Origin of the sequence: Pseudomonas sp. T1.Ur (assembly GCF_023516725.1) — a bacterium.
GTDB classification, from domain to species: Bacteria; Pseudomonadota; Gammaproteobacteria; order Pseudomonadales; family Pseudomonadaceae; genus Aquipseudomonas; species Aquipseudomonas alvandae.
In genome coordinates this window covers 5,025,195-5,140,537 of sequence record NZ_JAMGSN010000001.1, presented here as the reverse complement: position 1 = coordinate 5,140,537, position 115,343 = coordinate 5,025,195, and the positions used below count along the sequence as shown (strand labels likewise).

At 60.9% G+C, this 115,343-nt stretch carries 87 protein-coding genes and 7 pseudogenes (2 of these 94 cut by a window edge); 47 read left to right on the top strand and 47 right to left on the bottom strand.

Going from position 1 to position 115,343, the window contains the following annotated elements:
* The 3 genes from M8Q45_RS22665 to M8Q45_RS22655 all read right to left on the bottom strand — a co-directional run.
* Positions 1-9 carry the 5' end (the start) of an SPOR domain-containing protein gene (locus M8Q45_RS22665; protein ID WP_030140998.1) on the bottom strand. It extends 696 nt beyond the left edge of the window, so 9 of the gene's 705 nt are visible here — the first part of the coding sequence; the start codon lies at positions 7-9; its stop codon lies off the left edge, out of view.
* A gap of 1 nt (position 10) precedes the next feature.
* A complete protein-coding gene (gene argS, locus M8Q45_RS22660) occupies positions 11-1,747 on the bottom strand; it encodes an arginine--tRNA ligase (RefSeq protein WP_249876468.1) in 1,737 nt (578 codons plus the stop codon).
* A 263-nt stretch (positions 1,748-2,010) separates the two neighbouring features.
* Complete coding sequence (locus M8Q45_RS22655) at positions 2,011-4,230, bottom strand: primosomal protein N' (RefSeq protein ID WP_249876467.1); 2,220 nt, start codon at positions 4,228-4,230, stop codon at positions 2,011-2,013.
* Positions 4,231-4,510: 280 nt separating this feature from the next.
* Here M8Q45_RS22655 and rpmE point away from each other — a divergent pair, with 280 nt between their 5' ends.
* The 4 genes from rpmE (at position 4,511) to M8Q45_RS22635 (ending at position 8,359) form a co-directional block, all read left to right on the top strand.
* Complete coding sequence (gene rpmE, locus M8Q45_RS22650; RefSeq protein WP_030140995.1) at positions 4,511-4,729, top strand: 50S ribosomal protein L31; 219 nt, start codon at positions 4,511-4,513, stop codon at positions 4,727-4,729.
* Between the two features lie 41 nt (positions 4,730-4,770).
* The gene (locus M8Q45_RS22645; protein ID WP_249876466.1) at positions 4,771-5,553 is read left to right on the top strand and encodes a thermonuclease family protein; all 783 of its coding nucleotides are present in this window, start codon (positions 4,771-4,773) and stop codon (positions 5,551-5,553) included.
* A gap of 186 nt (positions 5,554-5,739) precedes the next feature.
* Positions 5,740-7,008 carry a malic enzyme-like NAD(P)-binding protein gene (locus tag M8Q45_RS22640; RefSeq protein ID WP_030140993.1) on the top strand — a complete coding sequence of 423 codons (1,269 nt, stop codon included), beginning with the start codon at positions 5,740-5,742 and terminating at the stop codon, positions 7,006-7,008.
* A 154-nt stretch (positions 7,009-7,162) separates the two neighbouring features.
* Positions 7,163-8,359 carry an ISL3 family transposase gene (locus M8Q45_RS22635; RefSeq protein WP_249875509.1) on the top strand — a complete coding sequence of 399 codons (1,197 nt, stop codon included), beginning with the start codon at positions 7,163-7,165 and terminating at the stop codon, positions 8,357-8,359.
* Positions 8,360-8,680: 321 nt separating this feature from the next.
* Here the strand turns inward: M8Q45_RS22635 and M8Q45_RS22630 are convergent, their stop codons facing one another.
* Positions 8,681-11,125 (bottom strand): penicillin-binding protein 1A, encoded by a 2,445-nt coding sequence (locus tag M8Q45_RS22630; protein WP_249877381.1) that lies wholly within the window; start codon positions 11,123-11,125, stop codon positions 8,681-8,683.
* Between the two features lie 208 nt (positions 11,126-11,333).
* Here M8Q45_RS22630 and M8Q45_RS22625 point away from each other — a divergent pair, with 208 nt between their 5' ends.
* The 24 genes from M8Q45_RS22625 (at position 11,334) to M8Q45_RS22510 (ending at position 38,898) form a co-directional block, all read left to right on the top strand.
* On the top strand, positions 11,334-12,398 hold the full coding sequence (locus tag M8Q45_RS22625; protein WP_249876465.1) for a pilus assembly protein PilM: 1,065 nt from the start codon (positions 11,334-11,336) through the stop codon (positions 12,396-12,398).
* A complete protein-coding gene (locus tag M8Q45_RS22620) occupies positions 12,398-12,964 on the top strand; it encodes a PilN domain-containing protein (RefSeq protein WP_249876464.1) in 567 nt (188 codons plus the stop codon). The genes M8Q45_RS22625 and M8Q45_RS22620 overlap by 1 nt, the downstream gene beginning before the upstream one ends.
* Positions 12,961-13,584, top strand: a complete 624-nt coding sequence (gene pilO / locus M8Q45_RS22615; protein ID WP_249876463.1) for a type 4a pilus biogenesis protein PilO — start codon at positions 12,961-12,963, stop codon at positions 13,582-13,584. Before M8Q45_RS22620 ends, pilO begins: the two co-directional genes overlap by 4 nt.
* The gene (locus M8Q45_RS22610) at positions 13,581-14,108 is read left to right on the top strand and encodes a pilus assembly protein PilP (RefSeq protein ID WP_030140988.1); all 528 of its coding nucleotides are present in this window, start codon (positions 13,581-13,583) and stop codon (positions 14,106-14,108) included. Before pilO ends, M8Q45_RS22610 begins: the two co-directional genes overlap by 4 nt.
* Before the next feature lie 13 nt (positions 14,109-14,121).
* Positions 14,122-16,194: a type IV pilus secretin PilQ gene (locus tag M8Q45_RS22605; protein WP_217861073.1), complete on the top strand. Its 2,073-nt coding sequence runs from the start codon at positions 14,122-14,124 to the stop codon at positions 16,192-16,194.
* 4 nt (positions 16,195-16,198) lie between these two features.
* A complete protein-coding gene (gene aroK / locus M8Q45_RS22600; RefSeq protein WP_181290818.1) occupies positions 16,199-16,717 on the top strand; it encodes a shikimate kinase AroK in 519 nt (172 codons plus the stop codon).
* Between the two features lie 147 nt (positions 16,718-16,864).
* Positions 16,865-17,965 carry a 3-dehydroquinate synthase gene (aroB, locus tag M8Q45_RS22595; RefSeq protein WP_249876462.1) on the top strand — a complete coding sequence of 367 codons (1,101 nt, stop codon included), beginning with the start codon at positions 16,865-16,867 and terminating at the stop codon, positions 17,963-17,965.
* Positions 17,966-17,975: 10 nt separating this feature from the next.
* Positions 17,976-19,553 carry an AAA family ATPase gene (locus M8Q45_RS22590; RefSeq protein WP_249876461.1) on the top strand — a complete coding sequence of 526 codons (1,578 nt, stop codon included), beginning with the start codon at positions 17,976-17,978 and terminating at the stop codon, positions 19,551-19,553.
* 350 nt (positions 19,554-19,903) lie between these two features.
* Positions 19,904-24,352, top strand: coding sequence for a glutamate synthase large subunit (gltB, locus tag M8Q45_RS22585; RefSeq protein ID WP_249876460.1), 4,449 nt, complete (start codon positions 19,904-19,906; stop codon positions 24,350-24,352).
* A 127-nt stretch (positions 24,353-24,479) separates the two neighbouring features.
* Positions 24,480-25,898 (top strand): glutamate synthase small subunit GltD family protein, encoded by a 1,419-nt coding sequence (locus M8Q45_RS22580; protein WP_249876459.1) that lies wholly within the window; start codon positions 24,480-24,482, stop codon positions 25,896-25,898.
* A 180-nt stretch (positions 25,899-26,078) separates the two neighbouring features.
* A complete protein-coding gene (gene hemE / locus M8Q45_RS22575) occupies positions 26,079-27,146 on the top strand; it encodes a uroporphyrinogen decarboxylase (protein ID WP_249876458.1) in 1,068 nt (355 codons plus the stop codon).
* Between the two features lie 322 nt (positions 27,147-27,468).
* Complete coding sequence (gene gbpA / locus M8Q45_RS22570; protein WP_249876457.1) at positions 27,469-28,935, top strand: N-acetylglucosamine-binding protein GbpA; 1,467 nt, start codon at positions 27,469-27,471, stop codon at positions 28,933-28,935.
* 64 nt (positions 28,936-28,999) lie between these two features.
* Positions 29,000-29,533, top strand: coding sequence for a cytochrome b (locus tag M8Q45_RS22565; protein WP_249876456.1), 534 nt, complete (start codon positions 29,000-29,002; stop codon positions 29,531-29,533).
* Positions 29,530-30,054, top strand: coding sequence for a type II secretion system protein N (locus M8Q45_RS22560; RefSeq protein ID WP_249876455.1), 525 nt, complete (start codon positions 29,530-29,532; stop codon positions 30,052-30,054). The genes M8Q45_RS22565 and M8Q45_RS22560 overlap by 4 nt, the downstream gene beginning before the upstream one ends.
* 8 nt (positions 30,055-30,062) lie before the next feature.
* The gene (gene gspD, locus M8Q45_RS22555; protein ID WP_249876454.1) at positions 30,063-31,982 is read left to right on the top strand and encodes a type II secretion system secretin GspD; all 1,920 of its coding nucleotides are present in this window, start codon (positions 30,063-30,065) and stop codon (positions 31,980-31,982) included.
* Complete coding sequence (gene gspE / locus M8Q45_RS22550; protein ID WP_349654633.1) at positions 31,979-33,451, top strand: type II secretion system ATPase GspE; 1,473 nt, start codon at positions 31,979-31,981, stop codon at positions 33,449-33,451. Before gspD ends, gspE begins: the two co-directional genes overlap by 4 nt.
* 4 nt (positions 33,452-33,455) lie before the next feature.
* A complete protein-coding gene (gene gspF, locus M8Q45_RS22545) occupies positions 33,456-34,664 on the top strand; it encodes a type II secretion system inner membrane protein GspF (protein ID WP_249876453.1) in 1,209 nt (402 codons plus the stop codon).
* A 3-nt stretch (positions 34,665-34,667) separates the two neighbouring features.
* Entirely contained in the window at positions 34,668-35,123 is a 456-nt protein-coding gene (gspG, locus tag M8Q45_RS22540) for a type II secretion system major pseudopilin GspG (RefSeq protein ID WP_249876452.1), read from the top strand.
* The gene (gene gspH / locus M8Q45_RS22535; RefSeq protein ID WP_283939075.1) at positions 35,120-35,593 is read left to right on the top strand and encodes a type II secretion system minor pseudopilin GspH; all 474 of its coding nucleotides are present in this window, start codon (positions 35,120-35,122) and stop codon (positions 35,591-35,593) included. The genes gspG and gspH overlap by 4 nt, the downstream gene beginning before the upstream one ends.
* A complete protein-coding gene (gene gspI / locus M8Q45_RS22530) occupies positions 35,586-35,972 on the top strand; it encodes a type II secretion system minor pseudopilin GspI (protein WP_249876451.1) in 387 nt (128 codons plus the stop codon). Before gspH ends, gspI begins: the two co-directional genes overlap by 8 nt.
* A complete protein-coding gene (locus M8Q45_RS22525) occupies positions 35,965-36,501 on the top strand; it encodes a type II secretion system protein GspJ (RefSeq protein ID WP_249876450.1) in 537 nt (178 codons plus the stop codon). Before gspI ends, M8Q45_RS22525 begins: the two co-directional genes overlap by 8 nt.
* Complete coding sequence (locus M8Q45_RS22520; protein WP_249876449.1) at positions 36,498-37,343, top strand: type II secretion system protein GspK; 846 nt, start codon at positions 36,498-36,500, stop codon at positions 37,341-37,343. Before M8Q45_RS22525 ends, M8Q45_RS22520 begins: the two co-directional genes overlap by 4 nt.
* A complete protein-coding gene (gene gspL, locus M8Q45_RS22515; protein WP_249876448.1) occupies positions 37,343-38,449 on the top strand; it encodes a type II secretion system protein GspL in 1,107 nt (368 codons plus the stop codon). The genes M8Q45_RS22520 and gspL overlap by 1 nt, the downstream gene beginning before the upstream one ends.
* A complete protein-coding gene (locus tag M8Q45_RS22510) occupies positions 38,446-38,898 on the top strand; it encodes a type II secretion system protein M (protein ID WP_249876447.1) in 453 nt (150 codons plus the stop codon). Before gspL ends, M8Q45_RS22510 begins: the two co-directional genes overlap by 4 nt.
* A 19-nt stretch (positions 38,899-38,917) precedes the next feature.
* Here M8Q45_RS22510 and M8Q45_RS22505 read toward each other — a convergent pair whose 3' ends face one another.
* Complete coding sequence (locus tag M8Q45_RS22505) at positions 38,918-40,162, bottom strand: MFS transporter (protein WP_502940577.1); 1,245 nt, start codon at positions 40,160-40,162, stop codon at positions 38,918-38,920.
* A 153-nt stretch (positions 40,163-40,315) separates the two neighbouring features.
* Here M8Q45_RS22505 and M8Q45_RS22500 point away from each other — a divergent pair, with 153 nt between their 5' ends.
* The 4 genes and pseudogenes from M8Q45_RS22500 to M8Q45_RS22485 all read left to right on the top strand — a co-directional run.
* Complete coding sequence (locus tag M8Q45_RS22500) at positions 40,316-41,215, top strand: LysR family transcriptional regulator (protein ID WP_249876445.1); 900 nt, start codon at positions 40,316-40,318, stop codon at positions 41,213-41,215.
* A pseudogene (locus M8Q45_RS22495) lies at positions 41,206-41,316 on the top strand (type II toxin-antitoxin system RelE/ParE family toxin); the annotation flags it as partial. The gene M8Q45_RS22500 and the pseudogene M8Q45_RS22495, both read left to right, overlap by 10 nt.
* A 134-nt stretch (positions 41,317-41,450) precedes the next feature.
* Complete coding sequence (locus M8Q45_RS22490; RefSeq protein WP_249876444.1) at positions 41,451-42,392, top strand: lipid II-degrading bacteriocin; 942 nt, start codon at positions 41,451-41,453, stop codon at positions 42,390-42,392.
* 535 nt (positions 42,393-42,927) lie between these two features.
* A pseudogene (locus M8Q45_RS22485) lies at positions 42,928-43,254 on the top strand (LysR family substrate-binding domain-containing protein); the annotation flags it as partial.
* Here M8Q45_RS22485 and M8Q45_RS22480 read toward each other — a convergent pair.
* The gene (locus M8Q45_RS22480; RefSeq protein WP_249876443.1) at positions 43,251-43,649 is read right to left on the bottom strand and encodes an alpha/beta fold hydrolase; all 399 of its coding nucleotides are present in this window, start codon (positions 43,647-43,649) and stop codon (positions 43,251-43,253) included. The pseudogene M8Q45_RS22485 and the gene M8Q45_RS22480 sit on opposite strands and share 4 nt — an antisense overlap.
* A gap of 369 nt (positions 43,650-44,018) precedes the next feature.
* Between M8Q45_RS22480 and M8Q45_RS22475 the strand changes: the two genes are divergently transcribed.
* The 3 genes and pseudogenes from M8Q45_RS22475 (at position 44,019) to M8Q45_RS22465 (ending at position 46,415) form a co-directional block, all read left to right on the top strand.
* On the top strand, positions 44,019-44,531 hold the full coding sequence (locus M8Q45_RS22475) for a hypothetical protein (protein ID WP_249876442.1): 513 nt from the start codon (positions 44,019-44,021) through the stop codon (positions 44,529-44,531).
* Between the two features lie 417 nt (positions 44,532-44,948).
* Entirely contained in the window at positions 44,949-45,548 is a 600-nt protein-coding gene (locus M8Q45_RS22470; RefSeq protein ID WP_249876441.1) for a helix-turn-helix transcriptional regulator, read from the top strand.
* A pseudogene (locus M8Q45_RS22465) lies at positions 45,538-46,415 on the top strand (queuosine precursor transporter). The gene M8Q45_RS22470 and the pseudogene M8Q45_RS22465 overlap by 11 nt, the downstream one beginning before the upstream one ends.
* A gap of 34 nt (positions 46,416-46,449) precedes the next feature.
* On the opposite strand, the gene queC reads toward M8Q45_RS22465, so the two are convergent.
* The 24 genes from queC to M8Q45_RS22345 all read right to left on the bottom strand — a co-directional run bounded on the left by queC (position 46,450) and on the right by M8Q45_RS22345 (position 73,642).
* Positions 46,450-47,154: a 7-cyano-7-deazaguanine synthase QueC gene (gene queC, locus M8Q45_RS22460; RefSeq protein WP_249877378.1), complete on the bottom strand. Its 705-nt coding sequence runs from the start codon at positions 47,152-47,154 to the stop codon at positions 46,450-46,452.
* Positions 47,155-47,334: 180 nt separating this feature from the next.
* Positions 47,335-53,439: a M3 family metallopeptidase gene (locus tag M8Q45_RS22455; protein ID WP_249876440.1), complete on the bottom strand. Its 6,105-nt coding sequence runs from the start codon at positions 53,437-53,439 to the stop codon at positions 47,335-47,337.
* 210 nt (positions 53,440-53,649) lie between these two features.
* Positions 53,650-54,621: an IS110 family RNA-guided transposase gene (locus tag M8Q45_RS22450; protein ID WP_249873132.1), complete on the bottom strand. Its 972-nt coding sequence runs from the start codon at positions 54,619-54,621 to the stop codon at positions 53,650-53,652.
* A 380-nt stretch (positions 54,622-55,001) separates the two neighbouring features.
* A complete protein-coding gene (locus M8Q45_RS22445; protein ID WP_030140968.1) occupies positions 55,002-55,448 on the bottom strand; it encodes a hypothetical protein in 447 nt (148 codons plus the stop codon).
* Between the two features lie 32 nt (positions 55,449-55,480).
* Positions 55,481-56,707, bottom strand: a complete 1,227-nt coding sequence (locus M8Q45_RS22440; protein WP_249876439.1) for a beta-ketoacyl-ACP synthase — start codon at positions 56,705-56,707, stop codon at positions 55,481-55,483.
* The gene (gene fabG, locus M8Q45_RS22435) at positions 56,707-57,435 is read right to left on the bottom strand and encodes a 3-oxoacyl-ACP reductase FabG (RefSeq protein ID WP_030140966.1); all 729 of its coding nucleotides are present in this window, start codon (positions 57,433-57,435) and stop codon (positions 56,707-56,709) included. The genes M8Q45_RS22440 and fabG overlap by 1 nt, the downstream gene beginning before the upstream one ends.
* Positions 57,432-57,899, bottom strand: a complete 468-nt coding sequence (locus M8Q45_RS22430) for a hotdog family protein (protein ID WP_030140965.1) — start codon at positions 57,897-57,899, stop codon at positions 57,432-57,434. The genes fabG and M8Q45_RS22430 overlap by 4 nt, the downstream gene beginning before the upstream one ends.
* Entirely contained in the window at positions 57,896-59,092 is a 1,197-nt protein-coding gene (locus M8Q45_RS22425) for a beta-ketoacyl-[acyl-carrier-protein] synthase family protein (protein WP_249876438.1), read from the bottom strand. Before M8Q45_RS22425 ends, M8Q45_RS22430 begins: the two co-directional genes overlap by 4 nt.
* On the bottom strand, positions 59,089-59,571 hold the full coding sequence (locus tag M8Q45_RS22420) for a DUF3261 domain-containing protein (RefSeq protein WP_249876437.1): 483 nt from the start codon (positions 59,569-59,571) through the stop codon (positions 59,089-59,091). Before M8Q45_RS22420 ends, M8Q45_RS22425 begins: the two co-directional genes overlap by 4 nt.
* Entirely contained in the window at positions 59,568-60,296 is a 729-nt protein-coding gene (locus M8Q45_RS22415) for a class I SAM-dependent methyltransferase (protein ID WP_249876436.1), read from the bottom strand. Before M8Q45_RS22415 ends, M8Q45_RS22420 begins: the two co-directional genes overlap by 4 nt.
* Positions 60,293-61,552 carry an NAD(P)/FAD-dependent oxidoreductase gene (locus M8Q45_RS22410; protein ID WP_249876435.1) on the bottom strand — a complete coding sequence of 420 codons (1,260 nt, stop codon included), beginning with the start codon at positions 61,550-61,552 and terminating at the stop codon, positions 60,293-60,295. The genes M8Q45_RS22415 and M8Q45_RS22410 overlap by 4 nt, the downstream gene beginning before the upstream one ends.
* Positions 61,539-62,696, bottom strand: a complete 1,158-nt coding sequence (locus M8Q45_RS22405) for a cation:proton antiporter (protein ID WP_249876434.1) — start codon at positions 62,694-62,696, stop codon at positions 61,539-61,541. Before M8Q45_RS22405 ends, M8Q45_RS22410 begins: the two co-directional genes overlap by 14 nt.
* Positions 62,693-65,032 (bottom strand): MMPL family transporter, encoded by a 2,340-nt coding sequence (locus M8Q45_RS22400; RefSeq protein ID WP_249876433.1) that lies wholly within the window; start codon positions 65,030-65,032, stop codon positions 62,693-62,695. Before M8Q45_RS22400 ends, M8Q45_RS22405 begins: the two co-directional genes overlap by 4 nt.
* Positions 65,016-65,609: an outer membrane lipoprotein carrier protein LolA gene (locus tag M8Q45_RS22395; protein ID WP_249876432.1), complete on the bottom strand. Its 594-nt coding sequence runs from the start codon at positions 65,607-65,609 to the stop codon at positions 65,016-65,018. The genes M8Q45_RS22400 and M8Q45_RS22395 overlap by 17 nt, the downstream gene beginning before the upstream one ends.
* Complete coding sequence (locus tag M8Q45_RS22390; RefSeq protein ID WP_030140957.1) at positions 65,606-66,031, bottom strand: acyl-CoA thioesterase; 426 nt, start codon at positions 66,029-66,031, stop codon at positions 65,606-65,608. Before M8Q45_RS22390 ends, M8Q45_RS22395 begins: the two co-directional genes overlap by 4 nt.
* Positions 66,024-67,568: an HAL/PAL/TAL family ammonia-lyase gene (locus M8Q45_RS22385; RefSeq protein WP_030140956.1), complete on the bottom strand. Its 1,545-nt coding sequence runs from the start codon at positions 67,566-67,568 to the stop codon at positions 66,024-66,026. The genes M8Q45_RS22390 and M8Q45_RS22385 overlap by 8 nt, the downstream gene beginning before the upstream one ends.
* Complete coding sequence (locus M8Q45_RS22380) at positions 67,549-68,487, bottom strand: lysophospholipid acyltransferase family protein (RefSeq protein WP_198797421.1); 939 nt, start codon at positions 68,485-68,487, stop codon at positions 67,549-67,551. The genes M8Q45_RS22385 and M8Q45_RS22380 overlap by 20 nt, the downstream gene beginning before the upstream one ends.
* On the bottom strand, positions 68,484-69,218 hold the full coding sequence (locus M8Q45_RS22375; protein WP_249876431.1) for a glycosyltransferase family 2 protein: 735 nt from the start codon (positions 69,216-69,218) through the stop codon (positions 68,484-68,486). The genes M8Q45_RS22380 and M8Q45_RS22375 overlap by 4 nt, the downstream gene beginning before the upstream one ends.
* Before the next feature lie 200 nt (positions 69,219-69,418).
* Entirely contained in the window at positions 69,419-71,098 is a 1,680-nt protein-coding gene (locus M8Q45_RS22370; RefSeq protein ID WP_249876430.1) for an ApeI family dehydratase, read from the bottom strand.
* Positions 71,095-71,640 carry a COG4648 family protein gene (locus tag M8Q45_RS22365; protein WP_249876429.1) on the bottom strand — a complete coding sequence of 182 codons (546 nt, stop codon included), beginning with the start codon at positions 71,638-71,640 and terminating at the stop codon, positions 71,095-71,097. Before M8Q45_RS22365 ends, M8Q45_RS22370 begins: the two co-directional genes overlap by 4 nt.
* Entirely contained in the window at positions 71,637-71,891 is a 255-nt protein-coding gene (locus M8Q45_RS22360; RefSeq protein WP_030140951.1) for an acyl carrier protein, read from the bottom strand. Before M8Q45_RS22360 ends, M8Q45_RS22365 begins: the two co-directional genes overlap by 4 nt.
* A gap of 8 nt (positions 71,892-71,899) precedes the next feature.
* Complete coding sequence (locus M8Q45_RS22355) at positions 71,900-72,157, bottom strand: phosphopantetheine-binding protein (RefSeq protein WP_030140950.1); 258 nt, start codon at positions 72,155-72,157, stop codon at positions 71,900-71,902.
* Positions 72,138-72,947 (bottom strand): lysophospholipid acyltransferase family protein, encoded by an 810-nt coding sequence (locus M8Q45_RS22350; RefSeq protein ID WP_249876428.1) that lies wholly within the window; start codon positions 72,945-72,947, stop codon positions 72,138-72,140. The genes M8Q45_RS22355 and M8Q45_RS22350 overlap by 20 nt, the downstream gene beginning before the upstream one ends.
* Entirely contained in the window at positions 72,923-73,642 is a 720-nt protein-coding gene (locus M8Q45_RS22345; RefSeq protein WP_249876427.1) for a beta-ketoacyl synthase chain length factor, read from the bottom strand. Before M8Q45_RS22345 ends, M8Q45_RS22350 begins: the two co-directional genes overlap by 25 nt.
* A gap of 356 nt (positions 73,643-73,998) precedes the next feature.
* Between M8Q45_RS22345 and M8Q45_RS22340 the strand changes: the two genes are divergently transcribed.
* The gene (locus tag M8Q45_RS22340) at positions 73,999-74,769 is read left to right on the top strand and encodes a ParA family protein (protein WP_181290888.1); all 771 of its coding nucleotides are present in this window, start codon (positions 73,999-74,001) and stop codon (positions 74,767-74,769) included.
* A gap of 144 nt (positions 74,770-74,913) precedes the next feature.
* On the opposite strand, the gene trxC is transcribed toward M8Q45_RS22340, so the two are convergent.
* On the bottom strand, positions 74,914-75,336 hold the full coding sequence (gene trxC / locus M8Q45_RS22335) for a thioredoxin TrxC (protein WP_249876426.1): 423 nt from the start codon (positions 75,334-75,336) through the stop codon (positions 74,914-74,916).
* 106 nt (positions 75,337-75,442) lie between these two features.
* Positions 75,443-76,069 carry an isochorismate family cysteine hydrolase YcaC gene (gene ycaC, locus M8Q45_RS22330; RefSeq protein ID WP_030140945.1) on the bottom strand — a complete coding sequence of 209 codons (627 nt, stop codon included), beginning with the start codon at positions 76,067-76,069 and terminating at the stop codon, positions 75,443-75,445.
* A gap of 205 nt (positions 76,070-76,274) precedes the next feature.
* On the opposite strand from ycaC, the gene M8Q45_RS22325 reads away from it, so the two are divergent.
* Positions 76,275-77,180, top strand: coding sequence for a LysR substrate-binding domain-containing protein (locus M8Q45_RS22325; protein ID WP_249877377.1), 906 nt, complete (start codon positions 76,275-76,277; stop codon positions 77,178-77,180).
* Between the two features lie 102 nt (positions 77,181-77,282).
* Positions 77,283-77,552 carry a hypothetical protein gene (locus M8Q45_RS22320; protein ID WP_249876425.1) on the top strand — a complete coding sequence of 90 codons (270 nt, stop codon included), beginning with the start codon at positions 77,283-77,285 and terminating at the stop codon, positions 77,550-77,552.
* A 316-nt stretch (positions 77,553-77,868) separates the two neighbouring features.
* On the opposite strand, the gene selO is transcribed toward M8Q45_RS22320, so the two are convergent.
* From selO to M8Q45_RS22300, 4 genes are all read right to left on the bottom strand, one after another.
* Positions 77,869-79,332: a protein adenylyltransferase SelO gene (gene selO / locus M8Q45_RS22315; RefSeq protein ID WP_249876424.1), complete on the bottom strand. Its 1,464-nt coding sequence runs from the start codon at positions 79,330-79,332 to the stop codon at positions 77,869-77,871.
* 38 nt (positions 79,333-79,370) lie between these two features.
* Positions 79,371-82,733 carry a mechanosensitive channel MscK gene (gene mscK, locus M8Q45_RS22310; RefSeq protein WP_249876423.1) on the bottom strand — a complete coding sequence of 1,121 codons (3,363 nt, stop codon included), beginning with the start codon at positions 82,731-82,733 and terminating at the stop codon, positions 79,371-79,373.
* Between the two features lie 35 nt (positions 82,734-82,768).
* Positions 82,769-84,511: a potassium/proton antiporter gene (locus tag M8Q45_RS22305; protein WP_249876422.1), complete on the bottom strand. Its 1,743-nt coding sequence runs from the start codon at positions 84,509-84,511 to the stop codon at positions 82,769-82,771.
* Between the two features lie 202 nt (positions 84,512-84,713).
* Entirely contained in the window at positions 84,714-85,685 is a 972-nt protein-coding gene (locus M8Q45_RS22300) for an IS110 family RNA-guided transposase (protein ID WP_249873132.1), read from the bottom strand.
* Positions 85,686-86,454: 769 nt separating this feature from the next.
* Here M8Q45_RS22300 and M8Q45_RS22295 point away from each other — a divergent pair.
* Positions 86,455-86,790 carry a DUF6124 family protein gene (locus M8Q45_RS22295; protein WP_249876421.1) on the top strand — a complete coding sequence of 112 codons (336 nt, stop codon included), beginning with the start codon at positions 86,455-86,457 and terminating at the stop codon, positions 86,788-86,790.
* A 235-nt stretch (positions 86,791-87,025) separates the two neighbouring features.
* Here M8Q45_RS22295 and M8Q45_RS28700 read toward each other — a convergent pair.
* Both M8Q45_RS28700 and M8Q45_RS28695 read right to left on the bottom strand, forming a co-directional pair.
* A pseudogene (locus M8Q45_RS28700) lies at positions 87,026-87,625 on the bottom strand (methyl-accepting chemotaxis protein); the annotation flags it as partial.
* A 303-nt stretch (positions 87,626-87,928) separates the two neighbouring features.
* Positions 87,929-88,585: pseudogene (locus tag M8Q45_RS28695) on the bottom strand (MCP four helix bundle domain-containing protein); the annotation flags it as partial.
* Between the two features lie 322 nt (positions 88,586-88,907).
* Between M8Q45_RS28695 and M8Q45_RS22285 the strand changes: the two are divergent.
* Together M8Q45_RS22285 and M8Q45_RS22280 are read left to right on the top strand one after the other, a co-directional pair.
* The gene (locus M8Q45_RS22285) at positions 88,908-89,138 is read left to right on the top strand and encodes a hypothetical protein (protein ID WP_249876419.1); all 231 of its coding nucleotides are present in this window, start codon (positions 88,908-88,910) and stop codon (positions 89,136-89,138) included.
* Positions 89,135-89,437, top strand: coding sequence for a cell division protein ZapA (locus M8Q45_RS22280; RefSeq protein WP_030140934.1), 303 nt, complete (start codon positions 89,135-89,137; stop codon positions 89,435-89,437). The genes M8Q45_RS22285 and M8Q45_RS22280 overlap by 4 nt, the downstream gene beginning before the upstream one ends.
* 217 nt (positions 89,438-89,654) lie before the next feature.
* Here the strand turns inward: M8Q45_RS22280 and M8Q45_RS22275 are convergent, their stop codons facing one another.
* Positions 89,655-91,457: an acyl-CoA dehydrogenase gene (locus tag M8Q45_RS22275; RefSeq protein ID WP_249876418.1), complete on the bottom strand. Its 1,803-nt coding sequence runs from the start codon at positions 91,455-91,457 to the stop codon at positions 89,655-89,657.
* Between the two features lie 181 nt (positions 91,458-91,638).
* Positions 91,639-95,592, bottom strand: coding sequence for a trifunctional transcriptional regulator/proline dehydrogenase/L-glutamate gamma-semialdehyde dehydrogenase (gene putA, locus M8Q45_RS22270; RefSeq protein ID WP_249876417.1), 3,954 nt, complete (start codon positions 95,590-95,592; stop codon positions 91,639-91,641).
* Positions 95,593-96,053: 461 nt separating this feature from the next.
* On the opposite strand from putA, the gene putP reads away from it, so the two are divergent.
* On the top strand, positions 96,054-97,538 hold the full coding sequence (putP, locus tag M8Q45_RS22265) for a sodium/proline symporter PutP (RefSeq protein WP_249876416.1): 1,485 nt from the start codon (positions 96,054-96,056) through the stop codon (positions 97,536-97,538).
* A 239-nt stretch (positions 97,539-97,777) separates the two neighbouring features.
* Here the strand turns inward: putP and M8Q45_RS22260 are convergent, their stop codons facing one another.
* Entirely contained in the window at positions 97,778-98,272 is a 495-nt protein-coding gene (locus tag M8Q45_RS22260; RefSeq protein ID WP_249876415.1) for a DUF2165 family protein, read from the bottom strand.
* 265 nt (positions 98,273-98,537) lie between these two features.
* Between M8Q45_RS22260 and M8Q45_RS22255 the strand changes: the two are divergent.
* The 3 genes and pseudogenes from M8Q45_RS22255 to M8Q45_RS22245 form a co-directional block, all read left to right on the top strand.
* Positions 98,538-100,544: pseudogene (locus M8Q45_RS22255) on the top strand (type VI secretion system Vgr family protein); the annotation flags it as partial.
* Between the two features lie 1,034 nt (positions 100,545-101,578).
* Positions 101,579-101,977, top strand: coding sequence for a hypothetical protein (locus M8Q45_RS22250; RefSeq protein WP_249876414.1), 399 nt, complete (start codon positions 101,579-101,581; stop codon positions 101,975-101,977).
* Between the two features lie 143 nt (positions 101,978-102,120).
* Positions 102,121-102,702: a hypothetical protein gene (locus tag M8Q45_RS22245; RefSeq protein WP_249876413.1), complete on the top strand. Its 582-nt coding sequence runs from the start codon at positions 102,121-102,123 to the stop codon at positions 102,700-102,702.
* Between the two features lie 69 nt (positions 102,703-102,771).
* On the opposite strand, the pseudogene M8Q45_RS22240 reads toward M8Q45_RS22245, so the two are convergent.
* Positions 102,772-103,124, bottom strand: a pseudogene (locus tag M8Q45_RS22240) (DUF6124 family protein).
* A 510-nt stretch (positions 103,125-103,634) separates the two neighbouring features.
* On the opposite strand from M8Q45_RS22240, the gene M8Q45_RS22235 reads away from it, so the two are divergent.
* Complete coding sequence (locus M8Q45_RS22235) at positions 103,635-104,474, top strand: 23S rRNA (adenine(2030)-N(6))-methyltransferase RlmJ (RefSeq protein ID WP_249876412.1); 840 nt, start codon at positions 103,635-103,637, stop codon at positions 104,472-104,474.
* Positions 104,475-104,758: 284 nt separating this feature from the next.
* Here the strand turns inward: M8Q45_RS22235 and msrA are convergent, their stop codons facing one another.
* The 5 genes from msrA to aceE all read right to left on the bottom strand — a co-directional run bounded on the left by msrA (position 104,759) and on the right by aceE (position 114,526).
* Positions 104,759-105,406 (bottom strand): peptide-methionine (S)-S-oxide reductase MsrA, encoded by a 648-nt coding sequence (msrA, locus tag M8Q45_RS22230; RefSeq protein ID WP_249877376.1) that lies wholly within the window; start codon positions 105,404-105,406, stop codon positions 104,759-104,761.
* 108 nt (positions 105,407-105,514) lie between these two features.
* A complete protein-coding gene (locus M8Q45_RS22225; protein WP_249876411.1) occupies positions 105,515-108,199 on the bottom strand; it encodes a putative bifunctional diguanylate cyclase/phosphodiesterase in 2,685 nt (894 codons plus the stop codon).
* Positions 108,200-108,392: 193 nt separating this feature from the next.
* Positions 108,393-109,787, bottom strand: a complete 1,395-nt coding sequence (locus M8Q45_RS22220) for an alkaline phosphatase D family protein (RefSeq protein WP_249876410.1) — start codon at positions 109,785-109,787, stop codon at positions 108,393-108,395.
* 441 nt (positions 109,788-110,228) lie between these two features.
* A complete protein-coding gene (gene aceF / locus M8Q45_RS22215; protein WP_249876409.1) occupies positions 110,229-111,869 on the bottom strand; it encodes a dihydrolipoyllysine-residue acetyltransferase in 1,641 nt (546 codons plus the stop codon).
* A gap of 11 nt (positions 111,870-111,880) precedes the next feature.
* The gene (aceE, locus tag M8Q45_RS22210; protein WP_181290926.1) at positions 111,881-114,526 is read right to left on the bottom strand and encodes a pyruvate dehydrogenase (acetyl-transferring), homodimeric type; all 2,646 of its coding nucleotides are present in this window, start codon (positions 114,524-114,526) and stop codon (positions 111,881-111,883) included.
* A gap of 382 nt (positions 114,527-114,908) precedes the next feature.
* On the opposite strand from aceE, the gene glnE reads away from it, so the two are divergent.
* Positions 114,909-115,343: the 5' portion of a bifunctional [glutamate--ammonia ligase]-adenylyl-L-tyrosine phosphorylase/[glutamate--ammonia-ligase] adenylyltransferase gene (gene glnE / locus M8Q45_RS22205; protein WP_249876408.1), read on the top strand. The gene runs 2,505 nt beyond the window's last position; only the first 435 of its 2,940 coding nucleotides appear in the window; it begins with the start codon at positions 114,909-114,911; its stop codon lies off the right edge, out of view.

Genomic DNA, 115,343 nt, shown 5'->3' with positions numbered 1-115,343 from the left:
GGCGGCCAACTTACATGCGCTCCAGCGTTTCCAGGCCCAGCAGTTCCAGGCCTTGCTTGAGCGTGCGTCCGGTCAGTGCGGCGAGGCGCAAGCGGCTCTGCATCTGTGCCGGTGTCTCGGCGCTGAGGATCGGGCAGTTTTCGTAGAAGCTGGAGAACAGGCCTGCGACGTCGTACAGGTACGCGCACAAGGTATGCGGCGTGCCCTTTTCGGCGACGTTGTTCAGTACTTCACCGAACTGAGCCAGCCTGGCCGCCAATTCCTGCTCGTGGGCGGCCTCGAGGACGATCTGGCCTTCCACTTCGTCGAAGTGCTTGCCGAGCTTGCGGAACACGCCGGCCACGCGGGTGTAGGCATACAGCAGGTACGGCGCGGTGTTGCCTTCGAAGTTGAGCATCAGGTCGAAGTTGAAGCTGTAGTCGCTGGTGCGATGCTTCGACAAGTCGGCGTACTTCACCGCGTCGATACCGACAACCTTGGCGATGTTGCGCAGCTCGTCTTCGGCCAGGTCCGGGTTCTTGCCCTTGACCAGGCTGTAGGCGCGGTCCTGGGCTTCGGTCAGCAGGTCGATCAGTTTTACGGTGCCACCGTCGCGGGTCTTGAACGGACGGCCATCAGCGCCGTTCATGGTGCCGAAGCCCATGTGTTCCATTTCCATCGGGTGGGTCACGAAGCCGGCCAGCCGGGCCACCTCGAACACCTGCTGGAAGTGCAGGGCCTGGCGCTGGTCGACGAAATACAGCACCCGATCAGCCTTGAGCACACGGTTGCGGTAGCGCACGGCCGCCAGGTCGGTGGTGGCGTAGAGGTAGCCGCCATCGGCCTTGACGATGATCACCGGCAGCGGCTCGCCATCGGCGGTCTTGAACTGGTCGAGGAACACGCACTGGGCGCCGTTGCTTTCCACCAGCATGCCCTTGGCGCGGAGGTCGTTGACCACGTTGACCAGGTCTTCGTTGTAGGCGCTTTCGCCCATCACGTCGGCCATGGTCAGCTTGACGTTCAGCAGCTCGTAGATTTTCTGGCAGTGGGACAGGGAGATGTCCTTGAACTTGGTCCACAGCGCCAGGCACTCGGCGTCGCCGGCTTGCAGCTTGACCACCAGGCCGCGGGCGCGGTCGGCGAATTCGGGCGACTCGTCGAAACGTTGCTTGGCGGCGCGGTAGAAATTTTCCAGGTCCGACAGCTCGTCGCTGGTGATGGGGTTTTCCTGCAGGTAGGCCATCAGCATGCCGAACTGGGTGCCCCAGTCACCGACGTGGTTCTGGCGGATCACGGTGTCGCCGAGAAACTCCAGCACGCGGGCCACGCCGTCGCCAATGATGGTCGAGCGCAGGTGGCCGACGTGCATTTCCTTGGCGAGGTTGGGTGCAGAGAGGTCGACCACGGTGCGCTGCAGCGGGCCGGCCTTGCGCACGCCGAGGCGCGCGTCGGCCAGGGCAGCGTCGAGGCGCGAGGCCAGGGCCTGGGTGTTCTGGAAGAAGTTGATGAACCCGGGGCCGGCGATGTCAGCCTTGCTGACGTTCTCGTCGGCCGGCAGCGCGGCGATGATTTTTTCCGCCAGGTCGCGAGGCTTCATGCCGGCCGGCTTGGCGAGCATCATCGCGATGTTGCTGGCGAAGTCGCCGTGGGTCTTGTCCCGGGTGTTCTCGACCTGAATCGCCGGCGACAGGCCTTCTGGCAGCACACCTTCAGTGACGAGTTGGGTGATGGCTTGCTGGATGAGCTGGCGAATGGTGTCTTTCATGGTCTTCTCTTTCAACCGCAGGCGCGGCGGCGCTTCGATGCGCTGGTGGAAAAACTGGGCATTATCCGTGGCGCGGGCGAGCTTGCCAACTGTAGCGGGTTGGTTGGGGATGTGTGGTGACTATTCTTGCTGGCCTGGATGTACGCAATCCCCTGTGGGAGCGAGCTTGCTCGCGATAGCGGTCTGGCATCCAATATTCATGCAAACTGACCCGCCGCCATCGCGAGCAAGCTCGCTCCCACAAGGGCCAGATTAGCGATCCATTAATACAAATCCACCGGATCCACATCCAGCGACCAGCGCACCGCCCGCCCGCTGGGCATCTGTTCCAGCGCCAGCAGCCAGGCACTCAGCAGCCGATGCAGCGGTGCCCGGGCATTGGCTTGCAATAGAAGCTGCGCGCGATAACGCCCGGCCCGCCGCTCCATCGGAGCCGGAACCGGGCCCAGGAGTTCGATGCCGGTGAGGTTCTGCTCCGCCAGCAGCCGTTCCGCCTCACTGCACGCTTCGTCCAGGAAACCTTCCGCCTGCCCCGGTTTATGAGCCTCGGCGCGCAACAGCGCCAAGTGCGCAAATGGCGGCAACCCGGCGCCACGGCGTTCGCTCAGCGCCTGTTCGGCAAAGGCGAAATAGCCCTGCTCGGTCAGTTGTATCAGCAGCGGATGATCCGCCAGGTGGGTCTGGATGATTACTTTGCCCGGCTCCTCGGCGCGTCCGGCGCGGCCTGCGACCTGGACGATCAGCTGCGCCATGCGCTCGCTGGCCCGGAAATCACCGGAGAACAGCCCGCCGTCGGCATCCAGGATCGATACCAGCGTGACCCGGGGGAAGTGATGCCCCTTGGCGAGCATTTGCGTGCCCACCAGGATGCACGGCTGACCCTTCTGGATGGTGGCGAACAGATTGTTCATCGCATCCTTTCGCGAAGTGCTGTCGCGATCCACGCGTAGCACCGGGTAATCGGGAAACAAGATCCCCAGCCGTTCTTCGGCGCGCTCGGTGCCAGCGCCCACCGGACGCAAGTCCACTTTGCCGCATTGCGGGCAGTTCCTCGGCACGCGTTCGGAGTGCCCGCAATGGTGGCAACGCAGCTCGCCGTAGCGCTGGTGCACGGTCATCCGCGCGTCGCAGCGTTCGCAGCCGGACATCCAGCCGCAGTCATGGCACAGCAGGGTCGGGGCAAAACCCCGGCGATTGAGGAACACCAACACCTGTTGCCCGGCGGCCAGGGTCTGGCCGATGGCTTGCTGCATCGGCCCGGAGATGCCGCTGTCCAGCGGACGGCTTTTCACATCCAGGCGCAGGAAGCGCGGTTGCTTGGCGCCGCCGGCCCTTTCGTTGAGGCGCAGCAGGCCGTAGCGACCGGTGTAGGCGTTATGCAGGCTTTCCAGGGAAGGCGTGGCCGAGCCAAGGACGATGGGAATGTTCTCCTGGCGGGCCCGCACCAGCGCCAGGTCGCGGGCGTGGTAGCGCAGGCCTTCTTGCTGTTTATAGGAACCGTCGTGCTCTTCGTCGATGATGATCAGGCCGGGGTTTTTCATCGGCGTGAACAGCGCCGAGCGGGTGCCGATGATGATGTCGGCCTCGCCGTCCCGGGCGGCGAGCCAGGCTTCCAGGCGTTCGCGGTCGTTGACTGCCGAGTGCACCAGGGCGATCCGCGCATTGAAGCGCTGTTCGAAGCGCGCCAGTGTTTGTGGGCCGAGGTTGATTTCCGGAATCAGCACCAGGGCCTGCTTGCCGGCTTCCAGGGTCTGGCGGATCAGCTGCAGGTAGACCTCGGTCTTGCCGCTGCCGGTGACACCCGCCAACAAGAATGCGTGATAGCTGTCGAAACCTGCGCGAATCGCCTCGCAAGCGGCCCGTTGTTCGGCGTTGAGCGGCAGTTCTGGCTGGGCCAGCCAGTGTTCGTGGCGCTCGCCTGGGGCATGGCGGCGAACTTCCACCTGGACCAGGTCCTTGGCCAGCAGCAGGTCGAGGCTGTCCTTGCTGAGCATCAGTTTGCTCAATAACTGGTGGGCCACGCCGTGGGGATGCTGGGCCAGGGTGGCAAGGGCTTCGCGCTGGCGCGGTGCGCGGGCGATACGCGGATCGTCCAGCGAAGCGCCCGGTGCCACCGACCAGAACCGCTCCTGGCGCGCCTCGGCCGGTTCGCCCTGGCGCAACAGTACCGGCAGGGCCCAACTCAGGGTGTCGCCCAAGCTGTGTTGATAATACTGGGCGGTCCACAGGCACAACTTGAACAGCGAGGCCGGCAGCGGTGGCGTCGCATCAAGCAGGGCCAGGGCCGGCTTGAGTTTGTCGGCCGGCACTTCGCTGTGGTCGGCGACTTCCACCAGGATGCCGATCATTTCCCGCCGGCCGAACGGCACCCGCAGGCGCATGCCCGGTTGCAGTTGGGCACGCGGCACTCCGGCCGGGGCCCGGTAATCGAACAGGCGGCGCAGTGGCGAAGGCAGGGCGAGGCGCAGGATGGCGTCGGGCACGCGGGAGGGTCTCGGTAGGCGGACAAATACGCAAGGCTCAATGTGGGAGCGAGCTTGCTCGCGATGGCGGCCTGTCAGTCAACATGCATGTGACAGATCCACCGCCATCGCGAGCAAGCTCGCTCCCACAGGGATTGTGCTTGAGGCCGGGAGCCTAGCAGACGGTTGGTACAAGTTGTAGCTTGCGCGATTAATGTTGTCTGGTAGAATCCGCGGCCTAATTACGTGCGGTATTCAACAATAGTGTTGGGTGGCGGCACGCTAGCCTGAGGAAAACACCATGAAAACCGATATCCATCCAGACTATCCAGTTGTGGCCGTAACCTGCAGCTGCGGCAACAAGTTCGAAACCCGTTCGACCTACGGCAAAGCCCTGGCGATCGACGTTTGCAACGAATGCCACCCGTTCTACACCGGTAAGCAAAAGACTCTGGATACCGGCGGCCGCGTTCAGAAGTTCGCCGATCGTTTCGGTGCTTTCGGCGCGAAGAAAGCCTAAGGCTGATTATCTTGGAAAGTCGTTCCGGCTATTCCAGGCTAATGAAAAAGGCGTCCCTCGTGGGCGCCTTTTTTGTGTCTGCGATTTGGCTTTGTGGCGCCCAGGCGTTCTGCCCCCTGCCCGGGGACCTGCCTGAAGTGGCTGTGCAGCGGGTGGTGGATGGCGACACGTTGTATCTCCAGGACGGCCGTCGTATCCGCATGATCGGTCTCAACAGCCCGGAGCTGGGCAAGCGCGGGCGTGCTGACGAACCGTTCGCCGTGGCGGCGCGCCAGCGACTCGAGGCGCTGGTGGCTGCCAGTGCCGGCCGGGTCAAGGTATCGCCCGGCAAGGATGACCAGGACAACTACGGACGCACGCTGGCCCACGTCTATGACCGTCAGGGCCGCAACCTCGAAGAACAACTGATTGCCGAGGGGCTGGGCTTCCTGGTGGCGGTTGCGCCGAATGTCGATCTGGTCGCATGCCAGCAGGCGGCTGAGCGCCAGGCGCGACAAGCCGGGCTCGGGATATGGAAGAAGTCTCCGGTCACGCGAGCGGAGCAAATCAACGCGGCCGGCTTCGCATTGGTCCGTGGTCGTGTAGACAGCGTGCAGCGCAATCGCGGCGGCATCTGGATAGAAATGCAGGGGGCGGTTGTCTTGCACATCGCGTCCGATTTGCAGCGAAACTTTGACGCCTCGATGCTCAAGCGCCTGGAAGGCCGGACAATCGAGGCGCGCGGTTGGGTTGTGGATCGCTCCCGGCGCGGGACGCCGAAGCCCGGGCAGGCGCGATGGTTGTTGCCGCTGACGGATCCGGCGATGTTGCAGCCGGTGCTTTGAGAAAAATAATTGTAGACATTCCTGGTCTGGATTGTATGCATCAAGCCCTTGTGTTTCGCTGCTCTTGGCCCAAAGTCGTAGGGTAGGGCGCTTGACAGGAGTGACTGGTCAGTCTTGTAGGGACTTTGCGAGGCGCGTATCCTCGGCGGTCCGTCTGTCCAACACAGTAAAAAGCGGAATGCCCACATGTCTGATCTGAAAACTGCCGCTCTCGAATATCACGCTAATCCTCGTCCGGGTAAGCTGAGTGTCGAGCTCACCAAGGCCACCGCTACTGCCCGCGACCTGTCGCTGGCCTACAGCCCCGGCGTAGCCGAACCAGTGCGCGAAATCGCTCGCGACCCTGAACTGGCCTACAAGTACACCGGCAAGGGCAACCTGGTTGCAGTCATTTCCGATGGCACCGCGATTCTCGGCCTGGGCAACCTCGGCCCACTGGCTTCCAAGCCGGTCATGGAAGGCAAGGGTGTCCTGTTCAAGCGTTTCGCCGGCATCGACGTGTTCGACATCGAAGTCGACTCCGAAAGCCCGCAAGCCTTCATCGACACCGTCAAGCGCATCTCCATCACCTTCGGCGGCATCAACCTGGAAGACATCAAGGCACCTGAGTGCTTCGAGATCGAGCGCGCCCTGATCGAACAGTGCGACATCCCGGTATTCCACGATGACCAGCACGGTACCGCGATCGTCACCGCGGCCGGCATGATCAACGCCCTGGAAATCGCCGGCAAGACCCTGCCAGAAGCCAAGATCGTCTGCCTGGGTGCCGGCGCTGCAGCCATCTCCTGCATGAAGTTGCTGGTGAGCATGGGCGCCAAGATCGAAAACATCTTCATGGTTGACCGTACCGGCGTGATCCACTCCGGCCGTGACGACCTGAACCAGTACAAGGCCGTGTTTGCCCACGCGACCGACAAGCGCTCCCTGGCAGACGCGCTGGACGGCGCCGACGTGTTCGTCGGCCTGTCGGGCCCGAACCTGCTGAGCGCGGAAAACCTGCTGCGCATGGCGCCGAACCCGATCGTGTTCGCCTGCTCGAACCCGGATCCGGAAATCTCCCCGGAGCTGGCTCACGCAACCCGCAACGACGTGATCATGGCTACCGGCCGTTCGGACTACCCGAACCAGGTCAACAACGTACTGGGCTTCCCGTTCATCTTCCGTGGTGCCCTGGACGTCCGCGCCAAGCGCATCAACGAAGAAATGAAAGTCGCGGCGGCCAACGCCCTGCGTGAACTGGCCAAGCTGCCGGTGCCGCAGGAAGTGTGCGACGCCTACGGCGGCATCAAATTGGAATTCGGTCGTGAGTACATCATCCCGAAACCAATGGACGCCCGCCTGATCACCCTGATCTCCGACGCCGTGGCCAAGGCCGCCATCGAGACGGGTGTTGCAACCCTGCCGTACCCGAAGAACTACCCGCTCAAGAGCGTGGATGACGTGTTTAACGGCTAAGCTGTTGTAGCGCTTCAACAAAAAGCCCCTACTCGTGTGAGTCGGGGCTTTTTTTGGGTTCTTCACGGATTCGTGGGGAAGAGAAGATTGACAGTCAGGGTTTAGGTAAATTGGAAGGTACCACCCAAACCAATTCCTGCCCCCTGCTGTCGACATGCATCCTATTGACCTTGCTTCGTTTTTTCCAGGCTATTACATCGCCTCTTCGATCTCTGCTCCCAAACTTTTGCAGCTGACCCTCGAACCCTGCGCCACGGTCATGCCGTTATGCGGTCGATGCCAGCAGCCCTGTCCCCTGATTCATGATCGGCGCTTGCGTCGAGTTCGAGACCGAGACCTGTTCGATCAACCGGTCCTGCTGCTGATACCTATGCGACGACTCGATTGCCTGAACTGTGGTCGGGTCAATGAGCACATTGATTGGTTGGCACCTTTCGCCCGGATGACGCAGCGCCTGGTCAACTGGATCGAGGTGTTGACGCTGATTTTACCTATTGCTCATGTGCGTCAATTAACCGGGCTCCATTGGCAGTCAATCAAGGATGTCGACAAGCGGCGCCTGGAGCGCAACGTCGCAGCCTTCGATCCCGGTAACGTGAAGCGCTTGGTCATGGATGAGTTCGCCCTGCACAAGGGGCACCGTTATGCGACGGTGATCATGGATGCTGACCGCAAGCGTGTGCTCTGGGTGGGTAAAGGCAATAGCCGAGAATCCATACGCCCGTTTTTCCAAGCCTTGGGCCAACAGTGTCAACAGATTGAAGCGGTGGCCATGGACATGAACACAGCCTTCGACTTGGAAGTGAAGCTCCATTGCCCGCAAGCCGAGGTGGTATACGACCTTTTCCACGTGGTGGCTCGTTATGGGCGTGATGTCGTGGATCGTATCCGGGTCGATCAGGCTAACGCTCTACGCCATGACAAACCCGCCCGTAAGGTGGTTAAGCAAAGTCGCTGGCTATTGTTGCGCAACAAGGAAAACCTCAAGGCTGAACAGCAAGTGCATCTCGACGAGCTGCTGGCCGCCAACCAGCCGCTGTCGACAGTCTATCTGCTCAAGGATGCCCTCAAGGATATTTGGTACGCACCCAGCGTTTGGGAAGGTTGGAGGCGCTGGCGAGCGTGGCAGAAACTGGTGACGCAAAGCGGATTACAGCCTCTGATACGCTTTGCCAAAAATCTCAGGAAATATTTGAGAGGGATCTTGGCTAGCGCTCGGTTCGCCATGCACACAAGCCTGCTGGAAGGGGTCAACAACAAGATAAAAGTCATCAAGAGGATGGCTTATGGCTTCCGGGACACGGCCTATTTCTTCTTGAAAATCAAGGCCGCCTTCCCCGGAAAACCGTGAAGAACCTTTTTTTGTGGCTGCCGATTTTGTGTGGCCACCGCAGATCCGTGTGGGAGCGAGCCTGCTCGCGAAGGCGTCAGCCCAGGCAACCCAAAACCTGTGGCGAGGGAGCTTGCTCCCGCTGGCCTCTGTAGGAGCTGCCGAAGGCTGCGATCTTTTCGCTTGGGACTCAAGTGTCAGGGGAAAGATCGCAGCCTCGTTGCACTCGACAGCTCCTACGGGCGCAGCCGAGCGGGAGCAAGCTCTCTCGCCACGGGTTTCATGTGCGGCATAAAAAGCCCCGCGCTTCTCTCGAAGGCGGGGCTTTTGGGTGATGTTCGGTCAGAACAAATCGATCGGCGCCGCCTCATCCGCTGGCAGCGGGCTGCCCGGCGCTACGCCGTTGCCCAGCTCGTTGACCGAAGGCGGCGTGTCTTCGCTCTTGAACAGCTCGAAGTACGCGCCCGGCGTGCCTGGCGTGGCGGCACGACCGCTGACCGGATCGACCCGCAGGCTGAGGATGCCTTCCGGTTCAGGCTGGGTGTGCGGTGGCTTGTCCTTCAGGGCGGCGCCCATGTAGCTCATCCAGATCGGCAGCGCCACGGTGCCGCCGAACTCGCGCCGACCCAGGCTTTCGGGCTGGTCGAAGCCGGTCCAGACGGTGGTCACGTAATCGGCGTTGTAGCCGGAGAACCAGGCGTCCTTGGATTCGTTGGTGGTACCGGTCTTGCCCGCCAGGTCGGTGCGGCCCAGGGCCAGGGCGCGGCGGCCGGTGCCGAGCTTGATCACGTCCTGCAGCATGCTGTTGAGGATGTAGGTGGTGCGGCCGTCAACGATGCGTTCGGCGATGGCCGGCGCTTGCGGTACGGCCGGGGCGGTGGTGGCTTCGCCGCCCGTTGCGTTCACCGTGAAGGTCTCGGTGGCGGGCGCGGCGACGCCGTCGCTGGCCTGCTCGCCCGTTGGCACTCGCGGCGGGTTGGCGACAAACAGCGTCTCGCCATTGCGGCTTTCGATCTTGTCGATGATGTATGGGGTGATCTTGTATCCACCGTTGGCGAACGTGCTCCAACCCGTGGCGATTTCCATGGGCGTCAGGGTCGCGGTGCCCAGGGCCAGGGACAGGTTGCGCGGCAGGTCCTGCTTGTTGAAGCCGAACTTGCTGATGTAGTCGATGGTGCGGTCCACGCCCAGGGCCTGCAACAGGCGGATCGATACCAGGTTGCGGGACTTGTACAGCGCCTCGCGCAGGCGAATCGGCCCAAGGAAGGTATTGGTGTCGTTTTTCGGCCGCCAGACCTTGTCCAGGTACTCGTCGACAAACACGATCGGCGCGTCATTGACCAGGCTGGCGGCGGTGTAGCCGTTATCCAAAGCCGCGCTGTAGACGAACGGCTTGAAGCTCGAGCCCGGCTGGCGCTTGGCCTGCAAGGCGCGGTTGTAATTGCTCTGCTCGAAGGCGAAGCCGCCCACCAGCGAGCGGATCGCGCCGTCCTGAGGGTCGAGGGACACCAGCGCGCCTTGGGCGGCCGGGATCTGGCTGAACTTGAGGGCGTTGTCCGGCTGGCGCTGCACCCGGATCAGGTCGCCGACCTGCGCCACATCCGAAGGCTGGCGAGGATTGGCGCCCATGCTGTTGGTGTTGAGGAACGGACGGGCCCATTTCATGGTGTCCCAGGCCACGTGCTCTTCCGACTCGCCAGTGCGCGTCAGTACCTTGATGCCGTCCTTGTCCACCTGGGTGACGATCGCCGGTTCAAGGCTGCTGATGGTGCGCTGCTTGGTCAGCTCCAGGGCCCAGGCTTCCTTGGTCTTGCCTGGCAGGCGCGACTCGGGGCCGCGGTAGCCGTGGCGCTGGTCATACGTCATCAGGCCTTCATGCAGGGCGGTATTGGCCATTTCCTGCAAGTTGCTCGGCACCGTGGTGGTGACGCGGAAACCTTCGGTATAGGCGTCGCTGCCATAGCGCCCGACCATTTCGGCCCGGGCCATCTCGGCGATGTACGGCGCGTTCACTTCCGGCGTCGGCACGTGATAACTGGCGTTCAAGGGCTCGTTGATCGCGGCGGTGTAGTCGGCTTCGCTGATCTTGCCGAGCTTGTACATGCGCCCCAGGATCCAGTCGCGACGTTCCTTGCTGCGTGCCGGGTTGGCCAGCGGGTTGAAGCGCGACGGTGCCTTGGGCAGGCCGGCGATCATTGCCATCTGCGCCAGGCTCACGTCGCGGATCGACTTGCCGTAATACACCTGCGCCGCCGCCTCGATGCCATAGGCGCGGTTGCCCAGGTAGATCTTGTTCACGTAAAGCTCGAGGATCTCGTCCTTGGTCAACTGCCGCTCGATCTGCAGGGCCAGGAGAATTTCGGTGGTCTTGCGCGAGAAGCTGCGTTCGCTGGTCAGGAAGAAATTCTTGGCGACCTGCATGGTGATGGTGCTGCCGCCGGACTGGATGTGGCCACTCTTGACCAGTTGGCTGGCGGCGCGCATCAGGCTGCCCGGATCGACGCCATAGTGGTTGGCGAAGTTGTCGTCTTCAGCACTTAGTAACGCATTGATGAAATTGGGCGGAATGTCGGCGAAACGGATCGGCGTGCGGCGCATTTCGCCAAATTCGGCGATCAACTTGTTGTCGCTGCTGTACACCCGCAAAGGAATCTGCAACTGAATACTTCTCAGTGCCTCCACGGACGGCAATCCCGGACTAAGGTAAAGAAACGCACCGCTCAGACCCAGGAGCAGTCCGCAGAAAACGGCGACGATGGACCATCCGAAAAATTTCAGCAGACGAATCAAGGCTTTTGGATATCCAGGCAAAGAATGAAAAAGGCGCCAGGTGCAGGGAAGGACCCGTGCCAGCAACAAAGCGAAAAAAAACGCTGGGCATTATAAGCATTTTTTTTCGTCGGGAACGCCATCCGGACGTCCGTCGGACCGGGGGGATTGAACGCAACGCATATTAGAGAGTCCGTAACTCACGGATAGTCATAGGGAATTGGTAGTGCTGCGACTCTTCAATAAAAAAGCCCACGGGCTTTTGGGCATCGACATCAGCTCGACATCGGTCAAGCTGCTCGAATTGAGCCGCCAGGGCGACCGATACCGCGTCGAGTCCTATGCGGTCGAACCGCTGCCGGCCAACGCAGTGATCGAGAAGAATATCGCCGAGCTCGAAGGGGTGGGCATGGCGTTGTCGCGGGTGCTCGACAAGGCCCGGACGCCCTTGCGCAACGTGGCGGTCGCGGTTGCGGGGTCGGCGGTCATCACCAAGACCATCGAGATGGACGCCGGGTTGTCGGAAGATGACATGGAAAACCAGCTCAAGATCGAGGCCGACCAATACATCCCCTACCCATTGGATGAGGTGGCGATCGATTTCGAAGTGGTGGGCGCTTCCCCCCGCAGCGCCGAGCGGGTCGAAGTGCTGCTGGCGGCTTGTCGAAAGGAAAACGTCGAGGTCCGCGAGGCGGCGCTGGGGCTCGCCGGGCTGACGGCTCGCGTGGTCGATGTCGAGGCCTACGCGCTGGAGCGCGCCTTCGGTCTGCTCGCCACGCAACTTGCCGCGTCCCAGGAGCGACTCACCGTGGCGGTCGTCGACATCGGCGCCACCATGACCACGCTCAGCGTGTTGCACAACGGTCGCATCATTTATACCCGTGAGCAGTTGTTCGGGGGGCGTCAGCTTACCGAGGAAATCCAGCGTCGCTATGGCCTGACGCCAGAGCAGGCCGGCCTGGCGAAAAAGCAGGGCGGTTTGCCCGACGATTATCTCGGCGAGGTGCTTCAACCGTTTCGCGAAGCGCTGGTGCAGCAGGTGTCGCGTTCGTTGCAGTTTTTCTTCGCCTCGGGTCAGTACAGCGCGGTGGATCACATTCTGTTGGCGGGAGGCACTGCGTCAGTCGCCGGCCTGGACCGCCTGATCGAGCAGCGCCTGGGCACGCCGACCCAGGTCGCCAACCCGTTTACCAATATGGCCCTGAGTAGCAAGGTCAACGCCGGCGCCCTGGCCAGCGATGCGCCGGCGCTGATGATCGCCTGCGGGTTGGCCCTCAGGAGTTTCGACTGATGGCGCGGATCAACCTTCTTCCCTGGCGCGAGGAGCTGCGCGAGGAACGGCGCAAACGCTTTCTGCTGGCGTTGGTGGGCGCGCTGGTGGGCGCGGTGGGCTTGACCTTGATTGCGGTCCAGTACCTGAACAGTGAGATCGACTATCAGACCGCGCGCAACGGCCACGTCCGTGATCAGATTGCCATTCTGGATGAACGCATCCAGCAGATCAGTGAACTGAAGGCCCGTCGACAACAGCTGCTGGAGCGCATGCGCATCATCCAGGACTTGCAGGGCAATCGTCCGGTCAGTGCGCGGATTTTCGATCAACTGGTGCGGACCCTGCCGGACGGCGTTTATTTCACCGAAGTGAAAATGGAAGAGGGCATGCTTTCCATCCAGGGAGTCGCAGAGTCCAACAACCGGGTCTCGGACCTGATGCGTAACCTGGACGCGTCAGACCTGTTCGATACCCCCAGCCTGACGGAGGTCAAGGCTGCCACGGCGGACCAGCCCGACCAGGCCAGCGTTTTCCAACTGACGGTCCGCCAGACCCGTCCCGCCGACGCGGAGGGTGCCCAATGAAAGCCGGGGAATGGCTGGACGCGCTGCGCAAGATCGATTTCAGTGACCTGGACACCAATAACGTTGGCTCCTGGCCGGCGCCGATCAAGTGGCTGGCCGGAATATTGCTGGTATTGCTGGTGCTGGGGCTGGGCTATAACTTTGCCTTGAGTGACCTGGAAAGCCAGCTGCAGCAGGTGCGCGAGGAGGAAAATACCCTCAAGGCGCAATTCGCCGGCAAGGCCCACATGGCGGCGAACCTGGAACGCTATACCGAACAGATGAAGCAGATGGAAACTTCTTTCGGCGTGCTGCTGCGGCAACTGCCCAGTGACACCGAGGTGCCGGGCCTGTTGGAGGACATCACTCGCACCGGCCTGGGCAGCGGCCTGGAGTTCGAAGAAATCAAGTTGCTGCCGGAGGCCACCCAGCCGTTCTACATCGAATTGCCCATCCAGATCACCGTGACGGGCGGTTATCACGACCTGGCAACGTTCGTCAGCGGCGTCGCGGGGTTGCCCCGCATCGTCACGCTGCATGATTTCGAAATCGCACCCATGGAGCCCGGCGCGGGGGCGAAGCTGCGCATGAGCATCCAGGCCAAGACCTACCGGTACAACGAGCAGGAGACGCTGCCATGAGGCGGGTCTATTGCGTGGGCCTGCTGGCCGGGCTGCTTGCGCTGGCCGGTTGCAACAGCGACGACGGTTTCAGCGACCTGGATGCCTACATGAACGAAGTACGCCTGCGTCCGCCCGGCAAGATCGAGCCCACGCCGACCTTCAGGCCTGGCGAAACCTTCACCTACAGCGCCGCCAATCTGCGCAGCCCGTTTTCTCCGCAGGTCCGCATGGACCAGGCCGAGCGGCAACAAGGCTCGCGCAATGTCAGACCTGATCCCAACCGGGCGAAGCAGTACCTGGAGGGCTTCAATATCGAGCAATTTGAAATGGTCGGCACGATCTCCAACGCCAGTGGCTCGTTTGCGCTCCTGCGGGGTGCGGGTGGGGTGCATCGACTGAAGGTCGGCGACTACCTGGGGCGCAACGATGGGCGGATCGTCGCGATCAGCGCCACCCAGGTCGATGTGGTCGAAATCGTTCCCGATGGCCAAGGCGCCTGGCTGGAGCGACCACGGACCATTACTTTGAAAGAGCATTCATAGTGGAATTCGAACAATGAACAGGATTTTTTCAGCCCTCGGTATTTCGCTATGGATAGCGCTGTTGTCGCCGATGGTTCAAGCGGCTAGCCTGAAGACGCTGGATGTGGCGGCGTTGCCGGGGGATCGTGTCGAGTTGAAGCTTACCTTCGACGGGCCGCCGCCGCCGCCCCGGGGCTATACCACCGAACAGCCGGCCCGTATCGCCTTGGACCTGCCCGGCGTGACCAATCGGTTGGCCAGCAAGAACCATGATCTTGGCGGAGGCAATGCACGCAGTGCCACCGTGGTCGAGGCGGGGGACCGGACCCGGCTGATCATCGGCCTTACGCAACTGGCGCCGTACGACACCCGGATCGAAGGCAACAACCTGTTCGTGGTGGTTGGCAAGGGAGCCGCCCGCCAGGCCGCTGCACAGGCTCCGCGTCCTGCGGTTGCCAGCGCTGCACCTGCCAGGGCCGCTGCGCCGGCCGGCAAGGCGATCCGAGGCGTGGACTTCCAGCGCGGCACCCAGGGCGAAGGCAACGTGGTGATCGACTTGTCCGACCCTTCCATTGCCCCGGACATCCAGGAGCGCGAAGGCAAGATCATCCTCAATTTCCCCAGGACCCAATTGCCCGAACCATTGCGGGTACGCCTGGACGTCAAGGACTTCGCCACGCCGGTGCAGTTCGTCAATGCCAGCGCCGGTTCCGACCGCGCCACCATCAGCATCGAGCCCAGCGGCACCTTCGATTACTCCACCTACCAGACCGACAACAAGCTGACCGTCAGTGTCCGGCCCATGACGGTCGAAGACCTGCAGAAACGCAACAGCGACCGCGCCGCCTATAGCGGTGAGAAGTTATCGCTGAATTTCCAGGACATCGAAGTGCGCTCGGTGCTGCAACTCATCGCCGACTTCACCAACCTGAACCTGGTGGCCAGCGACACCGTGCAGGGTGGCATCACCTTGCGGCTGCAGAACGTGCCGTGGGACCAGGCGCTGGATCTCGTGCTCAAGACCAAGGGGCTCGACAAGCGCAAGGTGGGCAATGTGCTGCTGGTGGCTCCGGCGGATGAAATTGCCGCGCGCGAACGCCAGGAGCTCGAATCCCAGAAACAGATCGCCGACCTGGCACCGCTGCGGCGCGAGCTGTTGCAGGTCAACTATGCCAAGGCCGCCGACATCGCCAAGCTGTTCCAGTCGGTCACCAGTGCCGAGGCGAAAGCCGATGAGCGCGGCACGATCACGGTCGATGAACGCACCAACAACATCATTGCCTACCAGACCCAGGACCGGCTCGACGAGTTGCGCCGGATCGTCGCGCAACTGGACATCCCGGTGCGCCAGGTGATGATCGAGGCGCGGATCGTCGAGGCCAACGTCGATTACGACAAGAGCCTGGGCGTGCGCTGGGGGGGCTCGGTGCAGAACAAGGGCAACTGGAATTCTTCCGGTGTGACCACGGGCGATTCCACCACCATCGGTACGCCGGGCAGCACCAGCACCAACCAGCCTTTCGTCGACCTCGGGGCATCAGGCAACACGTCCGGTATCGGCATCGCCTTCATCACCGACAACGTGCTGTTGGACCTGGAACTGACGGCCATGGAAAAAACCGGCAATGGGGAAATTGTCTCCCAGCCCAAGGTGGTGACCTCCGACAAGGAGACCGCGAAGATCCTCAAGGGCACGGAAATTCCCTATCAGGAAGCCAGCTCCAGCGGCGCCACCTCGGTGTCGTTCAAGGAAGCCTCGTTGTCCCTGGAAGTCACGCCGCAGATCACGCCGGACAACCGCATCATCATGGAGGTCAAGGTCACCAAGGACGAGCCGGATTACCTGAACAAGGTGCAGGAGGTTCCGCCAATCAAGAAGAACGAAGTCAACGCCAAGGTGCTGGTCAACGACGGCGAGACCATTGTGATTGGCGGCGTTTTCTCAAATACTCAGAGCAAAGTTGTAGATAAGGTGCCATTTCTTGGCGATGTGCCGTATCTTGGCCGCCTTTTCCGGCGTGATGTGGTTTCGGAGAAAAAATCCGAGCTGCTGGTATTTCTCACTCCGCGTATCATGAACAACCAGGCGATTGCTGTGAGTCGTTGATTCTGTGCGAAATTTGATTCTTGTTGGGCCGATGGGGGCTGGAAAAAGCACCATCGGTCGTTTGCTGGCCAAAGAGCTGCGCCTGCCTTTCAAAGATTCCGACAAGGAAATTGAATTGCGCACGGGCGCCAATATCCCATGGATCTTCGATAAGGAAGGCGAGCCCGGTTTCCGGGACCGTGAGCAGGCGATGATTGCCGAGCTGTGCGGTTTTGAAGGCGTGGTGTTGGCCACCGGTGGCGGCGCGGTGATGCGCGAAGCCAATCGTCGGGCTTTGCATGCCGGCGGACGAGTGGTCTATCTACATGCCTCCGTCGAACAGCAGGTGGGACGCACTGCCCGTGATCGCAATCGGCCACTGCTGCGTACCGCCGATCCGGCCAAGACCTTGCGCGACCTGCTGGAACTGCGTGACCCGCTGTATCGGGAAATCGCCGACCTGGTCATCGAAACCGACGAGCGGCCGCCACGGATGGTGGTGCTGGAAATTCTCGATCGCCTGCAACAACTGCCTCCCCGTTAATGCGTGGCGCGAAATGCGCTATCCTCGGCGTCCCGCCTTGGCTCGTCCGGGGCGTGGCGGATGGCCATTACTGGCGCCACGGCCGGCACCGTTGACTTTCGTTAATAGCAGGCAGGACGCCTGATTTCATCTTCACTGTGGGGACACATGCAGACACTTAAGGTCGACCTGGGCGAGCGCAGCTACCCGATTCACATTGGCGAAGGCTTGCTGGACCAGCCCGAACTGCTGACACCGCACATCGCCGGGCGGCAAGTCGCGGTTATCTCCAATGAAACCGTCGCCCCTTTGTATCTGGAACGCCTGGCTCGCAACCTGTCGGCCTATTCGGTCATTTCCGTGGTGTTGCCGGACGGCGAGGCCTTCAAGAACTGGGAAACCCTGCAACTGATTTTCGACGGTCTGCTGACTGCGCGGCATGACCGTCGCACCACCGTGGTCGCCCTGGGCGGCGGCGTGATCGGCGACATGGCCGGTTTTGCCGCGGCTTGCTATCAGCGCGGTGTCGATTTCATCCAGATCCCCACCACGTTGCTGTCCCAGGTCGACTCGTCGGTGGGCGGCAAGACCGGCATCAATCATCCACTGGGCAAGAACATGGTAGGCGCGTTCTACCAGCCCAACGTCGTGTTGATCGATACCGCGACGCTGAAGACTCTGCCGGCCCGTGAGTTGTCCGCAGGCTTGGCCGAGGTCATCAAGTACGGTCTGATTTGCGACGAACCGTTCCTGGGCTGGCTCGAAGAAAATGTCGACCGCCTGCGTGCGCTGGACCAGACCGCCCTGACCTATGCCATCGAGCGCTCCTGTGCAGCGAAGGCTGCCGTGGTGGGTGCCGATGAGCGCGAATCTGGCGTGCGCGCCACGCTCAACCTGGGCCACACCTTTGGCCACGCCATCGAAACCCACATGGGCTATGGCGTCTGGTTGCATGGCGAGGCGGTTGCCGCAGGCACGGTCATGGCCCTGGAAATGTCCGCGCGCCTGGGATGGATCAGCGAGCAGGAGCGTGATCGTGGGATCCGCCTGTTCCAGCGGGCCGGGTTGCCGGTCGTTCCGCCCGAGGAGATGAGCGAGGCGGATTTCCTCGAACACATGGCAATCGACAAGAAAGTGATCGACGGTCGTCTGCGCCTGGTGCTGCTGCGCCACATGGGCGAAGCGGTAGTGACCGACGATTATCCGAAAGAGGTTCTACAGGCCACGCTGGGAGCGGACTACCGCGCCCTGGCTCAGCTTAAAGGTTAATAAGATTCCGATGACTAGTTTGCATGCCGACGAGGCTTTCCTCGGCCATTTCCAGTTGAGTCATGACCCTTTTGCACCACGGGTCCCGGGCTTCAAATTCTTTCCAGCCCAGCGCAAGCCGGTACTGGGCCAGTTGCATCACCTTGCGCGCTACAGCCAGTTGCTGTTGGTCGTCACCGGCCCCCAGGGCAGTGGCAAGACATTGTTGCGCCAGGCCTTGGTGGCCAGTACCAACAAACAGTCCGTGCAAAGCGTGGTGGTATCGGCCCGTGGCGCCGGCGACGCAGCCGGCGTGTTGCGTCAGGTCGCCCAGGCGCTGAATGTTGCCCAGGCGGAGATCGGTGCGATCCTCGACCAGATCGTCCAGTTGGCATTGACGGGGCAGGAAGTCTATCTGCTGGTGGACGATGCCGAGCAGCTCGACGAATCAGCCCTGGAAGCCCTGCTGGCCCTGGCTGCCGGTGCGCCGGAAGGTCGTCCCCATGTGTTCCTGTTCGGGGAGTCGTCGCTGATCGCCGAACTGGACCAACTGAACCTTGAGGAAGAGCGCTTCCACGTCATCGAACTGGCGCCCTACACCGAGGAAGAAACCCGTGAATACCTGGCCCAGCGTCTTGAGGGCGCCGGCCGGGGTATCGAACTTTTCACCGCAGATCAGATCTCTGAGATTCACGAAAGCTCTGACGGTTGGCCTGGCAACATCAACCAGGTAGCCCGAGATGCTCTGATCGAAATCATGATCGCCAGCCGCTCAGCGGTGAAGCGTCCAAGTATGGGGTTCAACATGCCGAAGAAACACGTATTGGCGATTTCCGCCGTGGTCGTGGTCGCGGTCGCCGCCGCCTGGCTGATGCCGGGTCGCAACAAGGCGCCCACCGCCGGCGCACCTGCCAACGAACAGGCGCAGTTGCCTCTCGGTCAGGGCACGCCGCAACCCAACGGCGGCGCCCCGGCGGTGGAATTTGCAGGTAACACCCAGCCGATGCCGCTGCCGCTGGTCGGCAACTCGCAACCGGTCATGCGCGGCCCCCTGGCTGAAGCCGCAGGCGGAATCACCGAGGGCGACGACGGCGCAGCGCCGCCGATCGACGACAGCAGCGACACTCCGCCAACCGTGACCACCACCTCGCCGCCCTCGGGCGTACCGGCCGGTCCGGCCCCAACGCCAGTACCGACGCCGACCGCCAAGCCGACCCCGGCGCCTACCCAGGTCGCCACCGCCAAGCCTGCTCCGGCCCCAGCCGCCAAACCGGCGCCCGCGCCTGCAACCAAGCCCGCTGCCGCGCCAGCCAAGGCCGCAGGCGGTAGCTGGTACGCCGGCCAGGCACCCGGCAACTACGTGGTGCAGATCCTCGGCACCAGCTCCGAAACCGCAGCGCAGAACTTCGTCAAGGAACAGGGCGGCGAGTACCGTTATTTCAAGAAAGTGCTTAACGGCAAGCCGCTTTACGTCATCACCTACGGCAGCTTTGCCAACCGTGACGCAGCCGTTTCCGCTATCAAGGCCTTGCCAGCGAAGGTTCAGGCTGGTAAACCTTGGCCTCGCACTGTCGCCAGCGTCCAACAGGAACTGGCTGCAACTCGCTGATGATTCGGCGGCCTTACCCAGGCCGCCACTCCCGGCAACCTCAACATTTCCGCAAGGGCGGGCGACCTTTCAGGCCGCGCGCCTTGTGGTGTCTGCGTCACAGTAGCGTTTGAGTCGTAGCGGTCGAACCCAAAAAAGTTTTGACTAGCACAACATATAGCTTTAAACCTTTCACAAATGCGACATGGATTTGCGGCAGTTCGTCGTCAAATTTGTGAGCCTCTGTGTCGGTGTGTACAATGACCTCCCTTTTGCCCCCGCAAAGCTGGCGTACGTTCGGCGCGGAACGCAACTGGTTGAATTGAAAAGAAATTTGCCTCGATAAGAGGCAGCCTGGTGAGAAAGTGTCTATGAAAGCAGGTCTGTACCAACCAGATGAATTCAAGGATAACTGCGGTTTTGGCCTGATAGCCCATATGCAGGGCGAGCCGAGTCATACCCTTTTGCAAACGGCCATTGAGGCCCTGACCTGCATGACCCACCGTGGTGGGATCAACGCCGACGGCAAGACCGGTGACGGTTGTGGCTTGCTGATTCAAAAGCCTGACGAGTTCCTGCGTGCCATCGCCCAGGAAACGTTTGGCGTGACCCTGCCCAAGCAGTACGCCGTGGGCATGGTGTTTTTCAACCAGGACCCGGTAAAGGCGCAAGCGGCTCGCGAAAACATGAACCGCGAGATCCTGGCCGCCGGCCTGCAGCTTGTCGGCTGGCGCAAAGTGCCGATCGACACCAGTGTCCTCGGCCGCCTGGCCCTTGAGCGCCTGCCGCTGATCGAACAGGTGTTCATCGCTGGCGAAGGCCTGAGCGACCAGGACATGTCGATCAAGCTGTTCAGCTCCCGTCGTCGCTCGTCCGTGGCCAACGCCGCCGACACCGACCATTACATCTGCAGCTTTTCCCACAAGACCATCATCTATAAAGGCCTGATGATGCCGGCGGACCTCACCGCCTTCTATCCAGACCTGAGCGATGAGCGCCTGAAAACCGCGATCTGCGTGTTCCACCAGCGCTTCTCCACCAACACCCTGCCGAAATGGCCGCTGGCCCAGCCATTCCGCTTCCTCGCCCACAACGGCGAGATCAACACCATCACCGGCAACCGCAACTGGGCCTTGGCCCGTCGCACCAAGTTCGCCAACGATTTGATGCCGGACCTCGAAGAGCTTGGCCCACTGGTCAACCGCGTCGGTTCGGACTCCTCGAGCATGGACAACATGCTCGAGCTGATGGTGACCGGTGGCATCGACCTGTTCCGTGGCGTACGCATGCTCGTTCCGCCAGCCTGGCAGAACGTCGAGACCATGGACCCGGACCTGCGCGCTTTCTACGAATACAACTCCATGCACATGGAGCCGTGGGACGGTCCGGCCGGTATCGTCATGACCGACGGTCGCTACGCGGTGTGCCTGCTCGACCGTAACGGCTTGCGCCCGGCGCGCTGGGTCACCACCACCAACGGGTTCATCACCCTGGCGTCGGAAATCGGTGTCTGGAACTACCAGCCCCAGGACGTCATCGCCAAAGGCCGCGTAGGCCCGGGGCAGATCTTTGCCGTGGACACCGAGACCGGCCAGATCCTCGACACCGACGCCATCGACAACCGCCTCAAGTCCCGTCATCCGTACAAGCAATGGCTGCGCAAGAATGCCCTGCGCATCCAGGCGACCATGGAAGACAACGATCACGGTTCGGCCTTCTACGACGTCGATCAGCTCAAGCAGTACATGAAGATGTACCAGGTGACGTTCGAGGAGCGTGACCAGGTACTGCGTCCGCTGGGCGAGCAGGGCTACGAAGCGGTCGGTTCCATGGGCGATGACACGCCGATGGCCGTGCTGTCCCAGCGCGTTCGCACACCGTACGACTATTTCCGCCAGCAGTTCGCCCAGGTGACCAACCCACCGATCGACCCGCTGCGCGAAGCGATCGTGATGTCCCTGGAGATCTGCCTCGGTGCCGAGCGCAACATTTTCCAGGAGTCGCCGGAACACGCTTCGCGGGTGATCCTCAGCTCGCCGGTCATTTCCCCGGCCAAGTGGCGCTCGCTGACCAACCTTGATCGCCCGGGCTTCGAACGTCAGGTCATCGACCTGAACTACGACGAAAACATCGGCCTGGAAGCGGCCATCCGCAACGTCGCCGACCAGGCTGAAGAAGCCGCGCGCGCCGGGCGTACCCAGATTGTCCTGACCGACCGTCATATCGCTCCGGGCAAGCTGCCGATCCACGCCTCGCTGGCCACCGGTGCGGTGCACCATCGCCTGACCGAAAAAGGCCTGCGCTGCGACTCCAACATCCTGGTGGAAACCGCCACCGCACGCGATCCGCATCACTTTGCGGTGCTGATCGGTTTCGGCGCCTCGGCGGTCTATCCGTTCCTGGCCTACGAAGTGCTGGGCGACCTGATCCGTACCGGTGAAGTGCTGGGCGACCTCTACGAGGTGTTCAAGAACTACCGCAAGGGCATCACCAAGGGCCTGCTCAAGATCCTGTCGAAGATGGGTATCTCGACCATCGCCTCGTACCGTGGCGCGCAACTGTTCGAGGCCATCGGCCTGTCCGAAGAAGTCTGCGAACTGAGCTTCCGTGGCGTGCCAAGCCGCATCAAGGGGGCCCGTTTCGTCGACATCGAAGCCGAGCAGAAAGCCCTCGCCGCCGAAGCCTGGAGCCCGCGCAAGCCGATCCAGCAGGGCGGCCTGCTGAAGTTCGTCCACGGTGGCGAATACCATGCCTACAACCCGGACGTGGTCAACACCTTGCAAGCCGCCGTGCAGCAAGGCGACTACAGCAAGTTCAAGGAGTACACCGCGCTGGTGGACAACCGTCCGGTGTCGATGATTCGCGACCTGCTCAAGGTCAAGACCCTCGAAACGCCGCTGGACATCAGTGAAGTGGAACCGCTGGAATCGGTGCTCAAGCGCTTCGATTCGGCCGGTATTTCCCTGGGCGCCTTGTCTCCGGAAGCCCACGAAGCCCTGGCCGAAGCCATGAACCGCCTCGGTGCGCGTTCCAACTCCGGCGAAGGCGGCGAAGACCCGGCGCGCTACGGCACCATCAAGAGTTCGAAAATCAAGCAAGTTGCCACCGGCCGCTTCGGTGTGACGCCGGAGTACCTGGTCAACGCCGAAGTGCTGCAGATCAAGGTGGCCCAGGGCGCCAAGCCCGGCGAAGGCGGTCAACTGCCCGGCGGCAAGGTCAACGGCCTGATCGCCAAGTTGCGCTACGCGGTTCCTGGCGTGACGTTGATCTCGCCACCGCCGCACCACGACATCTACTCGATCGAAGATTTGTCGCAACTGATCTTCGACCTCAAGCAGGTCAACCCGAAGGCGCTGGTCTCGGTGAAACTGGTGGCGGAAGCGGGCGTGGGCACCATTGCCGCCGGCGTGGCGAAAGCCTATGCCGACCTGATCACCATTTCCGGCTACGACGGCGGCACCGGCGCCTCGCCGCTGACCTCGATCAAATACGCTGGCGCGCCATGGGAATTGGGCCTGGCGGAAACCCACCAGACCCTGCGCGGCAACGACTTGCGCGGCAAGGTCCGGGTGCAGACCGACGGTGGCCTGAAAACCGGCCTGGACGTGATCAAGGCTGCCATCCTCGGCGCCGAGAGCTTCGGCTTCGGCACCGCGCCGATGATCGCCCTGGGCTGCAAATACCTGCGCATCTGCCACCTGAACAACTGCGCCACCGGCGTGGCGACCCAGAACGACAAGCTGCGCAAGGACCACTACATCGGTACCGTCGACATGGTGGTGAATTTCTTCACCTACGTGGCCGAAGAGACCCGTGAGTGGCTGGCGAAGCTGGGCGTGCGCTCGCTGGAAGAGCTGATCGGCCGTACCGACCTGCTGGAAGTGATCGAAGGCCAGACCGCCAAGCAGCAGCACCTGGACCTGACCCCGTTGCTGGGCAGCGATCTGATTCCGGCCGACAAGCCTCAGTTCTGTCATGTCGACCGCAACCCGCCGTTCGACAAGGGTGAGCTGGCCGAGAAGATGGTCGATATGGCTGCTGCGGCAATCAACGACCTGAGCGGTGCCGAATTCGAGCTGGACATCTGCAACTGCGACCGCTCCATCGGCGCGCGGATCTCCGGCGAAATCGCCCGTAAGCACGGCAACCAGGGCATGGCCAACGCGCCGGTCACCTTCCGCTTCAAGGGCACGGCCGGGCAGAGCTTTGGCGTGTGGAACGCCGGCGGCCTGAACATGTACCTGGAAGGCGACGCGAACGACTACGTGGGCAAGGGCATGACCGGCGGCAAGCTGGTCATCGTTCCGCCCAAGGGCAGCGTCTACAGGACCCAGGACAGTGCCATCATCGGCAACACCTGCCTCTACGGCGCCACGGGCGGCAAGCTGTTCGCCGCCGGCACCGCGGGCGAGCGTTTCGCCGTGCGCAACTCCGGCGCCCACACGGTCGTGGAAGGCACCGGCGATCACTGCTGCGAGTACATGACCGGTGGTTTCGTCTGCGTACTGGGCAAGACCGGTTATAACTTCGGCTCTGGCATGACAGGCGGTTTCGCCTACGTGCTCGACCAGGACAACACCTTCGTTGACCGGGTCAACCACGAACTGGTGGAAATCCAGCGGATCAGCGGCGAGGCGATGGAAGCCTACCGCAGCCACCTGCAACGCGTGCTGAACGAGTACGTCGAGGAAACCGACAGCGAGTGGGGTCGTGAACTCGCCGAGAACCTCGATGACTATGTGCGTCGTTTCTGGCTGGTCAAGCCCAAGGCGGCGAATTTGAAGTCTCTGCTCTCAAGTACTCGTGCGAGTCCGCAGTAAACGACGCAGCAGCAAGCGGCAAGCTTCAAGCCGCAAGTTAACAGCAGTGCGCGTTGTGCCTGCCACCGTGATTGTCTTGCAGCTTGAAGCTTGAAGCTTGAAGCTGTCGTGTATGAGGTTCTGAAGAATGACCGAACGTCTAAGCAACGACTTCCAATTCATCGATGTCGGGCGCAAGGATCCGAAGAAGAAACTGTTGCGTCAACGCAAGAAAGAGTTCGTGGAAATCTACGAGCCTTTCAAACCCCAGCAGTCGGCCGACCAGGCCCACCGCTGCCTGGGTTGCGGTAACCCGTATTGCGAATGGAAGTGCCCGGTGCACAACTTCATTCCCAATTGGTTGAAGCTGGTGGCCGAGGGCAACATTCTCCAGGCCGCCGAGCTGTCCCACCAGACCAACACCCTGCCGGAAGTCTGCGGCCGGGTGTGCCCGCAGGATCGCCTGTGCGAAGGTGCCTGCACCCTCAACGACGGTTTCGGTGCGGTGACCATCGGTTCGGTGGAGAAGTACATCACCGACACCGCGTTCGCCATGGGCTGGCGCCCGGACATGTCCAAGGTCAAGCCAACCGGCAAGCGCGTGGCGATCATTGGCGCGGGCCCGGCGGGCCTCGGTTGTGCCGACGTGTTGGTACGTGGCGGCGTGACCCCGGTGGTGTTCGACAAGAACCCGGAAATCGGCGGCCTGCTGACGTTCGGCATCCCGGAGTTCAAGCTGGAAAAGACCGTGCTGAGCAATCGTCGCGAAGTCTTCACCGGCATGGGCATCGAGTTCCGCCTGAACACCGAGGTAGGCAAGGACGTGACCATGGAGCAACTGCTCGAAGAATACGATGCAGTGTTCATGGGCATGGGCACCTACACCTACATGAAGGGCGGTTTTGCCGGCGAGGACCTGCCGGGCGTCTACGACGCGCTGGATTTCCTGATCGCCAACGTCAACCGCAACCTGGGCTTTGAAAAGTCGCCGGAAGATTTCGTCGACATGAAAGGCAAGAAGGTCGTGGTGCTCGGCGGTGGCGACACGGCGATGGACTGCAACCGCACGTCGATTCGCCAGGGCGCCAAGTCGGTGACCTGCGCCTACCGTCGTGACGAAGCGAACATGCCAGGCTCGCGCAAAGAGGTGAAGAACGCCAAGGAAGAAGGCGTGAAGTTCCTCTATAACCGCCAGCCGATCGCCATCGTCGGTGAAGACAAGGTCGAAGGCGTGAAGGTGGTCGAGACCCGTCTCGGCGAGCCGGACGCCCGCGGTCGTCGCAGCCCTGAGCCGATCCCGGGCTCCGAAGAGATCATCCCGGCCGACGCCGTGGTCATCGCCTTCGGCTTCCGTCCGAGCCCGGCGCCGTGGTTCGAGCAGTTCAGCATCCAGACCGACAGCCAGGGCCGCGTCGTCGCGCCGGAACAAGGCCAGTACAAGCACCAGACCAGCAACCCGAAGATCTTCGCCGGCGGCGACATGGTCCGGGGTTCCGACCTGGTGGTGACGGCGATCTTCGAAGGCCGCAATGCGGCGGAAGGGATCCTGGATTACCTGGGGGTCTGAAGATCCCAGCTACAAGCTACAAGCTACAAGTTGAAAGCAGATGCACTTGTGGCTTGCAGCTCATAGCTTGTAGCTGCTGTTATGCGACAAATTGCCCCGATAGATAAAAGGCACGGCTCTTGCCGTGCCTTTTGCGTCGCGCTCTGAGAAAATGCCCGCACTTTTTTTCCGGATGCCGACATGACTGCCCTGAAGAACGACCGTTTCCTTCGCGCCCTGCTCAAGCAACCCGTGGACGTCACCCCCGTGTGGATGATGCGCCAGGCCGGTCGCTATCTGCCGGAATACCGCGCCAGCCGCGCCAAGGCCGGTGACTTCATGAGCCTGTGCATGAACCCCCAGTTCGCCTGCGAAGTCACGATGCAGCCGCTGGACCGCTATCCGCAACTGGACGCGGCGATCCTGTTCTCCGACATCCTCACCATCCCCGACGCCATGGGCCAAGGCCTGTACTTCGAGACCGGCGAAGGCCCGCGCTTCAAGAAAGTGGTCAGCACCCTGGCCGACATCGAAGCGCTGCCGATCCCCGATCCGCAGAAGGACCTGGGCTATGTCATGGACGCGGTCAGCACCATTCGCCGTGAATTGAACGGTCGCGTTCCGTTGATCGGTTTTTCCGGCAGCCCGTGGACACTCGCGACTTACATGGTCGAAGGCGGCTCCTCCAAGGACTTCCGCAAGACCAAGGCGATGCTCTACGACAACCCGCAAGCCATGCACCTGCTGCTGGACAAGCTGGCGCAGTCGGTCACGTCCTACCTCAACGGCCAGATCCTGGCCGGTGCGCAAGCGGTGCAGATCTTTGATACCTGGGGCGGCAACCTGTCGGCGGCGGCCTACCAGGAATTCTCCCTGGCCTACATGCGCAAGATCGTCAGCGGCCTGATCCGTGAACACGAAGGTCGTAAAGTGCCGGTGATCCTGTTCACCAAGAACGGTGGGCTGTGGCTGGAAAGCATTGCCGAGGCCGGTGCCGACGCCCTGGGCCTGGACTGGACCTGCGACATCGGCAACGCTCGCGAGCGCGTCGGCCACAAGGTTGCGTTGCAAGGCAACATGGACCCAACGGTGCTCTACGCCAAGCCTGAAGCCATTCGTACTGAAGTCGGGCGCATCCTCGCCAGTTATGGCAAGGGCAGTGGTCATGTGTTCAACCTTGGCCACGGCATCACCCCTGAAGTCGACCCGGAACACGCTGGCGCCTTCCTGCGGGCGGTGCATGAGCTGTCGGCGCAATATCACGCATAAATCCAGTGAGGTTAACAGGCCTGTTCGACTTTGTTGTCGGACAGGTTTTTTTATGCCTGTTGTTTGCCGTTAAACAAAAATAAGGGGGCTCTCCAATTGGTTGGAGGTCATTGTGTTTACTATATTTTTTATGTGTAGGATGTTTCGAGCATTGCGTAATTAAAATAGAAATTGAGATGGTTCCCTCAACTTTTGGCGACATTTCTTACATAGAAATTAATAGCTTTTCTATAACGTTCCTGCGCTTGAAAGGCCCCCGGTAAAGCGGTTCGAGTGTCTTTTAAGTGAGATGTTCTATTTTTATGAGCGGCCAGGAATTTATATGAAGATCAATTGCAATAAGCACGCAGTTTTAATGGGGTGTGCTTCGTCTTTAGTTCTGCTATCGGCGTTGATAGTGCCCAAAAGTGCTACGGCCCACGGTTATCTTGAAGTGCCGCCTTCGCGCGCATTGCTGTGCAAGAACGGTGTCAACCAGAACTGTGGCGGCGCGCAATACGAGCCACAGAGCACGGGTGAAACTTTCAAGGGGTTTCCGAATGGCGCCGGAGGCGCCCCGCTGCAAGGGCCTTTTGACGGAAAAATAGCCAGTGGTGGCCACGCGATGTTTTCCGCCCTCGATGCACAATCACCGACACGCTGGCAATTGACCGAGATCCGAGACCGCAATATCGCCTTCCAATGGCGCTATACCGCCGTTCACCCAGCCACCAAGCATGAGTACTTCATCACCCGTGATGGCTGGAACCCAAACGAGGCGCTCAAGCGCGCTTCGTTCGAGCCCGCGCCGTTCTGTACGGTGGCAGGCGGTAATCAGTTGCCGGAGTCCGGCGCCAAGCACAATTGCGTCATTCCCGACAGCAAGACCGGTCACCACGTGATCCTGGCGGTCTGGACGGTGGGCGACACGGATGCCGCGTTCTACAACCCGGCCGACGTGAACATCCTCGCTGAAGCGGCGTTGCCCGGTGGTTGGTTGCCGGTGGGCAGCATCGCCCCTTCAACGCCCTTGCTGGTGGGTGACAAGGTCAAGGCCCGGGCGTTTTCCGCGGAGGGTGAAAACAGCCAATACGGTGTGCAAGTCAGCATCGACAACGCGCAGGAAGGCCAGCCGGAGAACTGGTCGTTCAAGCTGGCCGAAGCCATCAACCGAGCCCACACCCTGATTCGGGCGGGCATCCGCGATGAGCAGGGCGAGATCACGCCGATCAAAGGCACCAACACCTTGTATGCCCAGCAAGCAAGCGGTGTGACCCGCTATGAAGTCCAGTTGGAGATGCAGGAAGACGCCGGCGCCAGTTTGTCGATTTCATCCTTGCAGCCCGAGTATGTGCTCGACAAGGGACGCGTCAGCATGGACTTCGCTGTGCTGACCAATCGCAAGATGAATCTCGAAGCGACCCTGTTCGATGAACACAACAAGCAGGTTGGCGCCTTGAGCCAATCCGTCGTCGAGGGCAGCAGCCCCCTGAAGCTCGATGTGCGCAGTGCCCCCGGCCCGCACACCCTCACGCTGATCGGCACCACCGAGGATGGGCGTACCACTCGTCAGGACACCCGCAGCGTCACCATGACCGGCGAGGGCGCCGGGATTGAATACGACTTCATCTTCCCTGAGGGCATCACCGAATACACCGCCGGCACGAAAGTGCTGCAACCCAAGACCGACGAAGTATTCGAGTGCAAGCCGTTCCCCGCGTCCGGCTACTGCAAACAGTACGCCCCGTCTGCAAACGGCTTCGAACCGGGTGTAGGCGCTCATTGGCACATGGCCTGGGACAAGCTGTAAATCCTTTGAGACTCGGCTTCGGGCGGACCTGACGGAGCGCCCGGAGCTTTTGGGTGGGGGCATCATGCATCTGAATTATTCCAAGCAACGAGTGCTGCTGCACTGGTTGTCGGCTGCGGTCATCTTGTGGGCGCTGGCGTCCGGTTTTTATGTGGCCTACGGCCCCGTGTCCGATTCGGTCGAGCACTGGGTCGGCTCGATCAATGTATCGCTGACGACGCTTTTCATTCCGCTGTTCGCCTGGCGATTCTGCCTGTTTGCCTGCGAATTCGATGCGCACGAGGCGAAGTCGTCATGGGCCAAGGCGCTGGCGCTGCTGGTTCACCTGATGATCTACCTGACCATCGCTGCCGTGCTGGTGACCGGCGTCCTGATGATGAAAAAAACCATCAGCGTCTTCGGGCTGGTTCATATCCCCCAGCCGTTGCAGGACCCGTCGCTGATCGAATGGGCGACCATGGGGCATATCCAATCCTGCGCAGTGCTTTCGCTACTGGTCGCGCTGCACCTGTGTGCAGTGGCCTGGCATGAGTTTTCCGGACGCAGGGTCCTGCAGCGCATGTCGTTTGCAAGGCCTGCAGGCGAAATGAATCGATGAGGTTTTTTATCCGGGCTGGCCATCGGCGGCCGACAGCGCTGCTTGTGCTCATACCGGTGTTGTATGGTTTTTTCCTGGCGTGCCAGGAATGGCGTTTTCGCCAGGCGCTGCAACACGATCTGCCGACTCCGTCTCAACCCAAGGCCACGGTAGCCCGTGATCGACCCCATGTACAAGCCGTGGCGACGGTGCTCGGGTTGACGCCGCAAACGGCCCTCTCGCCCAGCGCCGAATCCATCACGTTGCAAGCCAGTTTCGTCGCGGCACCAGGGTTGTCGCGGGCCTTGCTGGCTGACGCAACGGGCCCGCGTTTCTATCAAGTGGGTGAGCGGCTGCCCGGTGGCAGTGTGTTGCGTCGGGTCGAAGCCGGGCAGGTGATGTTATGGCGCAACGGTCGCGAAGAACGATTGGTCTTGCGACAACAGACCGGCCCCTCGTTGCGCCGTTTGGACCTCGACGGGAGCCATGCAACGCTCCAGGCCTCTCAACACCTACGCCCAATCGTCGGGCAATCAGAGTGATCGTATTCATGAACAGCTTCATACGGGGCAGTGCGTTGCGCGTCCTGTTCTGTCTCTTCGCGGTTTGCGCGCAGATAGTCCCCGGTCTGGTGCGGGCGGAGGAGCCTCGTTGGGAGCTAGCGATGAATGATGCGGAACTGCGCGATGTGGTCGGGGAAATGTCGGCGATCCTGGGCAAGACCGTGGTGCTCGATCCCAGGGTGACGGGACGGGTTACCGTCATGTCCCGCCAGGCCCTGGATCGCGAGGGGGTGCGCCGGCTGTTCTACTCGGTGCTCGACGCACACAACTTTACCGTGATCGATGAAGGTGAGCGCATCTTGGTTGCCCCCGTCGCTGACGCGAAGACCCGCGCGGGTGTCGACGCAACGAACCCCGCTCCCTCGCAGTTCGTGACTCGGGTCATCGAATTGCAATCGAGCATTGCCGCCGATGTTGCCGGGTTGGTCCGGCCACTGGTGTCGGGTAACGGCTACGTCGGCCCTTCGGTTTCTTCCAATGCGCTGGTCGTCACCGACACGGCGGCCAACGTGCAGCGCATCGCCCGGGTCGTGCGCCAGCTGGATGCCGGGCGCAACCGCAATCATGAAGTGGTGACGCTGCGGCACGCCCAGGCAACGGATATCGCGCCGATCATGGAAGCCTCCGGCGGCAAGCGTGAGGGTGACGTTGCGGGCCTGGTGATTGCTGACGCACGAAGCAATCGCCTGGTGGTCATCGGTGCGCCGACGGTGCGTCGACGCCTGGTGGACCTGGCCCGGACCCTGGACGTTCCGGCCACCGCTCCACAGGACAATGCCAGGGTTATCCGGCTGCGCCATAGCAATGCCAAGCTGTTGGCCGAAGTGTTGGAAAACGTCGGGCAGGATAAAAAGCCTACCGCTACGCAGACCGGCGTCCAGGAAAGCGCCGCCGGCACGTTCATGATCAAGGCCGATGAAAGCCAGAATGCCCTGGTGCTGATTGCCGATCCCGCTCAAGTGCGCATTATCGAGAACATTGTCCGGGAACTGGACCAGCCCCGGGCCCAAGTGCTCATTCACGCGGCCATCGTTGAGATTTCCGGTGATATTTCCGAAGCGCTGGGGGTGCAATGGGGGCTTGATAGCGGTGGCGCGACGGGGTTCATCAATTTTCCGGGAACCGACATTCCGATCATTGGCGATCCGGACTTCAGCGCCCGAGAGAATGCGCCGGAAGGCGCGGTCCTGCGGTTGGGGGGCGATCGCTTCAGTGCACTGATATCGGCGCTGGCGAGCAATACCCGCAGCAATCTGCTTTCAACGCCCAGCCTGCTGACGCTGGATAACCAGGAGGCGGAGATCATCGTCGGCCAGAACGTCCCGTTCAAGACCGGCTCATATGCCACCAACAGCAGTGGCGCGGACAACCCGTTCACGACCGTGGAGCGCAAGGATGTCGGCATCAGCCTCAAGATCCGGCCGTTCATCAACCAGGGCTCGACCTTGCGCCTGGAAGTCGAGCAGGAAGTCTCGGACATTGCGCCGTCGGTTTCCGGGGTGGACTCCTCGGACCTGATCACCAACAAGCGTGCGCTGAAAAGCACGATCCTGGCGGACGACGGCGAAATCATCGTCATCGGCGGCCTGATCCGCGACAGTGTGCGCACGCAGGAAAGCGGTGTGCCGCTGCTACGCAGCATTCCCTACCTGGGCGCGCTGTTTCGCTGGACGCGAGACACCCAGACCAAAAGCAACTTGATGGTTTTCCTGCGGCCCACCATTGTGCGCAGCAAGGAAGACCTGGCGGGCGTCAGCCGGCAGCGCTACGACGCGCTACGGGAGCTGAGCAAGCCAGGTTCGCGACAGAACAATTCGCTGTTGCTGCCGCGGGAGGCCCGACAATTGTTCGAGCCCTCCATCCAGGCGCCGGCCGACTTGCGCCAGCGCGCGCCGGGTGATCTGTGACTCGCCCCCAGGCCCCGTTGCCCTTTGGTTTTGCCAGGCGCCACGGCGTACTGCTCGACGGTGAAGGGCCGACGCTGCGGCTGGTCATGCGTGGGGATGCGCCGTTCACGGCAGTGGCAGAGATCAGGCGATTGTGTGATCGGGAGGTGCCGATCGAAAGGGTGGAACCGGCGCAATTCGCGGCGCGCCTGGCCAGTGTCTATCGCCAGGGCCAGAGCGCCGCCGAGCAGGTTGCCCAAGGGCTGGACGAAGAACTGGACCTGCTCAGCGTGGCCGATCAGGTGCCCCAGACAGCCGACCTGCTGGAACAACAGGGCGACGCGCCGATCATCCGGCTGATCAATGCGCTGCTCAGTGAAGCGGTCCGTGAACAGGCCTCGGACGTGCACCTGGAGACGTTTGAGCAATATCTGTCAGTACGCATGCGCATTGATGGCCAGCTGCGCGAAATGCTGCGTCCGCGCCGAGAGCTGGCGACCTTGTTGGTGTCTCGAATCAAGGTCATGGCGCGCCTGGACATCGCCGAAAAGCGCGTTCCCCAGGACGGCAGGATGGCGTTGCGCCTGGCCGGGCATGAAGTCGATGTGCGGGTCTCGACCTTGCCCTCGGCGCACGGCGAGCGGGTGGTGCTGCGCCTGCTCGACAAGCAGGCCGGGCGCCTGGAGCTACAGCGCCTGGGCCTGCCGGACGACACCTTGGCGAGCCTGCGGCAGTTGCTCTGCAAGCCCCACGGTATCGTGCTGGTGACCGGTCCGACGGGTTCGGGAAAGACCACCAGCCTGTATGCGGCCCTGAGCAGCATCAATGATCAGACCCGGAACATTCTTACCGTCGAGGATCCGATCGAATATCACCTGCCGGGTATCGGCCAGATGCCCGTCAACCCTAAGGTAGACATGACCTTTGCCCGTGGTTTGCGGGCTATTTTGCGCCAGGACCCGGACGTGGTGATGGTCGGTGAGATACGCGACCGCGAAACCGCCGAAATCGCCGTCCAGGCTTCGTTGACTGGACATCTGGTGCTCTCGACCCTGCACACCAACAGCGCCGTCGGCGCGGTTACCCGGCTGGTGGACATGGGCGTGGACGCCTACCTGCTGGCGTCGTCCCTGGCGGGCATCGTGGCCCAACGGTTGTTGCGCACGCTATGTCCGGCCTGCAAGTCGGGGTACGTCGCCGACGAGACGACTTGCCGGCGCCTGGGCCTGGAAGCCACGGCCGCGCCACGGTTGTTCAAGGCCCAGGGGTGCGAGCAGTGCCAGAAAGGCTATCGCGGGCGTATCGGCATCTATGAGCTGGTCAACGTCAACGCAGTACTTTCGGCATTGATTCATCAGGGCGCGACCGAGCGGGAGCTCGCTGAAGAAGCGCGCAAGGCATCGCGCAGTTTGTTCCAGGATGGCCGTCGACGAGTGCTCGAGGGCTTGACCAGCGTGGACGAACTGCTGCGCATCACCCAGGAAGAATAACCGCATGCCGACGTTCTATTTTCGGGCCGAAGACGCCACGGGTCGTCGCCGCAAAGGCCGCATTGAGGCCGACAGTGCTCGTCACGCACGCCAGCTGCTACGTGAACAGGGTCTGTTGCCCAGTGAAATGCAGGAAGTCGCACAGCAACGCCTCGGCACAACCCACCGTATCGGCGCGCGCTTGAGCCCGGCCGAATTGGCACTGCTGACACTGCAGCTTTCGACCCTGGTCCAGGCCGGCCTGCCATTGGAAGAAGCGCTGGACGCGGTGGCGCAGCAAAGCCAGAAACGACGCATCGCCAACCTGATGTTCGCAGTGCGAAGCCGGGTGATGGAAGGCCACGCCCTGGCGGCGGCCTTGGGTCAGTTTCCCCGGGCATTTACCCAGCTGTTCTGCGCCACCGTCGCGGCCGGCGAGCGATCCGGACACCTTGGCCAAGTATTGGCGCAACTGGCCGCCTACACCCAGGCGCGCCAGGCATCGCGCCAGAAGATCCAGCTGGCGATGGTGTATCCGCTGATCCTGATGGTGGCATGCATGGCGATCGTCGGGTTCCTGCTCGGTTACGTGGTGCCGGACGTGGTGAAGATTTTCATCGACAGCGGACAGCCATTGCCTTGGCTGACCCAGGCGCTGATCGCCTTGAGCGATGGGCTGCGCCGACATGGCCTGCTGCTGCTTGTTGCCTTGGTCGGGCTGGTCGGGTCGTGGCGCTGGAGCCAGCGTCGACCCGAATGGCAACTGCGCTGGCACCGTCTGTTGTTGAGGCTTCCGTTGGTGGGCGAAGTGTTGCGCACGATGGAGGCGGCCCGGTTCGCCAGCACCCTGGCGATCCTCAGCAAAAGCGCGGTGCCGCTGGTGGACGCCCTGCATATCGCCGCCCAGGTCATCGGTAACTTGCCGATCCGCGCACGCATGGCTGACGTCGCCCGCTCGGTTCGTGAAGGCTCGACCTTGACCTCTGGCCTGAAGCGCAGCGGCGATATCCCGCCCTTGATGTTGCACATGATCGCCAGCGGCGAACGGGCGGGCGAGCTGGACAGCATGCTGGCACGCGCCGCTGAACAACAGGAAGCCAGCCTTGCGGCGCGCATCGCGCTGGTCGTCAGCCTGTTCGAACCGGCCATGCTGGTGCTGATGGGCGGCGTCGTGCTGCTGATCGTCATGGCCATCCTGCTTCCTATCTTGAGCCTCAACCAATGGGTGAACTGATTCATGAAACGTCAACAATACCGTCCGTACCGCGCGCAGCGAGGCTTTACCCTGATCGAAATCATGGTGGTGGTGGTCATCATCGGCGTGCTCGGGGCCATCGTCGTTCCCCAGTTCATGAGCCGACCCGACCAGGCCAAGGCCACCGCCGCACGTACTGATATCCAGGCCATTGCCACTGCACTGGAAATGTATCGCCTCGACAATTCCAGTTATCCCTCGACGCAGCAAGGCCTGGAGGCTTTGAGCAAACGGCCTGCCGGTACACCCGCAGCCAGCAACTGGAACCCACAGGGCTATTTGAAAAACCGGCCGGTGGACCCTTGGGGCACGCCCTATCAATACCTTCACCCTGGGTTGAAGTCTTTCGATGGCGGCTATGACCTTTATTCACTGGGCGCCGATGGCATGCCGGGCGGAGACGGGTTTGCCGCTGATATTGGCAACTGGGACGAATGAACGTGGCGCATCGCTGCCGGGGGTTCACCCTGCTGGAGCTAATGGTCGTCATCGTTCTGATCGCCGTGCTGTTGGGCATGGTGGGCCTGGTAGGCGGCCAGAGCCCAGCGCGCCAGGCCCGCCAGCACGCCCAGCAATTCATTCTCCTTGCCCAGCAGTTGCGCGAACAGGCGATGCTGCAAGGCCAGGAACACGGCCTGCGCCTGCTGGACCATGGCTATCAGGCGCTGCGGCTCGACGCCCAGGGCTGGACCACGGTGTCGGTTTTTCACCGATTGCCTGAAAACCTGAGACTTGCGCTGGAGCAGGAGGGGCATGCGGTCAGGCTTGACGATGCCCAAGGCCCGCCGCAATTGCTAATGCTCAGCAGCGACGAGATCAGCCCGTTCAGGTTGATTTTCAAAGTCGCCGGCCAGCCCTTTGCGCAGGTCCTGAGCGATGGTATCGGGGAGCCGCTGCTTGATGAATGATGCGCGCAAGGCAGCCGTTGCATGCCGAGGCTTCACGCTGCTGGAAGTCATGATCGCGTTGGCAATTTTCGCGGCGTTGTCGGCGGCGATCCTGTCGGCCAGCCAGTTCGTGATCAAGCAAAGTGCCGGGCTTGAGACGCGGCTTTTCGCCGCCTGGCTGGCGGATAACCAACTGACGGAGTTGCGCCTGCAGGCCGCTGCGTCGACCGGACAGCAACGCTTGGCCCGGCAGTTGGACCGTCGTGAGTGGATCTTGCAGCAGCGTATCGCCCCGGCCCGTGACCCACGCCTGCTCGAAGTCGATATCCAGGTTCGCCGCGTAGACAGCGAGGCGATCGTGCACCGTGTCACCGGATGGATCATCAATCCTAATGAATAGACAATCGGGCTTTACCTTGCTTGAGCTGGTGGTTGCCCTCGCCATTTTCGCCTTGCTCGGACTGGCCGGGTGGCGGCTGTTCGACGGCGTGGCGCGTGTCCAGCAAGGCGCTGGCGACCATGAGCGGGACATCCGCGCCTTGCAGCGTGCCATTGGCATCATCGAGCGGGACGTATGGCAAGCTGTTGCCGGGTCCGTGAAATTGCTGTCGCCGGTACAGCTGCAATTGCAGCGCAGCCACTGGCGCAACCCGCTGGATCAGCCGCGCAGCGAGCGCCAGAGCGTGACGTATCGCCTCGAAGGGCCGGCGTTGTGGCGTGACAGCCACGGTGAAGGTGCCGTTCATCTACAGCAACAAAGACTGCTCGATAATGTGCGCAGCCTGAGCTGGCGACTGTACGACCCACGGCATGGCTGGCACGCCGCACCGCCGGACGACGCCGCACCGCTGGCCTTGGAACTGGTCATATCGTCGGGACGATTCGAGCAGGTTCGGCGCGTGCTGTTGCTGCCGGGTGCGTTGCCATGAACCGGGAGCGAGGCGTGGCGCTGATCAGCGTCCTGCTGGTGCTGAGCCTGGCGTTGCTGTTCACCGGCGGCATGTTGCGCAGTCATCGCTTGTTATTGCACGGCACTGCGCAGCAGCTGCAACAACTCCCGCTACGCCAGTTGGGATTGGCGGGGGAAGCATGGGCGCAGAAGAGGCTGGACAGCAGCGCGTCGGCGCCCGGCCCGGTGGGCCTTCATCAGGACTGGGCCCGACTCGAATCAGCCTTCGAGGCGCAGGATGCCAGGATTCGCATCGATATCCAGGACCAGTCCGGGCGCATGAACCTCAATGCGTTGCTGGAACATGGGCAGGTCGACGAGGTTTCCCTTAAGCGCTGGAAGCGACTGCTGTCCTTGCTGGGCCTGCCGGAACTGTCGTTGCCGCAGGTCGGGTCGGTGCAGGAATTGAGTCAGTTGCGCCTCTTGCCGGGTATCGATGGCCCCACGCTTGAGCGCCTGGAGCCCTGGGTCGCGCTGTTGCCTCGAGAGGCCAGGCTGAACGTCAATACCGCGCCTCGATTGCTGTTGATGACGCTCGACGGCATCGACGCCGGGACGGTCGAGGCACTGGCCGGCCAGCGTCTCGAAGCGCCTTTTCCCAGCGCCCAGGCGTTCGCCAATGACCCGTTGCTGTCCGGGCTGGGCATCAGCAGCCATGGCCTGGGCGTCGGCAGTCGCTGGTTCCGCATCACCGTGGACGTGGACCGGGCAGGCAGTCGCCTGCGCCTGGCCTCGGACATCGAGCGCGACCCGGATACCCAGCGGTGGATGGTTCGCCAGCGTCGCTTTCTACCGATTTCCAGCCCCAGCGAGCCCCTCTGATGAAAACCTGGCTTTACCTCACCGCCGAAGGCCTGGCCTCAAACTCTGCCGATTGGCCGTGTTGCGTGTGGTCGTCCGCGGGCGTGCGGCGTCGTGTGTCCTTGGGCGAAGTCGCCCGTGAACTGAAGGGGCGAGCCGTCGACGTGCTGATCCCAATGGAAATGTGCAGCGGGTTGCGCAGCCGTCCATGGCCCTCGCGAAACCGGCCCAGACCGCAGGCCGTGGCCTTTTCCATCGAAGAACAACTGGCGCAGAACCTCGAGTCGCTGCACATCTGCGTCGGTGTAAGGGATTCAGCGAAGCGCTATCCGGTGACGGTGATCGAGCGGTCGCGGTTCCAGGCATTACTGGTGTTGCTCGATGCCCAGGGTATCGATATCCGTGCGGTGCATGTCGATGCCGACCTGCTGCCTGACGGCCAACCTCACGGCGTGCGCTGGTTCGGTCGATGGTTGCTGGGCGGCGCATTGCCGGCACGCTTGTCGCTGTCTGGCCAGGCATTGGCTGTGCTCAAGCATGACCTGCCCCACGACATGCACTGGCAGGACGAGGAGGAGGACCGCGCAGCCGTTGACGCATGGCTGCTGGGCCCGGGCAGACACCCGATCGACTTGCTGCAAGGTGAATTTCGTCGTAGCCGTTGGCCAATGCCCTGGCGCGGTGTGGCGATGGTCGCGCTGGGGATGTCGGCGCTGACGTGGCTAGCCGGCGAAGCACGTGTGCATGTTCTCCAGGACGAAAGCCGACGCCTGTACAGCCAGAGCGAGCGGCAATTCAGGCTGCTGTATCCGGAGCAACGGCGGATTGTCGATCTTGCAGCCCAATTCCAGGCGTTGCAGGGCCGCGCCAACCTGGGTCGGGAAACGCAGGTCGCTCGGCTGGTCAACCTGACCGAGCAGGTCATCGGTCCAAGCAACGTGGAGGTGCAGCGCATCGACTATCGGGAAGAGGAGGGCTGGAAGGTCCAGCTGACCGCCAGCAGCTTCGTCGAACTTGAGCAGTTGCGCGAACGCGGCCGCCAACGCGCGATGGCGTTGGTCCTTGGCGGCGCCAGCAAGCAAGACAACCGCGTACAGGCGACGTTGCTGATGGAGAACAACCGATGAATCTTTCAGCCATGTCGAGCCTGAAACAGGTCTGGGGCAGTGTGTCCCGGCGTGAGCAAAGGCTGCTGCTGGGCCTTGCCGGGTTTGTGCTGATGACCCTGGCCTTCACCTTTATCTGGCAGCCCACGCGCCAGCGGCTGGCGATTGCCGAGCGGTTGTATCAACAGCAGGTCGAACTTTCCGTGCGCATCCAACGCGCCCAGCCCCCCCTCGACATGAGCGCCGCCAGCCGTCCTTTGTCGGTGCGCGCCAACGACAGCGCTACGAAGGCGGGATTGGAGATAGAAGAGATGAGTATCGACGGCGATTCCGTGCAAATGGTCGTCGGTGGCGAGGCCAACGCACTGCTCGATTGGCTGGACCGAAGCGAGCGAGACGGCGCAATGCTCCAGTCGTTGACCTTGCAAGCCCGTGACGGCCGGCTGGAGGCTCGGGTGATGTTGCGCTGATCGTGAATTGCAGCGATGGCTAAACCGGGACGTTCCCCGGCAGCACCGGCAACTTCGCCAATTTCAACGCCACCACCAGGGCAATCAGCAGCAAAATGCCAATGAACAACCCGACGCCATTCCACCCACCCAAGTGCCACGCCACGCCACCCGCCGTACCGGCGACACTCGAACCGGCGTAATAGCTGAACAGGTACAACGATGAAGCCTGTCCCTTGGCCGTCAGCGCGCGCCGGCCTATCCAACTGCTGGCGACCGAGTGGGCACCGAAGAAACCGAAGGTGAATATCAACATGCCGATGATCACCAGCCAGAGCGGCGTGAACAGGGTCAGGACAAGGCCCGCCAGCATCAGCGCGATGGTCGCCCAGAGCATTTTCCGGCGCCCGAGCTTGTCAGCCATGGCGCCGACTTTCGCCGAACTGTAGATGCCCGACAGGTAGACGACTGATAGAAGCCCGACAAATGCCTGATCCAGCTGATAAGGCGCGGCCAGCAGGCGATAGCCGATGTAATTGAAAAGCGTCACGAATGCGCCCATCAATACGAAGGCTTCAAGAAACAGCAGCGGCAACCCAGCGTCGCGAAAGTGCATGATGAACCCGTCCAGCAAGCTGCGCGGATGTAGCGATCGGGGGCGGAAGTTGCGCGACTCGGGGAGGATCCGCCAGAACACCGCTGCCGCGATCAGCGACAGGCCGCCAATCACCAGCATCGCTGTGTGCCAGCTGACAAAGTCGATCAACACGCCAGCGATCAGGCGCCCGCTCATGCCGCCGATGGCGTTGCCGGCGATATACAGCCCCATCGCGAGGCCAATGTGCTTGGGATGGATTTCTTCGCTCAGATACGTCATCGCCACCGCGGCCAACCCGCTCAGGGACAGTCCCACCAACGCGCGCAGGACCAGTACGCCTTGCCAGGTCGGCATCATCGCGCTGGCAATCGTGCACAACGCAGCGGCGAACAGCGCCGCGACCATCACCGATTTGCGGCCGATACGGTCGGAAATCGGACCGGTGATTAACAAGCCGACGGCAAGCAGGCCGGTCGCCACCGACAGGATCAGGCTGCTTTGCGCCGCGTTGATGGAAAATTCCTGGGACAACAACGGCATCATCGGTTGCACGCAATAGAGCAGGGCAAACGTCGCAAAACCTCCGCAGAACAGCGCCAGCACCGTACGCATGAACATCGGCGTGCCCTTCTCGATGTAGATGTCCTTCAATTCGGCGACGACGTCATCCTGCGCACGGGGAGGGATTTCATGGGCGAGTGGGGCGACAGCAGTTTTCACGATGGACCTCGGAGGAGCACGGCCAGGCAGGCAATGAAAAAAGCATATAGCCGGCTAATGTTTCTATCCAATATATTGTTCGACCTGTTTAAGACGTTAAACGACCTATTGGATCGATCCATGGAATTGCGCCATCTGCGTTACTTCATCGCCGTCGCCGAAGAACTGCACTTCGGCCGCGCCGCACTCGCCCTGGGCATTTCCCAGCCGCCCTTGAGCCAGCAGATCCAGGCGCTGGAGCAAGAGATTGGCGCACGGCTGTTCGAGCGTACCAATCGTCGGGTCGAACTGAGCGAGGCCGGGCGGCTTTTCCTGGAAGAGGCGCGGCGGGTTTTGGCCCAGGTCGACAAGGCCGCCGATGTGGCCCGCCGTGCTCAACTGGGAGAACTGGGCGAGCTGAAGATCGGCTTTACCTCCTCGGCGCCTTTCAACTCCACTATCCCCCAAGCGATTTTTACCTTTCGCCAACGCTTCCCCGCCGTGCACCTGAACCTGCGGGAAATGAGCAGCACCCAAGTGGCCGACGCGTTAATGGACGAAGTGATCGAGGTGGGCATCATGCGACCGTTGCCGTTGCCCGATTCACTGGTCGAAATCGAACTCAGCCGCGAACCGCTGGTGGCCGTGCTCAGCGCCAAGCATCCGCTGGCCCAGGGCAATGAAGACGGCCTGTTCCTTGCCGCGCTGGCCCAGGAGCCGTTCGTGTTCTTTCCACGAAGCTACGGCAGCGGCCTCTACGCGCAACTCCTCAACCTGGCCCGCGACGCCGGCTTCAGCCCGCACTTCGCCCAAGAGGCGGGGGAGGCCATGACCATCATCGGCCTGGTGGCGGCGGGGCTGGGAGTCTCGGTGCTGCCGGCGTCTTATCAACGGATGCGTATTGACGGGGTGGTGTACCGGCCGCTGCTTGACCCGGCGGCGGTGTCGGCGGTGTGGCTGGTACAGCGAAAGGATCAGCGGTCGCCGATGGCGAAGGCGTTTGTGGCGTTGTTGACGGGGAGCGGAATCGGGAAGGGTTGAGTGAGGCCCGTATCGATTACGGTCCGGGCTATCGAATTTATTTCATGCAGCAAGGCCGACCATTGATCATCCTTCTGTGTGGTGGTGATAAAAGCAGTTAAGCACGCAACGTCCCTATTTCCTGTAATCCATTTCCCAAACCACTTTCGCGCTATTGAGTCTTGCGTGGTCGCGTGCTTCATTAATTACTCATACAGGCGGCACCCCTAACGTGATTAAAAAAAAGATTTGAGATATGAGCAAAAACGGAACAGGTTTGCCAATCACCCATGTTAACGGAGCGTGGTCAGGCTCCCTCGGGGGCTATTGGTCTACGGATGGAATAGTAATTGATGGCACTTATATATTTCCTCCTCCCCAGCCAGACGTCCTCACCCAAGACGATGATTTTTACATCACTGACCTTATTAAAACCCAAACCGGACTGGATGACTTCAGTTTTAATCTAAAAATCCTCGACAAAGCCATTAACCAAAATAATGCATATGGCGCAATAAAGGACATTTGGCAAATTGTCGAGAGAGAACGAGGCTGGGTAGCAGCGCACTGGCGTATCAATGACGCCCTGTTCAAGAATAAAATTATAACTTTTAGCTTAGCCGATGCACTAATGAGAAGTGGCTTCACTTCTCGCGAGGCAATCATCGCGATAGCCAACTCCAAGCACGCTCGCAGCACCACATTCAAACTAGAGACGCCGAAGCTGTCGGGCGGAACATTTAGCCCCGTTAAAGCCCTGGGACATTATTTGTGGGGTAAAGGTGAAAAATTGGAAGTAGATATAAATACCCTAGGCTTACGAATAACGGAGAGCCGTCTTCCTCTGTTAAAACAAACCATCGAACACAACCGATCCCCGGGAAATTATCATTTAGTCGATCCTAAGATCGGCTATGATACTGGCAAAGACAGTCTTATCACTGGAGCGTATCTAGGACGCGTTACACTTCGAGTCGAGGGTGACTTTACCCGCAACGAGGACAGCTCTTGGCAATTCATAGGCAAAGTAAAGGCCTATCACGACACTTACGATTTCAATAAAAGTGACAGACCGTTACCACTAGAGCAACTAACGACGGCAGGTCGAGCGCTACCAGGAAGGGCATTCGAAATAAACATATCCGGCGAACATAATATTCGCTTAATCGGAAAAGGGTTTAAACCTTCCAACTTCTAACAATAAGTCATGGCAACGAAGACGTCTTCGTTGCCATGATGCCTAGGTTCCTACGATGAAGCCAACCCATTCGTTATCCTATTATGCAGTGCTGCTACCCACCGCCCCGATCATCGGCGGCTTTAACTTGTACTCTAACTTCAGCAAAAACATCTACCCCACTGATCAAGACGTTATCGCCATTCCGTTTTTCGCAATAACGGGCACGTATATAGCGTTGCTCCTGTTCATGGTTATACAGCGACCCTATCGGACAAGGGTGGCAAACAGTCTACCGCGCAACCTCATTGCACTTTTTTTCAGCGTCACTTCTACGGTTATCACAACTACATTATTACTTAATCAAGTACTTTACTGGGCAGATCCAAACCATTTGCCCATCAGTGGAGCATTCCTGGCCACGCTTTGCTTATACCTTCATTACCAATTGCAACTCTACGGAAGGCGATCCCTAGAAAAAAAATAATCCGCGCGGCAATTATCAAGCAAGCCAGGCTCATCGCGAAATTCTGGCAGGAGCAAAACCCATGGCCGCCTCTACGCCCAACGCCTGAGCCTGGCCCGCGACGCCGGCTTCAGCCCGCACTTCGCCCAAGAGGCGGGGGAGGCCATGACCATCATCGGCCTGGTGGCGGCGGGGCTGGGAGTCTCGGTGCTGCCGGCATCTTATCAACGGATGCGTATTGACGGGGTGGTGTACCGGCCGCTGCTTGACCTGGCGGCGGTGTCGGCGGTGTGGCTGGTACAGCGAAAGGATCAGCGGTCGCCAATGGCGAAGGCGTTTGTGGCGTTGTTGACGGGGGGAAGATATCGCAGGGTTTCAGCAGAGGTAGCAGCGCGCGTTCGTTCCTCCAGCACCTAGCGGCCTGTATCCACCAAGGTCAAGAGCGTCAGCAACTCGCGTAAATCACGCGCCATGCTTTTTTTGTCGTAGCCATCCAACGGTATATCCGTTTCGCCAGCGCTGAGAGAATCAGCAATCATCGGGGTAAAACCCGCCCGTACCAATGCTTCCATCAGCGACTCCCAACCCTGTGAGCCGGCCGGAAATCCATGCACCAGCAGTATCGGGTGTTCGCCGTTACCGCTTTTGAGGGAGTGGAGGCGAATGCCGTTCACGCAGGTATAAGCCTGTGTAAACACCACGCCGCCAACCACGACGCTATTGTGTTCCGCGCAAGGCCATGGAGCGTGGTGTTTGGGAGACAGGGGCGTGCGGCCCGACCAGGCGATTGTGTTCATCAATTGTTTGTCCATGTTCGGAGCCCAAATGAACTTCATGAGCTGCAAGTTGCAACTCATAAAGCGAACTGTCCTGTCGAACGGCAGCCTGAGAGACCGCTGGCAGTCGCGAAGCTAAAGCCTGAACCCACTCCGGCCCCCATCGTCACTGTCAAAGCTGACAGTTCCGACAAGCGGTGGGAACGGCGGCGTCAGATTTTTCGCGATTGTAGGAAAGTGCGCTTTTTTTGTTAGGAAACGTCCTATTCGCTCCAAATGTCCATGCCGTGGGATTGCGATGTGCCAGCGTTGCAACGTCTCATTCATCACTCTGAATCGTCTGGCTCGATGCTCCTTCCCTGTGGGAGGGGAGGCAGCTTGAGCCTATGAATAAGGTCCCAGGAAATGCACTCATCCTATCGCGCCACATTCACCAACGAAGCCACGGATGACTACCTCCGTCACCTGGATGACCTGTATTTGGAGCGACAGCAATTTGATGGCTACGGCGAGGAAGTCGAGGCTTTCATGGAAAAACAAAAGGCGTATGTCCAAGCTCACCCGCCGATCGCCATTTACCGAGTGGCCACGCAGGGCAGCCAGACCCGTGACGGCGGAACCATTCTGGAGGCCACCTCCGAGTTGGAATTCATACTGGAAGATGGCCGGCTACGCGTCGCGCAGAAAGGTGATCAGGCGGTGTACCCCGATGGCACCACGGCGCGCATCGTCACCACTGCCGGGGCGGCCAATAGCAACATCGCCTTGGTGGGCAGCCGCCTGAGCAATGGTGATGAGATCATCAACACGCTTCAGGGACGTTTCTTGATCATCGTGCGGGAAGGCGTGGTGATGGCCGATGATTTTTTACCTGCGCTCAGGCTGGCGGAGGTTCATCGGTTGTTCTCGAATGAATAACGAATGCAACATATCGTCGGAGCTTTCCGTAGTCGTTGGTAGATTTTGCATGATCCAAAATGTTCTACTGGAAACGTGCTCATAAAGCTCGTCAGTTAACAGAATGTGGTTGTGAAGGAATATTAAACTGCGTAATTCATTTATCTTTATGTATCGAAAAAAATTTCTGTTGAGATGTTTGTCCAGACTGTCGCCGTAGCCTGTTTTAAAACAATCCCATGTTTGGCCTGTGGTGTTGTCGTTGTGTGGATCAAGCGCCCACCAGAGAAATGTGGCGATATCGAAGGCCGGGGTCGAAACCCTGGCGTGTTCAAAATCCAAGATATTTACCTATGCTGGAGGAGATAGGATGCCCAGTTCTGTAAATGTCGCCTACGCTGTCTATGAGGTTTGTCGATTTTTTGGTGTGATAAGTTCATGTACAAAAAAGAAAAAGCGGAGATGCTTAAAAATAACGTTAAATACTTGATAAAAAGTCGTGGGGAGACGCAAATTTCTTTGTGCAATTCGAGCGGGTTGACCCGAAGCACGATCTATAACATCTTGGAAGGGAGGGTTGTGAATGTACAGCAAACCACTATTAGAAAAATTTCAGATTTTTTTGGCGTATCGTATAAAGAGATCGAGTCTGTAGATTTTGAAGAGCGAGAGATAGTCGAGAGCAGCGTTTCGCTGCATGGAAACATGAATCCCGCAGCAGTCCCTATAATAAAGGAAAGCCAGATATTTTATTGTCTCAATAAGAAGATTGGGGAGTTGGTAACAGTGTATCCATTGACTTATTATTTCGGTTCGGCCAGTAATTTGATCGGAGTGCTTTTGGAGAATGATATTGAAGGTGCATATGAGTCAGGTGATTTGTTGGTCGTGAGAAAAGGTGGCTTAAGCAGCGCAGCAGAAAAATTGATCTGGAGGCAGTCAACAAAAGAGTTTCAGGTGGTCACTGGACATTTATCTAGCTCTGACGCCACTCTGGTCATTGGAGAGGTGGTTGAGGAACGGTTTAATGGTCGATAGTCGTGAGGCTGAGAATAGTAAGTACAAGCTTGTAGGCTTTGAAAATAGTAAAGATTTAGCCATCGTAATGGTGATTTCCACCGGTAGAGTAATAAAGCTCAATTTGGCGAAGCTTGTAAAAAGCGAAATTATGGATGATTTGACCAAGGCGGAAGTAAGAGAGATTTATAGAAAGTTTTACTCAGGTGGTGCCACATTGTCCGCTTATGAGATGGGCGATCGTCATGAGCGGTCCTGGTTGGTCTACTTGGCTCTGAGCTTTATGCTGTTTGCATTATATGTGCTCGCCAATATTTCTGCAGCGAAGCTTATATACATAGAGCAGTTCGATGTCGTAATTACGCTTGGCATTTTCTTGTATCCTTTGACCTTCCTTGTCGTTGATATACTGAATGAATATTATGGTCTCAGGCTGGCTAAGAAATCCATATGGTTTGTGTGTGTAGGTAACGTATTCATATTGGTTGCATTAAGTGTGACCAGTTGGTTTCCCGGCTTATCAAGCTGGCAGCTTGATTCATCCTATGAAAGGGTTGTGGCGCATGTGTCGTCGGTTTTGGTGGCCTCGTCTGTTTCTTTTGTGGTTTCAGAGTATGTAAATTCATATTTGCTTAGCAAGATAAAAGAACTTACAAGCTCAAGGTATTTATTTTTACGAGTATTGCTCAGTACCTGTTTTGCGGTTGTTATAGATAGCTTTCTTTTTTGCTTCATCGCGTTTTACGGGTCATTGACCAATGACGAAATACTGAAAATAGTCTACGTGCAAATAGCCATAAAAATGTGCTTTGCTGTTTTAATGTATTCCCGGCTTATGCTGCCAGATCGCTATTCAAAAGGTACGTTGTCGGGGCTCAACCTGCTTAAAAAAGGTGGCTGTCAATTTGGCAGCCACCGGTTTTTAGAGATTTTTTTGGTTTATTTTATTTGTTAACGCGTTGATCACCCTTTCTCTATTTTCAGTAAAAGCCTTCAGCCCTCCCGCACGAAGACTACAAGCATCACAGCCCCCGCACCCGCTCCCCACCACCCCGTTATAACAAGTCAGCGTACGGTTCATCACCAACTCCAGCTGGTCGTAATAATCCGCCAAGGCCCAAGTCTCTGCTTTATTCAGCCACATCAAAGGAGTCTCGATGCGCAGCTTGTAATCCATGCCGGTTTCAATCGCGCTGTTCATGGCTTTGACAAAACTGTCCCGACAATCCGGATACCCTGAAAAATCCGTCTCGCACACACCGGTGATCACCGCTTCAGCACCCACCTGGTAGGCATAGATCGACGCCAGCGTCAGAAACAGGATATTGCGACCCGGCACGAATGTATTAGGCGGGCCGTCCTTGCTGCTGTTCGCTGACGGAACCGGAATGTTGTCCCGAGTCAGGCTACTGACCGCTAGCTCGTTCAATAACGTGGTGTCCAGGACTTTATGGGCCGTCACGCCAAAATGCTTGGCGAGGTCCTTCGCCACTTCGATCTCGGCGCGATGGCGTTGGCCGTAATCGAAGGTAATGCAGTGGATTTCGTCGTACTGGGGTAATGCGTGGATCAGGCAGGTGGTGGAATCCTGACCACCGCTGAATACGATCACGGCTTTTTTGGTCACTTCGTTCATCCTTGGCTTTCCGAGTTGTAATGGGGAAGCGGACCGTATCGCGAATTGCACACTTTTTGTCGTGGGAAATTTCTGAAATTGTCATTTTCTCGAAGCTCCATAGGAGCGAGTGAGTTCGCTCCTACAGATGTATCAACAAACTGAGCTTTCAGCCAAACATCGCGCTTGTCATCAGTCCTCCCAGACGGTTGCTTTTCTGTTCGTGTGGTAATCGTAAAACCCCTGGAGCGTCCAGGTATCGCCCTCACGTTCAAATGCCGCGCGCCATTTGCCTCTGCCGCTGTGTTCGTCCAGTTGGGGCATGTCGAACCAGTAGTAGCGTCTGATTCGTTTTGTTTTCGCCCGGCCGGCCCGAATGTCATCCATTATTTCGGCCATTTTTTTTCTGGCGGAATCCGGGAAGTTGTCGTAGGACATCTGGGTTTCAGCCAGCGCGCTGAGTTGCACCGTGTAGATGTCCCGTGGGGACGATGCTTCAATCGGTGCGGGAACCTCGGGTGCCGCAGATTGTCCGGCCACGGGCTTCGTCGGCACCTGCGTAACGGCCTCGATGGTAAAGGGCTCACGAAACTCCTTGAGCGTGGTGTCGAATTGGTTAATGTCTTCAACCGTGGTGATCGTTGATGCCCGCGACGTCTTTCCTCGACTGGCAATGATGAACGGGATTCTGTTTTTCCTGATTTCCGTCACCAATCCTGATTTTTTTCTGCTCGTCATTTCGGTCCGAAGTGCAGTGATGAAGTCCCGGTCATAGGCTTGTTTGTTTTCCGGGATAGCTAAGTAGTCGTCCAGTCTGGCGGGAGAGTCTGGCCCTGGGAATCGAGTCTCAAAGTCTCTCAAGAGTCTATCTTTTACCGCCAGGGACATTTCAACGTAGTCCATTTTTATGCGCAGCATTGCGTTGTGTATGGGGCTCGGATCAACGGTAAAGGCGATGAAATTAGCGCCGCTGAAGGGATCAGAAAATATATGGGTTTCCAAGAGAAGATGGACGCCTTCGGTATGTATTTCTTTTCTGTAGGCCCACAAAAGATCATGGATTTTTATTTGTTGATCTACCGTCAAGGGTCTGTCGGGGAACGTCTCGTTAAATTCAGCGATCCGTTCCTGGGTAAGTTGCCAAACGCCGATATTGTGCAGCACTTTCATCATTGCGTTATCCACCTGCTTCAGGTGCTCGGGTCGAGGGTGGCTTGGTACAGAGCGTCCCTGTTTGAGGTCTTTCAAGCGGGCGCGATGAGTGTCTATATCGGCACCCAAGCCGGCTTCCCGAACAGCGGTGTCGAGAATCCGCTCCACCAGTTTCAGGGGCATCGCGTCGACTTTTCGCCGCGCATGAATCATATATTCGGTCGCTATTTCGGCCCCCAGGAGCGGCAACGTCTCCAGCAGGATATTTCTTTTTTTCTGCTCAGGCGTTTCACGGAAACGGCTCATCAAGGGCCCGCCACCGAGCAGCCGTGGCCGTGGCTGAACCTGCCATCGTCCATTTTCCCAAACCACCGTGCGCTGGTTCGTGAGGTTGTCCGCCGCGAATACGATCCGCTCGTTTCCCTGCAACGACGTCCTGTAATAACGATCGCCTTGCTTGAGATAACCTTGCCCGCCGGCGTCCCTGTACAGGTCGCGGCCTTCGGGTATCAGTCCCGCCCCGGTGAAATTTTTCAGCTCAAAGGGCTTGAATTCTGGGGCCGGCATGCGGGGCAGGGACGATAGCGCAGGGCGTGCCTTGCCCCGATATCGGGCTGCGCCGGCCATGATCAGGTCTTGCCCGGCTTCCGCCAGTACTTCGCCCAGCCCGCTGATAAACTCGCTCGTCCATTGGCTGAGGCTGCCCCCCTCGTCCCGTATCGCCGACACGGCGGCACCTCCGGTCATGACCGGTAGCATCAGGTGCGCCAAGACCCTGCCCAGTCGGGCCGTGGGTGTCATGGACAGGGCACCCGTCAGCAGCGCAACCGCTTTGCGACGACCTTCCTGGGCGTCGGTACTGTCGCGTTCGGCGTTGGTTACCGTCAGCGCGTCGGTCGTGGCAAGCACATGGGTGATCTGTACTTCATGGAGCGCCTTGAATAGGTTGCCCGCCACCACGGGTGAAGCGATCTTCTGCGCAAAGTCGTGCTGAACCCGGCTTTTGGCCGCTGTAAAGGTCGGTTGCGTGACCTTTTTTATCCGCTCGATGAGCGTCAGGTTTTCCGGCGCCGGCGCCAGGCTGTCGAGGTGTCGGGCTTGTTCCATCAGAGGCAGCTGGGAAATCAGCCACTGGGTCATCGGTAGCGTGGCAGTGAGCGTTTGCGCCACGGCGACGGGAAGTTCTCGGATGTTCTGCGCGTCCACGTGCCTGAATATTTTTCCGTCAGGCGCGCCCGGTGTGTACAGGGTCAGGGAGGGGCGGCTCGCCAGGCTTTTTACCCCGAACAGCAGTATTTCCTTCAATACGCTGTCGCCCCATTTCAACTGACGCACCTCTACCGCATGGGTGTTGACCAGGGCACGGCCCGCAGGCTCGGGACTGTCGAGCGCCGCGAGCACCAGATTGAGCCCGGTATTGGCCCGGTCCGGCCTGAAGTCACCCGAGATATGGGCGGTCCAGGCCTGGGCCCGTATTTCTTTTTCCTTCAGGGCCATCCATTGCACCTGCTGTTGCCGGAACTCGTTCTGCAGGTCGGTCGGGAGCCGGGCGCCGACGTTTGCTGTTTCAATCACCTCTACAACCTGCGCAAAACTCAGCGGTCCTACCAGGGCATGATGGCCTGGGTTACGTTCTGCTGTGGTCAGGTTGGACATGGCCCAGTCCGTCAGCGAGCGTTGATCATCGTAGACGGACGACACCCTGCCTGCGGACACTCCAGACCCAAAAGGGGATTCGCCCGAGGGGGCATGGGTGTCGGTTTTTTGCCTGCGGATCATGAGCGAGACGTTTTCCGGGTCAGGATCTGCGGGGGCGTATTTTTCTTCGATGAGGCGAGCCAGTAACTGGCGGGTTTTTTCCTTGAGCGCCTGGGGAGTGGCCAAGGTCACTGGGTCCGGCGGCAATGGCGATGCGTTCCCCACGGCTTGATGCAGGCTCTGCACCGCGTTCCACCAGGCAAAACGGTCGCTTGCGGTGACGTAGGGCTTGCTTTGAAGCCAGGCGTTCAGTCTCTTCTGCCCGAGCCGTAGCTCACGATCATCCAGAATACCGACCAGGTCCAACCGATCGCCCAGGTCTGCTGCTGCATCTATTCGGGCCAACCAGGCGTTTGTCTCTTCACCTTCGCCCGGGCCGTCCTGTATGGCTTGGCGTATGGCTGCTTTTTGGTTTGTCCGCAGGTCCGTGACCAGGCCATCCAGGAAGTTCTCCAGCATGGGCGTTGTGTCCACTGTGTTCGGGAAGCCGATGCTCGTTTGCAGGCTGTCCTTCAATGCGGTCAGGTTCTCGAATATCTCCAGTGGGCTACCGGGGCGGTACAACACAGCGCCTCCGGATTGTTGGGTATCGTCGTGCTGGGTGAGGGCCACGACGCCCGAAAACGGCACGCTCGAGCCCCATCCTTCGGGGGTGAAGTGCAGACGATAAACCCCGGCCCGCACCGATTGCGCCATCGAGGCGCGTGACGCTGCGTCCGGCACCGCCAGTAGGTGATCTTTCAGCGCCTTGTGCATCTGTTCGCTGAGTGTCCCGTCCATCAGGTGGAAATCGGCCTGGGCCCTGAGTTGTACGCGTAGCTCATTGGCCAGCCAGCTCGCGACGTCATGGCGCTGACTGAACTCAGCTGGATTCTCCCAGAAGCGGTCCAGGGCCGGCTTTTCTTCAAGTGACCTCGGTACGTTTTCCAGCATCCGCTCGATGTGCGCTTTGGCATGGTTGGTATTCAGGGCGGGGGGGACTTGGGAGACGTTGTCGCGGGTATGCACAACCTCGATGAGACTTGGGTCGTGGAAGTACTGGCTCACGTTCACCTGGCCGGCAATCGTGCGCCAAAACAGCGTCTGGAGGGAGGTGGTGTCCGTCACCATGTGCCGGGTAGCCGGTCCGCCGGCGATGCGTTCCGAGGCGGGGATGCTCTCCTCCCGAAGGGTGCGCACCGCCAGCTCATTGACCGTCATGCTCTGGGCCAACGCAGGGAAGGCTTTGGCGAAGTCCCCGTCCAGATGCCCCATGGCAATTTCTTCGGCTCGGGGAAAGGCATCGTTGAGACGAATCATCTGCTGTTGCGAGGCATTCAGCTGGCTGATCAGCGGAGCGTCCCGGGCGGGACCATTGGTTGGAGAGTTGGCCGCAGGTGAATCACCCGCCTCCAAGGGCTCGGTCGAGGCCTGGGGTACTTCGAGAAATGCCTCGAGCGATTGTGTCAGCGAGCGGGAACCGCCCTGGCTGAAGAAGGCCTCACGTACCGACCTTCCGACATCCTGGGAAAATACTCCTTTGCTTTCGATTTTTTCGAACGCTTTGCTGGCCAGTACACCCGACCATTTGTAGGAATAAATCCTGGCCGCGTAATCCGAGGCCAAGAACTCCCAGCGCGTGTATGGCTGCGCTTCTCGCGGCCATTGCAAATGGCCGACCTCCTTGCTCAGCGCGCGGAACACCTCCTGCACGCTGCGTGCGTCACCATGGGTACGATGCACTTCGAAATCGAAGAGCATGGCGAGCAGGGCATTGGCCGTGGCCCAACTGGTTTGGGTCCGAAGGGCGGCCATCAACCGAAGCACCTTGTCAGCGGGGATTGGCTCATGTGTCTGGTAATGGCTCGACATCCAGACCAGGAATTCTTCAGAGAAGCACCATTGCTCCAGTAGCTGGCCGGCAAACTCGTCGGCATCGCGACCCAAGCCATCCAATCCGGAAATATTGCGATTGCGTTCGCGCGTCAAAAGCTGCTGCAAGCCGTGGCCGAATTCATGCAGCAGCACACGCAATTGTTGATGGTCGAGCAGGTTGGGTTTGTCACCGACACCGGGTGTCAACGGGCTGCGCAGCACGGCGACGGGGCGCCTGAGTTGACTTTCAGCATCGATCCTACGGTTGCGCAGACCGAATGTCTGGCCAAGTGATCCGGGTAAGTGGCGGTAGGGGTCGATGAACAGATAGCCAAGGGTTTGTCCGTGTTCCTTGGCTTCGAAGAGCCGTACATCATCATGCCAGCGGTCGAACGTCGAGCGTTCGAGCAGTTCCACGCCGAACATCCTTTGGCAGAATTGGGTCAACCGGCTCAGGACAGTATCCAAGGGAAAATAGGCATCAACGTCTTCCTGGATGCTCTGTTCGCGTAGCTTCTCGGCCAGGTATTCGTAGTCCCAAGGTTCCAGCTGCTCGATACCCTGTTGCGCCGCGAGTGCCTTGAGTTGCCGGGCCTCCTGGGCAAATTGGCTGCGCTGCTGCGCAAGCTCGTTGCGCAAGAAGCTCAACACCTCGTCAGTGGACCCTGCCATTTGTTCTTCAAGCGCCAGGTGCGCGAAGTTTTCGTAGCCCAGCAACCTGGCTTTTTCATAACGGGCCTCCAGCAATGAAGCCAGCACTGCTTCGTTCCCGGGCTTATCGGCCGGCAGCGACTGGTCCGATTTCGGCGATTGGCAGGCGAGCCAGACGGCCTGGCGCAAGGGACGGTGTTGCGCATGGATCAGCACTTGCTCGGTCTCGCTCATGCGCACGAGCCAGCCCGACAGGTCCGCGTCCCGAGCATTGGTGGCCATGCGCAGTTTGACCGGAGCGGGTATACCCGCGAGTAAAGACTCGTCTTCAATGTGTTTTTGCCAGGCCGCGGTGGATTGCCGCACACCTTCCTTGAACGCGTTCGCGTGTCGGGCGATGTCTTGGTTCAAACGGGCCAACCGCAGTTGCTGTTCTGGTGGCAGGTGTGCCCCGCACAGGCGGAACTCACGCAATATTTTTTGCAGGACCCTTTGCCGAGGCTTGTCGAACACTTGCGCTATCCGGCTTTCTGCAAGTTTTTGGTACAACTTGAACAACTCCCCGTCCTGGGCGAGCTGGGTCTTGTAAGTGGTTATCAGGTCCAGGCTGCGGGATGCGGCACTTGCCCAGGTCGGTTGCGTCATGACGGGGTCGATCACGTCGATCACCTGCACGATTTCATCCAGCCGTGCCTTCACTTCATCGATGGCCAGCACCAAATCGTCCCAGGTAGGCACGAGTGTTTGGCTGGCAATGGTTTCGGAGACTTTGATGCGGCTGTCACTGATTATTCGTTCAACGGCCGGCACCAAATGCTCAGCGCGAATGGCTGAGAAGGGCGGCAATTCGTATGAAGACAGTAAGGGGTTGCTCTCTGACATGGTGGCTTCCTGAGGTGTATTCGGAAGCTCAACCTAGGGGAGGCGGGCGGGGCGAAGGTGGTGCATGTGTACCGCACACGGTGGTGTCGGGTGGTGTAGGGGATGATCGACTTGACCTGTGGGAGCGAGCTTGCTCGCGATGACGGCAGCACAGCCAGCATCATCGGCTAAGACCTACCGCTATCGGCCCTGTAGATACCGTCTTAAGTCTCACCGGGCAAGCGCAAGTTTCGGGTCATATGGCAGTCCTGACTTGAGCACTCCGTAAACGAAGTGCAGCAGTTTGCGCATTGCCGCGCAGATGATTTGTTTGGGGGCCTTGCCGTTGGCCTCCAGGCGTTCTTTCATCGCCATGATCGCCTTATTGTGTTTCAGCGCCACCATGCCAGGCATGTAAAGGCCTGCACGAAGCCGTGCTGACCCGATTCTCGAAATTAGGGTATGACCTTTAAGCTTTCCTGATTCTTGCAGCTTGGGATTCAGCCCCGCAGCGGCGACCAATTGGCGAGGATCGCTGTATTTGCGCAAGTCGCCCAGTTCGGCTAGCAATCGCTCAAGCGTTTTTTGTCCGATACCGTCGATGGTTACGATCAGATCCCGCATCTGACGCATATCCGGGTCGTCATCGATGTGCTTTTTGATCGCCTTATGTGTTTCAACGATCTCTTTTTCGATATGGCGCAGAACGGAGTTGATCGAGTCTTTGACCTTTTCGTCAGACACGTCCAGACGATTAAGCTCCATTTGTTCCATTTCCTGAAGGTCATCCAGGCGGCGCACCATAGCTTTCAACTGGCGATACTTCAGTGGCTCAGGTGCCCATGGCTGAAGCTTCTGATCCTTTTCCCGGGCGAAGTCGGCGATGAGTTTGGCATCGCTTTTATCGGTCTTGATGCGGCGCAGCTCGCTGTCAGCGTACGCTTTGGTCGTAGCCGGGTTCACGACGCAGATTCGGAAGCCTTTGTTGTAAACGAACTCGGCGAGCTCCAAGTGGTAGACGCTGGTGGCTTCCATCACGATCAGGGCCGAACGCTCGACGTTTGTGTCTAGCCAAGCCTCAAACTCTTTAAAACCTTTTGGATTGTTGGCCAGCTTGGCCTTGGTTTTGTGCTTGCCGTTGGGCAGGTGTGTAGCGATATCAAAAGTGTTCTTTGCAACGTCGACGCCAACGAAACCAGACATGATCGTTTCTCCACTTGTTCCCTTTTGCGATCATCACGTCACTCGGTCCAACCTTGCGAATGCGGGCTCTAGCCGGAGGCGGGCCCAAGATACCGTGCGAACTGTACGAGTGAGTGTGGAGGGCTGGAGCACGATCTACATCACAGGCAAAAAGCCTAAGGAGCTGCGCGGCTTCCAAGTCCCTCCCTCGATGATCAGTCGAGAACTATCGCTCCTGACGGAGCGATAGTCGAGATACAAGGAGCTGCCGGAGGCTGCGATTTTTTGATCTTTTAATCTTTCGCTCGGGACTCAAGCGTCAGGGGAAAGATCGCAGCCTCGTTGCACTCGGCAGCTCCTACACGCTCCTACATCGCGCCTACGCAGCATCAGACGCTGTTTTATTGCACCTTCGCCAAATCCCCTTTCAACGCAACACCGGCCATGATCGCCCCGGCGTGGCATTCATAGGTGGTCGGGTCCTTGCGTTCGTTGCTCTTGTAGAAGCTGACGATGTTGGTGACGGCATTGGCGCCGGCGTTCTTGGCGGCTTGGTGCAGGCTGATCAGTGCCGATTGCAGTACCCATTCGCAGGCCACTTCGTCGGACTTGTTGAAGGCGTTGGTTTTCTTGTTGGTCACCGCGCCTGGGCTGACCACGGTGACGTTGCCGGCCGGTTTGTTGCCGGCCAGGTAGAACTTCACGCTGCCGTCGATCTTGCCGGTGCGGATGGCTTCGGCGACGACTTTATCGAACGGCAGGAACAGCGCGGTATCACGGGCCTGGCTGAGGCTTGGCAGGGTGCCGAGCAACAGGGCGGCGGTCACGGCGATTTTCTTCAACGGCATCATGGTCTCCTTGACCAGGGGATTTACGGGAATCAATGCCAGCGACGGAAGATCAGCGAGGTGTTGACCCCGCCGAAGGCAAAGTTGTTGTTCATCACGTATTCATTGCTCATGGCGCGAAACTCGTTGCGCAAATAGTCGAGTTTGCCGCACTCAGGGTCGACCTCATCGAGGTTGCAAGTATGCACATAGAGGTCGCGGTTCATCATCTCGATGCTGAACCAGGACTCCAGCGCACCGCAGGCGCCGAGGGTGTGGCCGAGGAAGCTTTTCTGCGAGCTGATGGGCATGTGCTCGCCGAACAGGCTGCTGGTGGCCAGGGTCTCGGCGACGTCGCCCTGTTCGGTGGCCGTACCGTGACCGTTGACGTAGCCGATGGCGGATGGCTCGAGGCCGGCATCCTCAAGGGCCAGTTCCATGGCGCGGCGCATGGTGCTTAATTCGGGGCGGGTGGCGTGCTGGCCGTCGGCGTTGCTGCCAAAACCAACGATCTCGGCATGGATGTGCGCGCCACGGGCCAGGGCGTGTTCCAGTTCTTCGAGCACCAGCATGCCGGCGCCTTCGCCGATCACCAATCCATCGCGTCCCTTGTCGTAAGGACGTGGGCTGGTCTGCGGCGCATCGTTTTTCAGGCTGGTGGCGTAGAGCGCATCGAAGACCATTGCTTCGGTCGGGCACAGTTCTTCCGCGCCGCCAGCGAGCATCAGCGGCAGGCGGCCGAACTTGATGGCCTCGTAGGCATAGCCGATGCCATGGCTGCCGCTGGTGCAGGCGCTGGACGTGGGGATCAGTCGTCCGGTCAGGCCGAAGAAGATGCTGATGTTGGCCGCCGTGGTGTGCGGCATCATTCGCACGTAGGAGTTGGCGTTCAGCCCTTCGGCCACGCTGTTGAGCAGCATATTGCCGAAGGCCTTGATCTCGTCGGTGCTGCCGGTGGACGAGCCGCAGGACACGCCCATGCGTCCGTCCTTGATCGCCGGGTTGTCCAGCAGGCCGGCGTCGGCCAGGGCCTGTTCCGCCGAGGCCACGGCCAGGCGCGAGACCCGGCCCATGCTGCGCAGTTGCTTGCGCGTCCAGTGGGCCGGGACCTGGAAGTCGTCGATCGGGCCGGCCAGGCGGGTGTTCAGTTCGGTGAAACGGTCCCACTCATCCATGCGCCGGATGCCGCTACGGTTGGCGGCGAAGTTGGCGGCGATGGTTGCCCAGTCGCTGCCGATGGAGGTGATGCCGGCCATGCCGGTGACGACGACGCGCTTCATCAGCACAAGCCTCCGTTGACGGCCAGGACCTGCCGGGTGATGTAGCCGGCTTCGGCGGACATCAGGAAATTGACCGCGCCGGCGACTTCTTCCGGAGTGCCCATGCGCTGGGCGGGGATCATCTTCATCAATTCTTCCACGGGTACGTTTTCATCGAGCATGGCGGTGTCGATCAAGCCCGGCGCGACGCAGTTCACGGTGATCTTGCGCTTGCCCAGTTCGATGGCCAATGCCTTGGCCGCGCCGATCAGGCCGGCTTTCGAGGCGCTGTAGTTGACTTGGCCACGGTTGCCGATCAGGCCGGACACTGACGTGATACAGACGATTCGTCCAGCGGCGCGGCGGCGGATCATCGGCATCATCACCGGGTGCAGCACGTTATAGAAACCGTCGAGGTTGGTACGCAGTACGCTGTCCCAGTCGTCTTCGCTCAGGGCCGGGAAGGCGCCGTCGCGGGTCAGGCCGGCGTTGAGCACCACGCCGTAATAGGCGCCGTGGGTTTCCACATCCGCCTCGAGAGCGGCTTTGCAGGCGGCGCGGTCGCTGACGTCGAATTGCAGGACACGGGCGTTACGGCCCAGGGCCAGGACTTCTGCCTGGACCGCTTCGGCCTCGGCGCGACCGCTGCGGCAGTGCAGGACGATGTCGTGCCCGGCCTGGGCCAGGCGCAACGCGATGGCGCGGCCGATGCCACGGCTGGAGCCGGTAACCAGTACGGATTCAGTCATGGCTGGGTTCCTGTTGCAGAGGTTTCATTGAGGTACTGGGCGGCATGGGGTGGACGGAATACATTCAGTCGCGCGGTGGCGTGGATGCCCGGCGCGTGGATGTGGCATTCGAACACACCCATGCCGTTGTCGTCTTCCAGGGAGCGAACGCCGTGGATGGCCAGTTCGGTGCCCACCGGGAAATGTTCGACGTTGCATTCGAACTTGCGGGTCCCGAGCAGGAAGCCCAGCTCCACGGCATCGCCGCGCTGGCGGGCGTGGCAACCGGCGAACGCCGCGACGCTCTGGGCCATCAGTTCGATGCCGACCCAGGCCGGCAGTGCGCCGTCGTCCAGGTTGAACAAACCGCCTGGCTTGACCGTGGCGACGGTGTGGATCTGCTCGTCATCGAAGGTCACGATCCGGTCGATAAGAATCATATCCCCTGCGTGGGGCAGCAGTTCGGCGAGCGGCCAGTCAATCATTGGGCGTCTCCGATAATCAGGCTGACGTTGTTGCCGCCGAAGGCAAACGAGTTGCTCATCAGGCGACGGGGGTGGGTCGGGTTCAGGCGGGCGCGGCTATCGATCCAGTTCAGGGCTGGCAGGCCGGGGTCGGGCTGGCCGTCCCAGACATGGGGTGGCAACGCATGGCTGGGATTGTCCGCGCTCAGGGCCAGCCAGCAGAAAGCCGCTTCCAGCGCGCCTGCCGCGCCGAGGGTGTGGCCGGTCATCGGCTTGGTGGACGAGCAGGGCACGCCCGCTGGAAACAGTCCGGCCACCGCATGGCTTTCCATGGCGTCGTTATGCTGCGTGGCCGTGCCGTGCAGGTTCAAGTAATCGATCTGGCTGGCGTCCAGGCCGGCGCAGCGCAAGGCTTTTTCCATCGCCTGGCGGGCGCCGCGACCGCTGGGTTCCGGCGCGGAAATGTGGTGCGCGTCGGAGCTGGCGCCGTCACCGAGCAGGGCGATCGAATGACCGTCGCCTGGCGTCTTGCCCATGAGAAACAGCACCGCCGCCTCGCCGATGTTGATGCCGCTGCGGTTCACCGAAAACGGATTGCAGCGCTCGTTCGACACAGCTTCCAGGGCGGAGAAGCCATTGAGGGTCAGCTTGCACAAACTGTCTACGCCGCCGCACAGCACGGCGTCGCACAACCCCAGGTCCAGCAGGCGACGGGCGCTCATCAAGGCCCGCGCGCTGGAGGTGCAAGCGGTGGAGATCACGTAGGAGGGGCCGCTCAAGCCAAGCCAGTCGGAGAGGAAATTGGCCGGCGCGCTGAGCTCCTGCTGCTGGTAATCGTAGCCTTCGGGGAACTGCTGCTCGCGCAGGTAATGGGCGATGCCCTGGCTGGCCTCGTCGATGCCCGAGGTGCTGGTGCCCAGGACGATGCCGATGCGCGCGCGGCCGTAAGCCTGGATGGCCCGGTCAATCTCGGGACGAATCTGCAATCCAGCTTCCAGCAACAGTTGATTGTTGCGGCTGCGTTGGGCCGCCAGGGTTTCCGGGATCTGGGCGAGTTCACCCGTGACCGAAGCCACCGGCAATGCCCGTTCGGCGACCCAGCCGGCCTCGCTGCGCAGGCCCGAGCAGTCGCCGGCGAACAGGTTGCGCGCGACGTTCTGTTTGTCCCGGCCCAGGGCGCAGATCACCCCGAGGGCATTCAGATAAGCAGTCATTGGGCACCCTCGGTCAACGGCGTGATGCGGTAATGCGGGCCTTGGGGCAGGCGCAGTTCAAACTCCAGCGGTTGCTGGTAACGCACCTGCCAGCGGCTCTCGAGCGCTCGCTCGACGCCGTGTTGCCGGGCGATGGGGTAGTTGCCGGCCAGCTCTGTTTCCGGGGTGAGGGCGAACAACAGCGCAGCGAACAATTCCCGCGCTTCGGCATTGGGTGGCAGCAGGCCGTCGGCCTGCCATTGGCCATCGACCAGGCGCTGGCGCGCGACGGGAATGCCCAGCGGGTCCATCATCGACCAGCGGATGCCGGTGTTTTCACGCTGGATCACCAACAGCCAATCCTGGCGCTGGCCGGCCAGCTGCCGCTCGATGTGCAATTGCAGTGGCAGCACCAGGGTCGGCGTGCGTTCGGGCAGCGGCGCGTGGCTGGCGCAGGCGCTGAGCAACAGCAGGCAGCCGATCAGCAGGCAGCGGATCATCCTGCGACCCCTTCGAGCGGTTTGCGCGCTACTACATTGACCAGGGTTTCCTCGCGCTCGCCAAACGGCTTGGGCCGACGCAGGCCCCAGCGCTCCAGCAGGCCGAAGTCCTTGGCGCGGCTCCACCACAGGTACGGGTAGGAGACGTTGCGGTCCTCGAATTGGAATCCTTGGGTGCGGATCATCGCCAGGTACTGCGCGGCGCTTTTCTGCACGTGCATCGGATGACGGAACAGCCAGCGGATCACCCAGGTGTCGATGTAGGCCTCGGTGGATTCGGCGAACATCAGGTAGCCGCCGGGCTTGAGCACGCGATAGAACTCTGCGAGGGCTTTTTCCTGTTCCACAAGGTGATGAAAAGTCTGGTGGCAGAACAGCAGGTCTACGCTGGCGTCGGGCACCGCCAAGGTCGCGCAGTCGCTGCCGATCAGCTCGACCGCCATACCCTGGCGAGCCGCTTCCTCGGCGCTCAGGTCCAGGCTGTGGGGATCGGCGTCCACGCCAATCAGGCGTTGCGGCGCGAATGCCTGGCGCAGGTACTGGAACGACTTGCCCTGGCCGCAACCAGCGTCCAGCAACACTGGATTGGATGGCGGCGCAGCGCTGAACAGGCCGCGCAGGTCGTTGATCGCCACGCGCAGCACATGGTGCTGCCAGGTGTGGCTGCGCAGGAACCAGAAACCGAAGCGGGTTTCCTCGACGTAGCTGTCGCTCAGGTAGCTCATGTTTGCTGGCTCGGCGCCGGACTCGCGCAAATTTCCGAAAGCATGCGCAGGCGCCGCTTGGGTTCGCTGACGAACGGGTTGCGTTGGTCCCAGGCGTAGCCGGCGAGGATCGAACTGATCATGCGGCGGATATCGTCGGAGCCTTCGGTGTAGAAGATCACGTCCTGGAAGGTGCCGGCGTACCAGCCCTCGACGTAGCAGCGGAACGTGTCGACACCGCGCTTGAGGGGGGCGGCGAACTCGCTTTGCCAATCCACCTGCTCGCCTTGCAACTGACGATGCAGCACGTCGGCGGCCATGCTTGCCGAGCGCATGGCGATGGTCACGCCGGAGGAGAACACCGGGTCGAGGAATTCCGCAGCGTTGCCCAGCAGGGCGAAGCCGGGGCCGTGCAGGGTCTTGACGTTGGCCGAGTAGCCACCGATGGTCCGCGCCGGGGTGTCCCACACGGCATTGTCCAGCACACCGGCCAGGCTTGGGGTTTCGTCGATGAAGCCGCGCAGGCAGGCGTCGAGGTCATCGGTGCGGCCCTCGAAATGCTCCGCCGCCGCGACCACGCCCACCGAGCAGCGCCCGCCGCTGAAGGGGATGGTCCAGAACCATACGTCGCGCTTCGTCGGATGGGTGGTGATGAGGATTTTTTCGCGATCGAAGGTCGGGCTGTCGATGCGATCCTCGAGGTGGGTGAACACCGCCTGGCGCACCGGGAAATTCGACGGTGCCTCAAGGTCCAGCAGGCGCGGCAAGACTCGGCCATAACCGCTGGCGTCGAGGACGAAATCCGCCTCGACCCGGTACTCGCTGCCGTCTTCGCGTTGCACGCCCAATTGCGGCTTGGCGAGGGAGAAGTCAACGTTGGCGATGGCCTGGCCGTAGCGGATTTCCACACCTTGCAGGGCCGCCTGGTCGGCGAGCAACTTGTCGAAATCGGCGCGCTGGACCTGGAATGTGGTGGGCTTGCCTTCGCTGAAGGTGTCGCCGAAATCGAAGGCGCTGTAGCGCTCGCCCCAGGCGAACGCGGCGCCGTTCTTGCGTTGGAACCCGGCAGCGTTGACCGCGTCGAGCATGCCGGCTTCTTCGACGAAGTCCAGGCAATGGGACAACAGGCTTTCGCCGATGGAGAACCGCGGGAAATACTGGCGCTCGATGACCAGCACATCGTGGCCCTTGCGCTTGAGCAGCGCGGCGGCGATGGCGCCGGAAGGCCCCGCTCCGATGACGACAACCTGTCGACGTTCCATTTCAACTGTTGACACGGGGGCTCCTGGCCGAGACGGCAATCGAGGGTATACGGTGAAAACCGGCCACGGCCGGCAGTAATGTGGCGATCAACCCCATCAGCATCAGGGCGAAATACAGTGCCGGGCTGATGAGGTTCTGTTGCAGCAGCAGGTTGAGGAAGACGATTTCACTCAAGCCGCGAATATTCAGCAAGACACTTTCTCGCCAGCGACTGGCGCCGGCGAACGAGGCGCCGGCCCAACCCAGCCCCAGCCAGTTGCCCAACAGTTTGCTGGCAATCGGCAACAGCAGCAACGCCACGAGCTGGACCCAGCCGAGGCTGTCCATGGCGCTGTGCACGTTGATCTGCACGATACCGAACGTCAGGATCAACGGGATGGCCAGGTAGGTTTGCAACCTTTGCATCCACTCGGCGCCGAGGGGCAATACCAGCGGCACCTTGAGCGCGGCCATGCACAGCAGGTAGCCGATGCCGGCGATGAGCGCATTGAGCCGGTAATGCTCGGCCACCACCAGCAGCGCAAAGAACAGACCGCTGTGCAGCAACGGTTGGCGCAGGCCCGCCAGTCGCAGCAGCAACGGCACGCAAGCGCCAGCCAGCGGCAGCAACAGGCTGCCCAGGTGCAGGCTGCCCTGGGCGAGGGCGAACAGGCTCCAGCAGATCAGGTCGATCAGGATCGCAGTCTGTACCAATCGGCGAGTGGCGTCGGGTGGGTAGGCGATGTGGCGCAAATACAGGTACAGCACCGGTATCGCCGTGATCGAAAACAACAGCCCCACCGCCAGCGAGCTGATCCATGGCTGGGGTGGCAGCAGCCAGGTCGCGGTGGCCAAGCCGCAGGCGAAGGGTACGCCAAAGCTTGGCAAGGCGATCTTGACGCTTTGGCGGTCCAGGCGCAGGTCGATCACATCGCTGAGGATGTGCCCCAGCAACAGGGCGAAGGCGAGGCTGTAGAGATTCTTCAACCACAGGGGCGAGACCAGTTGCGCGCCGTTGAGGTGCCAGCCCGGCTCGATCCAGAAATACATCAGCAACGGCAGGCCGAACGTTGCCAGCAGCAATTGGCTGACAATCGGGATCAGTCCGAAGCGGCGCCCGGCCACCGTCGCCACCGCAAACAGCGCCAGGGCCATGAGCCAGAACAGCAGCGTCATCATTGCACCGGCTCCGCGGCGCGGTCCGCATGGACCTGCCGTCCGGCCCAAGGCGCGAGCATGAAGCTGAACGCCAATCCGAGGCTCACCGCCAGGCCGAAATTGCTCACCGCCGGCGTGCTCGACAGCGCCAGCAGCCCGAACGACAGCCAGGTGGTGATCGCCGCCAGCAGCGTGCCCAGCAGGCTCACGGCGGCTCCGCCAATCTGTTCACGCATCAGGATGGCGTAATCGACACCGATGGCCGTCACCAGTAACAGGCCGAACAGGCTGAACAGCGTCAGCGGCTGGCCCAGCCAGCCCAGGCTCGCCAGGCTGCACAGTGCAGCCAGCAGCGGCAGGGCAACGATGCGCAAGGCGCCGCCGACGCCGAATGGCCAGACCAGCACCAGGACGATCAACACGCAAGAGGCCAGTTTCAGTTCGGCGGCGCTGACCTGCGTGGCGGCAAACACCCGGTTCAGGTCGCCCAGGCGGTCGACCAATTGCACGCCCGGCAAGTCCACCGCCTGCACCCGTAGCAATGCGGCATCGTTCAAGCCCTGCAGGCTGACCACCGCCGCCACGCCCTGTGCCGTCGGGCCGAGCCAGAGCGTGCGATAGGGTTCGGCCAGCGGGCCGGTCAGCGCGGCGTCGATGTCGGTCACTGGCAGGGCCTGCAATTGCTTCACCTCCGCTTGCAACGCGGCGACGGGCACGCCGACGTCCAGCAACGGTTGCCAGAACGCCGGCAACCGGCCTAGCGCTTCGCGGACCTTTTGTTGTTCGGCAGGCGGGCTGACCAATTGATTGAGGGACAGGTAGCCCTGGAGTTTTTCCAGGCCGATCAGCTGGTCGAGCCGCTCATTGAGGGCGGTCTGGCGCTCCAAGAGTTGCGCTTGGTCATCGGCGCGAATCAGGAAGAACTGGCTGGTGGGCTGGAAACCGGTGATGCGGGCGACATCGCGGGCTTCGTCGGTCAGGTGCTGGGGCGTGCCGATCCACTGGCGGATGTCGTTTTTCGTGGTCAGGTGCCAGAGACCGCCCGCGCAGAAGATCAACAACAGCGCCAGCAGGACGGGTGTGCGCACGCGGGCCAGTAGCGCTTCGCGGCACTTGAGCAGGTTTTCGCAGAACTGCAGCGGCCACTGGGCGGGACGCAGGTCTGTCTTGCCCAGCAGCGCCGGCAACAGGCAGACCGCCGTCAGGTAGGCGCCCAGCAGCCCGGCGGCGGAGAAAATCGCGATCTGGGTCAGGGCCGGGAACGGCGTCCAGGCCAATGCCAGGTAACCGATGCACGTGGTCGCGAGGCTCAGGCTCAGCCCCGGCAAGGTCACGCGCAGGGCCGGCCAGCTCCGCCACGGCTTGAGGCTCCAGCTCTTGGACAGGTAGTGCAGCGGATAGTCCACGGCGACGCCGATCAGGCTCGAACCCAACACCAGGGTCATGACGTGCATGCGTCCGAACAGCGCCACGCAGGCCACCGCGCCGAACAACATGCCCACCAGCACCGGCACGAACGCCAGCCACACGGCAAAGCGTCGGAAGGCCAGCAACAACAGCAACAGGATACCGACCGTCGCGCCGCCGCCGACCCAGGTGATTTCCCGCGACGCTTGTTGCTGTCCGCTGGCGGCGTAGAGCAAGCCGCTGGCCGCCAAGAGTTGGCTCTGGGCCTGGCTCGCGTGCTCGCGGCTGCGTTGCACCTGTTCGGCCACTTGCAACGGCAGATTCATGTCGAACGCATTGCCCTGGGTACGCGCCCGCAGCATGACCCAGTGCTTGCCGTCGGCTTCGGCGACCAGCGCACCGCTGCCCACGTCCAGCTCGATGGCGCCGCGTTGGGGCTGGCTGTTCTGGATACGCCCGGTCAGGCCGAGCCAGTCGTCCTGGCTCGGGACCAGGCTGAAGCCGCTGAACGGGTCGAACAGCGCTTGTACCCGCTGCTGGATAAAGGCCTCGGGATGATCGATCAATTGTTGCCGGTCCGTTGCCGACAGCATGGCCAGCCGGCCATCGAGCAGTTGCTTGCGCAGCGCCGGCAGGTCGGCCTGGAGCGTCCATTGGACCTTGTCGAACAGGCCGCTGGCTCGCCATTGCTCGCCGAGGGTTTGCGCCAGGGCGATGGCTTGCTGGCGGTCGGCGTGGCCAACCAGCACCAACAGCTCGCGATTGAGCGGTTCTTGCATGCGTTGTTCAGCGGTGAGTTCCAGCGCATCCGGCGATGTGCCTGGCACCAGTTCCATCAGGTTCGCCGACAGCGGCGCACCGTTGCGCCATTGCCATCCGGCAAGCGCCAGCACCGCCAGCAGCAGGATCAGGAACAGCCGCGGCAGCCTGCGTTCACTCGGCAAAGTCATGTTGCTCCGCTTCGCTCAAGGGTTGCGTGTGGGTGGTGTCCTGCATGCGCAGCACGGTGCTGTCGCCCTGGGTTTCCAGCAGTTCAATACGCTGGACCAACTCGCCACCGTCAATGTTGATCTGGTTGAAGACCTGCTTGAGCAGTACCGAGCGCGGGGTCAGCGTGAGTTTCCACTGTTGCGCCTCGCCCGACAGGCTCAGTTCGAAGTCGCGCTGCAGGCCGCTGCTGTCACCCTGCAGTACCGCCAGGAACAACCGGTTCTGCTCGGCGCCGGCACTCTTGTTCGGCAGCATCTGCCAGGCATTGCCGTCCCGTCGCGCGATGCCCTGGGCGGTGATGCGGTAATCCTGTTGCAACGGTGTCTGCAGCAACCACAGCAGGCCGTGGTTTTTCGCCAGCACGAAGCGGCCCTTGCTGGTGAGGGGCTGGGGCAGGGCGCGCAGGTGTTTTTCCTGGATGAACTGGCCGTGGATCACGTCCGGGCGGGCCAGCTGGTCGCTCAACTGTTGAAGATCGAACGCCTGGGCCAGCGGCGACAGGCTGCACAGCAGCAGCCAGATGAGCAGGCGCTTCATGACAGTTTCCTCTCGACGGCTTCGACAAACACCCGTGGCGAGGCCAGCAGCATCTCGCGAGTGGCCATGTCCACGGCCACTTGTACCGAACTGGCGCGGGTGAAGCGTTCGCCGGTTGCGGCGTCACTGATCAGGTAGTTGATCTTCAACCGGTTCTCCCACTCCACCAGACTGGCGCGCACGGTCAGGGTCTGGCCGAACACGGCACCGCGTACGTAGCGCAACTGCAAGTCGATCACCGGCCACGCATGCCCCGATTCGAGCATGTCGTTGTAGTTGTGGCCGATCAGGTCGAGCAAGGCGCAGCGCGCCACTTCGAGGTATTTGACGTAGTGGCCATGCCAGACCACGTTCATCGAATCGACGTCGAAAAACGGCACCACGATCTGGGTGTCGACGTGCAGAACGCCTTGGCTACGCATGCAGCCTCCAATGTTGTTCGGCGATGCGTTGCAGGCACAGGCGCAGTTCGCCTTCCAGGGCGCGGTCTTCGATGACCGGCGGGAAGTCCTCGGCCAGTTGTTGGTGCATGGCGGCGAGAGCCGGCGGCAGCGGTCGCGCGTCTTCGGCGCGGCTGCGCAGCCACACGCCCTGGTTGGCGGCCAGCAAGGTGGCGGCGGCGACTTGCTCGGTCAGTTCCAGCACGCGGATGGCGTCCCGGGCGGCGATGGTGCCCATGCTCACCTTGTCCTGGTTATGGCACTCGGTGGAGCGCGAGAACACGCTGGCCGGCATGGTGTTTTTCAGGGCTTCGGCGGTCCAGGCGCTGGTGCCGATCTGCACGGCCTTGAAGCCATGATTGAGCATCGCCCGCTCGGCGCTGGCGCCGGACAGGTTGCTCGGCAGGCCATGGTTGTAGCGCTCGTCTACCAGCAGGGCGAGCTGGCGGTCCAGCAGATCGGCGACGTTGGCCACCAGGTTCTTCAGGCTGTCCATGGCGAAGGCGATGTGCCCGCCGTAGAAGTGCCCGCCATGGAGCACCCGCTCGGCTTCGGCGTCGATGATCGGGTTGTCGTTGGCGCTGTTGAGTTCGGTTTCGATGAAGCCCCGCAGCCAGCCCAGGCTGTCAGCCAAGACCCCGAGCACATGGGGGGCGCAGCGCAGGGAATAGCGATCCTGCAGGCGGTGCAGCGGTGCGGTCGGCGCGTCGATCGCCAGGTCCTTGCGCAGCCACGCGGCGACTTGCATCTGCCCCGGGTGTGGCTTGGCGGCGAACAGGCGTTCGTCGAAGTGCTCCGGGTTGCCTTGCAGGGCGACGACGTTCAGCGCGGTGATGCGGGTCGCCAGTTGCAGCAGATAGTCGGCGCGGGCGAAGGCCAGGCAGGCGAGGCCGGTCATCACGGCGGTGCCGTTCATCAACGCCAAGGCTTCCTTGGGCCGCAGCACCAGCGGCGTCCAGCCCAGTTCGCGATGCACATCGGCGGCCAGGCGGCGTTCGCCACGGAACATGACTTCCCGTTCGCCAGACAACGTGGCGGCGACGTAGGACAGCGGCGTCAGATCGCCGCTGGCGCCCACCGAGCCTTCTTCCGGAATCAACGGCAGGATGTCGTGTTCGAGAAAGGCCTGGAGCCGCTCCAACAGCTCCACTCGCACCCCCGATACGCCGTGGCACAGCGACTGCAAACGCGCCGCCAGCACGGCCCGGGTCGCCTGGGCGTCGAGCAGTTTGCCGAGGCCGCAGCCGTGGAAGGTGTACAGGTGACGGGGCAGGGCTTCGACGTGGTGCAACGGCACGGCCACCACGCAGGAATCACCGTAGCCGGTGGTCACGCCGTAGATGACGCCTTCCTTGTCCAGCAGGGAATCGAGGAATTGCGCACCCTTGGCGATGCGCTGGCGGAATGCCGGGTCATCCTGCAACTGCGTCGGCGCCTGGCGGTTGGCCAGGGCCAACACATCTTCAATGCGCAGGGGGCGTTCGCCGAAGGTTACCGGCTCAAGAGTGGGCATCGTCATCGGTCTTCCAGAAAGGGTAAAAGTTGAACCACTGTTGCGGGCCCTGGAGGCAATACTGCGCCAGGCGCTCGGCGTAGCGGGCGGCCCAGTGGGCGATCACTTGCTCGCGGTCGTTGCGCTTCCACGCCACGGCATCGGCGAAGGGTTCGAGGGTGACGCGATAACGTCCCTCGTGCTTGAGACACATCAGCAGATTGACCGGGCATTTCAGCAGCCCGGCCAGCAGCCAGGGGCCTTGCGGGAACGCGGCGGGGTAGCCCATGAAGTCCACGGTCACGCTGCGCCCGCCGTGCAGCGGTACGCGGTCGCCAGCGATCGCCAGCCACTCGCCGCGCTCCAGGCGTTCGCTCAGTTGCAGCATGATCACCGGGTCCAGCTCGCTGACCTGGATCAGCCGCAAATGCGTGGCGCCGGCCTCGCCCAACAGGCGATTGAACTGCTCGGCGTGCTTGGTGTGCACCAGCACGTTCATGGTGACCTTTTCGCCCAGTTCGGCCAGGGCCCGGCACATTTCCAGGTTGCCCAGGTGCGCGCCCACCAGCATCTGCCCGCGTGCGTCGCGCAGGTGATTGCGCAGCAAGGCCGTGTCGACGATTTCGATCTGCTCGATGCTCAGCTTGCCATTCCAGACGTCAAGCTTGTCCAGCAGGGAATCGGCAAAAGCCATGAACTGGCCGAAGACGCGCCGGTGGGACGGGCGCAGTTCGGGGCGGCCGCTCCAGTCGGCGAGGCGCTGCTGGTATTGCCAGGCTGCGTGCCGGGCGCTGCGACCGAACACAAAGAAGTACAGGACGATGCCGTACAAGACCGGGGTCAACAGCCGACGGCCCAACACCTTGGCAGCAACCGCCGTGAGTTTCATCAGCCAGAAACTGCCGCGTTCCTGGCGGTCCGCCCAGTGCTGTTTGTCTGTGCTCATCGGCGCCACCGTTGCCAGAGAATCATTGGCAAGCGCACCAGCATGCCGAAGAACAGCCGGGTGTGCATGCGAGAGATCAGCACGTTGTCGTGGAACAGGCGAAAGTGCGAAACGCCGTCCAATGGGTAATGCACGCGAGTGTGCAGCCAGTGCATCGGCTGGTTGCGCCAGGCCAGGCGAACGAGGATGTCGGAATCGAAATCCATGCGCTTGCCGATGTTTGCCGAGTCGATCAGTGCCAGGGTGGGCGCCAGGGGATAGACCCGGAAACCGCACATCGAGTCGCGGATCTGCAGGGACAGGCTGTTGATCCAGACCATGACGTGGGTCAGGTAGCGTGCGTACAGGCGGCCTTTCGGCACGCTGGCGTCGTACAGCGGGTAGCCGCAGATCAGCGCGTCCGGGTGGGCTCGGGATTGTTCGATGAAGGTGCGCACGTCGCCCAGGTCGTGTTGCCCGTCGGCGTCCACCTGCAAGGCATGGCTGAAACCCAGGCGCGAAGCTTCCCGCAGCCCGGTCATCACTGCCCCGCCCTTGCCCTGGTTGACCGCCAGCCGGACCAGGTGAACCCGTTCGTTTTCCGCCAACTGTTCAAGCACCGCCGCGCAGGCCGGGCTGCTGGCGTCGTCCACCAGCACGCAGGGCAAGCCATTGCCGAGCAGCGTCTGGACCACCGTCGCGATGGCGGTTTCGTGGTTGTAGACCGGGATGACGGCGCAGGGGTTATGCATGGGCTCTGCCCTTGTGGCGAAGGTGTTCTCTGTGACGAGGGAGCAAGCTCCAACGGTAGGAGCTGCCGAAGGCTGCGATCTTTTGATCTTTCGCTTTGGACTCAATGGATAGGGACAAGATCGCAGCCTCGTTGCACTTGGCAGCGCCTACGCCACCCAGCGGGAGCAAGCTCCCTCGCCACAATGATGTGTGCAGGCGCCTAGGCATTGTGTTCTCCCAACACAATCCGCCCACTGGAACAGGCCGCCGTGTCATTGCGGTAGGCAAAGTACAACTTGCCGCGCTCACGATCGAAGCGCAGGTGCAGGTGGATTTCATCGCCGGGTCGCACCAATTGCTGGAACTTGAGCACTTCCATGCCGACGAAGCGTGGCGGCAGGTCCATGAGTTGACAGCCCAGGTTCATGGCCCAGTCCACTTGCACCACGCCGGGCAAGACCGGCGCCGTGGGAAAGTGGCCGCTGAAATAGGCAAGGTCGGGCGGCACCGTCAGGCGCAGGTTCCATTCGCCGTCGGTTTCAATCTGTTCAAGCACCTCGGGGGTTTTCGGACGCGGCGCCATCAGCACGGCTTCGACTTCGGCCTGGGGCAGCTTGCCTTGTGCGTTCAACGGCAGTTGCCGCAGCCAGCGCCAGCGTCGGGGCAGGGCCAAGGTTTCACAATGCCCGCTCAGGTGTTGGCGCAGGGCTTGGGTCACGGCCCTCCGACCCAGGTTGCGCAAGGCGAGCAGGCCGGTTTCGCTGAGCACCAGCAGGGCACCGAGGGAGGCACGATTTTCCTGCACGACGCCTAGCCGGGCTTCGCTGACCCATTCGTGGGCCGTCAGCGCCTGTTCCAGCATCGGCAGTGAGATGCGTTTTTCTTCAAGCTTGACGATGCGATCCAAGCGACCGAGCAATTCAAAACGCCCGTCTGCGGCGATCCGCACCGCGTCGGCGGTAGGTTCCACATGACCGGTTGGCAGATAAGGCGAGGCAATCAGCAAGGCGCCGTCGCTGTCCTGGCTCAGCTCGACGTCGGCGAAGGGTTGCCACAAGTCGCCGCCCTGGCGCCAAGCGATGCCGCCGGTTTCCGAGCTGCCGAAAATTTCCGTCGGCCATTGTCCCAGGCGCTGTTCGAGGCTCTGCGCCGCCTCTGTCGGCAAGGCACCGCCGGAGGAAAACACCCGGCGCACACTGCTCAGGGCCGGCCAGTCGAGATTGTCGCCCATGCGCTTGAGCAACGCGGGGCTGGCGACCCAGGCGAACGCCGGATGCTCGCGACTGGCGCGCTGCATGTCTTCCGGGAAGGGCAGTTGACGACGAACAAAAGGGCGTCCGGCGCACAGCGGCCAAAGGACCCGGAACAACAACCCGTAGATGTGTTGGGCGGCGACACTGCCGATCACGCAGGCCGGACCAAGGTCCGCACCCCATAGCCGTTCCAGTGCCTGGACTTCATTACTCAGCTGACGCAGGGTTTTCTCGATGCGCTTGGGCTCGCCGCTGGAACCGGAAGTGCACAGGCTCAGCCAGCACTGATCGAGGTCCAGTCCGGCCGCTTCCAGGGGAGCCTGTCGGAGGTCACCCGCCTGGGTGTCGCCGGGCAGGTCGGTCAGCCACAGATCGACGTCAGCGGAGCAGCGCTGGCGCGTCTGCGCCTGCAGGTCGGCGGGCAACAGCACGCGCACCCCGGCGCGCCAGGCCGCGAACAGGGCGGTCGCCAGGTCGGCGGCATCTTCGAGGTGCACCGCGATATGCCGCACGCCCCGGGCCTGCAGGCCGGCGGCCAGGCACAGCGCGTCATCGCGCAGTTGTGCGTGATTCAGCGCCGGTTCCACGGCTACAGCGCGGTCCGGCAGGGCCTCGAGCAACATCTGCTCAAGTGTTATCCAATTCATGGGCGGCCTCTTACCCGTTGTCGTATGAGCCATTCAATGGCAAACATCAGCCCCATCAATCCGTAGGAAATCAGGCCGGTGTACAACATCCACCAGCTCAGCGGCGCCCAGAGGGTCAGGGCGGCGGCGAGCAAACCGTTACACAGGAAAAACACACACCAGGCCACCGTGACCTGGCGGGTATACACCACTGCCTTGGCCGGCAACTGCGGTTCGCGCAGGCGAGCCAGGCGTTCGACCATCGGCGGGCCATATTTCAGGCTCAGGGTGAACAGACCCAGCATGAACACACTGATCAACACCGGATACCAGCGCAGCAGGAGCGGGCTGTCGAACACTGCAAGCAATAGGCAAAAAATGATCGCCGTGACCGCCATCCAGCGACTGCCGGTCCCGCCCTTGCCGAGCAGTGCCCGGGCCAGCCACAGGCCGCCCAGTAGCAGCCCGAATTGCCATGGCGCGAAGTGCTCCATGCCAAAATACACCGCAAAGGGGTACAGCAGGCCCACCAGCAGCAGGCCAAGGCCAATCAGCCGGCTCATGCGGCCGGTTGGACCAGTCGATAGACCGCCTCGACGACATCATTGACGGTGCGCACCGACTTGAATTCTTCGGCGGCGATTTTCTTGCCGGTCTGGCGCTTGATGTGGTCGATCAGGTCCACCGCATCAATGCTGTCGATTTCCAGGTCCTGGTACAGGTTCGATTCCAGCGTTACACGCTCAGGGTCCAGTTCGAAGAGCTCGACCAGCGCATCGCGCAGGGTGTTGAAAATATCGTCACGAGTTTGCATGGTCGGTCTCAGGCGCTTTTTGCAGTGACGAAGGCCGCAAGGCTTGCCACGTTGCTGAAATGGTTACGGGTGTCCTTGGCATCGGCGTCGATCTTGATGCCATATTTTTTCTGGATCGCCAGGCCAAGCTCCAGGGCATCCACTGAGTCCAGGCCAAGACCTTCGCCGAACAGGGTCTGATCGTCGCCGATGTCGTCGATACCGATGTCCTCCAGGCCGAGGGCGTCGATGATCAGCTGTTTGATGTCACGGTGCAGATCGCTCATCTTCGGCGAGCTCCTTGATGAAATAGTGATGCAGAAAATCGTTGAGCCGGCGTGAAGCCTGCGGTGCAGGGCCCAGCGCGGCGAAAGCCTGTGGGTCTATATCGGCCCCAACATGAAAACTGAAGTGCACGCGGCGATGGGGGATGCGATACCAGGGTTCGGCCTTGGTCAGCGTGGTGGGGCTGACCTTGATCGTGACCGGCGTCAGGACCTTCGCCCCTCGCAGGGCAATGGCCGCGGCGCCTCGATGAAAGGCCGGCGCATGGCCTGGCTGGGTGCGCGTGCCCTCGGGAAAGACAATCAGGCATTGGCCGTCCCGCAGGGCGTCGCTGGCGGCGTCGAGCATGTCCATGCTGCCGTCATTGCTGATGTATTGGGTCGAGCGCAGCGGGCCACGGGTGAAAGGGTTGTCCCACAGGCTTTGCTTGACCACGCAGTTGGCGTCGCGAACCAACCCGATCAGGAAGACCACGTCGATCAACGACGGATGATTGGCGATGATCATTTGCCCCGGGCGGCCGAGTTTCTCCGCGCCGTCGATCTGGTAGGTGAGCACACCGGTACGGGCCATGAACCGGATAAAGAACCAGAACAAGCGCCCAACCGTGCGGCGAGCCCGCTGGCGACGGGGCTGTGGATCGGCGGGCAACGCGTTGAGCAGGGGAAACACCAGCAACCGCAGGCACAGCCCGCCCAACCCGAAGAGGGCGAAGCTTGCAGCGGTCGCGAACAGGCGCCAGTAGTAGGCGTCGCGATGTTTACCGGTCACCGGTTGCGTTGCCAGGTCCATAGACGATTCTTCCAGGCATGTTGGCAGGTGGTGTCGTTGCTCAGCAGCGTACGCAATAGATCCAGGGCGTGGGGCCAGTCGCTGCCGGCCATTGGTGCTGGTGCGCTGGACAGGTCCAGTTGCCAGTCGTCACCGCAAGTCAGCAACAGTCCCACCGCATAGGGAAACGGTACGTCGTCGACCCAGGGGGCATAGACCTGGGGTGGTTGTTCTTCGGTGATGACCAGCAGCACCGCTGGCGCACCTTCATTCAATAGCGCGACGGCTTCCAGCATGCCGTGCTCCAGGCCGTCACCCGTGGCTGCCAGGGCGGTCATCTCGCTGGTTTCGCCGCGCATGATCGACCACAGGCCGATGACCGCATTGTGCACCGACAAGCTGAATTGGGTCGGAGACAAGGGCTGGTCGGCGGCCAGGTCCTTGAGAATCTCAAAAGTGCGCGGGGTTTCGCCGTGACGGGAAATAAAGACCAACGGTAGGTCCGGTCGCCCCTCGGCCAGTGGCCAGGCGACACTGAACGCCATGCGCGCCAGGCGGCTCAGGCGTCGGCGCTGCATGGCGGGCAGGAACGACACGTCAGGGGCCGCGTCGCTGGCGGACAGCACGACCGGTTGTCGGCTCCATGCCTGCCAATCGTCCACGCTTTCGAGCCCAGGGGCCCACGCGCGCCATTGGGCGATATTGAAATTGATCACAAACTCATCCCACCCCTGCGGGCTTTTATTGTCACGGTTCAGTGGTTTGACCCGCGTCCAACCCTGCATGGCCTTGCGACCCAAGTGGCGCGCATTATCCCGGTGCGGTTGGCTTGTAGCAAATACTGGTTACATTTTGTCCGGGTCAATCCGTCGGTTGGTCAGGCCCGGCTCCGGCACGCACATTGTCGTGATTGTGACGATTGTGTCTGTCAGTTCCTTCCGGTAATCACCGGGGAATTGACGCTTGGTTGTCGGAAAAAGCCACCAACGCAGTAATCCACCCGTGTCGAAGGTAGCGAAGCGGTGTCTTGGGCTACTACACTCGGTCATCTTTGATACACGGAGGTTTTGACATGCGGCGTGTGGTGTTCAATCAGAAGGGTGGCGTGGGCAAGTCCAGCATCGCCTGCAATCTTGCAGCCGTGAGCGCCAGCGAGGGTTATCGCACGCTATTGATTGACCTGGACGCCCAGGCCAACTCCACGCAGTACCTGACCGGCCTGACGGGTGACGACATTCCGATGGGCATCGCCGACTTTTTCAAGCAGACCCTTTCATCCGGCCCCTTCTCGAAAAAGAACAAGGTCGATATCTACGAAACGCCTTTCGACAACCTGCACGTCATCACCGCCACGGCAGAACTGACGGACCTTCAGCCCAAGCTCGAGGCAAAACACAAGATCAACAAGCTGCGCAAGCTGCTTGAAGAACTGGACGAGGATTACGACCGGATTTACCTGGATACGCCGCCTGCGTTGAATTTCTACGCGGTTTCGGCGTTGATCGCGGCTGATCGCGTACTGATTCCCTTCGACTGCGACAGTTTTTCCCGCCAGGCGCTGTATGGCCTGATGGCGGAAATCGAAGAACTCAAGGACGACCATAACGAAGCGTTGGAGGTGGAGGGGATCGTGGTCAATCAATTCCAGGCCCGCGCCAGCCTGCCGCAACAGATTCTCGATGAGCTGATCGCCGAAGGCCTGCCGGTGTTGCCGGTCTACCTGAGCAGTTCGGTGCGCATGCGTGAATCGCACCAGGCGAGCCTGCCACTGATCCACCTGGACCCGCGGCATAAACTGACCCAGCAGTTCGTGGAGTTGCATAGCCTGCTGGAAAACGCCTGATTGGGATCCACTCTGAAGATTCACTGTGGGAGCGAGCTTGCTCGCGATAGCGGCCTGCCAGTCGATGCAGTATTGACTGATATACCGCTATCGCGAGCAAGCTCGCTCCCACACAGGATTCCAAACACACCTGAGTGCTTTGTTTCAAATCCCCTGGCTGCGCAGCCAACTCATCAACTGCGGCAACGGAAACGCCCCGCTCTGGCGCGCAATCTCCCGGCCATCCTTGAACAGGATCAAGCTGGGTATCGAGCGAATCCCCAATTGTGCCGACAATTGCTGATTGGCCTCGCTGTCGAGCTTGGCCAGCCGGCATTTGCCGGCCAGTTGCGCGGCGGCCTGTTCGAACACCGGCGCGAAGGATTTGCACGGCCCGCACCAGTCCGCCCAGACGTCCACCAGCAACGGCAGGTCGCCCTTGATCTGGCTGGCGTAGTCGCCTTGCTTGAGTTCGAAGGGTGTGCCCAACAGCACTTGCGCCTTGCAGCGGCCGCATTTGGGCTGGTCGCCCAGGCGTTCGGCGGGGATACGGTTGAGTCCGTTGCAGTGGGGGCAGGGGATCAGCATCGGGTCGTCTCCTGAAAATCGGTTACACAGATTGCACACTATATAGAAACCGCCACAAAACCTTGTGGGAGCGAGCTCGCTCCCACAGGGGTATTGGTGTTGCTGGTTATTTGCCGTTGGTCAGCGTGTTGTAGCTGGTCATCAAGTTGCGGTAGTCCGGGATGTGGTTGGAGAACAGGGTCGCCAGGCCTTCCACGTCGTTGCGCCAGTCGCGGTGCAGTTCGCAGGCCAGGCCGAACCAGGTCATCAGCTGTGCACCCGACGAGGACATACGGTCCCAGGCCGATTGACGGGTCAGTTCGTTGAACGTACCGGAGGCATCGGTGACCACGAACACTTCGAAACCTTCGGCCAGGGCCGACAGTGCCGGGAAGGCGACGCAGACTTCAGTCACGACGCCGGCGATGATCAGTTGTTTCTTGCCGGTGGCCTTGATCGCCTTGACGAAATCTTCGTTGTCCCAAGCGTTGATCTGACCCGGGCGAGCGATGTACGGAGCGTCCGGGAACAAGGTCTTGAGTTCTGGCATCAGCGGGCCGTTGGGGCCGGTTTCGAAGCTGGTGGTGAGGATGGTCGGCAGTTGGAAGTACTTCGCCAGGTCAGCCAGGGCCAGCACGTTGTTCTTGAAACGGTCCGGGTCGATGTCGCGTACCAGCGACAGCAGGCCAGCCTGGTGATCCACCAGCAGAACGGCGGCGTTATCTTTGTCGAGACGGTTGTAGGAAGTAGTCATGGCGTAGCCCTCATTAAGTTTTGGTTGCCGAAGGTTTCGGCGTGGTTAAGTTTTTTAATGCCGGTGCAGCGATTGATCGGTGACTCATCTGGCCGAAGCGCCGGTTTCAATCCGTGTTGCGTTTCGATGTGTGTAGATTAAAACTGGCACCTTTGATGCGCTAGACTGCGAAAATCAGCCTTAGCGTTCTATTTGGAGAACGACCATCGAAGACCTCAACACGCTGTACTACTTCACCCAAGTGGTTGAGCACCGTGGGTTCGCCGCGGCCGGTCGCGCGCTGGACATGCCGAAATCAAAGCTCAGCCGGCGTATCGCCCAGTTGGAAGAGAGGCTCGGGGTGCGCCTGCTTCATCGCACCAGCCGCCACTGCACGTTGACCGAGATTGGCCAGGCCTATTACCAGCGCTGCCTGGCGATGCGAGTCGAGGCCGAGAGTGCCGCCGAGGTGATCGAGCGCAACCGCTCAGAACCCCAGGGGCTGGTGCGCATCAGTTGTCCGACGGCACTGCTCAACAGTTGGGTCGGGCCGATGCTGACTCGCTACATGCTCAAGTACCCGCGGGTGGAGCTGTTCATCGAGAGCACCAACCGTCGGGTGGACCTGATCCATGAAGGGTTTGATATCGCCTTGCGGGTGCGCTTTCCGCCGCTGGAAAACACCGACATGGTCATGAAAGTGCTGAGCAACAGCACCCAGTGCCTGGTGGGCAGCCCGGCGTTCCTGGATCAGTTGTCTTCACCGGCCTCCCCGGCGGACCTCAACGGCCTGCCAAGCGTGCACTGGGGCGGGGCGCAGCGTGAATATCAGTGGGAATTGTTCGGCCCGGACGGCACCCGCGCCTTGATCCGCCATGAGCCGCGCATGGTCACTGATGACCTGCTCGCGCTGCGGCATGCGGTGCTGGCAGGCATTGGCGTCGCCCATTTGCCCAGTGTGGTGGTGCGCGAGGACATTGCTGCCGGACGGCTGGTGGAGCTGGTACCGGGCTGGACGCCGAAGTGCGGCATTGTCCATGCGATCTTTGCTTCACGGCGCGGGTTGCTGCCGTCGGTGCGCACGCTGATTGATTTCCTGGCCGAGGAATTCAGCCACAGTGATATGGCATAGGGCGGTGAAGATTGGTTTATCGGATTGCCATTCATCAGATGCGCCGCACTGTAGGCGCGCGGCGCCCTCAAAAGTCATACCTGTTCACAACCAGGAGGTCCCATGAGCAACCCTCAAGACCCAACCACCCCCCAGGCACTGGACAACCCCAATGACGACGGCTTTGTCCTCGGCACCGCCGGCCGCGACGAAGACCCCAACGCGGCCCCGGCCTATGCCACCGACAGTCGCCACGACCGGGACGAACTGACCCCGGAAGACGCTCGCGGCATGCCCGGTTATCCGGAGGAGAAGCCGCCGAAAGAGCCGGCTGGCGAAGAAGCGGAATCAGGGATCGAGACGCCCGAACAGGGGAACGATAAGGTCGGGTGAGCAGGCTGTAATGAATTGAAGATCGCCATCGCGAGCAAGCTCGCTCCCACATGGATGGCTGTGTGACCGCGATATTTGCGACAACAGCCCACCCATGTGGGAGATTGCTCGCGATGACTCTCGTCCAGACATCCTGAATCCGTGGCGAGGGAGCTTGCTCCCGCTCGGCGGCGAAGCCGTCGTAAAACCGGTAGACGCGGTTTACCCGGAAGAACGCGTTGGCCCATTTGGGGCTGCTGCGCAGCCCAGCGGGAGCAAGCTCCCTCGCCACAGGGTTATGTGTTTGGTGGGAGCTCTGTTTTAGCCTGGGCCTGCATTACGACGAGCAACTGATCTCCAGATGCTTGCCCCACTCCGGCGGGCGCTCGGCGTAGCTGTCCATGCCCGGTTGTTCTTCGAACGGGTTGCTCAGCACGGCGTGCAGGCGGCAGACTTCTTCGTAGTCGCCGGACTCGGCGGCGTCGATGGCTTTCTGTGCCAGGTAGTTGCGCAGCACGTACAGCGGGTTGACGGCGTGCATGCGGGCGCGGCGCTGGTCCTGATCAACGGGGCCTTCGCGGTTGACCCGGGCAACGTAAAGCTCGGCCCAGGCGTCGAAGCCCTTGAGGTCGACGAAGTCATCGCGCAAGGTGCCGACGGCTCGTTCCGGCGATTGTTCACCCAGCCGGCGGAAGAACAGGTTGTAGTCGACGCCGCTGTTCTGCATCAATTGCAGCAGGCGCTCCAGCAGTTTCTGGTCATCCTCTTCGGCGACGGTCAGGCCGAGGCGGCGGCGCATCAAGTCCAGGTAATGAACCTGGTACAGCGGCAAGTACAACCCGAGGGTCTCGCGCAGGGCGTCAACGCTGATGAAAGGCGTCAGGGCCTGGGCCAAGGCGCTGAGGTTCCACTGGCCGATGGGTACCTGGTTGCTGAACGAATAGCGGCCCTGGTCATCGGAGTGGTTGCAGATGAAGTTGGCGTCGAAATCGTCGAGGAAGGCGAACGGTCCGAAGTCGAAGGTGATGCCCAGGATCGACATGTTGTCGGTGTTCATCACGCCGTGGCAGAAACCATAGGCCTGCCACTTGGCAATCAGCTCGGCGTTGCGCTCGACGATTTCACGGTACATCGCCAGGTACGGTTCCGGCTGCTCCCGGCATTCGGCGAAGTGCAGGTTCAGTACATGTTCGGCCAGGGTGGCCTGCAGCTCCGGCTTCTTGGTGTAGTAGAAATATTCGAAATGTCCGAAGCGCACATGGCTCGGCGCCAGGCGCAGCACCATGGCGGCGCGTTCCTGCTTTTCTCGCCACACCGGGGTGTCCGAGCCGATCACGCACAACGCACGCGTCGTAGGAATCCCCAGCGCGTGCAGGGCTTCGGAGGCGAGGAATTCGCGGATCGAGGAACGCAGCACCGCGCGTCCGTCGCCCATCCGGGAAAACGGCGTCTGGCCGGCGCCCTTGAGGTGCAGGTCCCAGTGCTCGCCGGCTTCGTTGTAGACCTCGCCCAGCAGCAACCCGCGGCCATCGCCCAGTTGCGGGTTGTAGTGACCGAATTGATGCCCCGAATACACCATCGCCCGCGGCTCGGTTTCGGCCCAGAGCTTGTGGCCGCCAAAGATCTCGGCAAACAGCGGTGCATCGGCTTCAGCGGGGTCGAGGTCCAGCAGCGCCATGGCCGCCGGGCTGGCGACCACCAGCCGTGGATTGTCGATGGGCTCGGGCAGCACATGGGCCGAGAAACCGTCGCCCAGGCGGGCGAAACGGTTATCGAAGGTCAGCGTTTCCAGCGTTTTCATGGCCGTCTCCGGCGGGACGCCCGCAGGCCCCCCCGTTATCAGTCGAGCGCATCCTGCGGCGGCTCGGGCACCGGCTTGATGCTGGCGACCGCCGAAGGCACGGGTGTGATGGTCTTTTTGTCGGGTTCGGCAGGCACCAGTTTGTATTCCTGGCCTTGCAGATTCTTCAGATAGATTTCCATCTGCCGGAAGGAGATGTTGATGTGCTCCTTCTTGAATTCCCGATTGATGAAACGGTTGATTTCGTCCAGCACCGGGTTGCGGTCACCGAGGTCGCGCACATGCATGCGCAGCTCATGGTCCAGGGTGCTTTCACCGAAGTTCAGGAAATACACGATCGGCTCCGGCTCCTTCAAGACGCGCGGATTGTCACGCGCGGCCTTGAGCAGCAGCTCGCGGACCCGGTCCAGGTCCGATCCGTAGTCCACGCCGAGTTTCAACGTAACCCGGGTGACGGTGTCGGTGAGCGACCAGTTGATCAATTGCCCGGTGATGAACGTCTTGTTCGGGACGATGATGTCCTTGCGGTCGAAGTCGGTGATGGTCGTCGCACGAATGCGGATCTTGCTCACCGTGCCCGACAGGTTGCCGATGGTGATGGTGTCGCCGATACGCACCGGACGCTCGAACAGGATCATGATGCCGGAGATGAAATTCGCGAAAATCTCCTGCATGCCGAAGCCCAGGCCCACCGACAGCGCGGCCACCAGCCATTGCAACTTGTCCCAGCTCACGCCGAGGGTGGACAGCGTGGTGACGAAACCGACGCCGGCGATCACGTAGGACAGCAGCGTGGTGGTGGCATAGGCACTGCCCTGGGCCAGGTTCAGCTTCGACAGCACGAACACTTCCAGCAGGCCCGGCAGGTTGCGCGCCAGGGCGAAGGTGATGCCGATGATGATCAGCGCGCCGAGCATGTCGCCGATGCTGATGGGCACCATGCTCATGTTGACGCCGGTGCCGCTGGTGTATTCGTAGAGGGTGATGTTGTCCAGGTACGAGAACACACTGATCAGGTCCGACCAGACCCAGTACAGGGCGGCCATGAAGCCGCCCAGCAAGGCAAGGCGGATCAGGCGCAGGGACTGTTCGTTGACCTTTTCGATGTCCAGGGTCGGTTCCTCGACCACCGCTTCGCCATCGCCGGCCTCCTTGGCCGCCTGGCGCTTGGCCAGGGCGCGCTGGTAGGCCAGGCGCCGTGCCGCAACCGATAGGCCGCGCACGAAGGTGGCCTCGATCACCAGCCAGAACATCAGCAAGTACAGCGTGTTGATCAAGCGATCGCTGAGTTTGAGCGCGGTGTAGTAGTAGCCGAAGCATACGGCGACGAACAACGCGATCGGCAACGCCGTGAACAGCACGCCGACGGCCTTGCGGAACAGCGAGGTGTTCTGGTGCGTCGGGCTGCTGAGCAGCAGTCGGCTGAGCAGCCAGGCCATCGAGGCGTAGCAGGTCAGCACCACCGGCATGCCGAGCACGTCATCGGCCAGGGCCGAGGGCTGCAATTCCGCCACCGCCACGACGGCTACCAAGGCCAGGACCACCAGCCCGAGTCGGCGGATCCAGCCCTGGAGGAATTCCACCTGGGGTTTTTCCCAGCGGAAATGCAGCTCGGCCACACCGCCCGGGGAGAGGATTCGATAGGCGGTGTAGAACACCAGCCAGGCCTGCCCGATCTGCAGCAGGGCCGCGCCGAGGTTGGTGTTCTGGCCGCGGGCGTCGATCTGCAAGGCGTAGCCGCACAAAGCCAGCGCCAGCGCCACCGGCATCGCCAGGAGGATATTGATCAGGATCGCCTGGGGCGTGTGCCACTGGCTGTCGCGCTTGAAGTGGCCGACATCCTGGTGAACCTTGTTCAGGCGCGCATACAGATTCTTGCGCCGCCACAGCAGCACGCCGATCAGCAGCACCAGGGGCAGGAACAGCAACGGCCGCTGGGTCAGGCCATCGGCCAATTCACTCAGGCTCGAGGCCCAGGGCAGCGAGTCGACCTGTTTTTCCAGGCGGGCCGGCACGCCACGCATCCATTCGAAATCCAGCGGTTTATTGCTGGGAATCCAGAACATCTGTTCTTCAAGGGTGGCCCGCAGGCTCTGGGCCGTGCTGAGCAATTGTTTCTGGTTGAGCTGCAACGTGATGGATTCGTTGAGCACCGCGCTCAATTCGCGGTTCAGGCGGTCCAGCAGGTCGACGCGGGTCAGGGCCAGTTCAAGCAAGGCCTTGCGCAGTTGCGCAGTGGCTTGCTCGGACGGTTGGGACGCCAGCAGGCTGTCGACGTAAGCCCCAGGGTTGTTCAGCAGCTCCCGTTGCTGGCTGACTTCGAACTGGTACAGGCGAATGTCGGCGATCTGGTCGGCCAGGTTCTGGTCGAGTTTCAGGCGCGGCAAGGTCTGGCGCTGCTTGTAGAGGATCTTGGAGAGCAGCAGGCTGCCCTTGAGCACGCTGATCTGCTCGTCCAGCGCGGCATCGGTCTGGGTGACGCTGTCCAACAACTGCTTGGTCTGCAGGTTCTGCTGGGTCACTTCGTTGAGCCGATCGGTGCTTTTGAGCAGGTAGTCGGAGAGTTTCAGGTTGTTCGTGCTTTCGGTCGCCAGCAGGCTGCTGCCGCCGGCCTTCTGCGCTTCGATGGATTGCTGCGTCACCGTTTCCTGGGACTGGGCCAGGCGCTTCTGGTTGATCAGGTTTTGCAGGTCCTGGATTTCCTGCTCCATGCGATCGATCTTTTCGCTCAGCAGGTCGTGCTGGCTGTTGCCCAGGTCTTGCAGCTGGCTGTTGCCGGCCAGTTCCTGGCGACGCAAGGGGATCAGCGCATTGAGTGCCGCCAGCTCAGCGTTGAGTTGGTCGCGCTGCTCGGCGCTCAAGGCTTTGCCTGCATCCCTGCCGCTCTTGAGGGTGGCGTTGATCTGCTGGATCCGGGTCTGGCTGCTGGCGATTTCCGCCTGGGCACGCTCGGGACGGGTCTGGGCGGTGATGACCAGGCTGTTGGCATCGGCCAGGGCTTTTTGCAGGTCGCTCTGCTGGGTGGAGCGCTCCGTCAGCATCTGTTCGAGCTGGGGAATCGGCAGGTTGGCGTAGCGCTGCGCCACCGGCACCGCATTAGAGCTCTTGAGCCGCGCCAGCTCGCGCTGGTTCTCGATGTTCTGCTTGGGTGCGTTGGCCAACTGTTGTTTGAGGGCAACCAGTTTCTGTTCGTAGTCGGCTTTGTTGCTGAGCTGGGCCAGGGTGTTCTGCAAGACGGCCTGCAGGGCTTTCTGGTCGGCCTCTGGCAATTTGCGATCGGCGATCTTGTCCAGGCTCGCCTGGACCGAAGCGCTGGTGGGCGGTTCAGCGGCGTGCACCGTGCAGATGGAAAGACTCAAGCCCAGCAGGGCGACGGCAAGAAAGGAGCGCAGGGTAGGCATAGAGACCGGTCAAGCAAGTGAGAATGGGGAGCAGTTTAGAGGAACAAGCCGGGACCCGGGCGACTTCCTTCGGGGAATCTGACGCCCACTTTGCCGATCTTGTTCCCGTCCATGACCGCGACGGTCCACAGGGTGTTGTTCCAGTCCACCTGGTCGCCGACGACTGGCGCACCGCCAACTTTCTGGGCAATGAAACGGCCCAGGGTCATGTCTGGATCGATGCCGTCCAGCTTCAACCCATAGAGAGCTGCGACCGCGGCCAACTGGGCGTCTCCTTCGAGCACGAAGTCGCCGAAGAAGCGCAAATCCAGACCTCGTTGCGGTGCCTGGCTGAACAGTTTTCCAAGGGCTGGCAAGTCGTGTTCATGGCCGATAACACACAGCAAATCATCGACTTCCAACACCGTACTACCCGACGGATGGAGCAATTGCTGACCACGAAACAGGGCCGCGATGCGCGTTCCGTCGGGCATTTTCAGGTCGCGCAACGGTGAACCGATGCACCATTTCTCGGCACCGAGGCGATAAATGAACAGTTCCCACTCGCTGGTGACATGGACTTCCAGCGCCGCCCGGGAAATCGGCAAAGGCTCCGGCGGGACGGTCACATGCAACAGCTTGGCGACCCACGGCAGGCTCGTCCCCTGCACCAGCAGCGAGACCAGCACGATAAAGAATGCCAGGTTGAAATAGAGCTGCGCGTGGGGCAAACCGGCCATCAGCGGGAACACCGCGAGGATGATCGGCACCGCGCCACGCAGGCCGACCCAGGAAATGAAGGTTTTTTCACGACCGTGGAACGCCTTGAATGGCAACAGCCCGACCATGACCGACAGCGGGCGGGCGAACAGGATCATCCACAAGGCCAGGCCGAGGGCGGGCAGGGCGATGGGCAGCAGGTCATGGGGCGTGACCAGCAGGCCCAGGACCAGGAACATGCCGATCTGCGCCAGCCAGGCCATGCCATCGAGCATGTGAAGGATGCCGTGGCGGCTGCGCACCGGGCGATTGCCCAGCACCAGGCCGCAGAGGTACACCGCCAGGAAGCCGCTGCCGTGCAGGGCGTTGGTCAGCGCGAACACGGCCAGGCCGCCGCTGATGACCAGGATCGGGTAGAGACCGTTGGCCAGATTGATGCGATTGACCAATTGCAACATCAACCAACCACCACCCAGGCCGAGCAGCGCACCGATACCGAACTCGCGCACCAGGTGCCCGAGCAGGCTCCAATGCAGGCCGGTTTCCCCGCTGGCAAGCATGCCGATCAGCGTGACGGTCAGGAATACCGCCATGGGGTCGTTGCTGCCGGACTCGATTTCCAGGGTGGCGCTGACCCGCTCGTTCAGGCCTTTGCCGCCGAGCAGCGAGAACACCGCCGCAGCGTCGGTGGAGCCGACAATCGCGCCGATCAGCAAGCCCTGGATCAAATTGAGGTTGAACAGCCACGCCGCCGCCATGCCGGTCAGCCCCGTGGTGATCAGCACCCCGACCGTCGCCAGCGACAACGCCGGCCACAACGCCACGCGAAAGCTCGAGACCCGCGTGCGCAAACCACCGTCGAGCAGGATGACCGCCAATGCCAGGTTGCCGACCAGGTAGGCCGTTGCGTAGTTGTCGAAAAGAATGCCAGCGCCGTCGACACCGGCGACCATGCCCACGGCCAGGATGATCACCAGGATCGGGATGCCCAGGCGGGACGAAAGAGAACTCACCAGGATGCTCGCACCCACCAGCAACGCGCCGATCAAGAACAGGCTGTTGATGGTCGTTGCGGTCAAAGGCAGTACTCCGGGAATCAAGGGGACAGGCACAAACTGACCATGCAGTCTGCGTGCCAGCGATTCTAACCTGTTGAAATGTGATGCTGTCAAAAAAGGTTGGGAGGGAGCAACAGGTATCGGATCTCAGGAGGGAACATTGTGGCGAGGGCGCTTGCTCCCGCTCGGCCCTGTAGGAGCTGTGTAGATACCGTCTTAAGTCTCACCGGGCAAGCGCAAGTTTCGGGTCATATGGCAGTCCTGACTTGAGCACTCCGTAAACGAAGTGCAGCAGTTTGCGCATTGCCGCGCAGATGATTTGTTTGGGGGCCTTGCCGTTGGCCTCCAGGCGTTCTTTCATCGCCATGATCGCCTTATTGTGTTTCAGCGCCACCATGCCAGGCATGTAAAGGCCTGCACGAAGCCGTGCTGACCCGATTCTCGAAATTAGGGTATGACCTTTAAGCTTTCCTGATTCTTGCAGCTTGGGATTCAGCCCCGCAGCGGCGACCAATTGGCGAGGATCGCTGTATTTGCGCAAGTCGCCCAGTTCGGCTAGCAATCGCTCAAGCGTTTTTTGTCCGATACCGTCGATGGTTACGATCAGATCCCGCATCTGACGCATATCCGGGTCGTCATCGATGTGCTTTTTGATCGCCTTATGTGTTTCAACGATCTCTTTTTCGATATGGCGCAGAACGGAGTTGATCGAGTCTTTGACCTTTTCGTCAGACACGTCCAGACGATTAAGCTCCATTTGTTCCATTTCCTGAAGGTCATCCAGGCGGCGCACCATAGCTTTCAACTGGCGATACTTCAGTGGCTCAGGTGCCCATGGCTGAAGCTTCTGATCCTTTTCCCGGGCGAAGTCGGCGATGAGTTTGGCATCGCTTTTATCGGTCTTGATGCGGCGCAGCTCGCTGTCAGCGTACGCTTTGGTCGTAGCCGGGTTCACGACGCAGATTCGGAAGCCTTTGTTGTAAACGAACTCGGCGAGCTCCAAGTGGTAGACGCTGGTGGCTTCCATCACGATCAGGGCCGAACGCTCGACGTTTGTGTCTAGCCAAGCCTCAAACTCTTTAAAACCTTTTGGATTGTTGGCCAGCTTGGCCTTGGTTTTGTGCTTGCCGTTGGGCAGGTGTGTAGCGATATCAAAAGTGTTCTTTGCAACGTCGACGCCAACGAAACCAGACATGATCGTTTCTCCACTTGTTCCCTTTTGCGATCATCACGTCACTCGGTCCAACCTTGCGAATGCGGGCTCTAGCCGGAGGCGGGCCCAAGATACCGTGCGAACTGTACGAGTGAGTGTGGAGGGCTGGAGCACGATCTACATCACAGGCAAAAAGCCTAAGGAGCTGCGCGGCTTCCAAGTCCCTCCCTCGATGATCAGTCGAGAACTATCGCTCCTGACGGAGCGATAGTCGAGATACAAGGAGCTGCCGAGCGAAGCGAGGCTGCGATCTTTCCAAGGACACTTGAATCTCAAGCGAAAGATCAAAAGATCAAAAGATCAAAAGATCGCAGGCTTCGCCAGCTCCTACAGAGCCCAGCGGGAGCAAGCTCCCTCGCCACGAGAGCCCGTTCGGGCTGTACGCAATTTGTTTCGGTGTGGAGGGGTTGGAGGGGGCTTGTTGTAGGAACCGACTGAAAGAATGTTCCCCATTGACTTGCAGGACATTTCCTAGAAAATTCCAGCCTCTTGCGCCTGCCGGTTTCGGTGCCTAGGCTGTGCTCACCGCTGCCCATCAGCGGTCGGGTTTAGCAGCTCGGAGTCACGTTAGGCGCATGGCAACTGCCATTCAGTGCGGGCATTTTTATGCTCGATCTCTTATGGCGGCTGTGCGCAGGGCATCCTCGGGTGCGCCGGTTTCCTAACGTACCGGTCTGCTAACCTGCGCGCGGCTGCCACCTATTCGTTTAGCAGCGAACGTGGCGGCTCTCACTTACGTTAGGAGCATTCCATGGACAAACTCATCCCAGACCCACCACCGCTGCATCCAGACATCGCTGCCGACGCCAACGCAGAGCGTCTCATCGAATCTCTCCTGAATCTCAAACCCGCCCAGCCTGAGGAGAAACCATCCTCGGACCCGCTATTCACCGTTGTGGAGGGCGTCGACGTCGAAAGCCTGTTGGCCAACCTCAGCGAAACCCTGGCCTCGGCCAGTGCGATGGCGGGCGATCTGGCATTCGACCTGGACGGCTCGCGACGACACGTTGCGTTGGGGCTGCAACAATTGATCGAGCTCGGGGCGCTATTGGCGAACCGGGCGTTGGATGTCGTCGATCCCAGGTAAGCCGGAGTTTGAGGAAAGGGCGGATCCCAGAGCGAAACACTGTGGCGAGCGAGCTTGCTGCTCGGCCCTGTAGAAGCTGCGTAGGAGCTGCGTAGGAGCTGCCGAGCGAAGCGAGGCTGCGATCTGTCCAAGGACACTTGAATCTCAAGCGAAAGATCAAAAGATCGCAGGCTTCGCCAGCTCCTACAGAACCCAGCGGGAGCAAGCTCCCTCGCCACAAAAGCTGGGTTACGGGTTAAAGACTGAACCGCCCAACCATGCTGTTCAAATCCACGGCCAGGCGCGACAGCTCGGCGCTCGCAGCGCTGGTCTGGTTCGCGCCGGTGGCGGATTGCACCGACAGGTCGCGGATGTTCACCAGGTTGCGGTCCACTTCACGGGCCACTTGGGCCTGTTCTTCGGCGGCGCTGGCGATCACCAGGTTGCGTTCGTTGATCTCGACGATGGCGCTGTTGATCGTGTCGAGGGACATGCCGGCACCGCGGGCGATGTTCAGCGTCGATTCGGCGCGTTCGGTGCTGTTGCGCATCGAATCCACGGCCTGTTCGGTGCCGCTCTGGATGCTGCCGATCATGCGTTCGATCTCGCTGGTCGACTGCTGGGTACGGTGGGCCAGGGCGCGGACTTCGTCGGCGACCACGGCGAAACCACGACCGGCTTCACCGGCACGGGCGGCTTCGATGGCGGCGTTCAGGGCCAGCAAGTTGGTCTGGTCGGCCAGTCCACGGATCACGTCGAGCACCTTGCCGATGTCCCGGGATTCATCGGCCAGGTTGCCGATCAGCGTGGCGGTGCTTTGTACATCGGCGCTCATGCGTTCGATGGCACCGACCGTTTCCTGTACCAGGTCACGGCCGTCGCCCGCCGAAGTCGTGGCGTTCCTCGAGGCTTCCGAGGTGCTGACCGCATTGCGCGCCACTTCTTCCACAGCGCTGGTCATCTCGTTGACCGCCGTGGCGGCTTGTTCGATTTCGTTGTTCTGCTGGGTCAGGCCGCGGGCGCTTTCGTCGGTGACGCTGTTGAGCTCTTCGGCGGCGGAGGCCAGTTGCGTGGCCGAGCCGGAGATGCGTTGCAGGGTGTCGCGCAGCTTGTCCTGCATGGTCGACATCGCGCGCAGCAGGCGGCCGGCTTCGTCGCTGCCGTCAACGGTGATCGGCCGGGTCAGGTTGCCCTTGGCGATTTCTTCGGCGGCGTCCAGGGCGTTGGCGATCGGCTTGGTGATGCTGTTGGTCAGCAACCAGGCGAACAGCAGGGTCAGGCCGGCGGCGATGACCAGGAGGGTCACGACCCAGTTGAACGCGGTTGAAGCCTGTTGGGCAGCGCTTTGATTGAAGGCTTCCGCCTGCTGGTTGTTAATGTCGGTCAGGCGAGCCAGGACCGCGTTGACAGCTTCCGAATTGGTTTGCAGGTCATTGCCGAGCAAAGTCCGCAGTTCATCGACCTGGTTATTGCGCGAAAGGGTCTTCATGCGCTCTTCAAGTTGACGGTACTGATTCAGCAACTGCACGTATTGGTCATAGGCGGCCCGTTCTTCCGGATCACTGATGAGTTTTTCATAGGTACTTTGTGCCGCGCGGATCTGCTGGTTGCGCTGCTCGAACAAATCGAAGGTTTTCTGCTGGGTGTCCGCTTCGCGGTTGGTCAGCAAGCGATACGACAGGACGCGCAGGCGCAGGGTCAGTTGGGTAAATTCATTCAGGGCCTTGATGCTCGGCACACTGTTTACAACGATGTTTTCGCCGGACGTGCGGATCTTGCTCATCTGGCTCAAGGCAAACACGCCCAGGGCCAGCATCAGGGCGCCGATCAGGGCGAACCCCAGGAACGCCCGTGGCGCGATGTTCATATTACGTAAGGACATGGAAATTACCGTGAAGAAGCGCGTCCGTGCGGGGCTGTGACTGGTTGACTGACTTATCGGTCCTGCGACTGAAGTCTTGAGGGCGCTGCGTGCTTTTGTCGCATTCCGGGGTCGATGGCGCGACGAAGGGTCGGAACCAGATCCCTCCTCCACAGTCTTTACAGCTCGCGAGCGGTGCACCGCTGCCTCTAAGTCGTGGCGTCGACGATGACTTTTCTTTATCGTACGCGCCCCTTGAAAAAGCCTGGAAATCAATATGTTGGAAGCATCCCTGAGCCAACTGGAGCAACTGGTCACTGACCTGGTGCAACAGAATCGTCACCTCACCGGCCTGAACGAAACCCTGAGCGCCGAACTGGCCAAGGCCAAGGATGAAAACGAAAGCCTGCAACTGAGCCTGATGGAGCAGGAAGAATTGCATGGCAGCACCGCTGCCCGCATCCAGACCCTGATCGAACGCGCCAGCAACGCAACGGTTGGCGCATGAAGCACGTCGCCGACGGAGTGACGGTCGTCTCGATCCTGGGGGAAGACTATTCAATCAAGGCGCCGGCCGGGCAGGAGCAAGCGTTGCTGGACGCCGCTTCGATGCTCAAGGCAGCCCTGGCCGATACCAAGCGCAAATACCCGACATTGATTGGCGACCGCCTGCTGGTGCTGGCGGCCATGAACCTGTGTTCACAGCAGATCGAAATGCAGAAGCAGCACCGAGCGGAGCTTGATCGGTGCCAGGAGCAGGTCAGCGCGACGGTCGAGGTGATTGCCAAGACGATTCAGCAGGCTTGAAGCCGTAAGCGAAGGTTGATTGTAGGGCTGCGTGGGAGCGAGCTTGTTCGCGATGGCGTCAGCACAGTTGCCTGTGTGTTGACTGGAACACCGCTATCGCGAGCAAGCTCGCTCCCACAGTGGATCGGGGGTGAACGTAGATGTTGTGTTCACTTGAAACCCCCTGTGGGAGCGAGCTTGCTCGCGATTCGATTCCAGCCGCGCCACGAGGCCCGGCTCAGAACCACTCATCCCGCATCCCCAGGCACGTATCATCCCGCGCCTCAAGAATTGCCAGTTCATGTTGGCAACCCGGCACCTCCCAGGTCAGGAAGTAGCGCGCCGCCTGCAACTTGCCTTTATAGAAGTCGACATCCGCCGCGTTGCCCTTGGCCAGTCCTTCCTCGGCGCGAATCGCCTGTTCCAGCCAGCGCCAGCCGATCACCATGTGCCCGAACACCTTCAGGTACAGCGCCGAATTGGCGAGGCTGCTGTTGACCTTGCCTTGGGCCAGGTCGGTCAGCAGGCCGAGGGTGACTGTTTGCAGGCGCGCCACCAGGGCTTCCAATGGCTGACGCAAGGGCGTCAGTGATTCGTACACCTGGGCGCGCTCGGTGGTATCGGCCACCAGACGGATCAATTGCTTGAGCCCGGCACCGCCGTTCTGCGCGAGTTTGCGTCCCAACAAGTCCAGGGACTGGATGCCGTGGGTGCCCTCATGGATCGGGTTCAGGCGGTTGTCGCGGTAATACTGCTCCACCGGGTATTCGCGGGTGTAACCATGGCCGCCGAGAATCTGGATCGCCAGCTCGTTGGCCTTCAGGCAGAACTCCGAGGGCCAGGACTTGACGATGGGCGTCAGCAAGTCGAGCAGTTCATGGGCTCGGCGGCGCTCGGCTTCGCTTTCCAGGGTGGTGGTGTCGTCGAACAACCGGGCCGCGTACAGGCCGAGGTCGAACGAACCTTCCACGTAGGCCTTTTGCGTCAGCAGCATCCGGCGCACGTCGGCGTGCTGGATGATCGCCACGGGGGCGGTGGTTGGGTCCTTGCTGTCGGGCACCCGGCCTTGCGGGCGTTCGCGAGCATATTCCAGGGAATACAGGTAGCCGGCGTAACCGAGCATCACGGCACCCATGCCGACGCCGATGCGCGCCTCATTCATCATCTGGAACATGTAGCTCAGGCCGTGGTGCGGTTTTCCTACGAGGTAGCCGACGCATTCGCCGTTGTCGCCAAAATTCAGCGCGGTAGAGGTGGTGCCGCGCCACCCCATCTTGTGAAACAGACCGGCCAGTAGCACGTCGTTACGCTGCCCGAGGCTGCCGTCGTCGTTGACCATGAACTTGGGCACGATAAACAGCGAGATGCCTTTCACACCCGGCGGCGCGTCCGGCAATTTCGCCAAGACCATGTGGACGATGTTTTCCGACAAGGGATGGTCGCCACCGGAGATGAAGATCTTGTTGCCCTTGAGCCGATAGGTCCCGTCGGACGCCAGCTCTGCGCGTGTACGAATATCCGACAGCGATGAGCCCGCGTGAGGTTCGGTCAGGGCCATGGTGCCAAAGAAACGACCGTCGATCATCGGCTGCAGGAAGCGTCGTTTCTGGTCATCGCTGCCGAAGCTTTCGATCAGGTTCGCCGCGCCCATGGTCAGGAACGGATAGGACGTCGAAGCGGCGTTGGCCGACTGGAAATGCGCAAAGCAAGCCTGGGACAGCAGCGTCGGCAGTTGCATGCCACCCGCCTCGAAGCTGCGCGCGGCATTGAGAAAACCGGCCTCGAGGAAGGCATCCACCGCCGGCTTCACTTCCGGAATCAGGATGGCCTGGCCGTTTTCATAACGCGGTTCGTTTTCGTCGTTCTTGCGGTTGTGGGGGGCGAAATACTTTTCGGCGATGCTGCGCGCCGTGCCGATGGCCGCGTCGAAGGTTTCGCGGTTGTGCTCGGCAAACCGTTCGCGCTGGGTCAGGCCCTCGGCATCAAGGACTTCATACAGCTCGAAAGCCAGATTGCGGGAACTGAGCAGCGTCTCGGACATGGCGGCCTACCTTTTCTTGGAATGGGCCGAGTCTAAGTCTGGGAATGGAGGCTGAACAGGATGATTGATGGAGGTGATAAAGCAGCACAAGCTACAAGCTACAAGCTACAGCAAGAGCAAAAGCTCTTGCTCTTGCTCTTGCTTTTACTTGCAGCTTGCAGCTCGAAACTCAAAGCTGCTGTTATCCAATTGTCATCAGGCTGGCGTTACCACCCGCCGCAGCGGTGTTGACGCTCAGCGCGCGTTCGATCACCAGGCGCTCCAACGCGATGTTGGTTTCGCCTTGGGACAAGCCATGCACCCCGACGATAGCCCCGGCGCGTTTGGCGACCTGCTGGCAGACACCGCGCAGTTGATCCGAATCGCCGTGATGCAGGACTGCATCGAACAGCACGTCGTCCTTGGTCCAATCGGCAACGCGCTGGATGCGCGCCTGGATCTCCTTCGGCAAGCGTGCGAACAAAGCCTTGCTGGTGTCGGTTTCCGGCCATATGGCCGAGCCGCCCACGGCCAGGACGGCCGCCAGTTGCGTGAGCAGGTCGCCTTCCACGTCCGCCAGGCACAGCACATGCTCGCGCGGCAGGATGGCGTAGCTGTTGCGTTCGCCGGTCGGGCCGGTGAGCTGGCGGGTTATGCCGCTTTGCGACTGCGCGGCGAACTGCACGCACAGGGCGCTCAGTTCGGCAAGTTTCTGGCTGTCGGCCCAGGCTTGCAGGGCGGTCAGCGGCTTGCCCATGGCGTCGCGCAAACGCAGGTCCGGCGCGGCCAGGGCATCGCCACGGACGAAGGATTGCTGGATCGCATCGGTAGGACGGGTCGACAGCAGGCGGTACAGATACAGCGGACCACCGGCCTTCGGACCGGTGCCCGACAAACCTTCGCCACCGAACGGCTGCACACCGACCACGGCGCCGACGATGTTGCGGTTCACGTAGACGTTACCGGCATGCACGTTGTCGATGACCTTGGCGATGGTCTCGTCGATGCGAGTGTGCACGCCCAGGGTCAAGCCGTAGCCGGAGGCGTTGATCTGATTGATCAACTGATCCAGCTCCTTGCGCTTGTAGCGAACCACGTGCAGCACCGGGCCGAAGATCTCGCGTTGCAGCTCATCGAAGCTTTCCAGCTCGATCAGCGTCGGCATCACGAAGGTGCCGCGCTTGCATTCGTCGCTGTCGGCAATCGCCATCTGGTACACCGTGCGACCTTTGTCGCGCATGGCCTGGATGTGTTTCTCGATGCCGGCCTTGGCCTCGGCGTCGATTACCGGGCCGATGTCCACGGACAGGCGCTCCGGGTTGCCGAGGCGCGATTCGGCCATGGCGCCCTTGAGCATTTCGATGACGCGGTCGGCGGAATCTTCCTGCAGGCAAAGCACGCGCAGGGCCGAGCAACGCTGGCCGGCGCTGTCGAAGGCCGAGGACACCACGTCGATGACCACTTGTTCGGTCAGGGCCGAGGAGTCGACGATCATCGCGTTCTGGCCGCCGGTTTCGGCGATCAACGGGATCGGACGGCCCTGGTTGTCCAGGCGTCCGGCGATGTTGCGTTGCAGCAGGCGGGCGACTTCGGTGGAGCCGGTGAACATCACGCCTTTGACGCGATCGTCACCCACCAGGCGGGCACCGACGGTTTCGCCGCGGCCCGGCAGCAATTGCAGGACGCCTTCCGGAATACCGGCTTCGAGCATCAGGCGCACAGCCTGGGCCGCGACCAGTGGGGTCTGTTCGGCGGGCTTGGCCAGGACCGGGTTGCCAGCGGCCAGTGCGGCGGCGACCTGGCCGCTGAAAATTGCCAGCGGGAAGTTCCACGGGCTGATGCAGACCACCGGGCCCAGTGGGCGGTGGGCGTCGTTGGTGAAATCGTTGCGGGCCTGCACCGCGTAATAACGCAGGAAGTCCACGGCTTCGCGCACTTCGGCGATGGCGTTGGCGAAGGTCTTGCCAGCCTCGCGGGCCAGCAGGCCCATCAGCGGCTGGATCTCGCCTTCCATCAGGTCGGCGGCACGCTCCAGGATCGCGGCACGTTCGGCCGGTGGCGTGGCCTGCCAGATCGGTGCAGCATTGAGCGCGCACTGGATGGCGTTGTCGACGTCTTCGACGGTGGCTTCCTGCACATGGCCGACCACATCGCGGTGATCGGACGGGTTCAGCACCGCTGCCGGGGTTTCTTCGCTGGCGGCGCAACCGAGCATCGGCGCGGCTTTCCAGTCGTTATGGGCGGTGGCGAGCAGGGCGCAGGACAACGAGGCCAGGCGATGTTCGTTGGCCAGGTCGATGCCGCTGGAGTTGGCGCGTTCGCTGCCGTACAGGTCGCGCGGCAACGGGATGCGCGGATGCGGCAGGCCGAAGCCGCCTTCCAGGGTTGCCATCTGTTCGATGCTTGCCACCGGATCGGCCACCAGTTCCTGGATGGAAATCGACTGATCGGCGATGCGGTTGACGAACGAGGTGTTGGCGCCGTTTTCCAGCAGGCGACGCACCAGGTAGGCCAGCAGCGTTTCGTGGGTTCCGACCGGAGCGTACACGCGGCACGGACGGTTCAGCTTGCCTTCGGAGACTTTGCCTACGACTTGCTCGTACAGCGGTTCACCCATCCCGTGGAGGCACTGGAACTCATACTGGCCCGGGTAATAGTTCTGGCCGGCGATGTGGTAGATGGCCGACAGGGTATGGGCGTTGTGCGTGGCGAACTGCGGGTAGATGACTTCCGGTACCGACAGCAGTTTGCGGGCGCAGGCAATGTAGGAGACGTCGGTGTACACCTTGCGGGTGTAGACCGGGTAGCCTTCCAGGCCTTCGACCTGGGCGCGCTTGATCTCGCTGTCCCAGTACGCGCCTTTTACCAGGCGGATCATCAGGCGGTGACGGCTGCGACGGGCAAGGTCGATCACATAATCGATCACGTACGGGCAACGCTTCTGGTACGCCTGGATCACGAAGCCGATGCCGTTCCAGCCGGTCAGTTGCGGCTCGAAGCACAGGCGCTCCAGCAGGTCCAGGGACAGTTCGAGGCGGTCGGCCTCTTCGGCGTCGATGTTCAGGCCGATGTCGTATTGCTTGGCCAGCAGGGTCAGCGACAGCAGGCGCGGGTACAGCTCGTCCATCACGCGCTCGTATTGGGCGCGGCTGTAGCGCGGGTGCAGGGCCGAGAGCTTGATGGAAATGCCCGGGCCTTCATAAATCCCACGACCATGGGACGCTTTGCCGATCGAGTGGATGGCTTGTTCGTACGAGGCCAGGTATTTCTGGGCGTCATGCTCGGTGAGTGCGGCTTCACCCAGCATGTCGTAGGAATAACGGAAACCCTTGGCTTCGAATTTGCTGGCGTTGGCCAGGGCTTCGGCGATGGTCTCGCCGGTGACGAACTGCTCGCCCATCAGGCGCATGGCCATGTCGACACCCTTGCGGATCATCGGCTCGCCGCTCTTGCCGATGATGCGGCTCAGGGAAGAGGTCAGGCCCGCTTCGTTATGGGTAGCGACCAGCTTGCCGGTCAGCAACAGGCCCCAGGTGGCGGCGTTGACGAACAGCGACGGGCTGTTGCCCAGGTGCGGCTGCCAGTTGCCGGTGCTGATCTTGTCGCGGATCAGTGCATCGCGGGTGCCTTTGTCCGGAATGCGCAGCAGCGCCTCCGCCAGGCACATCAGGGCCACGCCTTCCTGGGACGACAGGGAAAATTCCTGCAGCAAGCCCTGAACAATACCGGCACGACCGCCGGCACTTTTCTGGTTACGCAGTTTTTCAGCAATGGAAGCCGCCAGCTTGTTGGTGGCTTCGGCCATCTCGGCCGGCAGACGGGCCTGCTCGATCAGCATCGGCACCACTTCCGGCTCCGGGCGACGGTAAGCGGCGGTGATGGAGGCGCGCAGGACCGATTGCGGCAGGATGCTCTCGGCAAATTCGAGGAAGCATTGGTGAGCGTGGTCGACCTGCACGTCGCCAGCGTCATCGCTGTCGACGCGAGGGGAACCGTTCAGCTCGGTCAGGGTTGCACCACCCTCGAGTTTTTCCAGGTAATTGAAAATCGCCTGTTTGATCAGCCAGTGTGGGGTGCGATCAATCGAGGTTGCGGCCGCCTTGAGGCGTTCGCGGGTCGGGTCGTCGAGTTTGACCCCGAGGGTGGTGGTAGCCATATTTTTATCCTCATGTTTGCCACGTACCGCGTGGCATCAGCTGGCGGCAAGATTAGCTGCGGGATGAATGAGGTGCAACCGGGTGCAACCGGTTTTTTGTCGAAATAATGAGCAGCTCATCAGGAAGCATGGGGCGCGATTCTATGCCTGCACTTGCTTGGTGCATCTCGGTTTGGAAAAGGGAGCGTTTCTGCACCAAAAGAGAGCAAAATGCGACGTTTGGAAGGAGATTCCGACTGGGTGCAACTTATTTCAACGAAACTGGTTGCACCTAATTTGATTTGTTGAATAGCATTCGCGGCCAAGGTGCAACCGGCTCAGGTCGGGGTGCATCGGCTGATGGCTTTCCTGGGGAAACATCAGTCATAAATTCGCGGGTCCACAAAACGTCCATGCAACGTTCGCGTTGTCGACGCTTTCAACTGCCACCGCACCATAAAAACAAAGCCAGGGCGTAACTCATGAGTGTTAGCAATCCTACCCTGATCACCTTCGTGATCTATATCGCAGCCATGGTCCTGATCGGCCTGATGGCTTATCGCTCCACCAACAACCTTTCCGATTACATCCTCGGCGGTCGCAGCCTTGGCAGTGTCGTGACGGCGCTTTCTGCCGGCGCTTCCGACATGAGCGGCTGGTTGTTGATGGGTTTGCCTGGCGCAATCTACATGTCCGGCCTGTCGGAAAGCTGGATCGCCATTGGCCTGATCATCGGTGCCTACTTGAACTGGCTGTTCGTCGCCGGTCGCCTGCGGGTCCAGACCGAGCACAACGGCGATGCGTTGACGCTGCCGGACTATTTCTCCAGCCGTTTTGAAGATACCAGCGGCCTGCTGCGGATCATCTCTGCGGTGGTGATCCTGGTGTTCTTCACCATCTATTGCGCGTCCGGCATCGTCGCCGGTGCCCGCCTGTTCGAAAGCACCTTCGGCATGTCCTACGAGACCGCGCTGTGGGCCGGTGCCGCCGCGACCATCGCCTACACCTTCATCGGTGGTTTCCTGGCCGTGAGCTGGACCGATACCGTACAAGCGACGTTGATGATCTTCGCCTTGATCCTCACGCCGATCATCGTGCTGCTGGCCACCGGCGGTGTCGACACCACCTTCCTGGCCATCGAAGCGAAAGATCCTACTTCGTTCGACATGCTGAAAAACACCACCTTCATCGGCATCATCTCGCTGATGGGCTGGGGCCTGGGCTACTTCGGCCAACCGCACATCCTGGCGCGCTTCATGGCGGCGGATTCGGTCAAGTCGATCGCCAAGGCGCGTCGCATCTCCATGACCTGGATGATCCTGTGCCTGGGCGGCACCGTGGCCGTCGGCTTCTTCGGTATCGCGTATTTCTCGGCGCATCCTGACGTGGCCGGCCCGGTGACCGAAAACCCTGAGCGCGTGTTCATCGAGCTGGCGAAAATCCTGTTCAACCCATGGGTTGCCGGCGTGCTGCTGTCCGCCATCCTCGCTGCCGTCATGAGCACCCTGAGCTGCCAATTGCTGGTGTGCTCCAGCGCCCTGACCGAAGACTTCTACAAGACCTTCCTGCGCAAGAGTGCGTCCCAGGTGGAGCTGGTCTGGGTCGGCCGCGCCATGGTGCTGCTGGTGGCGCTGGTCGCCATTGCCCTGGCCGCGAATCCGGAAAACCGCGTACTGGGCCTGGTGAGCTACGCCTGGGCCGGTTTCGGTGCCGCCTTCGGTCCGGTGGTCCTGATCTCGGTGGTCTGGAAGAACATGACTCGCAACGGTGCCCTGGCCGGTATCCTGGTCGGCGCGATCACGGTTGTTGTCTGGAAGCACTTTGAACTGCTGGGTCTGTACGAAATCATCCCAGGCTTCATCTTCGCCAGCCTGGCTATCTACTTCGTCAGCAAGATGGGCACGCCTACCACCGGCATGCTGCAACGCTTCGAAGCGGCTGAGAAAGATTTCCGCTTGAACCAGTAAGGCTCTTGGCGAGCCTTCGAGCTCGCTGATGATCCATTGTGGCGGGGGCGCTGCCCCCGCTACCCTCGGAAGCCATGTAGGCGCTGCCGAGTGCAACGAGGCTGCGATCTTTCCCCAGACGCTTGAGTCCCAAGCGAAAGATCGAAAGATCGAAAGATCGAAAGATCGAAAGATCAAAAGATCGCAGGCTTTGCCAGCTCCTACAGGGCGGGAGCAAGCTCCCGCGCCACGGGTCCTCATCACTTCATCTCGGTATCGGGCTGGTTGAGAAAGATCAGCACGCCCAGCAGCGCCATGTAGAACCTGAACGCGGCATCCTGGCCATTCCAGATCTCGGACTGCCACATCAGGAACCACTCGCCGCCGACGACCATGAAGCCGAAAAACCAGACGAAAAATCCCACCGTGAGCCCAACGATGGCCCACCCCTTCGCCCGATTGAAAACCACGCTATCCGCCGTGCGTGCCCGCCAGAGTTTCAGCGCGCCGCAGGCCAGCAACACCGTGGTCATCGCTTCGCCGAGAATGATCAGCCAATAAGCACCGTGCCACATCCAGGGCTTGCCGATGGCGCGATACCGGGCGGCATTGTCGGGGAATGTGGTGTCCATGCTCAGCACATGCTGGACGAAATTGAAGTTGGAGCTGTAGTCCGTGACGTTGTTGAACACGGTCAGGAAGGCGAAGGCGGCAAGCGCGAGGATCATCGCGATTTTCGTGTAGCGGATTGTCATGGTTGCGTCCTTGGCTTTTTGCGACGAAGGGACGTTATCACGGCTTTGCTCGGTAGGCGGTTTGCCACCTTGTAAGAAACAACGGATTTCTCCGTCCGAAGAGTTTTAGCTGCAACGAGATAAGCGTTGTCTATCGGAAAATGCAGCGCGCTTCGCAGCTTTTAGCCTCTTGGATGTAGGGGAAATCTGTTTTTCATGACATCCCGTCAACTCACCGAATGGGTCATGCACAATCGCCCGCCTTTATTTCGCAGAGGCACATCGGATGTTCGCGCCTGCCAACCTACCGCGTTTCACGCTGACGCTCGACAGCTGGCCAGACGAGCTCGAGGTGCTTGAGTTCAAAGGCAAGGAAGCCATCAGCCAACCTTACTGCTTCGAGTTGGAACTGGTCAGTGAACGGCCAGACCTGGCGCTGGAAGAACTCCTGCATCGCCAGGCTTTCCTGGGCTTCGATGATCGGGGCGGAGGCATTCACGGCCAGGTCTACAGTGTGGCCCAAGGCGATTCGGGCAAGCGCCTGACCCGATATCAAATCACCCTGGTCCCCCGTCTTTCGTACTTGCGTCATCGCATCAACCAGCGGATTTTCCAGCACCTGAGCGTGCCGGATATCGTGGCCCTCGTCCTGAAGGACCACGGCATCCTGGCCGATGCGTTCCAGTTCAGTCTTGGCGGGCAGTACCCCGAGCGTGAATATTGCGTGCAGTACGCCGAAAGCGACCTCGCTTTCATTGAGCGTATTTGTGCCGAAGTCGGCATTCATTACCACTTCCGCCACAGCCCTGACGGCCATCTGCTGGTGTTCGGCGATGACCAGACGGTGTTCACGCGCTTGCCTGAATCCACCTCGTATTTGCCTGGCAGTGGCATGCCCGACGCCGAGCCGGCCATCAAGCGCCTGGCGGTGCGGCTTCAGACCCGCGCTACGGCCGTAACGTTGCGCGACTATGACTTTCGCAAGCCCGGCCTGCTATTGCAGGCCAATCTCGACAACCAGCAGCTCCCGGCGCTCGAAAGTTATCACTACCCCGGTCAGTTCACCGACCGCGACGATGGCAAGCACCGAGTCCGGCGTACCCTCGAACGCCATGGCGCCGACGGGCACCTGGCCGAGGGCGACAGCGATGACAGCGCTTTTGCCAGCGGGCATTTCATGCGCATCAAAGAGCACCCTCGGACGCAATGGAATGACCTCTGGTTGCTGACGCAGGTCGATCACTACGGTCGACAACCGCAAGTGCTGGAAGAAACCGCCTCCGCTGGCCGGGATGAGTTCCAGGGCTATCGCAACGCCTTCCTCGCAACGCCGTGGGAGGTTTTCTTTCGTCCGCCGTTGCAGCACAAGAAGCCGTCCGTCAGCGGTTTCCAGCCGGCGGTGGTGACCGGGCCGGTGGACAGCGAGATTCATTGCGATGAATTCGGGCGGGTCAAGGTGCAACTGGTCTGGGACCGTGACGGCGAGCGCGACGAGCATTCCAGCTGCTGGCTGCGCGTGGCCTCCGGGTGGGCGCATGATCGCTATGGCAGTGTGATGATCCCTCGGGTGGGGATGGAGGTCCTCGTCGGGTTCATGGACGGCGACGTCGACAAGCCGCTGGTGGTGGGCTGCCTGCCGAACGGTGCCAACCCGGTGCCCCTCGACCTGCCGGCGGACAAGACCCGCAGTATCCTTCGCAGCCAGAGCAGCCCCGGTGGCGGCGGCTACAACGAATTGCGCATCGAAGACCGCAAGGGTGCCGAGGAAATCTACCTGCGGGCCCAGCGCAACTGGACCCAGCATGTGCTGCATGACCAGCGCGTGCAGGTCGATCATGAGCGCAGCATTGTCGTCACCGGCTTGTCGCGGCATGAGCTCAAGGATGGCGAACAGCGCATCACCGGCGGTCGACGCCAGGTTGAAGTTCGCCAGGACGACCACCTGACGGTGACAGGCGACCGGCACATCCGCGTCGCCAACCAGGCCCTCAGCGCTACGGGAGGATTCAATGTCAGCGCGGGTCAGCAAGTCGTGCTGGAGGCGGGTGCCAGCGCGACCGTCCAGGCCGGCGGGCACTGGATCAACATCGGCCCTGGCGGAATCTTCAGCAGCGTGCCGATCCAGGTCGGCGGAGCGCCGATGGTCGCAACGGGCGCCGCGCCCGTCGTGCCGGGTGCCCCGGAAAAACTCGTCGCCGCCCTGGCCCCGCGCCTCTCCCATGCCCAGGTCCAAAGCCTGAAAAGCCCCGCACCGTTCTGCGAGGAGTGCGAGCGCTGCAAGGATGGCGCCTGTGACCTGCCGCCACCCGATGGGCCGTCCAAGCGCCAGGCCCCAGCGCCGGACTCGGTCAAAAGCGTAGAGCCGGGTTTCCACATCGTCGAACGGGCCATGCCCCGCTCGGAGCTGGAGCGATGGTTGTTCATGGAGTCAGGTGTCTCGCTCCCGTCCAACTTCAGTCGCTTGAATCCGCAACTGGGCGACGCGGTCAAACCCGGCCAGCTCATCGTCCTGAGCGACCCGCAAAACACCCAATGCACCCGTGAAGAAGCGCTGCTGATGGAGGCCGCCCAGAAGGTCAACGAAGCGCTGGCGCCCCTGAGCGACGCCGAGGCGGATTTCATGGCGCAGCACCACGGTGAAATCGAATCGTTCCTCACCCATGGCTCCACCTCGGTGGGCATCGGCGCAGCCATGTTCGGCCAGCACCTGGGCAGCTTGAAAAGCAACATGGTCGAGCTGGAACAACTGCACCAGCGCACCTTTGACAAACACGGGAAATTGCAAGGCGCCGACTTCTTCGCCGAGCGCAAACGCCTGATGGGCCAAATCGACAACAGCCTCGGGCCGTTGGTGCGCAAGGGCACGGGCATACCCAATCATCCGAAGCTCAAGAGTGCGTTGGGGATTTCCAATCGCAGCCTGGTGCACCACTGGAGCAGGGCTGGGGTGGCGGGTGGGATTCCGGGGTATGCGACGCATATCGAGGGGGTGAGTCGGGCCAGTAAGTACATCAAGGCTGGGGGGTGGATTGGGATTGGGTTGGGGGCGGCGGCTTCGGGGGTGAAGGTGAGTGAGGTATGTCGGACCGGGCGGGAGGAGGAATGTAAAAAAATCAAATATACGGAAAGCGGGAAGTTTATTGGAAATGTGACAGGGGGAGCGGCGGGTGCTGCGCTTGCTCCACATGTTTGTGCTGCGCTTGGCAGAAACCCTTTGGGCCGACTTATTTGCACAATTGTTGCTGCAGGTTCGGGTTCTTATTATGGGGGGGAGTTAGCTGGTGTAACGGGTGAAACTATTGGTGAAAATGTCTACGAGTTAAGTCAATGAGCTTGGAGGCTTCAGAAGTCGTTTATACGTTGTGTGGCGTGGGTGTTTTTGCCTTTGGTTTGATTGTTTTGATTGTTAGGCTCTATCTAGTTTTGTTTCTGATGGAAGAGATGGTGAAAGGGTTGTCTAATAGTGGGCTTGTTCGAGAACAAAGAGGAATGGCGGATTCTGGTTTGGTTGGAAAATTTCTATTGCTCTCAAGTATAAGCATGCTCTTGGTTTTTCCTAGGTTCTCAATTCGACGTGGCTACTTGGACCCAAAGGATTATGAGCTTTTCCCCAAGTTATTAAAAAAATGGATAAAGTTTGTTGATGTTTCGATGGTCGTTTTTTCAATGGCATTGTTGGTGCTTTGGGCTGTGGGCAAGTACTACGGATTTATTCAGGCGAGGTGATAGCTCGCCTCGCGTCGCTTCTTAGGCAGAAACTAATAATTTTTGCAACGGTCCTGGATTGACGCGGCTACGAGCCTTGGGAGGTAACGGCCTAATAACTTGTCTATGAAGTACATCAATTAATTAGATATAAAAGGATGTTCATGAGTTTGCTTGAAAAAGCCACATTTCCCTGCACTGAGGTCACGTTAGAAAAAGCCGAGGCCAAGTTCTATGTGGTGTCTAGAAATAAACTGATCTTGATGTCTGTTTTGTTGTCTGGTTTCTATTTGCCTTACTGGCATTACAGAAACTGGAAAGCCTATCGGACGGCGACAGGTGAAAAGGTCTGGCCATTGATACGTGCGTTTCTGAACATATTCTTCGTTTATTCCCTCGCTACGAAAATCCAACGTCAGTTGAATAGCGCGGGCCGGCAATACGAATGGCATCCCCGATTGCTTGCGTTGGTGATCATGGTGGTTGGGATCTTCGGTAACTGCATCGTCTATCTGCCGATCAGCGTGAAGGCGTACCTTCCGATTGCGCTGTTCCTGATGGTTTTTTCCACCCTCTGTCTGCTTCGCTTTCAGGCGGCAATCAACCATTTGGAAGGAGATCCAGAGGGGCGTCAGAACTCAAGGATAACTATGGCAAACGGTGCGTGGATTCTATTGGGGTGTGTCGTCTGGTTCTTCGTGATCTACGCGATGTTGCTCCTGTCCGGGTACGTGTCGATTCGCTGAGTTCCACCCGTTCCCTATAGCTGCCTGGGTTTGTCCATTTGCTATCGAGCAAACCCAGGACCGCAGACCCTATCTCGGGTCAACCACATCCAACGCCCGGTTCGCCAGCAACTGGCTCAACTCGATCATCTGTTGCACCCCCAGCGCGATATGTCGTCGGGAGCCGTCCAGGTCGAAGGCCAGGTCGCTGACCATGGCGTTGGCCGAGGCCAGGGTTTCGCTGAGGTTGGCGAGCAGGCATCGGCGTCGATGTCAGGGGCGATGACGAAAAGGGTATCAGGGGTGTCGGACATTTTTTTCCCGGCTTTTGGCTTCAGGTAATAGTCCAGGGCGCGGGTGGCGGCTTCGTCAAGCCGCTTGGCGTTGGCCGCTTGGCAGCGGGATAGGTGGTCGTCTGGGGGATTCGGAGTGTGCTTGGGCATCTTTTTGGATCCTTGAGGTTGAGCCCCCACTCACTCGCGACTAAACGAGGGGGGGGGCAGCTGTACGCAGGTTAGTCGACCGGGGATCCAAGGAACCGGCGCGCCCGAGGGCGCCCTGCGCACAGCCACCATCAGGTGCAGGAATAGGAAATACCTGACTGAATGGAGCAGTGAGCACCTTGGAATACCGAGCGACTAAACCCGATCACTGATGGGCAGTGACGGAATCAAGTTACCGTTGGCGTCCAAGGCGCACAAGCCGGCGGATTCTGGCGTAGTTGTAGGCAACGGCGCAAGGCACTGTAGCCTGCCGTTGTAGTTCCGCTAGGGGATGAGCGTAGGACGGTGTAGGTTCGGATCGGTAGCGGGCGGCCGGATGGAAGAGGGGCTGCTGCGCAGCCCAGCGGGAGCAAGCTCCCTCGCCACGGGTGATTGTTTGGCCGCTCGGTCGCCAGTCCCTGACGTTGGGCGCGCTTCAAGGTAAACTCGTCGCCCTTCGCAGGAGCCGCCATGAATTATCGCCACGCCTTCCACGCCGGCAATCACGCCGATGTGTTCAAACACCTGACCTTGACTCGCCTCATCGCCTTGATGTCGCGCAAGGAGCAGCCCTTCGCCTACCTCGACACCCACGCGGGCATCGGCTTGTACGACTTGCAGGGCGACCAGGCCAATCGCACCGGTGAATACCTGGAAGGCATCGCGCGTTTATGGGGCCAGGATGACCTGCCGCCCCTGACCGCCGATTACATGAAGGTGCTCCACGAGATGAACCCGGACGGCCAGCTGCGCTACTACCCGGGCTCACCGGAATTGGCGCGGCGCCTGACCCGGCCGCAAGACCGAGTGCTGCTCAACGAGAAGCATCCGGAGGACGGCGTGCTGCTCAAGGACAACATGAAGGGTGACCGTCGCGTGGCGGTGCATCTGGGCGAAGGCTGGCATGTTCCTCGTGCGTTGTTGCCGGTGGCAGAGAAACGCGCGCTTATGCTGATCGATCCGCCGTTCGAACAGCTTGACGAGATGCAGCGTTGCGCCGCCTCGCTCAAGGAGGCCATCGGCCGGATGCGCCAGACGGTGGCGGCGATCTGGTATCCCGTGAAGGACCAACGCCAGTTGCGTCGTTTCTACCAGGACTTGGCTGGCACGGGAGCGCCCAAATTGTTGCGGGTGGAGTTGCTGGTGCACCCGCTCGCCACGCCCAACAGCCTGAACGGCTCCGGCCTGGCCATTGCCAACCCGCCATGGGGGCTTGAGCAAGAGTTGCGGGAGTTGCTGCCGTGGTTGTCCAAGAAGCTTGGGCAGACCCAGGGTGGGTGGCAAATGGATTGGTTGATCGCTGAAAGCTGATCGCTGAGCCGATGCATTCAGGTCGTCAGGCGGGACGCCTTCGCGAGCAAGCCCGCTCCCACATGGGGTGTCGAGGTGTACGCGACACCTGTGTCCGCCCCGGGCCCCTGTGGGAGCGAGCTTGCTCGCGATGGCGGCGGCACATCCAACATCACCGCCCCAGATCCACCGCTATCGCGAGCAAGCTCGCTCCCACATGGGGATCTGAGGCGTGCGCAAGAGTTGTGTACGCCACCGGACCTGTGGGAGCGAGCCTGCTCGCGAAGCTCTTCAGGGCACCAATATCAAATCGGGCAAGTCACGCCCGTGCCGCCAATCCCGCAATATCCCTCAGGGTTCTTGGCCAGGTATTGCTGGTGATACGCCTCGGCAAAGTAGAACGTCGGCGCTTCGTCGATTTCGGTAGTGATTTCGCCTTTACCGGCCTTGTTCAGCTCAGCCTGGAACACGTCCTTGCTGTTCTTCGCCGCTTCCAGTTGCTCGGGCGTGGTGCAATAGATCACCGAGCGATACTGGGTGCCAATGTCATTTCCCTGGCGCATGCCCTGGGTCGGGTTGTGCAGTTCCCAGAACATTTTCAGAAGCTGCTCGTAGCTGACCTTCGCCGGCTCGTAGACCACCAGCACCACTTCGCTGTGGCCGGTCAGGCCAGAGCAGACCTCTTCATAGGTCGGGTTCGGCGTAAAGCCGCCCGCATATCCCACCGCCGTACTGACCACGCCTTCACGTTGCCAGAACTTGCGCTCCGCCCCCCAGAAGCAGCCGAGGCCGAAGATGGCGAAATCCACGTCCATGGCAAACGGGCCCAGCAGCGGCGCGTCATGGACGAAGTGTTTTTCCGGCACGGCCATCGGGGTTTCACGGCCGGGAAGAGCTTGATCGGGAGTAGGGAGCACGTTTTTGTTCATCAGGATTTCCGAGCGCAAGAGTATTGGGGCAGCTGCAAGCTGCAAGCTACAAGCTGCAAGTGGTGAGAGTGTGCCACCGTTAGCTTGAAGCTTGAAGCTTGAAGCTTGAAGCTTGAAGCCTGCCGCTTGCCGCTAGCGGCAAGGATAGCGCTTGAGCTTCTCGATAAGCTCCGTGCCGGGGATCGGCCGGTCGAAGAGGTAGCCTTGGCCGACGTCGCAGCGGTGGCGGCGCAGGAAGGCGAGTTGCTGGGCGGTTTCGATGCCTTCGGCTACGACCTTGAGTTTCAGGTTGTGGGCCATGGCGATCACCGCGGAGGTGATTTCCATGTCGTCCTGGTTGTCCGGGATTTCATGGATGAAGCTGCGATCGATCTTGATGATGTCGATCGGGAATTTTTTCAGATAGCTCAAGGACGAATAACCGGTGCCGAAGTCGTCCATGGCCAGGGTCAGGCCCAGGCGCTTGAGCTGGTCGAGCTGCAAGTGTGTGTCTTCGGTCGCTTCGAGCAGCAGGCCTTCGGTCAGCTCCAGTTCCAGCAACCGTGCGGGCAATTGTTCTTCCTTGAGGATGCTGGCAATCGAGGCCACCAGGTCCGGATCGGAAAACTGCTTGGGTGACAGGTTGATCGCCACTTGCAGGTTGCCCAGGCCGGCGGCGGTCAGCTGTTTGCTCATGCGGCAGGCCTGGCGGGCGATCCATTTGCCGATGGGGATGATCAGGCCGGTTTCTTCGGCCACGCTGATGAACTGGTCCGGGCGGATCATGCCCTTCTCTGGGTGGTTCCAGCGCAGCAGCGCCTCCATGCCCAACAGGCGACCGCTGCGCAGGCAGAGCTTGGGCTGGTAGAAGACATCCAGTTCATTCTGGGTCAGGGCCCGGCGCAGGTTGTTTTCCACGAACAGCTTGTAACTGGCCTCGGCGTTCAAGGCCTCGGTGAACACCTGGACCTGATGCTTGCCGTTGGCCTTGGCCTTGTGCAGGGCGAGGCCGGCGTTGCGCATCAGCGTCTGGGGATCGCGACCGTGCAGCGGCGCGCAGGCCAGGCCCACGGAGCCGGTCACGCTGATCAATTGGTTATCGACGAACATGGGCTTGTCGAGTGTCATCAGCAACTGGCTGGCGATCTGTTGGCCGGCCTCGAGGTCGGTGTCGTCCAGCAGTACCGCGAATTCGTTACTGGCGAAGCGCGCCAGGCTGCCGCTGGGGCTCAGGCTGTTGCGCAGGCGCCGGGCCAGGCTGATCAGCAGTTTGTCGCCGGTCTGGTGACCGAGGCTGTCGTTGATGCGCTTGAAGTTGTCGATGTCCACCAGCAGCAGGCTGATGGGCGAGTCGCTGTCCCGGGCGAAGCGTTCATCGAGGTTGCGAATGAACGCTGGACGGTTGCCCAGGTTGGTCAGGTTGTCGGTGTAGGCCAGGCGCTCGATGCGTTGTTGGGCCAGTTTGGTCTGGGTGATGTCTTCGTAGATGCCGATGTAGTGCGTCAGTTCGCGGTTATCGCCATAGACCTTGGAAATCGACAGCTGGCCCCAGTAGGGTTCGAGGTTCTTGCGCCGGCTTTTGAATTCGCCCTGCCAGCTGTTGCTCTGGGCCAAGGCTGAAGGCGCATCGAACAGCAACTCGCTGAGGTTCTCCAGGGCTGGCAGCTCGGACAGCCGTTGGCCGTGGACCTCCTCGGTGGTGTACTGGGTGATGGCGGTGAAGCTCGGGTTGACGTATTCCACCACGCCGTCGCAGTTGACCAGCAGGAACGCGTTGGCGCTCTGTTCCACGGCGCGCTGGAACAGATGCAGGGCGCTGGTGGCGGTGCGGCGGTTGTGGTTGTTGATGACTTGGGCGAATTGGTCCGCCAGTTCGCCGGCGAAGGCGATCTCGTCCGACTGCCAGGCGCGGGTGACGCCCACTTGTTCCAGGCACAGGACACCGACCACCTGGCCATCGATCCGGATGCTGGCGTCGAGGATGGCATTGACGTCGCGGGCCCGTAGGTTCTCGGCCATTTCCCGGGTGCGCGGGTCGCGCATCGCATTGTGCGCATCGATGGCTCGGCAGGTCTGCAGCGCCTCCATGTAATTTGGAAAGTCGTTGGCGTTGATGACATCCGGAAGGAAGTAGTCCTGGGAGGCGCGGTTATAGGCCGAGATCGGCACCAGTTTGCCGTCCTCCAGGTTCCAGATGCTTGCGCAGTCGATCTGATAGATATCGCAGGCGCTGCGGGTGATCAGCTCGGCGGCTTCTTGCAGCGAATTGTTGGCACTGTAGCGCTGGCGGGTCAGCAGCAGGATCAAGTCTTGTTGGGCGCGGACCCGGTCCAGGTGCTGGAGCTGTTCCTGCTGGGCGCGCTGGTTCAGTTCCAGGGCGATCTGCAATCGTGAGTTCTGGGTTTCCAGATCGACGGCCGGCAAGGACGGCTCGTCCTGCAGCAGGTCGTCGACGACCAACAGATAACCGCGCAGCAGGTGACGATTGTGCTGCCTGTAGGCCTCACCGGTCTCCAGCAGGTTCATTGGCCCCTTGGCTGTGTGCAGCGTGTAGCGGATCAGGTAGTGGGACGCCTGGGCCAGTTGCTGCTGGATTGCGTCATGCAACTGATAGCGCGCTTCCGGCTCCATCAGGCTGGCGTATGGCGAACTGACCAGTGAGCACAGTTCCACGGCCGGCAAGCCGAAGTAGCGTTCGCAATTGGGATCGAGGAACAGCAGCGCCCAGCTTGCTTCATTCAGCCGTTCGAAACGCAGCATACCGAGCCGCGAGGGCACCGGTAACTGCGTCACTACCTCGGCCGCCATGCGGCTGGCGGCATCGGGTTGGCTTTTCATGGGGAAACTCGCTTCGAAAATGCTGATCGCGCCGGGCTGACGCCCTCGTCATTACGGATTGCCGCAAGGTTGCATCATTGCGGCACTGGCTGACAAGAGACATGAAGGCCAAGTGCTATAAACCTTTTATCGGCCGACAAGGGGATTTCTCCAGTTGCCAACCGATCAGAGGTATTCATCGGCCTGCCGCCGATCAGCGCAACGGTATATCGACGACCTCCAACGGAGCGCCGTCACGGTCATGAAACGTTACCTGAACGCTCTGGGCCGTGACTTTCAGCTGAGCGAAGTTGTCCTGGCTGATCACCTTGCTGGTCAGCTCATATTGGTACTCACCGCTTGGAGCCCGAGCCATGGGTTTACCGAAAATAAAAGTCGACGCCTTGGCGTAGGGCAGCAGCTTGCTGTTGCAAAACGGCGACGAAACGATGGTATGAACCTGGAAGTCAGGATCCTGGCTATGCGCCAACAGGCTCGTCAGGGAGCCGTGCACGTCGCCGGATACAAAAATCACGTTCTTGATCCGATGGCTGCGGATGGCCTCCAGCAATCGCAGGCGTTGCGCCGGAAAAGCCTGCCAGGCGTCCCCGCCATTGAATCGACGGTCGGGGTAGAACATGACGCTGGTGACGACGAACTTGACGCGGGCGGTGCTGTTGACCAGCCAGTCGAGCAGCGATTGTTCCTGTTCGGCATCCAGGATGCGTCGGTCTTTCATCGACAGGTTGCGGCGAGTCCGGCTGTCGGTCACGAACCACTCGATATCGCCGTGGGCCAATAAATACCAATAACGTGTCAGGGCTTGACTTAGCGTGCCGTCGCTTAAAAGTTCATGGGCCGGGCTGTGGCTGGCTTGGTAAGTCTCATAGGCGTCCAGGGCATTTGCATAAAATGATTCATCGTTCTTGTTTTTACTGGTCGGCCAGTTGTCTTCTATTTCATGATCGTCGAGCATCATGTAAGTGGGAACGCTGGACATCAACTTCTTTATGTGGGGTTGGGAAAACGCCGTGCGGTATTTTAATAACATGTCTTTGGGGTTGCGGTCCGGGGCAATAATATTCAAGTCGTCGAGATAAACCTGGTCTCCGGTCATCAGCACGGCGCTGATTGTCGGATCGGCCTGTTCGACGATTCGGTTGATACCGGCGAACGTGCGGTCCCCCAGCGCTGGTCGCGATGGGACGCCAGCGGTGATCCGAAGGTATCGGCAAGAGCCGACGATATAGCTGCGCGCTGCGTCGCGCTTGTCGGGTGGTGTGCGCAGTTGATAAACGTCCTTGGGCCATTGCAATGGCAATTCCAGGATGGTTTCTACGGTATGGGCCGGGCTCAAGGTGGATTTCCAGCCGGCCTGGTATTCATAAACGGTATCGGACTGGAGGTCTTTCAATACGATGACGGCGGAAAAATCGCGGTAGGAAAACAGTCGCACAAACTGTCCTCTTGACCAGGCGATTTCGCCTTTTCGCCTGTAGCGAATGCCGGCGAAGACGGGATTGTTATTGTCTTTATCGCCTCGTAGAAATACGCGCGCGTGATCGGTTGTTGTATGGCCCAGAATAGGGCCGACAGTGGGCTTTAACATGTTCGAATCCATTCGAAGTGATAAGAAGTGTTTTGTGGTTGAGGGCTGTTAGGCTCTGTACGAAATGTATCCGCACTCGCCCATACTGCGTTGAAACGGGGCTCGGAATGCTCATGTACTCCAGTACACTCCGCTTCCTCGCCCCGTTTCGCCTTGTCTGGCCTTCGCGCGAACACATTTCGTACAGAACCTAGTGGGCAGTCGGAACTATGCTAAAGCGTTGCGCGCGATAAATAGTTAGAGGGGAGGGGGCGTTTGTTGTGGGCAATGGTTAATAGAAGTAGTAGGCCTTGTTGCGTAACGCGGTAGGAAGAAGCCTGTATGGATAAGCGAATTTATTCCGGGCAAAAAAAGCCCCGCCAAATGGGCGGGGTTGAGGTACGAGCGTGGCGCTCGGAAAACGACTGCCGAACGGCCCTCCGCAAAGAGGGCCTTTCGGTGTTACAGCAGGATGGTGCGGATATCGCCCAGCAAGTCGCTCAAGCGCTTGGTGAAGCGCGCGGCGGCGGCGCCGTTGATCACGCGGTGATCGTAGGACAGCGACAGTGGCAGCATCAGCTTCGGCTGGAAGGCCTTGCCGTCCCAGACGGGCTGGATAGTTGCCTTGGAAACGCCCAGGATCGCCACTTCCGGCGCGTTGACGATCGGCGTGAAGCCGGTGCCGCCAATGTGACCGAGGCTGGAGATGGTGAAGCAGGCGCCCTGCATGTCGTCGGCGGTGAGCTTCTTGCTCCGGGCTTTTTCGGCCAGGGCAGCGGCTTCGGCAGCCAGTTGCAGCAGGCTCTTCTGGTCGACGTTGCGGATGACCGGTACCAGCAGGCCTTCCGGGGTGTCGACGGCAAAGCCGATGTGCACGTATTTCTTGCGGATCACCGCCTTGCCGCTTGGGGCCAGGGAGGCGTTGAAATCCGGCAGCTCCTTGAGCAGGTGCGCACAGGCCTTGAGCAGCAGCGGCAGTACGGTCAGCTTGACGCCGGCCTTTTCCGCCACGGCTTTCTGTGCGACGCGGAAAGCTTCCAGCTCGGTGATGTCAGCCTGGTCGAACTGAGTCACGTGCGGGATGTTCAGCCAGCTGCGGTGCAGGCTCGACGCGCCGATCTGCATCAGGCGAGTCATGGCCACTTCTTCGGTTTCGCCGAAGCGGCTGAAGTCCACCGCCGGGATCGGCGGGATGCCCGCGCCGCCGGTGGCGCCTTCGGCTGGAGCATTCTTGGCCTTCTGCATCATGGCCTTGACGTAGGCCTGCACATCTTCCTTCAGCACGCGACCGTGAGGACCGCTTGGGCCGACGGCCGACAACTCGACACCGAATTCACGGGCCAGCTGACGCACGGCTGGGCCAGCGTGCACCTTGGCACCGCTTGGCGCAGGCGCGGCGGCGACAGGGGCAGGTGCTGCTTCGGCCTTGGCCGCAGGCGCGGCGGCGGGTGCTGGCGCTGCCTCAGCCTTGGCGGCTGGCGCAGCGGCCTGGGCTGGCGCGGCAGGTGCCGAGGCACCTGCTACTTTCAGCTTCAGGATCAGGTCGCCGGTGCCGACTTCGTCTTCCAGCTTGACCTCGACGCTTTCCACCACACCGGCGGCTGGCGATGGGATTTCCATGCTGGCCTTGTCGGATTCCAGGGTGATCAGCGACTGGTCGGCTTCGACGGTATCGCCGGCCTTGACCAGTACTTCGATGATCTTGGCCTTGCCCGACGAACCGATGTCCGGGACATGAATGTCCTGGACAGTAGCAGCGGCAGGCGCGGCGGCCGGAGCGGGAGCCGCTTCGGCAGCCGGTGCGGCGGCAGGTTTTTCAGCCGCGGCCGGGGCAGCCGCAGGGGCGGCCGCTTCAGGCGCCGCAGCGGCGCCCTCGACTTCCAGCTCCAGCAGTTCGTCACCTTCTTTCAGGCGATCGCCCAGCTTCACTTTCAGGCTCTTGATCACACCGGCCTTCGGCGCAGGCACTTCCATGCTGGCCTTGTCCGACTCAAGCGTCAGGATGCTCTGATCGGCTTCGATACGGTCGCCGACCTTCACAAACAGTTCAATTACTTCACCTTCACCGCTGCCGATGTCAGGTACGCGAATGAGTTCGCTCACGAAAATTCTCCTCAGCAGTCCAGTGGGTTGCGTTTTTCTGGATCGATGCCGAACTTGGCGATGGCTTCGGCCACCACTTTAGGTTCGATATCGCCACGGTCAGCCAGGGCTTCCAGGGCTGCCAACACAACGAACTTACGGTCGACTTCGAAGAAGTGACGCAGCTTCTTGCGGCTGTCGCTACGGCCGAAACCGTCGGTGCCCAGCACTTTGAATTCCTTGGACGGAACCCACTGGCGGATCTGCTCCGCGAACAGCTTCATGTAGTCGGTGGAGGCGATGACCGGACCTTTACGGCCGTTCAGGCACTCTTCGACGTAGCTCAGCTTTGGCTTCTGGCCAGGGTGCAGGCGGTTGCTGCGCTCTACGGCCAGGCCGTCGCGACGCAATTCGTTGAAGCTGGTCACGCTCCAGACGTCAGCGCCAATGTTGAACTCTTCACGCAGGATCTTCGCTGCTTCACGCACTTCGCGCAGGATGGTGCCGGAGCCCATCAGCTGGACATGGTGCGCCGCTTCGCGGGTGTCTTCTTCGAGCAGGTACATGCCCTTGACGATACCTGCTTCCACGCCGGCCGGCATCGCTGGCTGCTGGTAGGACTCGTTCATCACGGTGATGTAGTAGAAGACGTCCTGCTGCTCTTCGGTCATCTTCTTCATGCCGTCCTGGATGATCACCGCCAGCTCGTAGCCGTAGGTCGGATCATAGGTGCGGCAGTTCGGGATGGTCCCGGCCAGCATGTGGCTGTGGCCGTCTTCGTGCTGCAGGCCTTCACCGTTGAGGGTGGTGCGGCCGGCGGTGCCGCCGATCAGGAAGCCACGGGTACGGCTGTCGCCAGCGGCCCAGGCCAGGTCGCCGATACGCTGGAAGCCGAACATCGAGTAGAAGATGTAGAACGGCAGCATCGGCTGGTTATGGCTGGAGTACGAAGTACCGGCGGCAATGAAGGAGCTCATGGCGCCCGCTTCGTTGATGCCTTCCTCGAGGATCTGGCCTTTCTTGTCTTCCTTGTAGAACATCACCTGGTCTTTATCGACTGGCTCGTAGAGCTGGCCGACGGACGAGTAGATGCCCAACTGGCGGAACATGCCTTCCATACCGAAGGTACGGGCTTCGTCCGGGATGATCGGGACGATGCGCGAGCCGATTTCCTTGTCCTTGACCAACTGCGCGAGGATCCGCACGAAAGCCATGGTGGTGGAGATTTCACGGTCGCCCGAGCCGTCCAGGATGGCCTTGAGGGTATCGAGTGGCGGCGTCGGGATGCTGAAGCTCTTGGCGCGGCGTTGTGGCACGAAACCGCCCAGGGCTGCGCGGCGCTCGGCCAGGTAGCGGGCTTCGGCGCTGCCTTCTTCGGGCTTGAAGAACGGCAGGTTTTCCAGCTCGCTGTCCTTGACCGGAATGTCGAAGCGGTCGCGGAACAGCTTCAGGCTCTCGACATCGACTTTCTTGGTGTTGTGCGCGGTGTTCTTCGCTTCGCCGGCACCGGTGCCATAACCCTTGATGGTCTTGGCCAGGATGACAGTCGGTTGCTCTTTGTGGTTGACCGCCTGGTGGTACGCCGCGTAGACCTTGTACGGGTCGTGGCCGCCACGGTTGAGTTTCCAGATCTCGTCGTCGGACAGGTCCGCAACCATCGCCTTGAGTTCAGGCGAGTTGAAGAAGTGCTCACGGACGAACGCGCCGTCCTTGGCCTTGTAGTTCTGGTACTCGCCGTCGATGACTTCGTCCATGCGACGCTGCAGGATGCCGTCGACGTCCTTGGCCAGTAATGGGTCCCAGAAACGGCCCCAGATGACTTTGTTGACGTTCCACTGGGCACCACGGAACACGCCTTCGAGTTCCTGGATGATCTTGGCGTTGCCGCGAACCGGGCCGTCGAGGCGCTGCAGGTTGCAGTTGATGACGAAGATCAGGTTGTCCAGCTTCTCGCGACCGGCCAGGGAGATAGCGCCCAGGGATTCCGGCTCGTCGCACTCGCCGTCGCCCATGAAGCACCAGACTTTCTGCTTGCCTGGCTGGATGAAGCCACGGGCTTCCAGGTACTTCATGAAACGTGCCTGGTAGATCGCCTGGATCGGGCCCAGGCCCATGGAAACGGTCGGGAACTGCCAGAAATCAGGCATCAGCCAAGGGTGTGGGTACGAGGACAGGCCGTTGCCGTCCACTTCCTGGCGGAAGTTGTTCATCTGGTCTTCGGAAATGCGGCCTTCCATGAACGCACGGGCGTAGACGCCTGGCGATGCGTGACCCTGGAAGTAGATCAGGTCGCCGCCGTGTTCGTCGGTCGGGGCCTGGAAGAAGTAGTTGAAGCCGATGTCATACAGCGTCGCGCTGGAGGCGAAGCTGGAGATGTGACCGCCCAGGTCAGAATCTTTCAGGTTGGTACGCATGACCATGGCCAACGCGTTCCAGCGCACCAGCGAGCGAATGCGGCGTTCCATGAACAGGTCGCCAGGCATGCGTGCTTCGTGGGTAACGGGGATCGTGTTGCGGTACGGCGTGGTGATGGCGTAGGGCAGTTGCGAACCGCTGCGGGTTGCGAGTTCACCCATACGGGTCATCAGATAATGAGCACGGTCTTCGCCTTCTTTGTCGAGAACCGATTCCAGGGCGTCCAGCCATTCCTGGGTTTCGACGGGATCGAGGTCTTGCATGGCTTGCTCCAGGGCGGAAAGGCTACCAGAATCGGTTGCCTGAGTTTGCGACTGGCCTTGTGGGCAGACGATATAAATTCTTGGATTGCCGAAGGTTGTTTCGGCGGCGTGTAGTTTTACTACAAATCGTCGGCCGTTTCAGCCTTTCGAATGTATAGACGAGTAGTAAAACTACACATGAGCGGCTGATGGCCCCTCGTTTCGTTGTGAGAATAATCGTTACTGTTGGTCATTTGCCAACTCGAACAGGTAAAAACTTGATGCCGGCTGCCAATAAAATCAGAAAATCAGCTATTTATCATCTTTGTTCGACAGTCGATCAGGTAGTGTCTTCTGTAAAAACACTACATCCAGCCTTTCCCGCGCCGATCAAGGATAGACCATGAGCCTGCCCTCGCTTGCCGAAATGCCGGCAATTCTCCAGTCATTGGTCAGTCGCGCCGAGCAGTCGTTCCGCGCAGCGGTCGCGCTCCTTGACGACGACCATGGATTGTCGGCCTGGACGCCGCAGCGTTGGGCCGAGTTCAACCGCGTTGCCGCCGCCAGTGACTTCGTCATCGAGCAAAGTGTACGAGATCCTTTGATGCTGTTGGCACTGGTGCGCAGCGGCGAACTGGACCGCAGCCTGGCGCCCGGTGAAATGTGCGCGCAGATAGGGGCCGCGGTCCAGGCCGCCGAAACCGAAGACGAACTGGGCCGCGTCCTGCGCCGCCAGCGTACCCGCCAGCAGGTGCGGATCATCTGGCGTGACCTGACGCGGCAGGCCGACCTGGTGCAGACCTGTCGCGACCTCTCGGACATGGCCGACACTTGCATC

Excerpts from the sequence above, each read along its gene's own strand:
- argS (WP_249876468.1), bottom strand. The coding sequence starts at position 1,747 with ATGAAAGACACCATTCGCCAGCTCATCCAGCAAGCCATCACCCAACTC.
- rpmE (WP_030140995.1), top strand. The coding sequence starts at position 4,511 with ATGAAAACCGATATCCATCCAGACTATCCAGTTGTGGCCGTAACCTGC.
- M8Q45_RS22645 (WP_249876466.1), top strand. The coding sequence starts at position 4,771 with ATGAAAAAGGCGTCCCTCGTGGGCGCCTTTTTTGTGTCTGCGATTTGG.
- M8Q45_RS22640 (WP_030140993.1), top strand. The coding sequence starts at position 5,740 with ATGTCTGATCTGAAAACTGCCGCTCTCGAATATCACGCTAATCCTCGT.
- M8Q45_RS22635 (WP_249875509.1), top strand. The coding sequence starts at position 7,163 with ATGCATCCTATTGACCTTGCTTCGTTTTTTCCAGGCTATTACATCGCC.
- M8Q45_RS22620 (WP_249876464.1), top strand. The coding sequence starts at position 12,398 with ATGGCGCGGATCAACCTTCTTCCCTGGCGCGAGGAGCTGCGCGAGGAA.
- pilO (WP_249876463.1), top strand. The coding sequence starts at position 12,961 with ATGAAAGCCGGGGAATGGCTGGACGCGCTGCGCAAGATCGATTTCAGT.
- M8Q45_RS22610 (WP_030140988.1), top strand. The coding sequence starts at position 13,581 with ATGAGGCGGGTCTATTGCGTGGGCCTGCTGGCCGGGCTGCTTGCGCTG.
- M8Q45_RS22605 (WP_217861073.1), top strand. The coding sequence starts at position 14,122 with ATGAACAGGATTTTTTCAGCCCTCGGTATTTCGCTATGGATAGCGCTG.
- aroB (WP_249876462.1), top strand. The coding sequence starts at position 16,865 with ATGCAGACACTTAAGGTCGACCTGGGCGAGCGCAGCTACCCGATTCAC.
- M8Q45_RS22590 (WP_249876461.1), top strand. The coding sequence starts at position 17,976 with ATGACTAGTTTGCATGCCGACGAGGCTTTCCTCGGCCATTTCCAGTTG.
- gltB (WP_249876460.1), top strand. The coding sequence starts at position 19,904 with ATGAAAGCAGGTCTGTACCAACCAGATGAATTCAAGGATAACTGCGGT.
- M8Q45_RS22580 (WP_249876459.1), top strand. The coding sequence starts at position 24,480 with ATGACCGAACGTCTAAGCAACGACTTCCAATTCATCGATGTCGGGCGC.
- hemE (WP_249876458.1), top strand. The coding sequence starts at position 26,079 with ATGACTGCCCTGAAGAACGACCGTTTCCTTCGCGCCCTGCTCAAGCAA.
- gbpA (WP_249876457.1), top strand. The coding sequence starts at position 27,469 with ATGAAGATCAATTGCAATAAGCACGCAGTTTTAATGGGGTGTGCTTCG.
- M8Q45_RS22565 (WP_249876456.1), top strand. The coding sequence starts at position 29,000 with ATGCATCTGAATTATTCCAAGCAACGAGTGCTGCTGCACTGGTTGTCG.
- M8Q45_RS22560 (WP_249876455.1), top strand. The coding sequence starts at position 29,530 with ATGAGGTTTTTTATCCGGGCTGGCCATCGGCGGCCGACAGCGCTGCTT.
- gspD (WP_249876454.1), top strand. The coding sequence starts at position 30,063 with ATGAACAGCTTCATACGGGGCAGTGCGTTGCGCGTCCTGTTCTGTCTC.
- gspF (WP_249876453.1), top strand. The coding sequence starts at position 33,456 with ATGCCGACGTTCTATTTTCGGGCCGAAGACGCCACGGGTCGTCGCCGC.
- gspG (WP_249876452.1), top strand. The coding sequence starts at position 34,668 with ATGAAACGTCAACAATACCGTCCGTACCGCGCGCAGCGAGGCTTTACC.
- gspH (WP_283939075.1), top strand. The coding sequence starts at position 35,120 with ATGAACGTGGCGCATCGCTGCCGGGGGTTCACCCTGCTGGAGCTAATG.
- gspI (WP_249876451.1), top strand. The coding sequence starts at position 35,586 with ATGAATGATGCGCGCAAGGCAGCCGTTGCATGCCGAGGCTTCACGCTG.
- M8Q45_RS22525 (WP_249876450.1), top strand. The coding sequence starts at position 35,965 with ATGAATAGACAATCGGGCTTTACCTTGCTTGAGCTGGTGGTTGCCCTC.
- M8Q45_RS22520 (WP_249876449.1), top strand. The coding sequence starts at position 36,498 with ATGAACCGGGAGCGAGGCGTGGCGCTGATCAGCGTCCTGCTGGTGCTG.
- gspL (WP_249876448.1), top strand. The coding sequence starts at position 37,343 with ATGAAAACCTGGCTTTACCTCACCGCCGAAGGCCTGGCCTCAAACTCT.
- M8Q45_RS22510 (WP_249876447.1), top strand. The coding sequence starts at position 38,446 with ATGAATCTTTCAGCCATGTCGAGCCTGAAACAGGTCTGGGGCAGTGTG.
- M8Q45_RS22500 (WP_249876445.1), top strand. The coding sequence starts at position 40,316 with ATGGAATTGCGCCATCTGCGTTACTTCATCGCCGTCGCCGAAGAACTG.
- M8Q45_RS22490 (WP_249876444.1), top strand. The coding sequence starts at position 41,451 with ATGAGCAAAAACGGAACAGGTTTGCCAATCACCCATGTTAACGGAGCG.
- M8Q45_RS22480 (WP_249876443.1), bottom strand. The coding sequence starts at position 43,649 with ATGGACAAACAATTGATGAACACAATCGCCTGGTCGGGCCGCACGCCC.
- M8Q45_RS22475 (WP_249876442.1), top strand. The coding sequence starts at position 44,019 with ATGCACTCATCCTATCGCGCCACATTCACCAACGAAGCCACGGATGAC.
- M8Q45_RS22470 (WP_249876441.1), top strand. The coding sequence starts at position 44,949 with ATGTACAAAAAAGAAAAAGCGGAGATGCTTAAAAATAACGTTAAATAC.
- M8Q45_RS22455 (WP_249876440.1), bottom strand. The coding sequence starts at position 53,439 with ATGTCAGAGAGCAACCCCTTACTGTCTTCATACGAATTGCCGCCCTTC.
- M8Q45_RS22450 (WP_249873132.1), bottom strand. The coding sequence starts at position 54,621 with ATGTCTGGTTTCGTTGGCGTCGACGTTGCAAAGAACACTTTTGATATC.
- M8Q45_RS22445 (WP_030140968.1), bottom strand. The coding sequence starts at position 55,448 with ATGCCGTTGAAGAAAATCGCCGTGACCGCCGCCCTGTTGCTCGGCACC.
- M8Q45_RS22440 (WP_249876439.1), bottom strand. The coding sequence starts at position 56,707 with ATGAAGCGCGTCGTCGTCACCGGCATGGCCGGCATCACCTCCATCGGC.
- fabG (WP_030140966.1), bottom strand. The coding sequence starts at position 57,435 with ATGACTGAATCCGTACTGGTTACCGGCTCCAGCCGTGGCATCGGCCGC.
- M8Q45_RS22430 (WP_030140965.1), bottom strand. The coding sequence starts at position 57,899 with ATGATTGACTGGCCGCTCGCCGAACTGCTGCCCCACGCAGGGGATATG.
- M8Q45_RS22425 (WP_249876438.1), bottom strand. The coding sequence starts at position 59,092 with ATGACTGCTTATCTGAATGCCCTCGGGGTGATCTGCGCCCTGGGCCGG.
- M8Q45_RS22420 (WP_249876437.1), bottom strand. The coding sequence starts at position 59,571 with ATGATCCGCTGCCTGCTGATCGGCTGCCTGCTGTTGCTCAGCGCCTGC.
- M8Q45_RS22415 (WP_249876436.1), bottom strand. The coding sequence starts at position 60,296 with ATGAGCTACCTGAGCGACAGCTACGTCGAGGAAACCCGCTTCGGTTTC.
- M8Q45_RS22405 (WP_249876434.1), bottom strand. The coding sequence starts at position 62,696 with ATGATGACGCTGCTGTTCTGGCTCATGGCCCTGGCGCTGTTTGCGGTG.
- M8Q45_RS22400 (WP_249876433.1), bottom strand. The coding sequence starts at position 65,032 with ATGACTTTGCCGAGTGAACGCAGGCTGCCGCGGCTGTTCCTGATCCTG.
- M8Q45_RS22395 (WP_249876432.1), bottom strand. The coding sequence starts at position 65,609 with ATGAAGCGCCTGCTCATCTGGCTGCTGCTGTGCAGCCTGTCGCCGCTG.
- M8Q45_RS22390 (WP_030140957.1), bottom strand. The coding sequence starts at position 66,031 with ATGCGTAGCCAAGGCGTTCTGCACGTCGACACCCAGATCGTGGTGCCG.
- M8Q45_RS22385 (WP_030140956.1), bottom strand. The coding sequence starts at position 67,568 with ATGACGATGCCCACTCTTGAGCCGGTAACCTTCGGCGAACGCCCCCTG.
- M8Q45_RS22380 (WP_198797421.1), bottom strand. The coding sequence starts at position 68,487 with ATGAGCACAGACAAACAGCACTGGGCGGACCGCCAGGAACGCGGCAGT.
- M8Q45_RS22375 (WP_249876431.1), bottom strand. The coding sequence starts at position 69,218 with ATGCATAACCCCTGCGCCGTCATCCCGGTCTACAACCACGAAACCGCC.
- M8Q45_RS22370 (WP_249876430.1), bottom strand. The coding sequence starts at position 71,098 with ATGAATTGGATAACACTTGAGCAGATGTTGCTCGAGGCCCTGCCGGAC.
- M8Q45_RS22365 (WP_249876429.1), bottom strand. The coding sequence starts at position 71,640 with ATGAGCCGGCTGATTGGCCTTGGCCTGCTGCTGGTGGGCCTGCTGTAC.
- M8Q45_RS22360 (WP_030140951.1), bottom strand. The coding sequence starts at position 71,891 with ATGCAAACTCGTGACGATATTTTCAACACCCTGCGCGATGCGCTGGTC.
- M8Q45_RS22355 (WP_030140950.1), bottom strand. The coding sequence starts at position 72,157 with ATGAGCGATCTGCACCGTGACATCAAACAGCTGATCATCGACGCCCTC.
- M8Q45_RS22350 (WP_249876428.1), bottom strand. The coding sequence starts at position 72,947 with ATGGACCTGGCAACGCAACCGGTGACCGGTAAACATCGCGACGCCTAC.
- M8Q45_RS22340 (WP_181290888.1), top strand. The coding sequence starts at position 73,999 with ATGCGGCGTGTGGTGTTCAATCAGAAGGGTGGCGTGGGCAAGTCCAGC.
- trxC (WP_249876426.1), bottom strand. The coding sequence starts at position 75,336 with ATGCTGATCCCCTGCCCCCACTGCAACGGACTCAACCGTATCCCCGCC.
- ycaC (WP_030140945.1), bottom strand. The coding sequence starts at position 76,069 with ATGACTACTTCCTACAACCGTCTCGACAAAGATAACGCCGCCGTTCTG.
- M8Q45_RS22320 (WP_249876425.1), top strand. The coding sequence starts at position 77,283 with ATGAGCAACCCTCAAGACCCAACCACCCCCCAGGCACTGGACAACCCC.
- selO (WP_249876424.1), bottom strand. The coding sequence starts at position 79,332 with ATGAAAACGCTGGAAACGCTGACCTTCGATAACCGTTTCGCCCGCCTG.
- mscK (WP_249876423.1), bottom strand. The coding sequence starts at position 82,733 with ATGCCTACCCTGCGCTCCTTTCTTGCCGTCGCCCTGCTGGGCTTGAGT.
- M8Q45_RS22300 (WP_249873132.1), bottom strand. The coding sequence starts at position 85,685 with ATGTCTGGTTTCGTTGGCGTCGACGTTGCAAAGAACACTTTTGATATC.
- M8Q45_RS22295 (WP_249876421.1), top strand. The coding sequence starts at position 86,455 with ATGGACAAACTCATCCCAGACCCACCACCGCTGCATCCAGACATCGCT.
- M8Q45_RS22285 (WP_249876419.1), top strand. The coding sequence starts at position 88,908 with ATGTTGGAAGCATCCCTGAGCCAACTGGAGCAACTGGTCACTGACCTG.
- M8Q45_RS22280 (WP_030140934.1), top strand. The coding sequence starts at position 89,135 with ATGAAGCACGTCGCCGACGGAGTGACGGTCGTCTCGATCCTGGGGGAA.
- M8Q45_RS22275 (WP_249876418.1), bottom strand. The coding sequence starts at position 91,457 with ATGTCCGAGACGCTGCTCAGTTCCCGCAATCTGGCTTTCGAGCTGTAT.
- putA (WP_249876417.1), bottom strand. The coding sequence starts at position 95,592 with ATGGCTACCACCACCCTCGGGGTCAAACTCGACGACCCGACCCGCGAA.
- putP (WP_249876416.1), top strand. The coding sequence starts at position 96,054 with ATGAGTGTTAGCAATCCTACCCTGATCACCTTCGTGATCTATATCGCA.
- M8Q45_RS22260 (WP_249876415.1), bottom strand. The coding sequence starts at position 98,272 with ATGACAATCCGCTACACGAAAATCGCGATGATCCTCGCGCTTGCCGCC.
- M8Q45_RS22250 (WP_249876414.1), top strand. The coding sequence starts at position 101,579 with ATGAGCTTGGAGGCTTCAGAAGTCGTTTATACGTTGTGTGGCGTGGGT.
- M8Q45_RS22245 (WP_249876413.1), top strand. The coding sequence starts at position 102,121 with ATGAGTTTGCTTGAAAAAGCCACATTTCCCTGCACTGAGGTCACGTTA.
- M8Q45_RS22235 (WP_249876412.1), top strand. The coding sequence starts at position 103,635 with ATGAATTATCGCCACGCCTTCCACGCCGGCAATCACGCCGATGTGTTC.
- M8Q45_RS22225 (WP_249876411.1), bottom strand. The coding sequence starts at position 108,199 with ATGAAAAGCCAACCCGATGCCGCCAGCCGCATGGCGGCCGAGGTAGTG.
- M8Q45_RS22220 (WP_249876410.1), bottom strand. The coding sequence starts at position 109,787 with ATGTTAAAGCCCACTGTCGGCCCTATTCTGGGCCATACAACAACCGAT.
- aceE (WP_181290926.1), bottom strand. The coding sequence starts at position 114,526 with ATGCAAGACCTCGATCCCGTCGAAACCCAGGAATGGCTGGACGCCCTG.